Origin of the sequence: Pedobacter antarcticus (assembly GCF_900112985.1) — a bacterium.
Classification (GTDB): Bacteria; Bacteroidota; Bacteroidia; order Sphingobacteriales; family Sphingobacteriaceae; genus Pedobacter; species Pedobacter antarcticus.
Genome location: NZ_FONS01000002.1, coordinates 1 through 115,343 on the forward strand (window position 1 = coordinate 1; position 115,343 = coordinate 115,343).

Annotated in this window: 103 protein-coding genes and 1 tRNA gene (1 of these 104 running past the window's edge); 35 read left to right on the forward strand and 69 right to left on the reverse strand. The window is 41.8% G+C overall.

Annotated features, from left to right (window positions below; genetic code table 11):
- Positions 1–929: 929 nt before the first annotated feature.
- The 4 genes from BM192_RS05030 to BM192_RS05045 all read right to left on the reverse strand — a co-directional run bounded on the left by BM192_RS05030 (position 930) and on the right by BM192_RS05045 (position 10,684).
- Positions 930–3,236, reverse strand: coding sequence for a Tex family protein (locus BM192_RS05030; RefSeq protein WP_037438989.1), 2,307 nt, complete (start codon positions 3,234–3,236; stop codon positions 930–932).
- Between the two features lie 178 nt (positions 3,237–3,414).
- Positions 3,415–4,401 (reverse strand): pyruvate dehydrogenase complex E1 component subunit beta, encoded by a 987-nt coding sequence (locus tag BM192_RS05035; RefSeq protein ID WP_037438991.1) that lies wholly within the window; start codon positions 4,399–4,401, stop codon positions 3,415–3,417.
- A gap of 114 nt (positions 4,402–4,515) precedes the next feature.
- A complete protein-coding gene (locus BM192_RS05040) occupies positions 4,516–7,425 on the reverse strand; it encodes a PD-(D/E)XK nuclease family protein (RefSeq protein WP_037438993.1) in 2,910 nt (969 codons plus the stop codon).
- Between the two features lie 31 nt (positions 7,426–7,456).
- A complete protein-coding gene (locus tag BM192_RS05045; RefSeq protein WP_037438995.1) occupies positions 7,457–10,684 on the reverse strand; it encodes a UvrD-helicase domain-containing protein in 3,228 nt (1,075 codons plus the stop codon).
- 48 nt (positions 10,685–10,732) lie between these two features.
- Between BM192_RS05045 and BM192_RS05050 the strand changes: the two genes are divergently transcribed.
- Positions 10,733–11,248 carry a thioredoxin family protein gene (locus tag BM192_RS05050; RefSeq protein ID WP_037438997.1) on the forward strand — a complete coding sequence of 172 codons (516 nt, stop codon included), beginning with the start codon at positions 10,733–10,735 and terminating at the stop codon, positions 11,246–11,248.
- Between the two features lie 63 nt (positions 11,249–11,311).
- On the opposite strand, the gene BM192_RS05055 is transcribed toward BM192_RS05050, so the two are convergent.
- Positions 11,312–13,018: a glycoside hydrolase family 3 protein gene (locus tag BM192_RS05055; protein ID WP_037438999.1), complete on the reverse strand. Its 1,707-nt coding sequence runs from the start codon at positions 13,016–13,018 to the stop codon at positions 11,312–11,314.
- A gap of 118 nt (positions 13,019–13,136) precedes the next feature.
- Here BM192_RS05055 and BM192_RS20895 point away from each other — a divergent pair, with 118 nt between their 5' ends.
- Both BM192_RS20895 and BM192_RS05060 read left to right on the forward strand, forming a co-directional pair.
- Positions 13,137–13,310 carry a hypothetical protein gene (locus BM192_RS20895; protein WP_169741365.1) on the forward strand — a complete coding sequence of 58 codons (174 nt, stop codon included), beginning with the start codon at positions 13,137–13,139 and terminating at the stop codon, positions 13,308–13,310.
- A 188-nt stretch (positions 13,311–13,498) separates the two neighbouring features.
- Complete coding sequence (locus BM192_RS05060; RefSeq protein ID WP_037439001.1) at positions 13,499–14,419, forward strand: sugar phosphate isomerase/epimerase family protein; 921 nt, start codon at positions 13,499–13,501, stop codon at positions 14,417–14,419.
- Positions 14,420–14,536: 117 nt separating this feature from the next.
- Here BM192_RS05060 and BM192_RS05065 read toward each other — a convergent pair whose 3' ends face one another.
- The 3 genes from BM192_RS05065 to BM192_RS05075 form a co-directional block, all read right to left on the reverse strand.
- Entirely contained in the window at positions 14,537–16,831 is a 2,295-nt protein-coding gene (locus BM192_RS05065) for a GH92 family glycosyl hydrolase (RefSeq protein ID WP_037439007.1), read from the reverse strand.
- 31 nt (positions 16,832–16,862) lie between these two features.
- On the reverse strand, positions 16,863–19,274 hold the full coding sequence (locus BM192_RS05070) for a glycoside hydrolase family 3 N-terminal domain-containing protein (RefSeq protein ID WP_070808196.1): 2,412 nt from the start codon (positions 19,272–19,274) through the stop codon (positions 16,863–16,865).
- A gap of 61 nt (positions 19,275–19,335) precedes the next feature.
- Positions 19,336–20,526: a hypothetical protein gene (locus BM192_RS05075; RefSeq protein ID WP_074963912.1), complete on the reverse strand. Its 1,191-nt coding sequence runs from the start codon at positions 20,524–20,526 to the stop codon at positions 19,336–19,338.
- Between the two features lie 240 nt (positions 20,527–20,766).
- On the opposite strand from BM192_RS05075, the gene BM192_RS05080 reads away from it, so the two are divergent.
- Positions 20,767–21,318 (forward strand): hypothetical protein, encoded by a 552-nt coding sequence (locus BM192_RS05080; protein ID WP_037439005.1) that lies wholly within the window; start codon positions 20,767–20,769, stop codon positions 21,316–21,318.
- Here the strand turns inward: BM192_RS05080 and BM192_RS05085 are convergent.
- The 5 genes from BM192_RS05085 to BM192_RS05105 form a co-directional block, all read right to left on the reverse strand.
- Positions 21,298–21,765, reverse strand: a complete 468-nt coding sequence (locus tag BM192_RS05085; RefSeq protein ID WP_088775982.1) for an N-acetyltransferase — start codon at positions 21,763–21,765, stop codon at positions 21,298–21,300. The two genes, BM192_RS05080 and BM192_RS05085, sit on opposite strands and share 21 nt — an antisense overlap.
- Positions 21,766–21,785: 20 nt before the next feature.
- The gene (locus BM192_RS05090; RefSeq protein WP_037441394.1) at positions 21,786–22,535 is read right to left on the reverse strand and encodes a DeoR/GlpR family DNA-binding transcription regulator; all 750 of its coding nucleotides are present in this window, start codon (positions 22,533–22,535) and stop codon (positions 21,786–21,788) included.
- A gap of 31 nt (positions 22,536–22,566) precedes the next feature.
- Positions 22,567–23,736 carry an MFS transporter gene (locus tag BM192_RS05095; protein WP_037441392.1) on the reverse strand — a complete coding sequence of 390 codons (1,170 nt, stop codon included), beginning with the start codon at positions 23,734–23,736 and terminating at the stop codon, positions 22,567–22,569.
- Positions 23,737–23,926: 190 nt separating this feature from the next.
- On the reverse strand, positions 23,927–25,378 hold the full coding sequence (locus tag BM192_RS05100; protein ID WP_212611579.1) for a glycosyltransferase family 2 protein: 1,452 nt from the start codon (positions 25,376–25,378) through the stop codon (positions 23,927–23,929).
- A 220-nt stretch (positions 25,379–25,598) separates the two neighbouring features.
- A complete protein-coding gene (locus BM192_RS05105) occupies positions 25,599–26,018 on the reverse strand; it encodes a hypothetical protein (protein ID WP_037441390.1) in 420 nt (139 codons plus the stop codon).
- Between the two features lie 165 nt (positions 26,019–26,183).
- Between BM192_RS05105 and BM192_RS05110 the strand changes: the two genes are divergently transcribed.
- Both BM192_RS05110 and BM192_RS05115 read left to right on the forward strand, forming a co-directional pair.
- A complete protein-coding gene (locus BM192_RS05110; protein WP_037441388.1) occupies positions 26,184–28,172 on the forward strand; it encodes a sensor histidine kinase in 1,989 nt (662 codons plus the stop codon).
- Positions 28,153–28,791, forward strand: a complete 639-nt coding sequence (locus BM192_RS05115) for a response regulator (protein WP_037441386.1) — start codon at positions 28,153–28,155, stop codon at positions 28,789–28,791. The genes BM192_RS05110 and BM192_RS05115 overlap by 20 nt, the downstream gene beginning before the upstream one ends.
- A gap of 19 nt (positions 28,792–28,810) precedes the next feature.
- Here BM192_RS05115 and BM192_RS05120 read toward each other — a convergent pair whose 3' ends face one another.
- The 4 genes from BM192_RS05120 to BM192_RS05135 all read right to left on the reverse strand — a co-directional run bounded on the left by BM192_RS05120 (position 28,811) and on the right by BM192_RS05135 (position 32,389).
- Entirely contained in the window at positions 28,811–30,112 is a 1,302-nt protein-coding gene (locus BM192_RS05120) for a hypothetical protein (RefSeq protein WP_081857511.1), read from the reverse strand.
- 153 nt (positions 30,113–30,265) lie between these two features.
- Positions 30,266–30,353: transfer RNA gene (locus BM192_RS05125), tRNA-Ser, on the reverse strand.
- Positions 30,354–30,398: 45 nt separating this feature from the next.
- Entirely contained in the window at positions 30,399–31,829 is a 1,431-nt protein-coding gene (gene pyk / locus BM192_RS05130; RefSeq protein ID WP_037441384.1) for a pyruvate kinase, read from the reverse strand.
- 140 nt (positions 31,830–31,969) lie between these two features.
- Positions 31,970–32,389, reverse strand: a complete 420-nt coding sequence (locus BM192_RS05135; protein ID WP_037441381.1) for an IPExxxVDY family protein — start codon at positions 32,387–32,389, stop codon at positions 31,970–31,972.
- A 164-nt stretch (positions 32,390–32,553) separates the two neighbouring features.
- Between BM192_RS05135 and BM192_RS05140 the strand changes: the two genes are divergently transcribed.
- The 3 genes from BM192_RS05140 to rnc are packed head-to-tail and all read left to right on the forward strand — an operon-like array spanning position 32,554 to position 34,827.
- Entirely contained in the window at positions 32,554–32,790 is a 237-nt protein-coding gene (locus BM192_RS05140; RefSeq protein ID WP_008508386.1) for an acyl carrier protein, read from the forward strand.
- A 29-nt stretch (positions 32,791–32,819) separates the two neighbouring features.
- The gene (gene fabF / locus BM192_RS05145) at positions 32,820–34,073 is read left to right on the forward strand and encodes a beta-ketoacyl-ACP synthase II (RefSeq protein ID WP_037441375.1); all 1,254 of its coding nucleotides are present in this window, start codon (positions 32,820–32,822) and stop codon (positions 34,071–34,073) included.
- A 25-nt stretch (positions 34,074–34,098) separates the two neighbouring features.
- On the forward strand, positions 34,099–34,827 hold the full coding sequence (rnc, locus tag BM192_RS05150; protein ID WP_051759916.1) for a ribonuclease III: 729 nt from the start codon (positions 34,099–34,101) through the stop codon (positions 34,825–34,827).
- Between the two features lies 1 nt (position 34,828).
- On the opposite strand, the gene BM192_RS05155 is transcribed toward rnc, so the two are convergent.
- A complete protein-coding gene (locus tag BM192_RS05155) occupies positions 34,829–35,542 on the reverse strand; it encodes a hypothetical protein (RefSeq protein WP_037441369.1) in 714 nt (237 codons plus the stop codon).
- A gap of 153 nt (positions 35,543–35,695) precedes the next feature.
- On the opposite strand from BM192_RS05155, the gene BM192_RS05160 reads away from it, so the two are divergent.
- The 3 genes from BM192_RS05160 (at position 35,696) to nadD (ending at position 37,774) form a co-directional block, all read left to right on the forward strand.
- Positions 35,696–36,559 (forward strand): YicC/YloC family endoribonuclease, encoded by an 864-nt coding sequence (locus BM192_RS05160; protein ID WP_037441367.1) that lies wholly within the window; start codon positions 35,696–35,698, stop codon positions 36,557–36,559.
- A gap of 61 nt (positions 36,560–36,620) precedes the next feature.
- The gene (gene gmk, locus BM192_RS05165) at positions 36,621–37,193 is read left to right on the forward strand and encodes a guanylate kinase (RefSeq protein WP_037441364.1); all 573 of its coding nucleotides are present in this window, start codon (positions 36,621–36,623) and stop codon (positions 37,191–37,193) included.
- A 5-nt stretch (positions 37,194–37,198) separates the two neighbouring features.
- Entirely contained in the window at positions 37,199–37,774 is a 576-nt protein-coding gene (gene nadD / locus BM192_RS05170; RefSeq protein WP_037441361.1) for a nicotinate (nicotinamide) nucleotide adenylyltransferase, read from the forward strand.
- Position 37,775: 1 nt separating this feature from the next.
- Here the strand turns inward: nadD and BM192_RS05175 are convergent, their stop codons facing one another.
- Positions 37,776–38,483: an SAM-dependent methyltransferase gene (locus BM192_RS05175; RefSeq protein WP_037441359.1), complete on the reverse strand. Its 708-nt coding sequence runs from the start codon at positions 38,481–38,483 to the stop codon at positions 37,776–37,778.
- Positions 38,484–38,882: 399 nt separating this feature from the next.
- Between BM192_RS05175 and BM192_RS20730 the strand changes: the two genes are divergently transcribed.
- Both BM192_RS20730 and BM192_RS05185 read left to right on the forward strand, forming a co-directional pair.
- Entirely contained in the window at positions 38,883–40,286 is a 1,404-nt protein-coding gene (locus BM192_RS20730; protein ID WP_037441357.1) for a DUF6600 domain-containing protein, read from the forward strand.
- A gap of 120 nt (positions 40,287–40,406) precedes the next feature.
- Positions 40,407–41,990 carry a peptide chain release factor 3 gene (locus BM192_RS05185; RefSeq protein WP_037441354.1) on the forward strand — a complete coding sequence of 528 codons (1,584 nt, stop codon included), beginning with the start codon at positions 40,407–40,409 and terminating at the stop codon, positions 41,988–41,990.
- Between the two features lie 95 nt (positions 41,991–42,085).
- On the opposite strand, the gene BM192_RS05190 is transcribed toward BM192_RS05185, so the two are convergent.
- From BM192_RS05190 to BM192_RS05240, 11 genes are all read right to left on the reverse strand, one after another.
- A complete protein-coding gene (locus tag BM192_RS05190) occupies positions 42,086–43,339 on the reverse strand; it encodes a pyridoxal phosphate-dependent aminotransferase (protein WP_037441352.1) in 1,254 nt (417 codons plus the stop codon).
- 24 nt (positions 43,340–43,363) lie between these two features.
- Entirely contained in the window at positions 43,364–44,695 is a 1,332-nt protein-coding gene (gene argH / locus BM192_RS05195; protein WP_037441350.1) for an argininosuccinate lyase, read from the reverse strand.
- A gap of 109 nt (positions 44,696–44,804) precedes the next feature.
- Positions 44,805–45,875 carry a M20 family metallo-hydrolase gene (locus tag BM192_RS05200; protein ID WP_037441348.1) on the reverse strand — a complete coding sequence of 357 codons (1,071 nt, stop codon included), beginning with the start codon at positions 45,873–45,875 and terminating at the stop codon, positions 44,805–44,807.
- Positions 45,875–46,693, reverse strand: a complete 819-nt coding sequence (gene proC, locus BM192_RS05205) for a pyrroline-5-carboxylate reductase (RefSeq protein WP_037441346.1) — start codon at positions 46,691–46,693, stop codon at positions 45,875–45,877. The genes BM192_RS05200 and proC overlap by 1 nt, the downstream gene beginning before the upstream one ends.
- Before the next feature lie 6 nt (positions 46,694–46,699).
- Entirely contained in the window at positions 46,700–47,488 is a 789-nt protein-coding gene (gene argB / locus BM192_RS05210) for an acetylglutamate kinase (RefSeq protein ID WP_037441345.1), read from the reverse strand.
- Positions 47,489–47,514: 26 nt separating this feature from the next.
- A complete protein-coding gene (locus BM192_RS05215) occupies positions 47,515–48,480 on the reverse strand; it encodes a Rossmann-fold NAD(P)-binding domain-containing protein (protein WP_037441342.1) in 966 nt (321 codons plus the stop codon).
- Complete coding sequence (locus BM192_RS05220; protein WP_037441339.1) at positions 48,477–49,610, reverse strand: aspartate aminotransferase family protein; 1,134 nt, start codon at positions 49,608–49,610, stop codon at positions 48,477–48,479. The genes BM192_RS05215 and BM192_RS05220 overlap by 4 nt, the downstream gene beginning before the upstream one ends.
- A 76-nt stretch (positions 49,611–49,686) precedes the next feature.
- Positions 49,687–50,658, reverse strand: coding sequence for an N-acetyl-gamma-glutamyl-phosphate reductase (argC, locus tag BM192_RS05225; protein WP_037441337.1), 972 nt, complete (start codon positions 50,656–50,658; stop codon positions 49,687–49,689).
- Entirely contained in the window at positions 50,648–51,841 is a 1,194-nt protein-coding gene (argG, locus tag BM192_RS05230; RefSeq protein ID WP_037441334.1) for an argininosuccinate synthase, read from the reverse strand. The genes argC and argG overlap by 11 nt, the downstream gene beginning before the upstream one ends.
- Positions 51,842–51,974: 133 nt before the next feature.
- Positions 51,975–52,682 carry an N-acetyltransferase gene (locus BM192_RS05235; protein ID WP_037441331.1) on the reverse strand — a complete coding sequence of 236 codons (708 nt, stop codon included), beginning with the start codon at positions 52,680–52,682 and terminating at the stop codon, positions 51,975–51,977.
- Between the two features lie 413 nt (positions 52,683–53,095).
- Positions 53,096–54,298: an NAD(P)/FAD-dependent oxidoreductase gene (locus tag BM192_RS05240; RefSeq protein ID WP_037441329.1), complete on the reverse strand. Its 1,203-nt coding sequence runs from the start codon at positions 54,296–54,298 to the stop codon at positions 53,096–53,098.
- 202 nt (positions 54,299–54,500) lie between these two features.
- Between BM192_RS05240 and BM192_RS05245 the strand changes: the two genes are divergently transcribed.
- The 3 genes from BM192_RS05245 to BM192_RS05255 all read left to right on the forward strand — a co-directional run bounded on the left by BM192_RS05245 (position 54,501) and on the right by BM192_RS05255 (position 56,707).
- Complete coding sequence (locus tag BM192_RS05245) at positions 54,501–55,574, forward strand: NADH:flavin oxidoreductase/NADH oxidase (protein ID WP_037441415.1); 1,074 nt, start codon at positions 54,501–54,503, stop codon at positions 55,572–55,574.
- A 101-nt stretch (positions 55,575–55,675) separates the two neighbouring features.
- The gene (locus tag BM192_RS05250) at positions 55,676–55,981 is read left to right on the forward strand and encodes a YbaB/EbfC family nucleoid-associated protein (protein ID WP_037441326.1); all 306 of its coding nucleotides are present in this window, start codon (positions 55,676–55,678) and stop codon (positions 55,979–55,981) included.
- 48 nt (positions 55,982–56,029) lie between these two features.
- Positions 56,030–56,707, forward strand: coding sequence for a metal-dependent hydrolase (locus BM192_RS05255; protein ID WP_074963913.1), 678 nt, complete (start codon positions 56,030–56,032; stop codon positions 56,705–56,707).
- A gap of 69 nt (positions 56,708–56,776) precedes the next feature.
- Here the strand turns inward: BM192_RS05255 and polA are convergent, their stop codons facing one another.
- From polA to trmB, 6 genes are all read right to left on the reverse strand, one after another.
- Positions 56,777–59,587, reverse strand: a complete 2,811-nt coding sequence (polA, locus tag BM192_RS05260) for a DNA polymerase I (protein ID WP_037441324.1) — start codon at positions 59,585–59,587, stop codon at positions 56,777–56,779.
- A gap of 87 nt (positions 59,588–59,674) precedes the next feature.
- Complete coding sequence (locus tag BM192_RS05265; protein WP_051759915.1) at positions 59,675–60,310, reverse strand: CPBP family glutamic-type intramembrane protease; 636 nt, start codon at positions 60,308–60,310, stop codon at positions 59,675–59,677.
- Between the two features lie 43 nt (positions 60,311–60,353).
- Positions 60,354–60,926: a DNA-3-methyladenine glycosylase I gene (locus tag BM192_RS05270; protein ID WP_037441322.1), complete on the reverse strand. Its 573-nt coding sequence runs from the start codon at positions 60,924–60,926 to the stop codon at positions 60,354–60,356.
- 4 nt (positions 60,927–60,930) lie between these two features.
- Positions 60,931–61,272 carry a carboxymuconolactone decarboxylase family protein gene (locus BM192_RS05275; protein WP_037441320.1) on the reverse strand — a complete coding sequence of 114 codons (342 nt, stop codon included), beginning with the start codon at positions 61,270–61,272 and terminating at the stop codon, positions 60,931–60,933.
- A gap of 9 nt (positions 61,273–61,281) precedes the next feature.
- Positions 61,282–61,608, reverse strand: a complete 327-nt coding sequence (locus BM192_RS05280; protein ID WP_037441319.1) for an MGMT family protein — start codon at positions 61,606–61,608, stop codon at positions 61,282–61,284.
- Positions 61,608–62,258, reverse strand: a complete 651-nt coding sequence (gene trmB, locus BM192_RS05285) for a tRNA (guanosine(46)-N7)-methyltransferase TrmB (protein ID WP_037441316.1) — start codon at positions 62,256–62,258, stop codon at positions 61,608–61,610. Before trmB ends, BM192_RS05280 begins: the two co-directional genes overlap by 1 nt.
- Before the next feature lie 120 nt (positions 62,259–62,378).
- On the opposite strand from trmB, the gene fcl reads away from it, so the two are divergent.
- Both fcl and BM192_RS05295 read left to right on the forward strand, forming a co-directional pair.
- Positions 62,379–63,308: a GDP-L-fucose synthase gene (gene fcl, locus BM192_RS05290; RefSeq protein ID WP_037441314.1), complete on the forward strand. Its 930-nt coding sequence runs from the start codon at positions 62,379–62,381 to the stop codon at positions 63,306–63,308.
- A gap of 79 nt (positions 63,309–63,387) precedes the next feature.
- Positions 63,388–64,320, forward strand: a complete 933-nt coding sequence (locus tag BM192_RS05295; RefSeq protein WP_037441311.1) for a hydrogen peroxide-inducible genes activator — start codon at positions 63,388–63,390, stop codon at positions 64,318–64,320.
- Between the two features lie 72 nt (positions 64,321–64,392).
- On the opposite strand, the gene BM192_RS05300 is transcribed toward BM192_RS05295, so the two are convergent.
- The 3 genes from BM192_RS05300 to BM192_RS05310 form a co-directional block, all read right to left on the reverse strand.
- Entirely contained in the window at positions 64,393–65,004 is a 612-nt protein-coding gene (locus tag BM192_RS05300) for a superoxide dismutase (protein ID WP_037441309.1), read from the reverse strand.
- 82 nt (positions 65,005–65,086) lie between these two features.
- A complete protein-coding gene (locus tag BM192_RS05305; protein ID WP_051759913.1) occupies positions 65,087–65,560 on the reverse strand; it encodes a nucleoside deaminase in 474 nt (157 codons plus the stop codon).
- Between the two features lies 1 nt (position 65,561).
- The gene (locus BM192_RS05310; RefSeq protein ID WP_037441307.1) at positions 65,562–65,897 is read right to left on the reverse strand and encodes a tRNA-binding protein; all 336 of its coding nucleotides are present in this window, start codon (positions 65,895–65,897) and stop codon (positions 65,562–65,564) included.
- Positions 65,898–66,007: 110 nt separating this feature from the next.
- On the opposite strand from BM192_RS05310, the gene BM192_RS05315 reads away from it, so the two are divergent.
- From BM192_RS05315 to BM192_RS05325, 3 genes are all read left to right on the forward strand, one after another.
- Positions 66,008–67,195, forward strand: a complete 1,188-nt coding sequence (locus BM192_RS05315; protein ID WP_074590807.1) for a class I SAM-dependent rRNA methyltransferase — start codon at positions 66,008–66,010, stop codon at positions 67,193–67,195.
- A gap of 122 nt (positions 67,196–67,317) precedes the next feature.
- A complete protein-coding gene (locus tag BM192_RS05320) occupies positions 67,318–69,156 on the forward strand; it encodes a hypothetical protein (RefSeq protein WP_139218409.1) in 1,839 nt (612 codons plus the stop codon).
- Between the two features lie 232 nt (positions 69,157–69,388).
- Positions 69,389–70,135, forward strand: a complete 747-nt coding sequence (locus BM192_RS05325; RefSeq protein WP_051759912.1) for a tyrosine-protein phosphatase — start codon at positions 69,389–69,391, stop codon at positions 70,133–70,135.
- A gap of 100 nt (positions 70,136–70,235) precedes the next feature.
- On the opposite strand, the gene BM192_RS05330 is transcribed toward BM192_RS05325, so the two are convergent.
- The 5 genes from BM192_RS05330 to BM192_RS05350 form a co-directional block, all read right to left on the reverse strand.
- Positions 70,236–71,291 (reverse strand): nucleoid-associated protein, encoded by a 1,056-nt coding sequence (locus tag BM192_RS05330; protein ID WP_037441302.1) that lies wholly within the window; start codon positions 71,289–71,291, stop codon positions 70,236–70,238.
- A gap of 89 nt (positions 71,292–71,380) precedes the next feature.
- Entirely contained in the window at positions 71,381–72,163 is a 783-nt protein-coding gene (locus tag BM192_RS05335; protein WP_037441299.1) for a TerC family protein, read from the reverse strand.
- A gap of 81 nt (positions 72,164–72,244) precedes the next feature.
- Positions 72,245–73,522 (reverse strand): hypothetical protein, encoded by a 1,278-nt coding sequence (locus tag BM192_RS05340; protein WP_037441297.1) that lies wholly within the window; start codon positions 73,520–73,522, stop codon positions 72,245–72,247.
- Between the two features lie 32 nt (positions 73,523–73,554).
- The gene (locus tag BM192_RS05345) at positions 73,555–74,088 is read right to left on the reverse strand and encodes a hypothetical protein (RefSeq protein ID WP_037441295.1); all 534 of its coding nucleotides are present in this window, start codon (positions 74,086–74,088) and stop codon (positions 73,555–73,557) included.
- The gene (locus BM192_RS05350; RefSeq protein WP_037441291.1) at positions 74,078–74,635 is read right to left on the reverse strand and encodes an RNA polymerase sigma factor; all 558 of its coding nucleotides are present in this window, start codon (positions 74,633–74,635) and stop codon (positions 74,078–74,080) included. The genes BM192_RS05345 and BM192_RS05350 overlap by 11 nt, the downstream gene beginning before the upstream one ends.
- 146 nt (positions 74,636–74,781) lie before the next feature.
- Here BM192_RS05350 and aspS point away from each other — a divergent pair, with 146 nt between their 5' ends.
- Positions 74,782–76,527: an aspartate--tRNA ligase gene (gene aspS, locus BM192_RS05355; protein ID WP_037441290.1), complete on the forward strand. Its 1,746-nt coding sequence runs from the start codon at positions 74,782–74,784 to the stop codon at positions 76,525–76,527.
- Between the two features lie 81 nt (positions 76,528–76,608).
- Here aspS and BM192_RS05360 read toward each other — a convergent pair whose 3' ends face one another.
- The 5 genes from BM192_RS05360 to BM192_RS05380 form a co-directional block, all read right to left on the reverse strand.
- Positions 76,609–77,049 (reverse strand): hypothetical protein, encoded by a 441-nt coding sequence (locus tag BM192_RS05360; protein WP_074590795.1) that lies wholly within the window; start codon positions 77,047–77,049, stop codon positions 76,609–76,611.
- Positions 77,033–77,413 (reverse strand): hypothetical protein, encoded by a 381-nt coding sequence (locus BM192_RS05365; protein ID WP_037441288.1) that lies wholly within the window; start codon positions 77,411–77,413, stop codon positions 77,033–77,035. The genes BM192_RS05360 and BM192_RS05365 overlap by 17 nt, the downstream gene beginning before the upstream one ends.
- 61 nt (positions 77,414–77,474) lie before the next feature.
- Positions 77,475–77,741: a YtxH domain-containing protein gene (locus BM192_RS05370; RefSeq protein ID WP_037441286.1), complete on the reverse strand. Its 267-nt coding sequence runs from the start codon at positions 77,739–77,741 to the stop codon at positions 77,475–77,477.
- A gap of 297 nt (positions 77,742–78,038) precedes the next feature.
- Entirely contained in the window at positions 78,039–79,448 is a 1,410-nt protein-coding gene (locus BM192_RS05375) for a sigma-54-dependent transcriptional regulator (protein ID WP_037441285.1), read from the reverse strand.
- A 166-nt stretch (positions 79,449–79,614) separates the two neighbouring features.
- The gene (locus BM192_RS05380; RefSeq protein ID WP_037441282.1) at positions 79,615–80,397 is read right to left on the reverse strand and encodes an enoyl-CoA hydratase/isomerase family protein; all 783 of its coding nucleotides are present in this window, start codon (positions 80,395–80,397) and stop codon (positions 79,615–79,617) included.
- Between the two features lie 146 nt (positions 80,398–80,543).
- Between BM192_RS05380 and BM192_RS05385 the strand changes: the two genes are divergently transcribed.
- Positions 80,544–82,205 carry a glutamine--tRNA ligase/YqeY domain fusion protein gene (locus BM192_RS05385; RefSeq protein ID WP_074590793.1) on the forward strand — a complete coding sequence of 554 codons (1,662 nt, stop codon included), beginning with the start codon at positions 80,544–80,546 and terminating at the stop codon, positions 82,203–82,205.
- A 1,233-nt stretch (positions 82,206–83,438) separates the two neighbouring features.
- Here the strand turns inward: BM192_RS05385 and BM192_RS05395 are convergent.
- Entirely contained in the window at positions 83,439–84,272 is an 834-nt protein-coding gene (locus BM192_RS05395; RefSeq protein WP_037441278.1) for an N-acetylmuramoyl-L-alanine amidase, read from the reverse strand.
- 119 nt (positions 84,273–84,391) lie between these two features.
- On the opposite strand from BM192_RS05395, the gene BM192_RS05400 reads away from it, so the two are divergent.
- The gene (locus BM192_RS05400; protein ID WP_074590791.1) at positions 84,392–86,077 is read left to right on the forward strand and encodes a dipeptidyl-peptidase 3 family protein; all 1,686 of its coding nucleotides are present in this window, start codon (positions 84,392–84,394) and stop codon (positions 86,075–86,077) included.
- 113 nt (positions 86,078–86,190) lie between these two features.
- On the opposite strand, the gene BM192_RS05405 is transcribed toward BM192_RS05400, so the two are convergent.
- The 8 genes from BM192_RS05405 to gltX all read right to left on the reverse strand — a co-directional run bounded on the left by BM192_RS05405 (position 86,191) and on the right by gltX (position 95,694).
- On the reverse strand, positions 86,191–86,559 hold the full coding sequence (locus BM192_RS05405) for a response regulator (protein WP_037441275.1): 369 nt from the start codon (positions 86,557–86,559) through the stop codon (positions 86,191–86,193).
- A 12-nt stretch (positions 86,560–86,571) separates the two neighbouring features.
- Complete coding sequence (locus tag BM192_RS05410) at positions 86,572–87,153, reverse strand: chemotaxis protein CheB (protein WP_037441408.1); 582 nt, start codon at positions 87,151–87,153, stop codon at positions 86,572–86,574.
- Positions 87,135–87,962, reverse strand: a complete 828-nt coding sequence (locus BM192_RS05415; RefSeq protein ID WP_037441272.1) for a CheR family methyltransferase — start codon at positions 87,960–87,962, stop codon at positions 87,135–87,137. Before BM192_RS05415 ends, BM192_RS05410 begins: the two co-directional genes overlap by 19 nt.
- Positions 87,962–88,333, reverse strand: coding sequence for a response regulator (locus BM192_RS05420; RefSeq protein WP_037441406.1), 372 nt, complete (start codon positions 88,331–88,333; stop codon positions 87,962–87,964). Before BM192_RS05420 ends, BM192_RS05415 begins: the two co-directional genes overlap by 1 nt.
- A gap of 23 nt (positions 88,334–88,356) precedes the next feature.
- Positions 88,357–91,956, reverse strand: a complete 3,600-nt coding sequence (locus tag BM192_RS05425; RefSeq protein ID WP_037441404.1) for a response regulator — start codon at positions 91,954–91,956, stop codon at positions 88,357–88,359.
- A gap of 17 nt (positions 91,957–91,973) precedes the next feature.
- On the reverse strand, positions 91,974–93,098 hold the full coding sequence (locus tag BM192_RS05430) for a hybrid sensor histidine kinase/response regulator (RefSeq protein ID WP_074590789.1): 1,125 nt from the start codon (positions 93,096–93,098) through the stop codon (positions 91,974–91,976).
- A 125-nt stretch (positions 93,099–93,223) separates the two neighbouring features.
- Positions 93,224–94,069, reverse strand: a complete 846-nt coding sequence (gene ypfJ, locus BM192_RS05435; protein WP_037441269.1) for a KPN_02809 family neutral zinc metallopeptidase — start codon at positions 94,067–94,069, stop codon at positions 93,224–93,226.
- Positions 94,070–94,185: 116 nt separating this feature from the next.
- Entirely contained in the window at positions 94,186–95,694 is a 1,509-nt protein-coding gene (gene gltX, locus BM192_RS05440) for a glutamate--tRNA ligase (RefSeq protein WP_037441265.1), read from the reverse strand.
- A gap of 88 nt (positions 95,695–95,782) precedes the next feature.
- On the opposite strand from gltX, the gene BM192_RS05445 reads away from it, so the two are divergent.
- From BM192_RS05445 to BM192_RS05455, 3 genes are read left to right on the forward strand one after another with little or no spacing between them, the layout of a single operon-like run.
- A complete protein-coding gene (locus BM192_RS05445) occupies positions 95,783–96,997 on the forward strand; it encodes a sensor histidine kinase (protein WP_037441264.1) in 1,215 nt (404 codons plus the stop codon).
- On the forward strand, positions 96,978–97,481 hold the full coding sequence (locus BM192_RS05450; RefSeq protein ID WP_037441262.1) for a DinB family protein: 504 nt from the start codon (positions 96,978–96,980) through the stop codon (positions 97,479–97,481). Before BM192_RS05445 ends, BM192_RS05450 begins: the two co-directional genes overlap by 20 nt.
- Complete coding sequence (locus BM192_RS05455) at positions 97,478–97,903, forward strand: hotdog fold thioesterase (RefSeq protein WP_037441260.1); 426 nt, start codon at positions 97,478–97,480, stop codon at positions 97,901–97,903. The genes BM192_RS05450 and BM192_RS05455 overlap by 4 nt, the downstream gene beginning before the upstream one ends.
- Before the next feature lie 29 nt (positions 97,904–97,932).
- Here the strand turns inward: BM192_RS05455 and BM192_RS05460 are convergent, their stop codons facing one another.
- On the reverse strand, positions 97,933–98,277 hold the full coding sequence (locus BM192_RS05460; protein ID WP_037441257.1) for a DUF6249 domain-containing protein: 345 nt from the start codon (positions 98,275–98,277) through the stop codon (positions 97,933–97,935).
- Positions 98,278–98,541: 264 nt separating this feature from the next.
- On the opposite strand from BM192_RS05460, the gene BM192_RS05465 reads away from it, so the two are divergent.
- Together BM192_RS05465 and BM192_RS05470 are read left to right on the forward strand one after the other, a co-directional pair.
- On the forward strand, positions 98,542–99,126 hold the full coding sequence (locus BM192_RS05465) for an RNA polymerase sigma factor (protein WP_051759909.1): 585 nt from the start codon (positions 98,542–98,544) through the stop codon (positions 99,124–99,126).
- The gene (locus tag BM192_RS05470) at positions 99,123–99,629 is read left to right on the forward strand and encodes a hypothetical protein (RefSeq protein ID WP_037441255.1); all 507 of its coding nucleotides are present in this window, start codon (positions 99,123–99,125) and stop codon (positions 99,627–99,629) included. The genes BM192_RS05465 and BM192_RS05470 overlap by 4 nt, the downstream gene beginning before the upstream one ends.
- 56 nt (positions 99,630–99,685) lie before the next feature.
- On the opposite strand, the gene BM192_RS05475 is transcribed toward BM192_RS05470, so the two are convergent.
- Both BM192_RS05475 and BM192_RS05480 read right to left on the reverse strand, forming a co-directional pair.
- Positions 99,686–100,246: a DUF2911 domain-containing protein gene (locus tag BM192_RS05475; RefSeq protein ID WP_037441253.1), complete on the reverse strand. Its 561-nt coding sequence runs from the start codon at positions 100,244–100,246 to the stop codon at positions 99,686–99,688.
- Between the two features lie 59 nt (positions 100,247–100,305).
- A complete protein-coding gene (locus BM192_RS05480; protein WP_234797509.1) occupies positions 100,306–100,485 on the reverse strand; it encodes a hypothetical protein in 180 nt (59 codons plus the stop codon).
- A 201-nt stretch (positions 100,486–100,686) separates the two neighbouring features.
- On the opposite strand from BM192_RS05480, the gene BM192_RS05485 reads away from it, so the two are divergent.
- The 5 genes from BM192_RS05485 (at position 100,687) to BM192_RS05505 (ending at position 108,127) form a co-directional block, all read left to right on the forward strand.
- Complete coding sequence (locus BM192_RS05485) at positions 100,687–101,307, forward strand: TetR/AcrR family transcriptional regulator (RefSeq protein WP_037441249.1); 621 nt, start codon at positions 100,687–100,689, stop codon at positions 101,305–101,307.
- Complete coding sequence (locus BM192_RS05490) at positions 101,304–102,620, forward strand: TolC family protein (protein WP_037441246.1); 1,317 nt, start codon at positions 101,304–101,306, stop codon at positions 102,618–102,620. Before BM192_RS05485 ends, BM192_RS05490 begins: the two co-directional genes overlap by 4 nt.
- A 20-nt stretch (positions 102,621–102,640) precedes the next feature.
- Positions 102,641–103,705: an HlyD family secretion protein gene (locus BM192_RS05495; protein WP_037441244.1), complete on the forward strand. Its 1,065-nt coding sequence runs from the start codon at positions 102,641–102,643 to the stop codon at positions 103,703–103,705.
- Between the two features lie 5 nt (positions 103,706–103,710).
- Positions 103,711–105,258 carry a DHA2 family efflux MFS transporter permease subunit gene (locus BM192_RS05500; protein ID WP_037441241.1) on the forward strand — a complete coding sequence of 516 codons (1,548 nt, stop codon included), beginning with the start codon at positions 103,711–103,713 and terminating at the stop codon, positions 105,256–105,258.
- 283 nt (positions 105,259–105,541) lie between these two features.
- The gene (locus BM192_RS05505) at positions 105,542–108,127 is read left to right on the forward strand and encodes a phosphoenolpyruvate carboxylase (protein WP_037441239.1); all 2,586 of its coding nucleotides are present in this window, start codon (positions 105,542–105,544) and stop codon (positions 108,125–108,127) included.
- Positions 108,128–108,263: 136 nt separating this feature from the next.
- On the opposite strand, the gene BM192_RS05510 is transcribed toward BM192_RS05505, so the two are convergent.
- The 8 genes from BM192_RS05510 to BM192_RS05545 all read right to left on the reverse strand — a co-directional run.
- Entirely contained in the window at positions 108,264–108,848 is a 585-nt protein-coding gene (locus BM192_RS05510) for a carboxymuconolactone decarboxylase family protein (protein ID WP_037441237.1), read from the reverse strand.
- A 73-nt stretch (positions 108,849–108,921) separates the two neighbouring features.
- Positions 108,922–109,467 (reverse strand): peroxiredoxin, encoded by a 546-nt coding sequence (locus BM192_RS05515; RefSeq protein WP_037441235.1) that lies wholly within the window; start codon positions 109,465–109,467, stop codon positions 108,922–108,924.
- A 141-nt stretch (positions 109,468–109,608) separates the two neighbouring features.
- Complete coding sequence (locus tag BM192_RS05520) at positions 109,609–111,954, reverse strand: S9 family peptidase (protein ID WP_037441233.1); 2,346 nt, start codon at positions 111,952–111,954, stop codon at positions 109,609–109,611.
- Between the two features lie 80 nt (positions 111,955–112,034).
- Positions 112,035–112,862 (reverse strand): 4,5-DOPA-extradiol-dioxygenase, encoded by an 828-nt coding sequence (gene ygiD, locus BM192_RS05525; protein WP_037441231.1) that lies wholly within the window; start codon positions 112,860–112,862, stop codon positions 112,035–112,037.
- Between the two features lie 84 nt (positions 112,863–112,946).
- A complete protein-coding gene (locus BM192_RS05530) occupies positions 112,947–113,519 on the reverse strand; it encodes a YceI family protein (RefSeq protein ID WP_037441229.1) in 573 nt (190 codons plus the stop codon).
- Between the two features lie 78 nt (positions 113,520–113,597).
- Positions 113,598–114,104, reverse strand: a complete 507-nt coding sequence (locus tag BM192_RS05535) for a DUF3347 domain-containing protein (protein WP_037441228.1) — start codon at positions 114,102–114,104, stop codon at positions 113,598–113,600.
- A 7-nt stretch (positions 114,105–114,111) separates the two neighbouring features.
- The gene (locus tag BM192_RS05540) at positions 114,112–114,924 is read right to left on the reverse strand and encodes a hypothetical protein (RefSeq protein ID WP_037441225.1); all 813 of its coding nucleotides are present in this window, start codon (positions 114,922–114,924) and stop codon (positions 114,112–114,114) included.
- A gap of 9 nt (positions 114,925–114,933) precedes the next feature.
- Positions 114,934–115,343: the 3' portion of a heavy-metal-associated domain-containing protein gene (locus BM192_RS05545; RefSeq protein ID WP_037441223.1), read on the reverse strand. The gene runs 130 nt beyond the window's last position; only the last 410 of its 540 coding nucleotides appear in the window; its start codon lies beyond the right edge, outside the window; it ends in the stop codon at positions 114,934–114,936.

Below are 115,343 nucleotides of genomic sequence, written 5' to 3' on the forward strand. Positions count from 1 at the left end.
CAATGTGGCGACATCCGTCGTACATTTTCCCGTTTTTGTTGGGACTGCAAAGGTAGAAATCTTTTTTAATTTAGCAAGCTTTTTATTTTTTATTTTCTCTGAAGTTTCCTCCCTTTAAATAACAACAGGCGATCTTTCGATCTCCCAAAGCCGGCCTTCTAAAACCTTCCTTTACATCCTTTCAATTCCTTCTCTTTTTCTCTTACCTTCTCACATTTCCCTTCCTCCGAAGCGGGTTGCAAAAGTAGGAAAATTATTACTACCGCCAAACAATATCACTGACTTATTTGTATAATCCCGCTAAAACACTGTTGTTCAGCTATAAAATTATCGTGTATAATTTACAACATGTGGCCACCCCAAAAAAACGGCTGAAATCTGCCCGATTTAAGCTTAAGCCGTATTTATAATTGCGGTATCGGAAACCGAGTTGAAACCCATCATCAACCAAGAATTTAAATTCGAGACTGCGAGTATATATATATGTATGAATATATAATCTAATGCTCAAAAGATTTAAATTAAATAAAACACATCTGTTATCAGGAGAGAAATAAACTACAACGACTCCCAAAAGAACCTCAGTGCAAAGCCACGGGCTAAGAGATGTATTCATATAGTTTGAATTTAGTCTTGTCCAACAGCCAAAAGCTCCAAATAATGCTTACCCGAATAAAGATAACCTCACTCGGGTCAACCATGGGTCAAACATGGGGTTTAATTGGGCCAAGCCATGGTTTAGTCGAACACCACTAACAGAAGTATCAACCATGACAAGAACAAAACATGAATAACCCAGGATTGCAAGGCCCAAAAACAACTTCAGACAGCAATCCTGGCTATTAAAACAACCGGACTATTAAAATAAAAAGCCAGCCCGATAAATGGGGCTGGCTTTGAAAAGATATCATAATTACGATAAGACCTGACTATTTGAATTTATTTTTTAATGCCGCCAATTTAAGCTGCAAATCTCCTTCCGGTTCTGTTTTTTGACGGATATCGGCTGTTTGTTTTGGTCTGGAAGATGCAGATGCTTTTGATCTCTCACCTGTAGATGCCGGTGTACGCTGAGCGCCGGAGTCTGCAGATCGTTTAGGCAAAGGCCTGTCTTCCGTACGCATAGATAAAGAGATTCTCTTACGTTGCACATCAACCTCTTTAACCGTTACCTCAACCTGCTGGCTCACTTTGACCACATCGTTTGGATTCGCCACAAATTTATTCGCCAGTTGACTGGTATGTACCAGACCATCCTGATGCACACCTATATCTACGAATGCGCCGAAGTTGGTAATATTAGTAACGATACCGTTCAACTTCATGCCGATACGCAGATCATTAATTTCGTTAACCCCTTCTGTAAAACTAAAAGCCTCAAACTGCTCCCTGGGATCACGACCGGGTTTTGCCAGCTCAGCCATAATATCCGTTAAAGTAGGTAGGCCAACCTCCTCATCTATGTATTGTTTGAGGTTTATATTTTTTTGCAGATTCACATCTTTCAGCAAATCCTCTACGTTTTTACCGAGGTCTTTGGCCATTTTCGCCACTAATTTGTATCGTTCAGGGTGCACACCACTTGCATCCAGCGGATGTACTGCGCCGCGGATACGCAAGAAACCCGCTGCCTGCTCAAAAGCTTTCCCACCAAGTCTGGGCACTTTTTTCAGGCTTTCCCTGTTTTTAAATGCTCCATGTTCATTTCTATAGTTAACAATATTCTGCGCGAGTTGAGGACCTAATCCCGAAACATAGGCCAGGACTTGTTTAGATGCCGTATTTAATTCAACACCAACTGCGTTTACACAACTCATTACGGTATCATCGAGCGACTGTTGTAATTTGGACTGATCGACATCATGCTGATACTGCCCTACCCCAATTGATTTAGGGTCAATTTTAACCAGCTCCGCTAAAGGATCCATTAATCTCCTGCCGATAGATACAGCGCCCCTGACAGTAATATCCTGTTCCGGGAATTCTTCACGTGCCGCTTCCGACGCCGAATAGATTGACGCACCGCTTTCATTGACCATCACAATTAAAACCCCCGGAATCTGTAAACCTCTTACAAAGACTTCAGTTTCCCGTCCGGCGGTTCCATTGCCAATAGCAATGGCCTCAACCTGATGTTTAGCACATAGTTTAAGTAAAGTCTCTGCCGCAGACTTTTGGTTACCCTGTCCGGTATGCGGATAAATAGCTGTATTCTCCAGTAATTTTCCCTGCTGGTCCAGGCAAACCACTTTACAGCCGGTCCGGAAACCAGGATCAATGGCCAACACATTCTTCTGTCCCATAGGGGCCGCTAGTAAAAGCTGTCTCGCATTTTCTGCGAAAACACGAATAGCTTCTTCGTCTGCACGTTGCTTGGTGAGTACGCGCAGCTCTGTTTCCATAGCAGGACCGAGCAGTCGTTTATATCCATCCTGCATAGCGAGCTCCACTTGTTTCGCCGTTGCATTTCTTCCTTTAATAAACTGACGTTGCAAAATCTCCACAGCGCCGGCCTCATCTGGTTCGGCTTGCAATCGCAAAATCCCTTCATTTTCGCCGCGGCGCATAGCCAGCACACGATGCGAGGGCGCCGACTTTACATTTTCAGACCAGTCGAAATAATCTTTATATTTTATCCCCTCTTCTTCTTTCCCTTTAATTACCGAAGATTTATAAACAGATTTTTGCTGATAATAAATACGCATAGCTGTTCTTGCTTCTGTATGCTCACTAATCATTTCGGCTATAATATCTCTGGCACCTGCTAACACATCAGCAACACTGTTTAAAGCAAACTCTTCACTCAGATATTTTGCAGCAGCATTTTCTGGTTCCAGATTACCCTGTTCAAATAGTAATAAGGCCAGGGGCTCCAGTCCTTTACGGCGGGCCTCAGAAGCACGGGTTTTCCTTTTAGGTTTATAAGGAAGGTAAATATCCTCCAGCACATTTATATTTTCTGCAGCAAGAATAGCTTTCTCCAGCTCCGGAGTCAGCTTATCCAGGCTTACCAATGATTTAAGTATAGCCTCCCTGCGTTTATCGAGTTCACGTAAAGCCTGAAAACGATCGCGGATTGCCGCAACCTGCACTTCATCCAGACTTCCGGTCATTTCTTTTCTATACCTGGAGATAAAAGGTACTGTTGCACCTTCATCCAGCAGTTCAATTGTGGCGAGAACTTGTTTTTCAGTAACTGAAAGTTCCGCAGCAATAGTTTTAGAATGATTACTCATAGTTTTTATCAGTATGTAATTTACTTCTTCGTGGCCAATATAAGTGTGCAAACCCGAAACATGTTTTGAGTAGCAGGCTTATAATGGGTATATTAAAAGGTAAATGGGTATAAAAAGAGCAAAAAAAATCCCGCAGCTTCTCGGCCAGCGGGATTTTTATAGCATTTGCTAATATTTCTTATTTATTTACGTACATAACTTCTTTCACAGCTTTGATCACACGCTCTGCGTTTGGTAAGCTGGCAGCGATTAATGTAGGCGCATATGGAAGCGGTACATCGGCACAAGTAATACGTAATACTGGTGCATCTAAATGATCGAATGCATTCTTTTGTACGTTAAAGGCAATTTCAGAAGAAATTGAAGCCAATGGCCATGCTTCTTCCACAATAACCAGACGATTTGTTTTCTTAACCGACTCGATGATAGTTGCATAATCGATAGGACGTACAGTACGTAAATCGATCACTTCAACGCTAACACCTTCTTTAGTCAATTCTTCCACAGCTGGATTAACGACTCTTGTCAGCATTTTTCCAAAAGTTACGATAGTTACATCAGTACCTTCCTTCACTACATTAGCCTTCCCGATCGGCAGGTAATATTCTTCTTCAGGAACTTCACCTTTGTCACCATACATTACCTCAGATTCCATGAAAATAACTGGATCCGGATCAATTATAGCTTGTTTTAACAATCCTTTTGCTTCATAAGGCGTAGAAGGAACCACTACTTTTAAACCAGGGCAATTTGCAAACCAGTTTTCAAAGTTTTGTGAGTGTTGTGCACCTAACTGACCTGCATTTCCTGTCGGGCCACGGAAAACGATCGGAATAGAAAACTGACCGCCGCTCATGGATAACATTTTTGCAGCACCATTGATAATCTGATCGATTGCAACTAAAGAGAAGTTGAACGTCATAAATTCTATAATAGGAACCAATCCGTTCATTGCTGCGCCGATACCGATACCGGTAAAACCAAGCTCTGCAATAGGGGTATCAATAACGCGTTTGTCACCAAACTCGTCCAGCATTCCCTGACTTACTTTATATGCACCATTATATTGCGCAACTTCTTCGCCCATTAAGAAAACGTTTTCGTTCTTACGCATTTCTTCGCTTAAAGCTTCACGCAAAGCTTCTCTAAATTGAATCTCTCTCATTGTATATTCAAATGTTAACTTCCGGCAAATATAACTATTGTAGCGTAATAATAAAGTAGTGATTTAATTACATTACAATCCCTTTATATTATTTGAACTTGCAGAACCGATTTTCTATTTGCCGCAAAGAGATAAATAAGGACAGTACTGGCAATTTTCCGGCTGTGTAGTATGTATAAAAGGTGTTTCCGGATTAAAAATCTCTTCCAGTTTATTTTGTAATTTCTCCTGAAAATCTTGTTTCTGAAGCTCTAGTTCTACTGTTTGTAAGTGCAGCCTTTTGCGATTAACCATCTGATAGAACAGTGTTCCATCCTTCTGCATCTTCCTGACCAGATACAAATTCGGCTCTAGCCCTGTGATATTTTTGTTCTTCTCATAGACATAAGTGTAGAAAAGGGTCTGTACAAGAGCTTTATTCTGTTTTGGACTCTCCTGATCAAAAAGATCATCCAAGGAACTGAAATTTAACTCATCGCGTCCCGTTTTATAATCTACAATCCGGGTTATGCCATCTTTCTGGTCAATCCGGTCGACGATACCCAGCAAATTTATGCTTTTCTGCTTTCCAGCAACTTGTAACGGAAAGTTTAGGAGAACCTTATCTTCCAGGGCAAGTAAACTAAACGGAGCATAACGCTCATCATATTCCAGAATAACCCGGGCATATTCCATAACAATCGCCAAAATAACCTGCTGCATCCCTCCCGGCTCGAAAACTGGTGGCGGTGAATCTTTGAAAACAACCGCAGCATATGCTTCTTTTGCAAGCTTCGCCAAGGATTCTTTTTGCACGATGATCCGATCTGCAGTTATATAAGGACCGGACTTTTTCAATTCCGAATAAAAATTCTCCAGTAAATAATGCAGCATAGAGCCAACCTGATTTGCTTCCATCTGTTCTGCAATAGCCTCAGGCTCTTTAATTGCAGCGATATATTTATAAAAGAACTGTACGGGACAATTTAGATAAGTTGTCAGTGCGGTTGCAGAAAGTATTGGCCTGGAATCACGCTCTTCCAGATAGCGGTTTAATACTGCCTGTATTGCGGGAGTCTTTATAATATCCAGGTGTTTCCGGTCCGCGGTTGATACCGGTTGGGATTGTTCGAAATAGGAGAACTTATAACCGCTTTCGAATTCGAGCTGCCTTAAGAATCTTGTCGGCTCTCCTGTTGTACTGTCATCTGCCTGTCCGTTATATACCAGGCTGACCGTTTTGGCACGGTGGAGCAGCCTGTAGAACATATAAGCAGAAATAGCATCCTGGTTTTCAATAACAGGTAAGCCGTAAGCCCTGCGAATGCTGTCGGGGATAAAACTCGGTGAGACACTAACCTGTGGAAGAATCCCCTCGCTTGCCCCCAGAATATAGAGATGCTCGAAATCAAGACTTCTGCTTTCCAGCAAACCCATTACCTGTAACCCTTCAAGCGGTTCACCAGACAAAGGCACAGCAATACCCTGAACTGCTTTCTGCATCAGCGAGAGTACAAAATTCAAGGGCAATGTAGCGGCGTATTCCTTCAGTGAATCGAAAAGTTTATTTAGTTCAGTGATTACTGCGATAAGCAGGTCTGCCTCCGTTTGTCGCAGCAGGCCCGCGTCCAGCTGTACAGAAAGAACATTTCTGAAAATGTCCTGTAACCCTTTAATCGCCATTGCTCCGGATTGCGCAGGCTGAAAAAACATCCCGGCCAGTACTCCAGCCTCTTTCCAGACCTCAGGTCCGATCTCTGTTTGCTGCATCAAGAGCATCTTACTCAGAACATCATTCCGGTGAGTAGCATCCATGCCTACTAAAGGATGAGAAAGGAAAGCTTCCGCATCCCGGTAATTTACGGTCAGTTTTTTTCCGGGTAAATAAGCTGACTGCACAGAAAGCCACAGATCTGCCAGTCCGAACACAGAAGAAGCCAGTAAAGGATAACCCATTGTGACATTCAGCGGCAATTCCTTTTTTACACCTTCATAAATATAATGCGAAGGAACACTTTGTAATACCGGCAATAATAAACTTTCATCGGCCAGCACGATCGCTACTTTACCGGTCGTATCCAGCGCGTCTAGCACTGGATAATCGACTTCTAATTCTTGCTGAAGCAATTTTGCCTGCGCTGTATGTCCTTGCGTGCGGAATACTTTAATTTCTTTAACCATACTCCGCATGTGCGGTCTGGATACGCCAAGTGCATTCGGCAGCCCCAAATGATGAATGTTTTTTCGGAGGAAAAGTCCGGCCTCCTGCATCTCATCATCCATATAATAACTGTCTGTATCAAAATAAAACAACGCCAGCCCGGCTTCATTCCAGCGTTTAAATACAACTGCTTCGGCTTTACTTAACGCATTAAATCCGGCAAAGACTAGTTTTCCTTTTATAAAAGGTTTAATAAATTCAGAATTTCCAGCAGAACCTTCTGCCAGGTTACGGTACATCCGGGCCATTGTGCTCATTCCTTTGAGCTCCAGTTCTTCATGGAATGCACGATAGAGCAATGGCATCCGCCGCCACATTTTTATAAACTGCTCCTGATGTTTTTTCTGTTTGCCGGTAGAATAAGAGGTCCAGAATTGTTCCAGAAACAATTGTTGCTCCGGACTCAAGTGCTGAAAATCTTTTTCAATCACAGCGATATCTTCCAGTTCTTCAAACAAACGGTCTGCAGGCACCAGATCATTATCGATCTGTGCAAAGTCACTTAGAATCATTCTGGCGACGGGATAAAAAATATCCGGCGGTATTTCTTTCCCTCCCTCGCCTTTCAATAAAAGGTTATATTGCTGATAAAGAGTAAAAAACTGTGTAAAGCTGTCCGCAACCTTCAGATCGGAAGACATGGCAAAAAATTCCTGTATTGTATAAAATGACGGACTCCAGAATGGTTTGCCGATCACCGCGGCAAGATGATGCTGTAAATAAGCCACCGGCCGTTTATTGTTAAATATAATAGCGGCATGGTGCAGGTCTTTCCCCAGCCGGGCATTCAGATCTTCTGCAACTTCTTTTAAAAATGCTTTCATGAATTCAGCGCCTGTTTAAAAATCATTCAATTTATACCAATATTAATTCGCCAATTCTGGCATAAAATAAATACGTGCTGACATCCGGATACCCCATCTGCTGCAAAAGCTCACGGTAACCATGTACCTGAGTAATATGTTTCTTACTTTTCTGAGCGGTAAACTTGTAATCGATTACAATGACCCTGTCTCCAGCAAAAAGGACCTTATCCGGGCGATAGCTCTTACCATAGGCATCAATAATACTTTTCTCATTCCTGATGGCTGTACTTTGCTCCAGCAGTGCTGCCAGTTGCGTATTGCCCAGCACCTGCAAAGCCTGTAAACGGAAAGCTTCCAGCTCCTGCGCTTTGAACAGCCCTTCTTCCAGCATCTGTTCTAATACCAGCTCAATCTCATCGGCATTTTCTGCCCTGGCCAGCACTTCATGTAATATACTTCCTTCGCGGCCGGCGGTGTCATCCAGCAGCATGTCAAGTTTCTTTCTTTTGAGATCTGCGTCAAACACTGCACTCAACCGGTCTGAAACAGGGTAAGCGGGGAAATGGACGCCTACGGGACCTTCTTTCGCTACTATCTTTTTAACCGGTACAGGTTCATCTACCAGAAATTGTCCCTCCTCTGAAAGATCATCCTGCAGCATGAAAGCAATAAGATCTCCTATATTAGTGAGTCCGGCAGATTTTTTCCCCAGACAACTGATATAGAGATATTCTTTAGTCCTGGTTGTCGCTACATAAAGCATATTGAGCGCATCCATCTGGTTGTATAGCAATTCTTCATAATAAGCTATGGCGACTGCACTTTGCCCCAGACTTGCAGTATATTTTAAAGGAATCTGTCTGAGTGCCTCATAAGGGGTCCCGGCAGCAGGCACCCAAAATATTGAATTCGTTTTTCCACCTGTATCCCAATTACAAAAAGGAATCAGAATGACTTTAAAGGCGAGGCCTTTTGACTTATGTATTGTGATAACCTGGACTGCATCGGAACTTTCCGAAGAAGGAAGTGTCTTGCGCCCGCCTTCTTCTTCCCAATAGGTCAGAAAAGCACTTAAGCCTCTCTCCCCTTGCCGGGCTATGTTTCCCGCCAGATCTCTTAAAGCAAATAAATAAGGAAGATGACTGGAGTTTTCCGGTTTATCCAGGCCATAAGCCCGTAGCAGTTTCTCCATCAGTTCACCCAGCGGTTGTTGCATCCAGGCTCTCCAGTTCAGACACAAATCTGGCGGGAGCACTGAAGACAGATCTTCCAGATTTTTATCTTTCAGCCTGAACAGATCTGACGGCACATTTTCTACTCCCCTGATCTGCGCATAGAGACTGATACAGTTTGCTTTATATAAGGCTGTATTCGTCGGCGGCCCTGTCATAACCAGAAATGTATTAATGAGTAATTTGACTGCTGTATTATTAGCGAGTAAAAGCGCTTCGCCGGAAATCACATTAATCTGCGCCGCCATTAAAGCGTCTACTACCGATACAGCTTCTGAATTGGAACGGACGAGTACGCAGGCGTCGCCAGGTAAATATCTTTTTTCATCCTGTATAAGTCTTTTCAGGGTAGTAACCATCCCATCCAGTGCCGCTGCCCTGAAGGTAGTTTTATTTAATGCTGCACCATCGGCGTCTGTCCTCATTACACGGATATCGATAGTGCCACCCGGAAGTGTTCTCGGATTCATTTGCTGCTCCGCTTCTGCATACACACCCGGCATAATATGATGATACCCTTTTTCGTTCCACCACTCCTGTAAAACCAGATTCTGATCTTGTTCGGCGACGGTCTGGTTAATCTGCTGCTGCATTAAAATAGGTAATGCTTTATACAGCATATTATTGAAGTTGATAATATTTGCCGTGCTCCGGTAATTCTCTTCGAGATTGGCATCAACTACATAACCTGCACCAATATCTTTTTTTGCCTGCTGATGCAGGATATTCCAGTCACCATTTCTCCAGCGATAGATGGACTGCTTCACATCTCCAACGATCAGGTGATCTATCAGAGTCCCATCGGCTTCTGCCATTGCATTTTTTAGAAGCGGCCTGAAATTCGCCCATTGATTGGCCGAAGTATCCTGGAACTCATCAAACAGGAAATGTTTATACCGGCTCCCGGTTTTCTCCCAGATAAAAGCAGGGTTATCGTCGTCCTCTCCGGTAATCCCTTTAAGCAGGTTTTGCGCATCACTGATTAGCAGATTTCCACTTTCCTCCCTGTAGGTTTTAAGTAAAATCGCCATCTCCTGCATTAATCGCAGATAATAAAGGTTTTTCTGAAAGGCCTGCGCCAAAATATAATCGGGCAGTTCCTGTTGATAGAAAGTATAAAGATCCCTGATCCGCGGATTCAGCTGATCATAGAGGCTATCATAACTACTGTCTTTAAACCACTCCTCCGGTTCGTCGATCAGTTTAGCAAGACTGCCAATCTTTTCTGTGTCGCCAACGGCTATCTTGGACAAATTTAATAATGGTGAGCGAGATTTCCCTTTGAGCTGATCGGGAGAAACACCTGAGTTTTCGAAATGTAAAGCCGCTTCTGCGCTTTTACTTTGTACCTGATCTTCGAAATCTCTTAACCGTTTTCGGGTCTGTTTACTGTACTGGCTAAACAAGTCGTTCAGATCGGTTTGCTGCACCAGATCCTGAATCGCCTGGTCAAAAGGAAGATAACGCTCCTTAAATAATTCGCCAGCCAATTCTGTGAGTTCTGCGCGATAGTTCCAGCTGATATTATTACTGATCCTGTCCATGGCAAGTTCGATAATCCAGGTTAGCAGCGCCGGATTAGTATCGAGCTGTTCGTCCAGCTTGTCGGCCAGTTCATTTTTCACTTTCTCAAAATTCATTTCCAGGGCATATCCGGAATCCAGCCCCAGTTCAAAAGCAAAACCGCGGATTACTTTCTGCACAAATCCATCTATAGTGCTAATGGAAAAACGACTGTAATCGTGTAAGATTCTTTTATATATTTTCTCGGATTTCTCCTGTAATTGCTGTGTTGTCATCCCAGCATGAGCCTTTAAGACCAGCTCGCGATAATCCTGTACCCCGCTATCTCCGATGGCAAAACCCCTGAGAACCTCCATGATCCGGCCTTTCATTTCTTCTGTAGCCTTATTAGTAAAGGTAACAGCCAGGATCTCGCGGTATTTGGTTTCTGCCGATAGCAGCAGGGTCAGATAATGTGCCGTCAGACTGAAAGTTTTTCCGGAACCAGCTGAAGCCTGTAAAATCTTTAAAGGTAATGGCATGAGGTGAAGTTAGGCATATTTGCATACTTTTACCTCAAATTACAGGATATGAAAACTTATTCAATTATTCTTTGCGCCTTTCTGGCGATCTCCGGTTCTGTCTACGGACAGGACAAAGCAGTACAACAAAAGAAGGAAGCTGTACATATTTATGATCCGAAAGCAAATGCTGATGCCGATTTAAATGCTGCGATTAAAAAGGCCAAAGCAGAAAAAAAGAATGTGTTCGTACAGGTCGGTGGAAACTGGTGTGTATGGTGTATCGCATTCCATAACATGGTGAATGCGAATCCGGAACTCAAAGGTTACCTGGACAGTCACTTTGAAAAAGTACTGGTTAATTATAGCCCCGAAAATAAAAATGAAGCTGTTATGGCACGTTTGAAATATCCGGGAAGATTTGGTTTTCCGGTCTTTGTGATTCTTAACGGAGAAGGCGAAGTTCTGCATATCGAGAATTCTGCTTATCTGGAGGAAGGAAAAGGCCATAGTGTAAAGAAAGTTACAGACTTTCTTAAAAACTGGACTTACGCTGCTGTAGACCCTGCGACCTATAAAAAATAGGAGAACCTCAACAAAATATACTAGAAAAAAGCGCCTTTGTCGATGATAAAGGCGCTTTTTTTATTACATGCCTGCCCCGTAGGGAAAGGAAGGACTAACGGTAACCGGAAGTTTACCGGTCGCAATTACTTTATTCGATAAAACTGCCGCAGCCGCCTGTTGCATAAAATCTTCTTTCTGGTAGGCCACAATCAGTGATTTACTTTTCTCTATCCCTGGAAGCCCGCTCAGATTATAGGGATTGGCGAATAAGGCGAAAATACTCTGGCGTGCCGCCTGGTTTTTAATCAGTGTTTTCAAATCTGCACTCAAAACCATCCCATTGCCCGGACGTGTACGTGTATCGTGAATTCCAATAATTACTTGTTCAAAACGATCCAGTTCCCGGCTTATTTTTGCCACTGCTGCTGCACCGGCATTTTTATCCAGGGTGAAATAAACAGCATTTTTATAGAATGTGCCTAACTCGCGCTGAAACGTAGTGATCCCACTAGTACCGATACTTAAAATAACAGTTCTCTTTTGTGGGGACAGTGCTTTAATCGGACTGCTGCTATTTAGGACAGTTATGGAAGACTCTGCCAGTTTCTTTATTAACATTTTGCTTTCAGGACGGTTAACATCGGCATATACTCCTGTAGTGCTTACCGTATCCTGCCTGTTTAGTCCTGCCCAATATTTGGCATAGAGGATCTTTTTCACACTGGAATCAATCTGCTCTATAGGAATTCGTTCTTCGCGGACTGCTTTTCTCACCAACCGTACTGCCCGTTCGCTGTTTTCAGAAAGCTCTATAATATCATTCCCAGCGATAACAGCCAACACGTCTGCTTCCCCATCTTTATAATTTTTGACAACGCCTTTCATTTCCATGGCATCTGTCACAACTAACCCTTTAAATGACATACCTTGTTTCAGTAAACCGGTCACAATTGGCCGGGATAAAGTAGAGGGTAAATTCGGCGTGGGGTCTAATGCAGGGATATTCATATGTGCCACCATAATTCCCGCGGCCCCCTCCTGAATCAATCTTTCAAATGGAAACAATTCCAGACTATCCAGACGGGCTTTGGAAAACTTAAGCTGTGGGAGATCATAATGCGAATCTACATCTGTATCGCCGTGGCCAGGAAAGTGTTTAAGTGTAACGAGCAGTCCACCATCCTGCATTCCCTTCATATAAGCGCCTGCCTTTTCTGCAACATTATATTTATTCTCACCAAATGACCGGTAATTAATGATCGGATTTTTTGGGTTATTATTAATATCGGCATCGGGGGCAAAATTCATCTGCATCCCTACTCGTTTAAAATCTGCTGCTACCTGCCTACCCATCTGATAAAGGAGCTGATTATCCTGCACCGCACCTAATGTCATTTGATAAGGATAGGATATGGTGCTGTCCAGTCGCATGCCTAGTCCCCACTCTCCGTCGGATGCGACCAATAAGGGCACTCTTGATAATTTTTGGTAACGGTTGCTAAGTTCTGCCTGCCTGCCCGGTCCACCCTGAAAAAAGACAATACCGCCAATTCTTTCTTTACGAATTAATTTGCCAACTGAATCGGCATAGGCAGCACCTTTATTGGTATGTGCCCGGACAAAAAACAATTGTGCAATTTTCTGACGCCTGCTCATTTTATTAAAGACAGAATCTACCCAGGCATTAGGTTCATCCAGACTTTGGATATATGACTTTTGCTGAGCTTCAGCTGTAAGGATAGATGCGATTATACCAATAGAAAGCAACGCAAAACGTTTAAATATCATGTGCAGGGCTGGTTATTTTTTGTTATTGCTCAAAGTTAATTAAATCAGATTGATAAATTTAAAAACCTAAAGGATAGTCAGTGGTTGTATTAATACCTAATTATTAAATAATACAGCTATGAAAAATCAACAGGAAATTAAAAACAAAGGCAGCCATCAGGGAAATCCGATCGCTGACCGCGCGAACAATGACCTTAAGAGTGACAAAAAACAGCAAGGTATCACTAATGCCGGCGGACAACGTTCCGACCAAACCTCTAATAAGGATAACGAACGAAAACGCGGACAATAAGAGTTATCGTACAAATATTGCTGGGTAGGTCTATAACTAACCAGCTAAAAGACCGGCCCTATGGGTCGGTCTTTTTTATTGAGCTTTACCTCAGACAGCTCTGTGTGTGTTATAAAATAATTTTATCGTTCTTTTTATTAAATATTTCTTACTTTGAGTTCTGTTTAAACCAAATATTTAACCAAATTATGGAAACAAAAAACCGCAGGGGGTTCATCAGGGATCTCTCTTTGCTGTCCGCAGCCGCAGGACTTTCTACTGTTCTTCCACTGGATCTTTTTGCTGGTGAGAAAAAAGAATTCTTTAAGATCTCTCTGGCTCAATGGTCGCTGCATAAAACTTTATTTGCAGGAAAACTTAAAAACATAGATTTTCCAACTAAAGCAAAGAAAGAATTCGGAATCGATATTGTGGAATACGTAAGTCCGTTTTTTGATAAAAAAGAAAGTGATAAGACATACCTTAAAGATTTACTGGACAGAACGAAAAGCGAGGGTGTACAAAATCACCTGATCATGATCGACGGGCAGGGAAACCTAGGAGATTCTGATGAGAACGCCAGAACTAAAGCTGTAGAAAATCATTATAAATGGGTGGAAGCTGCTAAATTCCTCGGATGTAAATCTATCCGTGTAAATGCTGCAGGTAAAGGAACCGAAGAAGAGGTTAAAACTGCAGTGGTTGATGGCCTGGGTAGACTGGCTGCTTTTGGTAAAGACCATAAAATTAATATTATTGTGGAAAATCACGGTGGCTATTCTTCTAACGGAAAATGGCTTTCGTCTGTCATGAAACAAGTGAACAACACCTATTGCGGTACTCTTCCGGATCTGGGTAATTTCAGAATCAGCGCAGACCAGGAGTATGATAAATATCTTGGCGTACAGGAACTAATTCCTTATGCAAAAGGCGTGAGCGCTAAAACGAATAACTTCAATGAGCAGGGTGAAGACACTGGCATTGATTATCATAAAATGTTTAAAATTATTAAAGACGCTAAATGGTCGGGTATTGTGGGTATCGAATATGAAGGCAATGCTATCTCAGAGGATGAGGGCATCAGGAAAACTAAAGCGTTACTGGATAAAATGCTTCAGCAATACGGTTAATCAATTTATAGCTATCAATTATATAACAAATAACAAGGGCGGGTCTTATACAGATCCGCCCTTGTTATTTGATGCTTAATTTAAGGCTATAACTAGTTACACTGTTAGTATGCTCTTTTAGTAAGTTGAATACGGAAGGTCCTTCGCATTTACACCCCATGTGGCTGAAGGTTTTGTACCCATTTCCATAATCAGCTCTCCTCCTGCAGCAATATCTTTATGCAGAATATAAGATTTGGTATAGGGTTTACCGTTCCAGGTAATCTTCTGGATATAAGTGTGATCCGGCGCATTGTTTTTTACTGTCAGCTTAAATAATTTGTCTTTTCCAACCTTAAGGGTGGCATTATCTACGGCCGGGCTTCCAAACACATACATCCCCGCTGCCGGGTTAACCGGATAAAAACCAAGCGCGGAGAAGATATACCATGCAGACATTTGCCCTACATCTTCATTTCCACAAATCCCATCGTGCTTATCGGTATACAGATTGCTCATAATATACCTGACTTTCTCTGCTGTTTTCCAGGGCTGTCCGGCAAAAGCATAGAGATAAGGGACGTGGTGGCTGGGTTCATTTCCATGTGCATACTGACCTATTAATCCGCTGATGTCTGGTGAAGCGTCCTTTCCAAGATCTCCTTCTGCGACAAACAGTGAATCCAGTTTATCTGCAAAAGGTTTTTTTCCTCCTAGTAAACTGATCAAGCCTTCTACGTCATGTGGCACCAGCCAAAGGTACTGCCACGCATTACCTTCAGTAAAATCATTCTTCATATGTACCGATTCGAAGGGATTGAAGGGAGTCCGCCATTGGGTTTCGCTAAGTCTGCCTCTTACAAATCGTGTTTCAGGATTAAAATAGTTTTTATAGTTTTTACTGCGTTTAAAAAAATACTCGTAGTCAGCCGGGTCTTTACGAAGTTTGGCGACCCTGGCCAGGCTACCGTCTGCAATAGCGTATTCCATACCCATTGCCACACTTTCTACGATACTGTCGGCTGGGATATAGCCCAGTTTCTTGACAAAGGACAATCCGCGTTCATCAAGCATTGCAGAATTTTTCATGGCTTCGTAGGCCAGCTGGTAATCAAACCCTTTAAAGCCTTTAAGCATGGCGTCTGATACGACAGAAATAGCAGGATTACCAACCATCGTATTGGTCTCGTTGCCCATCAGATGCCATATCGGTAATTTGCCCTGCTGCTGGTAAATGGCGAGCATCGTATTAACCATATCATTTACTTTTTCCGGCTGAATTAAGGTAAACAGCGGATGTGCTGCTCTATAGGTATCCCAAAGCGAGAAAGTAGTTAAATTATTGAAACCGGGCTTATCATATACTTTTTTATCTGTTCCTCTGTACTGTCCGTTTGCATCGTTAAATAAGGACGGAGCAATCATAGTATGGTATAATGAAGTATAAAAAACACGCATAACGGATTCGTCTTTCGATTGAACCGCAATCTTACTCAATTCTTTATTCCAGGAATTATCTGCGCGCTGAACTGCATGCTGAAAGTTCCATCCCGGAATCTCTGCTTTAATATTTGCAGCAGCATTTTGTTCACTTACTGGTGAAATTCCGACTTTAACCAGAATCTGCTCCTGATCTTTTGTATTAAAATGGGCAACACCTTTTACTTTTTCTCCTTTAAGTGTAGTACCGCTCTTTAATCCGTTTTCATCATGCACGGTAAATTGCTTCATCGGTTTGGAAAAGACAGCCGTGAAATAAATACGCTGGTCATTCGCCCAACCTTTAGAATACCGGTAACCTGTCAGCGTTGAGTCGTTAACCTGGGTAATATAAGTCTCTGTAGATTTGTCCCAGCCTATTCCCTCTTTCAAATCGAAAATAATCTTTCCGTCAGCCGCTGCCGGGAAAGTATATTGATGAAATCCAACCCGCTCAGATGCTGTCAGCTCCGCCTTAATCTGGTAACGCTTTAATTTAACGGAATAATAACCTGGTCTGGTTATTTCATCCTGATGTGAAAAAAGCGAATAGTAACCTGATTCTGGTTTATTGAGTACCCCTTTAATAATCTTTACATCTCCAACTGCCGGCATGACCGAGATGTCTCCCAGGTCACCAATTCCGGTGCCGCTTAAATGTGTATGTGAAAACCCGACGATGGTGGAGTCTGAATAGTGATAGCCTGAACACCAGTCCCAGCCTTCTGAAATATTAACGGGTCCTAATTGAACAGCGCCAAACGGTACATTTGCCCCCAAGAAAACATGTCCGTGGAAACCTGTCCCAATATAGGGGTCTACAAATTTCGTTAAGCTGGTCTGAGTTGAATTCTTGCCGGAAACTGTCTGTCCGGTTGCAGTAAAGGCACTTCCCAATATCACCAAACCAACGCAAATTGCATGGATTCGGTAATACAACGGATTTAGATTCATAGAAAAAATCATAATTATATGTGGCTAAAAATTATTTAATGGTTATATCTTTTTGTAAACGTATATCTGTGGAAGATGCACCGACCATCAGGTTAAACTCACCTGGCTCCAGTACCCATTGCAGATCCCGGTTGTATAATTTTAAGTCTTCGGCTTCCAATTCAAAACTGAGGTGCTGTATTTCACCTTCTTTCAACCTTACTTTTTTAAACTTCTTTAACTGAATCGCAGGGCTTACGACTGAACTGATTTTGTCTTTTACATAGAGTTGTACAACTTCTTCTCCTGCCATCTTTCCTGTGTTTTTTAAAGAGAAATGAATTGTGACACGCATTTGCTCACCTGTTCCTGATACTTCTGCTTTTAGGTCATCATACCGGAAGTTTGTATAACTAAGTCCATAACCGAAATTATATAATGGCCGTTCGTCTATTTCTACATAACTATGGGCGGCAGGTTTTTTAAAGTTGTAATATACAGGTAACTGTCCAACTGACTTCGGAACCGAAATGGGTAATCTGCCTGAGGGATTGTAATCTCCGAATAATATATCTGCTATAGCATTCCCTCCTTCCTGACCGGGATACCATGCATCTAATATGGCATCCACATTTTCGGCAGCCCAGTTGAGATTTAACGGTCTTCCTTTAATTAAAACCAAAATGACTGGCTTGCCAGTTTTGACTACCTGTTTAAGGAGTTCCATCTGGTTACCAAGCAGGTCCAGAGTGGAACGGTCAAATCCTTCACCGCTTTCCATATCACTGATTTCATTTGCCGTTGCCTGCACCTGTGCAGCACCCGTCTGCAAATAGGATGTCTTAAAATCTCTGGCGCTTGATCCGCCAAGCACAACTACAGCTACATCTGAGGCTTTGGCTAAAGCGACCGCAGCAGCAATTTCCCGTGTACTGGTATCCCTGATCGCACAACCTTTGCTATAGCTTACTGTTGTTCCGGAACCCGCTCTTGCTTTGATACCCTGTAAAACCGTAATAACTGAATTGCGTTCCTGGGGCGCGGTGTAGTCACCTAGCTGGTTATATATATTATCTGCATTAGGGCCGATTACCGCTATCTTTTTATAATTATTATGCAACGGAAGCAGGTTCTTCTGATTTTTAAGCAGGACAATAGATTCTCTTGCCACCTTTCTTGCCAGTGCAATATGTTCTGGATTTCTTACTGTCTGTTTTGCTCTTTTAGCATCTACATATGGATTCTCAAATAAACCCATCTCAAATTTAAGCCGCAGAACTCTCGACACTGCCTGATTAAGTTGCTGAACTGATACTTTTCCATCGTTAACTGCTTTTACCAGAGATTTGCCGTAACCGTAACCACTCAGATCGGCATCTAACCCCGCATTCATAGCTAGTGCCGCAGCCTCCTCAGCGCTGCCCGCCACCTGATGGTTACTAACCAGACCAGATATACTTCCCAAATCTGAAACGACAAAGCCTTTAAAGCCCCATTGCTCTTTAAGAATTTCTGTAAGTAATTCATGATTAGCTGAGCATGGAATTCCATCTATAGAATTATATGCTGTCATTACGGATAGAGCCCCTGCCTTCACCGCAGCTTTAAAAGGGGGCAGATATGATTGGAGTAACTCTCTTTTTCCAACCGCCACGCTTCCTCCGTTATGTCCTCCTTCTGGAACTCCATAGGCTGTAAAATGTTTTAATGTCGAAATCACATTCACCCCGCTATTGATATTTTTGCCCTGAAAGCCAGTTACCATAGCTTCACCCATCCGGCTGTTCAGTACTGGATCTTCACCATAAGTTTCTTCTACTCTTGACCAACGGGGTTCACGGGCAAGATCAAGGACAGGCCCATAACCGATATGTCCGCCTTGCAAACGGGTCTCCAAAGCTATCGCTGATGCCATTTCTTGGATTAGTTGCGGATTCCAGGTACTTCCCTGCCCGATTGACGTGGGAAAGACCGTTGTTCCTATTGCCATATGCCCATGCGGGCATTCTTCTGCCAGCAAAAGAGGAATACCTAACCGGCTGTGTGTGATTGCATATTTTTGAATTGCATTGGTTGCTTCTGCCGCCAATTCCGGGTTTAAGCCAGTAAGTAATGTTTTTTGAGTCCAGGGGTCTGCACGAAGTGTCGCCCAAAGCATGCCTGTAAATTCTTTGGAAACAGCTGCTTTAAACTTCTCGCTCACTTTTACCTGTTTGCCTTCTTTAACATACATATCCCAGCCCAGCAGCGTGGATAATTGTCCGGCTTTTTCCTCCACCGTCATCCGGCTGATCAAATCCTTTACGCGTGCGTCTGTATCAAATGCTGCATTCTTATATATAGGATTTTTTTGTGCTTTGGCAGGTTCAGAGAAAGTCACTATCGCTAACAGCACCATTTGCAATGCGTAGATTATCGACGAATAATTAATAATATTAAAACGTTTTAGTGAAGTAAAGGACATATTCCCGGTCTAATTGCGTTGAAATTGATTTATACTATTGGTTAGGGCCTAAGATATAAATTTATTGTTTTCCTGCAATAACATCCTGATATATGGCGATCCGGTGGGTCCGTAGCCGGTAAGGTAATTTCTCCTTACTATTGCTCAATTGAAACCCAATGTCCTGAGAAGTTTTAACCGGCATATGGCAGTCTATGCAGTTTGCTGCGAGCACAGCTCTGTCTTTTTCTGGCAGTGTCTCATGTTTGGTATCTTGATGACAGCTAATACATTTCTGAGAATACAAACTGAGATTCATAGTTTTCTTTCCATGGATATCATGGCAGGAAAGGCAATCGGCTTTACCAATCTGATAACATTTACTGGCTTCCAGCAAGGGTTTCTGCTTACCATGAACATCTGGGTCTTCACCTTGGTAGGTACGGTACTGAGGTAATGCCTGCAAGGTATCGCCTGGTTTAAACGCAAAATTGGATTTAAGTGTCTGATGCCCCATTCCGGAATGGCAAACACCACACATGTCTATCTTTCTGCTATGGCTCAGCGTTTCATACTTAACCATTGCATAGGCTTTCTTCTCTTCCGGATTTTCCTTATGGAAATTGACGTGCTCGGCGGCAGGTCCGTGACAGCGTTCGCAGTCTATGCCCGCAATTAATGATCCTTGTATATATTGTTCTTCCTGTGCTTTGAATGTGCCAGCTTTTATAGGGTCTTTTTTGATATAAGAGCTATGACATTCCAGGCATTTCGTAATGATGGGACGCCCAAAGTATATCTGTTCCTCTGGGAAACCCGGGCTATTAACCCATAATTTTTCTGCAGGAAGATAATTAAGCGGCATCTGCATTAACTGATTTCCATACCAGAATGCGAATGTATAGGCATGTGCTCCTGATCCAAAATAAACAGCAGATTTTTCTTCTTTTTTATTCTCCCCATTAATTAGTGCAATCTGATAAAGTCCATCTGCCCTGTTCTCTACTTTAACTTTCGTCTTCTCATTGAAAATAAATTCCCCCGATGGTATTTCCAGACTGTCTGCACTACCGGGATTTAATAACCCGGAACTCCTTAAATGCGCATTATGCACATCGCTATGCTGCAGGTCGCCATGACAGCTTACACAGGTTTCGCTGCCTGCATAGGCTGCACCCCTGATGTCTTTGCTTTCAATCTGCGTACACTGAACGATCAGCATGACCAGCGTACCCAACGTAAAGAATATTAAAAGAATGCGTCTTTTGCCCATTATGGTATCACCAGTCTATATTTGTCATTCCAATGTATGAAAATACATACGATTTACAAAGACGAAAGATCGTGACAGTATTTTTAATGAAAGAATTCAATATGATGTGTCACTGATAATAAGCTATGTACAGCAGGTCTGGGAAATTTCTCAGGATTTTAACTTATTGGACAGCATATTGGGCAGTATATTTGCCATTGAGAGCCTGAATACGTTTAAAAGAATCTTTCAAATTATAACATGAATACATTAGCTACAAAATCATATCTCAAACTTCCTATTTTCAGCCTTCTTATGCTTTGCGTGTTACTGCTAAATTCCTGTGCAGAAACACCTGATAAATTTTTTGGAGTAGCCGTGCTAAATACCAATATAGTCACTGATTTCGCAACACCCAGACTGGCTAAACATATTAGTGACACTACTACTGAATATCCTGATATTCCAAGCTCTAAGAAGAATGGAGACGAAGCTGTCAGTTATCTGGGCAACAAAATACTCTACATGGAAAAAGTGGTTAAAGATATTAAGGGCCTGACTGAAAACAGCTCGACCAAAGAAATCATAAAGGAGTCGCTTGATCTTTATGCTTATGTTCTCCCGGTTTACAAAAATGAATATATGGCCTATGCAAAACTTTGTGATGCTAAAGGATCGAAGGAAGAAAAGGAAGCAATGTCCAGAAAAATCGAAGATAAATATGCTGAAACTTTTGAGACTAAATACATTTCGTTGATGGAAAAGGGAAAAGCATATGCTGACAAGCATAACCTAAATGTGAAATGGGACTAACGTTTCTTTTTCTCCACGGTAAAGCATAACAAGCTCCATTTCGCCGGTATTTTCTTCTAATTTCTGCATAACAGGCAGGAAACCATTCTTGGTATAAAATGCAATTGCTTTTTTGTTTTTTACATACACGCCAAGATCTAATTCCCGGTATCTGCTTTTCGCGAAATCAAGCAGCACGGTTCCTATTCCCTGCCGATGAAAACCTGGAGAGACGAAAACTGCAGCCACATAATTGTCAATCATAGAAATGAAGCCTAGTATATCAAGCGTTTGCTGGTCTTCATATACATAGGTTTGACTAGAGGGCAAATAAATTGTCCGCATTTCTTCTACATGTTCATCCCAATAGGAGGCTGGTATAAAATGATGTGCGACCTTAGAGGCTTCCAGCCATATGGACACAATTCTGTCTTCATGCTCTGGTCTTGATTTAACAATTCGTCTCATAGGTTAAATAAAATACTACGTTAAATGAGCCGGATACCCAGACTCCTGTACGAATCAAGTAGATCACTGTCGCTAGGCAGGTCAGTAATCAACACATTGACCTGCGCAAGGTCGCAAACTCTAAAAGGTTCAGTCGTACTCAATTTTTCTACATTGCCTAACACAATTATTTTTTTGGCATTACTAATCATTGCACGTTTAATACTGGCTTCTTCATTGAATACTGAAGTAACTCCCAATTCGTGATGCAAGGCACAAGCACCCATGAAATAACAGTCTGCAATATACTCCCTGGCTTCATCAATTGTACGCAGACCCGAATTGGTTTGGGTGTCCCTATTATATTTCCCACCTAACACAATGACCTCTATATTGTTAAAATTAGATAAGATGGGTATCAGTGCCATATTATTGGTAATTACCCTCAAATTAGAATCCAACGGTAAACTGGCGGCAATTGCACATACCGTGGTACCACCGTCCATAAATATTGTCTGTCCGTTTTTAATGAATTGTCTCGCCTTTAATGCAATTGCTTCTTTTCCTTCCGACAGATGCGAAGACCGGTCCTGAAAACTGAGCGGATTTTTCGCAAGAGTGATTGCCCCTCCACGTACTTTCGACAGCAAGCCATTTTGGTATAAAGCATCAATATCCCTGCGGATAGTATCTTCTGATACATGCAGCTCTCCGGCCAGCTGATCATAACTTACTTTATTTTCTTTCTTTAATAAGTTGATGATATGATCAAAGCGTTCTTCTTTCAGCATTTTATTTAATGACTACCCGTTAAAATTGACATCAGACTGTTTTCTTAAAGGTATACGCCAAAGCTACTATTAAAAATAATGATCCGGTGAAACCGAGTGCAGCAGGCAAAGAGAACCAGTGCGCGATAAAGCCTAATAATGCTGGTCCCGCGAGTTGTCCTGCATAACCTATGGTGGTAATAGCAGGAATAGAGACTGAAGCTGGAATATTCTTTAATCTGCCGGCTTCACTGAAGAATACGGGAACAATATTAGCTGCGCCCAGGCCCAACAGTATAAATCCAAATAAAGATGCTGCCGCCCATGGAGTAAATACTACAATTAAAAGTCCCATAGCAGCAATTAAACTACCGCCAACTACGACAACCCTACCGCTTAACCGGGAAACAATTCCGTCACCAAATAAACGCATGGTAGCCATTGCTACTGAAAAAGCAGCATATCCCATTCCAGCAAGCTCTTCTTCCACACCCCGGTTCTCGTGCAAAAAGACAGCACTCCAGTCCAGCATAGCTCCTTCTGATAAAAAGACGAAAAAGCACATCATACCTAAAAACAAAACACTCTTTTTTAACCAGGGATGTGCATTGTTTTGCGCAGGAACAATATCAGAAGACTGCTCCTGCCCGATCCGCATTTGCGTAGTATGATCCAGAAATGAGGTATAAAAACGGGAGACGATGAGTACGAGCAAAACAGAAATGCTTAAAGCAGTAGCTATGGGTGTAAGCCCCATTTTAATTAAAAAACCCAAACCTAATGCGCCAAATAATCCGCCTGTACTAAAAAGACCATGAAATGAAGACATAATTGGCTTCCCATAGATATGTTCGACTTGTACTGCATGTGAGTTCATCGCGACGTCTACGGTACCGATCGCAGAACCAAAGATAAACAGACAAATAGCCATAGTCCATACGGTATTCATGAATAACAATAATGGCAGCATAACTGCTATCACAAGTGTGGCAATAAGAATTACTATTCTGTTTCCGTATTTATGGCCAAGATAACCGCTAATAGGCATCATTGTAATCGCGCCTCCGCCTAATAGCAGCAGCAGCAGCCCCAGACTGGCATCATTTAACTGGAGCCTCTCTTTCGCAAATGGAACCATAGGCGCCCAGCTGGAGATTCCTAATCCGCAAACCAGGAATATACTTCTGGTCGCATTTTTTGCTTTGGTTATCATTTCCAACATTATTCATTATTTATTTGATAGTGCAAAGTAATACAAAATTGCATAACTTTGCATAAAAGTTTTAATATAAGATCAATTACACTGCTAATTTTCAGGAATCTGGTTGATTGAAAACCTATACGTCTTATTTAAAATAAAAAAGCGCCTTAAGTATAAACTTAAGACGCTTTATGGTTTAGGGTAACTGGTACTAGTTTTTGTCGGCCAGACCACGTGTAAGCCATCCGCTTTTTCCTGCTGTTGCAATAGCGTATGGTGTAATCCAGAACAGTGCAAATGCATAGAAAATACTGTAGGGATATGCCCAGAACGATTCGGAGATACCATGCTTTTTGGCATAAAAGAACATTTGTATACTCGAAAAGATAAGGATACTTAACAGAGTTGCACTAATAAACAACACTGGCTGTGTGATTACTAAAAATGCCATCAATAAAGTAAAAGGGAAGGCCATCAGCACGTTCAACCATTGAACCATTAATAATATTCTGGTTCCCGCAGTTGATTCTTTACGAAACTTTGTAAAAGCAAATTTGCTCATCATAATATTCTCGCGAACATTGCTTCGTTCCCATCTGATAAACATTTTATACAAGCTTTTATATTTTTCAGGAATATTAGTTAATACTAATGCATTTCTCTGGAATAAAACATGGTAACCTTGTTTCAGAATCATATTGGTCATTGCACGATCTTCACCAATGTCGGTCGGTTTTCCCATAAATGTCTGATTCATCCACTCTTCTAAACAAGCTAAAACTGCATCTTTTTTATAAGCTGCCAAGGCGCCTGGTGTACAAAAAACACTTCCAATTGCACTTTGCGCGGAGCGTACAAACTCAAAACTGAAAACAAAACTTACATTCAGCATTCTTGGAATCATAGCTGATTTATCATTCAGCACACGAACGTTTCCTGCCACTGCGCCACATCTTTCATTGGTCACAAACGGACTAACCAGATTACGCATAGTATCTTTTTTAACAATCGAATCGCTGTCTACAGTAACAAAAACATCGCCTGCTGCCATTTTAAAGCCACGGTGTAAAGCGTGTCTTTTTCCCATATTCTTAGGTTGTTGGTAAATCGAAAGGCGGTCTCCTAAATGAGCTTTCGCTTTTTTCATCCAGTACCATGTATCGTCCTGGCTACCATCATCTATAGAGATAATTTGAATCTTCTGCTCTGGATAATCACTCGCAGCCAGACTAAGTAGTGTTTCCCAAACTAATTTTCCTTCATTATAAGCCGGCACAATAACAGTAACCGAAGGAAGCTTGTCATCCGTAACAGATTTAACTGGTTTATAACGCAGATAAAGGAAGACCATATAAAGTATAAAGGAAACTTGTACGGAAAGCAACACGATACCGGTAATTATCAGTGCAGTTCCCCACATCGTTTCCATTCTTGCTAAATGGATCTGCTCAAATTGTGGCTGTAACTTATAAACTAAGAAAGCACCCCCCAGTAACATTAAAAATGCACTAATCAGAATTGTATAATTCAAGGGTGTTAAAGTTGCTTTTTTGATTTGACTAATGATACTCTTGTCCCGAACCAATTTTTCCTGTACATTTAATGTAGCTACTGACTCCGATGCATCTATTAATCTCGTTCTGTCGTCTGTTATATTCATCATTTGGAATGGCATATAAATTTTTTTATATTTTGCCATAGTCCAACTATTATGCCGTGCCGTTTTAAGGCCAAAAACAAGCTATTTGGCGAAAAATAGCATAAAAAAGTGTGGAACTTAGCAACAATGTGTTGCGTTAGGGTTCCTACTCAGGCTTGTTTAGCTCATAAAAAAACCTGTGCCTTTAGGTTAAGACACAGGTTCTGATTACCAAATTTAAATTTTATTGGAAAATATATATGGCAGCTCCGGTAATGACGGACGTACCCGCATAATTTTGGGTGGTTACAACTTTACCATCTACCAGGATTTCGGCTTTCACTTCTCCGGAACCTAAAGCATTTATACTGATTGCTAGGTTGTCGGTAAAGTTCACCGTTCTTTTAAATTTCACAGAGTACGGAAGGGTAACTTTATCTACCAGCGTATTTCCTCCTGTTGAATTGTGATAAATTACATCTCCGGAAGTTATTCCACGTACAGAAGTTAGACGATATTCTACCTCCACCTCTTTTGGATAAGAATTGCCACCTTGCGGGTTGTTGTCTTTGTCTTTAGAGCATGAGCTCGACAACACAAGGAGTAACAGACATGGTGCCGCTATAAATTTTAACCACTGGATCTTTTGTTTTAACTTTTTCATAGGTTGGTTTGATTTAAATGAGTTAATACTTAATATAACTAACGGCAAAATTATCGGGAATTACCAGTTGCTGCAATACGTGTATTTGAGATAAAATATATACTGGTTTTCCAGTATTTTTGGGGATTTTTCTCCATTATTCTGATTAATTATTATTTTACCTGGATGATTAGACTGCTAGGGCTTTTAATCTTATTCCCTTTGTTCGCAATCGGGCAAATTCCCATCGAAGAAAACCGGTATTTAGATAGCTTGAGGAAAGTGGCGCAAAACAAGAATATGGGGGATAGCAGCCGGGCACTTGCTAACTATTTCATCTCAGGATTTTTCTCCAAAACTGATGTAAAACAAGCGAGGATCTACTTAAAAGAAGCTAATAAACTGGCAAAGGCACATCCCTTTCTTTTAGCAGGCGTGCCTTTTTACGAAGCCGCATTTCTTCCGGACGACGACGAACGCGGCCTTATCTTATATAAAAAAGCAGATAGTCTGCTCGCTAAGTTTACTACCGATGAAGCCTACTTGTTCAGATCTAAAATCTGGTTGAACTATGCATCGGTACTCCAGCTTAACGACAAACAGACCGAAGCAGTAAATACAATAATTTCCAAATCAATACCCCTGACAAAAAAAGGCAAAGGCGATATTCTCTTATATTTTATGTATGCTGATCTCGCCACACTGTTATCCAATATCGGGCAGAATAAGCAATCCAAAGCTTATTTTTCCATGGCAATCGACGGCCTGAAAAAAGTGAAGAGTAACTCCAGCCGGGTAGCGGCAGTATACGTTGACGCATCTTCAACTTTATGCCTGCTTAAAGAGTACAAACAGGCTGCCGCAATGCTTGATGAAGCGCGCAAGCGTCTCGTCCAATTCCCTAAATCACCTATTAATTCGCATTTTTATGCTGCAGAGAGCATGTATCTGAATAAGACTTCTGCTTATAAAAAAGCACTGATAAGCGCCGATAAAGGATTATCTCTAGCTTCAGAACTGCATACCGAATATATGAATCATGGATTGTTATTGGAAAAGCTGGAATCTTTCAGCAAACTGAAGAATTACAGAGCCGCTGAAAAAGTATTCTATGAATTGCAGCAGGATGAAATGTTTCAGTCGCTTTCTAATGTCCGACGGAATGCCTATAAAACTATAGCCCAGGTCTATGCTGCAGACAAACAATTCCCAAATGCTTATTTCTGGATGGAGCAATACAGCAGGCTGAACGACAGCATCTCAGAAAGTAATATCAAAAAAGAAATTTATGAGATGGAAATCCGATTCCGTAATCAGGAAAACCTTCATAATATCTCAATGCTAAAATCCCAAAAAGCCAAAGCAGAATTTAGTGCGGCAAATAACAGATTAATGAGCTGGCTCCTGGCCGTTGCAGTACTATTTTTTCTTCTCCTTTTATTTCTAGTCCTACTTAATTATCAAAAAAGCCGTCGCCTGGCAAGACAGGAAAAAATAAGTTATAAGCAGCAGCTCAAAGAGCTGGCCCAGCAGAAACAGCTGCAAGTAGGTTCTGCCCTCATTGAAGGTGAAGAACGCGAACGCAAACGAATGGCCAGAGATTTACATGATGGGTTAGGTGGCCTGCTTGCCGGAGTCAGACTTCACCTGTCGGCCTTGTTTCAGAAAAACGGACCTCAGACTTCAGAAACGGAAATGGCAATAATGGGACAGCTTGACTCTTCATTAAGCGAATTGCGACGCGTCGCAAAAAATATGATGCCGGAAACGCTGATCAAATTCGGTCTGGAGCAAGCGATTCTTGACCTGTGCATGTCATATTCTACCCCAATACTAAAGATTGAATTTCAGCCTTTTGGAATAAAGACGGATCTACCGGAAAAAAACCAAATTATGATCTACCGCATTATCCAGGAAATTCTGGCCAACGCGGTACGCCACGCATCGGCCTCGACAATTATGCTCCAGTGCAGTCAGAATGAGAACATCTTCCTGATCACCGCCGAAGATGATGGAAAAGGCTTTGACACTGATCAGAAAATAGCAACTGCGGGAATGGGCCTGGAAAATATCAAAGCCCGCGTGGAGTATTTGAATGGAAAACTCGATCTGAGCTCCAAACCTAATGAAGGAACAATAATAAATATAGAACTGGATGTTTGCAAAACAAGTTAACCTGGTGATCGTAGATGATCATCCTCTGATTATTCAAGGCCTGAAAGCACTGCTAAGCTCTCATGAACAACTAAATGTCCTGGCAAGTTTCACCAAAGGACAGGATGTAATCGCTTTTTTGCTAGGCCAGGAGGTCGATGTCGTCATTCTGGATATCAGCCTGCCGGACTGTAATGGAATGGATATCTGCAGAGAAATAAAAACAATGGCACCAGCTACAAGGGTAATTGCCTTGACGAACCATAACGAGCGTAGCTTGATCATGCAGATGCTGCAGAATGGGGCAAATGGTTACTTGCTGAAAAATGCTTCGTCAGAAGAGCTGATTTCAAGTATTACACAGGTTATGAATGGTCAGCTGAGTTTTAGTACTGGTATTGAAGAAATCATTACTCAACCGGCTGTTTACGAACAAGGGCCTGTGCCAAAGCTGACACGAAGAGAGCTAGAGGTCCTGAAGCTTATTGCTGCCGGGGAGACGTCAACTGTTATCGCCGATAGGCTTTGTGTAAGTCCGTTAACTATTGAAATGCACCGGAGAAACCTGCTTCAAAAGTTTAAAGCCAAAAATGTCGCCGTATTAATCCGGATGTCCTTTCAATTGGGTTTAATCAAATAATATAAAAATCACCTTTATATTATCTGTCAATCCGCTTCAACTTATAGTTTCCACTTGCCCCGTCCTTCTCTATTGTATAGCCATCAGTCAATTCAAGTATCCAGCCATCACCAAATATTTTTTTATCTTCTGTTCTGGCAGGATTTGAAATTGAAATTTTATCCCAATTTGAGCTCATCAATGCGCCATTTTCAACTGTCAAAATACCCCATAAATCTGTAACCCTGATATTCGGGTAAACCGTTCCTTTATCTTCTATCGGAATAATATTCCTCGGATCGAACGAAACATTCATTTTCTCGAATTTTATCTCAAAATGAGGTTGATCAATAAATTTCAATCGATATTCGGCGATGAGCTGTCTAGTTTTTTCTTCTCTTTCTTTTTCCTGCTCAATTATTACTTCTCCATTATAATTAATGGATATGTTTTCGACCGTTGTTTTTAAGTCTGTCGGGATGTTGACATTAAATGCCCTAATAAGATAGGCAGTTAAATCAGTTTCTGCCGTGATTTTTTTAGCCCTTGCTTTGTTTTTATTATACAGTAGATAAAAATAAACAGGAGTAGTATAATAGGCAAATGAACGAACGAATGTGGGGTTTCTAAAAAAGCCATCTATCCCATTCAAAAAAAATGTTGTTGTCTGTGCTTTGTTTCTACCACTAACTATAACTCCAGTAAATTCTGCAATTCCTTCATTTAATTCCAATATATTTTCAGTAAAATCTGATTTACTATAGAGTGCATGCCGGTATTTCCTAAAGGTCAGGGCATTTGTCAGATGCTGCTGTAATTCTTTTTCTGAAGAGGATTCGATTGCTTTCTTCAGTGCTTCCAATTCTAAACGCAGATAAACTCTTCCGTCTTTTTGATCAAGGTGATTATTCTCAACGTTACTGAGTGTAAAGCCCAGGGATGGTTGGATACGGTGAAATGACTCATGGGCTAGTAAATTAATCCTGTCTTGCTTGTTTTGAGGAAGGGGGAGCATAATCATAGCCCACCTCTTCCCATTCCAGTTTATAGCTGTATTAGCAATATTGATATTACCAGGCAAAACTCCGGAATAAATATTCCCGTTAAGCTTTAATATACCTGTAGTATCAGATTCGTTTGCAAAAAGTTCCCTGGTCTGGGGGTCAATTAAAATCATAGGTCCGTATAAACCTTTATCCCAAAGTCCGGTGCTCTTCTCTGAAGCTCTTTTAATTTCATCAAAAAAAACGGAAATACTGTCGTGGAGGGTACTCTGCTTTTGCCCCAGTACATTTTGTGCGAATAAAAAAAATACAGTTATTAAAATGGCGTTTCTTATCATTGAATTTTAATCTTAAGAATCTAGATTCCTAATATAATAAATTGCCTAATTAGAGATGGTATTTCATCAACCCAACGTAATCCGATTACTAGAAATCAGCGAAAAGGTCAAAAAAAAACCTTGCAAATCAATGATTGCAAGGTTTTTTTGTTGCGGAGAGAGAGGGATTCGAACCCTCGATACCCTTTTGAGGTATACACACTTTCCAGGCGTGCTCCTTCAACCACTCGGACACCTCTCCTTGGAGGAGTGCAAAAGTAGCATTTTTTTTGACTCTTAAAACAAATTAATCAAGAACTGTTACTTTAACCATATTCGTCTTGCCTTGTTTTTCCATTGGAACAGCAGCAGTATTAATCAATACGTCGCCTTTCTTAACAAGCTTCATCTTGACAAGCAGTTCATTAACATCCAGGATAGTCTCATCTGTACTCTCAAATTTGTCATAATAAAAAGCACGTACGCCCCAAACTAAACTTAAAGTATTTAGTAATTGAAGATTATTTGTGAAAATATAAGTAAGTGCTTCCGGACGGTGACTTGAAATTTCGAAAGCAGTATAACCGCTCACGGTCATCGAGACAATACCGACAGCGCTGGTTTGTTTAGCAAGGAAACAAGCAGAGTCGCAAACAGCATCACTAAGGAATGTAGCTGATTTCGGTTTAAGGAATTTCTCTACGTTGAACGGATAGTTGTTTTGCTCGATATTCTGGATGATCTTCTGCATAGTTTCGATAACAATCAGTGGAAACTCACCAACTGATGTTTCGCCACTTAGCATCACAGCGTCAGCTCCGTCAAGTACCGAGTTAGCCACGTCATTCACTTCTGCACGTGTTGGTCTTGGGGTAGTGATCATGCTTTCCAGCATCTGTGTTGCAATAATTACCGGTTTTGAAGCAGCAATACATTTCTGAACGATCATTTTTTGCAATAAAGGAACTTCTTCCATCGGCATTTCAACACCAAGGTCTCCACGTGCAACCATGATTCCGTCAGAAACTGCTATAATTTCATCAATATTAGCAATAGCCTCTGGTTTCTCGATTTTAGCGATAACCCTTGCTCCTTTACCTCTTGCTTTGATAATATCTTTCAGCTCAGTTATATCTGCAGCATTTCTCACAAATGATAAACCGATCCAGTCAACATCATTTTCTAGAACGAATTCAAGGTTTTTTCTGTCTTCAGGAGTAAGTGAAGGAATAGATACTTTGGTGTTTGGCAGGTTGACTCCTTTTCTTGATGTCAGAATACCACCATGTACCACTTCACAAATAACTTCGTCTTCAAGGTTGGTTTCAATAACCTTCATTTGCAGTTTACCATCATCTAAAAGGATGATTTCGCCTGCTTTAACGTCTTTAGGGAAGCTTGTATAAGTGATGTAGATACGCTCTTCATTACCGATGCATTCTTTCGTAGTAATAACGGTACGGCTACCGTTAACCAGGTGAATACCACCATCTTTTACGATTCCAATACGGATTTTAGGCCCTTGCAAATCGGCAAGAATACCAACGTTATAGTTATATTTTTTATTAATTGAGCGGATCGTATCCAGGACTTCCTGGTGATCTGCCTGAGAACCATGTGAAAAATTTAATCTGCAAACATCTAGTCCTGCATTAAACATGCTGTATAAAACATCTGGTTTTGCCGAAGCAGGGCCTAGCGTGGCTACAATTTTTGTTCTGGAATGAAAGGGTTTCATCTTGAGTTACTTTATTGGTTACTGACAAACTAAATAAGGTTTTTCGCTTTAAAAACCAATGTTTGTCTGGTTAATTTTGTTATTTAACGAATGCTGTCAGAATCAAATATAGTGTATTTAATACACCTTACATATAAAATTTATATGACCAAATTCTCATGAGACTTTAGTTTTAGCGGATCAATCTGCGCAGCAACCTGAATATCAGGCAGTTTATTTAGTCCAGAGAGAATAGAATTCAGATCTTCTTTGTCCATATAGCCTTGAATGACCATGAAATAATCAACCTTATTCATCTCAGGAATTAAAAATCCTTCCCTGTTTCTATTTGCCACGACAAAAAAAGTATTATCACCCTCTTCAATATAAAAATAATATTTCGAGTAGGCCCTGGCAGGTTCATCTACGTTAAAAAAAACCTCATGATCTTCTATTTTTTCAAAATCAAGATGAAGTCTGGTATTGATCTGATGGCATAGCACATAGTCCTTCAGGGACGCTGTAATCGCGATTAAGATGAAATCCAGGTCCAGCGATAATTTTAAATAGGTTTTGTTCAAAGCAGATGGATAAGATTATTTGAGGATACGAAATTATAAAACTAATTTTGCTTTACTGTTTGAAATAAAAACATTAAAATTGATAGAGAAATAAAAACATTTGAAATGTGTTAGAATTTATTTTTCTTTGCACTGAATTATTTAACCCATTAAATTATAACATTATGTCTGATATTGCTTCAAGAGTTAAGGCTATTATCGTTGAAAAATTAGGAGTGGATGAGAGCGAGGTTACACCAGAAGCTTCTTTCACTAATGACCTAGGTGCAGATTCTTTGGATACTGTAGAACTTATCATGGAATTCGAAAAAGAATTCAATGTAGCTATTCCTGATGACCAAGCAGAGACTATCGGTACTGTTGGTCAAGCAATTGCTTACCTTGAGAAAAACGTAAAGTAGAACATACGGTCTCCGTATAATCCGTATAAATGGAATTAAAAAGAGTAGTCGTTACAGGTATTGGTGCGCTCACTCCAATTGGCAATACACTCCCGGAATTCTGGGAGAATTTGTTAAAAGGTGTGAGCGGCGCTGCGCCTATTACAAGTTTTGATACAGAAAAATTCAAGACAAAATTCGCATGTGAGCTTAAAAACTTCCGGGTAGAAGACTTTCTGGAAAAAAAAGAAGCCCGCAAATTAGATCCATTTGTTCAGTATGCTATCGTTTCTACTGATGAAGCCGTCAAAGACGGCGGATTTGATTTCTCAAAACTGGATACAAACCGTATTGGTGTAATCTGGGGCTCCGGAATTGGTGGTATTAAGACCTTTCTGGATGAAATGAGAAATTATTATGCCGGTGACGGCACTCCCCGCATTAATCCTTTCTTTATCCCGAAAATGATCATTGACATTGTCACAGGTCATATTTCTATTAAGTATGGATTGCGCGGTCCGAATTTCGCAACTGTATCTGCCTGTGCATCATCAACTAATGCAATGATTGACGCTTACAATTATATTCGCCTGGATATGGCAGATATTATTATAAGCGGAGGATCCGAAGCAATAATTAATGAGGCCGGAATCGGTGGATTCAATGCGATGCATGCCCTTTCAACCAGAAATGATGACCCATCTACGGCTTCCCGCCCTTTTGATAAGGACAGGGATGGTTTCGTAGCAGGCGAAGGTGCCGGAACAATTATTCTGGAAGAGCTGGAACATGCGAAAGCACGCGGTGCCAAAATCTACGCTGAATTAGTAGGCGGAGGAATGAGCGCCGATGCAAATCATATCACCGCCCCACATCCCCAGGGACTTGGCGCTAAGATGGTTATGACCAATGCGTTGAAAGATGCAGGTATGAAAACCTCTGATATTGATTACATCAATGTCCACGGAACCTCTACTCCATTAGGTGACATCAGTGAAACTAAAGCAATTGTTGACCTTTTTGGTGAAGATGCTTACAAATTGAATATCAGTTCGACCAAATCAATGACCGGTCACCTTTTAGGTGCAGCCGGAGCTGTTGAAGCGATTGCTGCCATTCTAGCTGTAAAATACGACATCATTCCGCCAACAATTAATCACTTCACAGACGATCCTGATTTTGATCCGAAACTGAATTTCACATTCAATACGCCGCAAAAACGCGAAGTTCGTGCGGCGCTGAGTAATACTTTCGGTTTTGGCGGACACAATGCCTCGGTTATTTTTAAAAAATACGAGGAGTAATCATGCCACAATCCAATAGAATTTAATGCCCCTATTCGACCTCTATAAGCTTTATTTATCTCCTGATAAGGATTTTGTAAAGAAGCTGAAAAACATGCTGGGCTTTGTGCCGGGAAATACCACTTTGTATAAAATGGCATTCAGGCACAGGTCTGTAGCTAAAGTTCTAAAGAACGGTAGCCGAAGCAGTAATGAGCGTTTAGAATTCCTTGGTGATGCAATATTAGGCTCGGTGATTGCAGAGCTCCTCTTTAAGCATTATCCGTATAAGGAAGAGGGTTTTCTTACTGAGATGCGCTCTAAAATCGTCAACAGGGCGAACCTTAATCAGCTTGCCAGAAAGATGGGCTTTGATCAACTGATTGTTTTTGACCAGCGCATGGTTAACATGCAGACCAAACATCACTCAATGCTTGGTGATGCTTTTGAGGCACTGATTGGAGCAGTTTACCTGGACAAAGGCTATAATTTCACTAAAGAATTACTGCTTAAAAGAATCGTTAAGCCTTATATTGACATCCATACACTGGAGCAAACTGAGACAAATTTCAAAAGTAAACTGATCGAATGGTGCCAGCGGCATGCAAAGGATATAACTTTTGAAATTGCAGAAAACAGTGAAGGTGAAAGCCCCAAACTATTTACAATACAGGCAATGATTGATGGCGAGAGTTTTGGAATCGGACGAGATTATAATAAGAAAAATGCCGAAAAACAGGCTGCTGAAAAAGCCTGTGCAGCGCTTGATATCTAAACTACTTCTTCTTCAAAGTGTCGGTATATTGCTGATAAGAATCTCTGATATACTTAACCGCGTCATAAGAAGTCCAATGCTTGGATTTTTCATAATCGGGACGGTAGTTCAGCATAAATTTCTCCAGCTCTGCCCCTTCTAAATCAGTATTATTACGGATCAAAGACTCATTAAAAAAACCATCAACCTGGGTCTGCTGCATTTCGGTTGCATAATATTTCCCAAACCTTCTCGCATTTTTAGGCGTTTTACCGAATAGCTCATAAAGTGCTGTCAACGGTTTAAAGAAATAAGACAACACTGGTGGCTTACCCTGATAGAATGAACCTTTATTACGAAATTCCTGTTTAATTTCATCCAACTCCATCTTTTTAGACTTGCCCCTGATGTTCACCTCACTCAAGGTCGTAGACTCCCTGTTAAGAGTAATAACCATATCTTTACTGGATACAACAACTACTTTTCTGTCCCTGAAATCTCTTTTAACTACGACTAGTGTATCACCGTTGAGCGCTTTAATTCTAAAAAGTCCCATATCATTACTTCCAACAGTATAACCAGTCCGCTGATTGGTAATTTCGGCTAGTGCAATCCGCGTAGACGCACCGCTAACCATGACAACTCCGTTTAACGAGAACTCATCTTGTGCTTTCAGTCCGGCTGCCGAGAACAGCAGGATGATCATCAAAAAGTATTTATAAACTCTCGCTCCCATTAGATAATATTTGACGTAAATTTAATGATTGTATAGCAATCTATATGCTAAATTATGTTAAAATGCCCCAGGTCTATGCGGTAAACTGTCAATATTACCCGGACAGAACAAGCATTTTAACAATAAATTATATCTTTGCACATGATAAAATCAATGACAGGCTTCGGTCTGGCCTCTACAGATCAGGATAATACCAAATTTGCCGTAGAGATTAAGTCCCTCAACAGTAAGTTCCTGGAACTCAACTTAAAATTACCAAGGGCATTTGCGGACAAAGAACTTCTGCTTCGTAATATCTGCAGTAAAGACATAGAACGTGGAAAAGTAAATGTTTCGATTAGTATTGAGCGCAGCGAAGAAAACCTGAAAGGTGCAACTATTAATGCTGCCCTGCTAAGTAAATATTATAAGCAGCTAGAGGCTATTAATGTCGATTTAGGAGCAAATTCAAATAATCTGCTACAGGCGGTGTTGAGTTTCCCAGATGTTATCAGCTACACAGAAGAAGTCGTTAATGAAGGAGAATGGGATGTTTTGCAAACCACATTTCAGGCTGCTTTAAAAAGTTTCAATCAGTTCCGGGAGACAGAAGGTGCTGTGTTGAAAGAAGATCTGGAACTTCGCATCCAGAACATTTTAAGTTTTTTCAGACAAGTTGAAGAGCTGGCTCCACTTAGAATTCCTCAGATCCGTGCACGTTTGAACCAATTTCTTGAAGAGCATGCTGGAAAAATTAATGTGGATCAGAACAGATTAGAACAGGAACTGATCTATTATATCGATAAACTTGATATTACTGAAGAAAAAATCAGATTACAGAGTCACTGCAATTATTTTATTGAAACGCTGAAAAGTAAAGATGCAAATGGCAAGAAACTTGGTTTTATATCACAAGAAATTGGCAGAGAGATCAATACTATGGGTGCCAAAGCAAATGACGCGCAGATACAGCAGCTGGTTGTGGGTATGAAAGAGGAATTGGAAAAGATCAAAGAACAGCTGTTAAACGTTATTTAAGAAACAATAAAATGCATTCTCTGATCAGTTAACCTGAATTAGAGAATATATCACATATCAAATGATACAAGGCAAACTCATTATATTTTCGGCTCCGTCAGGTGCAGGAAAAACGACTATAGTTAAACATTTACTAAAGAAATTCCCTAACCTGTGTTTCTCCATTTCTGCCACAACACGTGAATCACGCGGTGATGAGCAGCACGAAAAAGATTATTACTTTATTTCTAAAGAGGCCTTTCTACACAAGGTTGCACACCAGGAATTTGTAGAGTTCGAAGAGGTCTATAATGGCACATTCTACGGTACTCTGCGCTCTGAGATAGAAAGAATCTGGAATGATGGTAAACATGTGATTTTTGATATTGACGTAGAAGGTGGACTCCGCTTAAAGCGTAAATATGAAAAAGACGCATTGGCAATTTTTGTTCAGCCGCCATCACTTGAAGTCCTGAAATCGAGACTAAGCGGACGAGGGACAGACAGCGCTGAAAAACTGCAGGAGCGGTTTGTTAAGGCGGAGAAAGAACTGGAATATGCAGATAAATTTGATGTCATTCTTAAAAACTTTGACCTGGAAACTGCCTGCCTCGAAGCAGAAAAATTAATTTCGGCTTTTATTGGCACAAAGTAATAAATATGTCTAAAACGGGTCTGTTCTTCGGTTCTTTCAATCCCATTCATATGGGTCACCTGGTAATTGCCGGACACATGGCCCATTTTACTGACCTTGACGAAGTTTGGCTGGTCGTCTCCCCTCATAATCCGTTAAAGAACAAAAAGGGATTGGGGAACATGTACGATCGTTTGGAAATGGCCAGGCTCGCCACCGAGTTTTCAGAAGGTCTTCAGGTAAGTAATATTGAATTTAGTCTCCCTCAGCCGTCCTATACAGTCGATACACTGGCTTACTTACAAGAGAAGCACCCAACCAGGGAATTTGTACTTATTATGGGAGCAGACAACCTATCTTCATTAAGCAAATGGAAGAATTATGAAGTTTTGCTGAAAAATTATAAGATTTACGTTTACCCCAGACCGGGCGCAGTAATTGAAGAATGGAAAGACCATCCGTCAATTACACTGACTGATACCCCGCAGATGGACATCTCCTCTACCTTTATAAGACAAGCTTTAAAGGACAACAAGAATATTGAATTCCTGGTTCCAGACAGTGTAATTGCATTTATGGATAGTAAAAACATGTATCGCTAATCTAGCGGTAGATTAGGAATATCGTCGGTTTTTTATGCAGATCTATTTTTTCCTGACGCCATTGTCCGATGCTCTGTGTTCTAATAAATTCATCTTCACCGGTAATATTACTGGCAACGCACAGCAACGTTTGAGCAGCGGTATTTTTGATAATATCTTCGTATAGGTGATTATTTCGGAATGGGGTTTCAATGAAAAGCTGAGTTTGTTTTTCCTTCTCCGCAGTTTTCTCCAGCTCTTTTATTTTCTTAACCCGTTCTACCTTATCAATTGGGAGATAGCCGTGGAAAACAAAACTCTGCCCATTAAATCCAGAGGCCATCAATGCCATTAATAAAGAATTGGGCCCCACTAGAGGAACGACTTTAATACCTCTTTTATGGGCTTCGGAAACTATTTCAGCACCAGGATCGGCAATACCGGGGCAACCAGCCTCACTCATTAGCCCCACATCTTTGCCGGTCATTAGTTCCTTGAAATATGGAACCATTGAGTCATTCCTTTTATGCTTACCATAATCGTGAATTGTCAACTCACTCTGAGGAATTTTAATTCCCGCTTCTTTCAGAAATTTTCTGGCAGTCTTTTCATTTTCAACGATATATGTTGGAATTGCATTGATAGTATCAACTAGAAATGGAGTAAATGACTTGGCCGATGCGTTTTCAGCCAATGGTACAGGGATAAGATAAAGAGTGCCTTTTTTCATTAGTATTTATTTGTTATAATGTTTACCTGCCCAAATCTTCTACAAAAGAATAATCAATTAAAATTGGTATGTTTTATGTAATGTGTATAGAAAAATCATCATTATGATAACAGACAGGCAATCTGATACAAAGGAAAAGAATTAATCGCCATAAAGAGAAAAAACCGGCATGAAATATTGATTAACGGTTGTCTGGAACTGAAAATAAATCCATCTGATGCATACAAATACATTGCGACTTGTACGAAAAACAGAAGAAACCCGTCTTGCGCAAAACAAAATTTGCATTTTAAAAGAAAATAAAATATATAATTCGTAAATATGACTTAAACTTTTGAACTATTTACTACTCAAAGAGATAACACATATCAATTAGTTTAGGTTTTAACACACACACAAATGAAACAACTAATCAAATTGCCAGCTATAATACTGGGGCTAGTGCTCCTGTTCAGCGGGCCGCCTCAAAAGGCGATGGCGCAATACGATGATATTTCCATGGATTCGTTTTATGATGAACTTTCACCATACGGAACCTGGATGAATGATCCACAGTACGGTAGAGTCTGGAGACCAGATGTCGACCAACGTGATTTCAGGCCTTATTACAGTAATGGCCGTTGGGCGATGACTGAATACGGTAACACTTGGGTATCTGACTATGACTGGGGTTGGGCTCCGTTTCACTACGGTCGTTGGGTACTAAATAGTTATAGCCAATGGTTATGGATTCCGGATACAGTTTGGGGCCCAGCCTGGGTAAGCTGGAGAAGTGGTGGCGGATATTACGGCTGGGCACCTTTAGGCCCTGGTATAAATATTAGCATTGGAGGCGGAGGATACAATATGCCTAGCGCATGGTGGGTTTTTATTCCGCAGCGTAATATCTACAGCAATTATTATCCCCGTTACGGCGGTGTGAATATTAATATTTATAACCGTACAAAAATTATAAATTATACTTACGGAAGAGACAGACGTACATATTACACTGGTCCAAGAGCATCTGAAATCCGTAGGGTTACGAATAGAGATGTCAGAGTTTATCAGGTTTCCAGGTCGAATACGCCAGGCAGAACGAATATTTCAAATAACAGGTTAAACATTTACAATCCAGGAACCAGAGGAAGCAGTTCTGTAGCAGCCGATAATAGAAGAGGTAATGCAAATGATAGGTCCAATCCAAATTCCAGAGGAGATAACAATAATAGACCAGACAGACAAGGTACTGTTAACCGTCAGGGTTCTACAAATAGCAGGAATAGCGGAACCGTTGTAGAAAATAATGCTAGACCCTCCCGTTCTGATGTTAATCCGCGCAATGCCGGGCAAGAGCAAAATCGGCAGTCACAACGTACTGAACAACAACAGCAAGCTATACAGCAGAGAGACCAGAGATCGCAGCAGCAACGTGACGTTCAAAGCCAGCAAAGAGATCAACGGTCTCAGCAGCAACGTGAAGCCCAGGCACAGCAACAGGATCAGCAGAGACAACAAAGAGAGCAACGGTCTCAGCAGCAGCGTGAAGCTCAGGTGCAGCAACAACGTCAAGCTCAAGACCAACAAAGACAACAGCAACAGCAACAACGTCAGGCTCAGGACCAACAAAGGCAACAGCAACAGCAACAGCAACAACGCCAGGCTCAGGATCAACAAAGACAACAGGCAGCACAGCAACGTGAAGCTCAGGCACAACAACAACGCCAGTCTCAGGAGCAAAGTAGAGCCAGAAGTGCCGAAAGCAGTAATCAGAGATCCGAATCTGGCAGCAGATCTGGTAACCGCGGTGGAAGAGGCAACTAAGCATTTAAACATTAACGCACCTTTCAGTACACAGAAAACCGGCCTTCCAAAGGGGCCGGTTTTTATTTTATATATTATAATTATCTTTGCAGCTTCATCAAGCTATTTGCTTAATCCCATATGATCCACCCCGAAATAGAAAAACGTAAAACATTTGCCATTATCAGTCACCCCGATGCAGGGAAAACCACTTTAACCGAGAAGTTTCTTCTCTTTGGAGGAGCCATCAACACTGCCGGGGCGGTAAAACGGAATAAAGCCAATCAAAGCAGTACTTCAGATTTTATGGAGATTGAAAAACAACGTGGAATCTCAGTTGCCACGTCTGTTATGGGCTTTGAGTATAAAGGCAAACGCATTAACATTCTGGATACACCAGGTCACAAGGACTTCGCTGAAGACACCTACCGCACCCTGTCTGCTGTAGATAGTGTTATTCTCGTTGTAGACTGCGTGAAAGGTGTCGAAGAGCAGACTGAAAAATTGATGGGCGTCTGCCGTATGCGGAATACCCCGGTAATTATCTTTGTAAATAAGATGGACCGGGAAGGTAAAGATGCATTTGATCTGCTTGATGAGATAGAAAAGAAACTTAATATCAGCCTTTGCCCGCTCTCATGGCCTATTGGACAAGGCCATACATTTAAAGGCGTTTATTCCATTTATAATAAACACCTGAACTTATTTGAGCCGGACAAGACCAAGATTGCAGATCCGGTAATTGAGGTGAATGACCTGGATGATGAAAACCTCCATAATTTCCTGAAACCGAAAGAACTGGATGGCCTTAAAGGCGATCTGGAGCTGGTAGACGGTGTATATGGTACACTTGATCCTCAACTATATACAGACGGGCTGCTTGCACCAGTGTTCTTTGGAAGTGCAATCAATAACTTCGGAATTAAAGAATTACTGGATACATTTATCAATATTGCGCCAAGTCCAAGGAGCCGTGAAGCAGAGCAGCGTGAAGTATTGGTTGAAGAGAAAAACTTCTCTGGATTTGTATTTAAAATTCACGCCAATCTAGACCCTAAACACCGTGACCGAATCGCTTTCCTGAGAGTTTGTTCCGGTAAGTTTGAAAGAAATAAATTCTATTACCACACCCGTCAAGGTAAAAAGCTTAAGTTTTCGAACCCGATGGACTTCATGGCCAACGAGAAGAGTATCGTTGAAGAAGCATGGCCCGGAGACGTAGTTGGCCTATATGACAGTGGAAACTTCAAAATTGGAGATACGTTGACTGAAGGCGAACAATTACAGTTTAAAGGTATTCCAAGCTTCTCTCCTGAAATCTTTAAAGAAGTCGAGAACAAAGATCCTTTACGCACAAAACAACTCGAGAAAGGCATCCAGCAGTTGACAGAAGAAGGCGTTGCACAATTATTTATTGCGCAGCCGGGTAACAGAAAAATAATAGGTGCCGTTGGTGACCTGCAGTTTGAAGTAATCGCTTTCCGTCTGGAACACGAATATGGTGCAAAAGCACACTTCCGTATGCTGAGTTATACGCGCTCTAATTGGGTGACCTCGAAGGACAAAACCAAACTGGAAGAATTTGTTAAACGTAAACAACAACATATTGGACAGGATAAGGACGGTAACCCCGTATACCTGGCAGATAATGATTTTATGATCAATATGACCAAAAGAGATTATCCTGATATTGAATTCCATAAAACGTCAGAATTCAAGTCCTAAGAACAATATAAAGTAACTTATAAAGCAAAAAAGCGGGATTCTTTTAAAAGAATCCCGCTTTTTTATTGCCGGTCCTGCCGAACAGGAAGCATGAACTAACTCAATTGAGCCAGCGCTTTTTTAATTCTTGGGATCATTTCCTGGATACCTTTCAAAGAGCAGCCACCTACTGAAGCACGGAACCATGATTTTGTTTCATCTGTACCAAAAGCAGAGAACGGAACCAAAGCAGCCTGAGCTTCCTTGATCAGATAGAAGTTTACATCGGCACTATCTTTAAGCACCTGACCCGAAGGTGTAGTTTTTCCAATATAATCAATCTTAAGCGTCAGGTAGATCGCACCCATAGGAACAATAGCATCTACCGCAAAACCTTCGGCCTTCATTTCCTGAAAACCATCATATATTGTATCAAGACTTAAACGGATCTGCGATTTAAATGCAGCAAGGAAAGTATCTACCTGCGCTTTATCACTAAAGTATTTGGCAACCGCCACCTGTTCAGCTTTCGGCGCCCAGGCACCTATATGCGTAAGAAATGCTTTCATCTTCGCGATTACCGCAGCAGGACCAAATCCCCAGCCGACACGTACACCCGTTGCTGCCAGACACTTAGAGGTACCATCAATATAAATTGTATAATCCCTCATTTCAGGACGCAGACTAACCGGATTAATATGTTCCTTATCAAAGGTTAGCAGAGAATAGATCTGGTCATACATCACATATAATGGCTTTTCACCTGCCGATCTTGATTTGTTCTCTTCAATAACAATATCACAAATCTCTTCGAGCTGATCTTTAGTGAACATCGTACCCGTCGGGTTCAGCGGTGAGCAGAGTGCCAATAAAGTTGCATCTTTCAAATGTGGTTTTAATACCGCAGCAGTAGGCATGAAATTCGTTTCTTCTGTGGTTTCCACAGCGATACCTTCCGCCGAAGATAAGTGACAGTAATGGTTATTATTCCAGGAAGGAGCAGGATAAATCACTTTATCTCCCGGATCAACCAGGGCAAGGTAAGTCGCATAGATCAAAGGACGGGAACCGCCAGAAACCAGGATTTCGTTTGATTTAAAATCAAGATTATATCTGTCTTTCAATAACTCAACAATAGTCTCACGCAAAGCAAGAATACCATCTGCAGGCGGATAATTCGTCTGATGCTGGTTATAAGCTTCAATAATAGCATCCTTCAATGCTTCCGGTATTGGAAAAATAGAAGGGTCGAAGTCACCAATCGTCAGATTGGCAATATCAGTACCCTTGCTTTTCATATCATTGACTTCGTTGCCAATTTTAATAATCTCAGAGCCAATTAATGAGTTGGCTAATACTGATACGTTCATATTATTTATAATTAATGGTTAGCGTTAGGCAAGCAATTTCTGAATTGCTGACCTTGTTTTTTCAAAATTAAACTGATCCAGTATCTGCTCCATCATTTTTTCAATGGCATCATTACAAAGGTTTCCGATACTGCCTTCGTGGGTATGATTAACCTCTTCAGAGGGCTTAAAAGTGCCGTTTTCAATAGACTCACCAACAATCTTATAAGCTTCACGGAAAGGAACACCACTTAAAGCAAGTTCATTCACGACCTCCACACTAAACAGATAAGCATATTTCGGGTCTTTCAGAATATCACCTTTGAGTTCAATATGTTGCAGCATGTAGGTAGTCATTTCCAGACATTCGTTCAATGAAACCATTGCAGGAAACAAATTCTCCTTCAATAACTGCAGATCCCGGTGATAACCAGAAGGCAGATTAGTCGTCATCATGGCAATTTCGTTTGGAAGAGCCTGAATTTTATTACAACGTGAACGGATCAGTTCAAAAACATCGGGATTCTTTTTGTGCGGCATAATGCTTGAGCCGGTGGTTAGTTCATCCGGAAAGCGGATAAAACCAAAATTCTGGTTAATGAATAAACAAACATCCATAGCCATTTTAGCCAGACTTGCTGCTACCGAAGACATTGCCTGAGCCAGTATTCGCTCTGTTTTCCCTCTGCCCATCTGTGCATATACCACATTGTAGTTCAGATTCTCGAAACCCAGCAATTCAGTCGTCAACGTTCTGTTTAAAGGAAAAGACGACCCATATCCAGCAGCAGAACCCAAAGGATTCTTATTGCAGATCTTCCAGGCAGCCAGCATCACCTCCATATCGTCCACAAGACTCTCTGCATAAGCGCCAAACCAAAGGCCGAAAGAAGATGGCATTGCAATCTGCAGATGCGTATACCCTGGTAGTAATTTATCTTTATGCGTATTGCTTAAAGCGATCAGCTGCTGAAAAAGTACAGCCGTATTGTGTACAGTAGTCTCAATTCTGTCTCTGAAAAATAATTTAAGATCAACCAGAACCTGATCATTACGGGAACGGCCGCTATGAATTTTTTTACCAGCTTCACCGATACGCTGAGTGAGCATCCATTCCACCTGGGAATGTACATCTTCCACTGTATCCTCAATACGGAAATCTCCGGCCTCAATCTCCGCATAAATGTTTTTCAGTTCCTTTTGTATCAGAACCAGTTCATCCGCTGTCAGCAAACCGATACTTTCCAGCATCTGTACGTGGGCAAGGGAGCCCAGAACATCAAAAGCTGCCATTTCCAAATCCAGTTCACGGTCTTTACCCACCGTGAAACTCTCAATGTCTTTATTTACTTCAATATTCTTTTGCCAGATTTTCATACTTTAATTTAATATGCGCCCGGGCGCGGTTTTGAACGGGCAAAAATACAATAAATGTCCCGATGCGATTAATAATAAGGTCCGGAAAAAATAATCCGGCGGTTAAAGGCTATTTACCCCCGATAACAGGCTTCAGCAGCGCGATATAAAGGGAAATTCCTTCCTCGACTTCTGCACTGTATACATATTCGTCGGCCATATGTGACCGTGCCGAATCACCAGGACCTATTTTCACTGAAGGGATGCTCAATAGAGCCTGATCAGAAGTTGTAGGGGAACCATAAGTAGTCCGTCCTAGCGCAATACCAGATACAACAAAAGGATGTCCTTTATCTATAGACGAAGGTTTTAGTCGGATAGAACGCGGTGTGACTTCACAATCCACATTAGTTCTGATTATCTTCAGGACTTCTTCGTTCGTATAAGCATCCGTTACCCGGACATCCACAGTGAATGTGCAAGTTGCAGGAACTACATTATGCTGAGAACCCGCATTAATGATCGTAACTGACATTTTCAAAGGTCCGAATACCTCTGACACCTTTGAAAAACGGTAATGCCTGAACCAGTCAATAGCTTTTAAAGCTTTATAAATCGCGTTATCACCTTCCTCTCTGGCTGCGTGCCCGGCCTTGCCTGTAACAGTACAGTCAAGTACCAGTAAACCCCTCTCGGCAATGGCAAGGTTCATTTGGGTTGGCTCACCGACTATGCCAAACTCTAGTGGGCCAAGATCAGGAATTACACATTCCAGACCATTGTTACCCGAAATCTCTTCTTCTGAAGTTGCAGCGAGGCAGAGGTTATAACTCAAACCGTCCTGCTCGTAAAAATATAAGAAAGTAGCTATCAGTGAAACCAGACATCCGCCAGCGTCATTACTACCCAGACCGTACAATTTACCATCTTCCAGATCCGGGGCATATGGATCCCTGGTATAGCCGGAGTTAGGTTTAACAGTATCGTGGTGGGAATTTAAAAGGACCGTTGGCTTAGCCGGATCATAAAATTTATTATAGGCCCAGACATTGTTCAGTTTACGATGAACGGGCACCCCGCGCTCCTGAAGGAACTGTGCGATCACTTCCGCTGTCTGGTCTTCTTCTTTACTGAAGGAAGGAATGCTGATTAATTTTGTCAGCAAGGCTAAACTATCCTCTTGCAGTTTTTCTATTGTCATTATTCTTTGGTATATAATGCCCCGGCTTTTAAAGCCGAAAGCTTGATGCCTTTGATCAGGGAGGAACTAAATCCATTATGTTCCATCTCGTTTAAACCCGCGATGGTACACCCTTTAGGCGAAGTAACTTTATCAATTTCCTGCTCCGGATGTGATTTCATCTGCAATAATAAATCTGCAGCACCCTTTGCAGTTTGCACGGCCATTTTCAGGGCTTCGTCAGCATGAAAACCTATTTCTACACCACCCTGCGAAGCCGCTCGGATAGCTCTAAGAAAGAAGGCGGTACCACAGGCACATAATGCTGTAGCAGCAGTCATCAGGTCTTCATTAATTTTAACAACAGCACCAACCGTTTCGAACATCCGGCAAACCTCCTCCACATGTTCTGCTGCAGCATTATCTGTAGCCACACAAGTCATAGACTGACCAATTGCAATAGCCGTGTTGGGCATTGCCCGGATCACTTCCAGTTCCGGATAAGATTTAGAACGGATATCTGCACAGCTCACTCCCGATGCCACCGAGATAAAGACCTGCTTTGCAGGAACAGTAGCCGGTTTAATCTGTTCCATTAATTGATTCAATTGCTGGGGAAGTACCGCCAGTACCACAATATCCGAAGCGGCCACAGCAGCAGCGTTATCGGCATCCACGCCATAACCCAGTGCAGCAAATTCCGCAAGGTTTGCAATGTTTCTTCTAGTTAAGATCAATTGTTCCGGTTTTGCATACCCGGCTTTCACCAGACCTTTAGCCAGTGACAGACCTATATTTCCGCTGCCAAGTATGGCTATTTTACCCGTAAACTGTTTCATAAGACGCTATGCTGTTAATTCTGTACCGAAACCATTTGTATCAATCAAAGGAAGGTCATCTGCCTGTCCGATATAAACGGCGCGGACTCCCTTCCTGATCGCCTCAAAAGCGTTAAACAATTTAGGAATCATGCCACCGGAAACCACACCATCAGCCTTTAAAGCTTCAAAAGAAGTACTGCTGATCTGCCTTACCACTGAATCATCGTCATCTACATCACGCAGCACACCTTTCTTTTCGAAACAATAAACCAGCCTGGTATCATAAATACCTGACATGGCTACAGCCACCGCTGATGCGATTGTATCTGCATTTGTATTCAGCAGCTGTGTCTGTCCGTCATGCGTAATAGCACAAAGAACAGGAACCAGTCCACTTTCCAGTAAACTCTGCAAAGTTTTAGTATTTACCGAGTTCTCGTTCAGGTCCCCGACAAAACCATAATCAACGGTAGAGACGGGCCTTTTCACCGCAGAAATCACATTACCATCTGCGCCGCTCAGACCAATTGCATTACAACTTTTTGCCTGGAGCTGCGCAACCATATTTTTATTGATCAGCCCGGCATAGACCATTGTCACAACCCTTAAAGTTTCAATATCGGTTATTCTTCTGCCGTCAACCATTTTAGGTTCAATCCCCAGGCTTTTGCCCAGTTCAGAAGCAATTTTACCACCACCATGCACCAGGATCTTGTCTCCTGGCAGCGCATGGAAATCCAGCAGGAACTGATGAAGTTTCTCGGAATGATCAATAATATTACCGCCTATTTTAATAATGGTTAACTGTTTCATGAGCTGTAAACTATTTGGGAATCGTTCTAAGATAAGTTTTCCAGCAGACCTTTCAAAACCGCCTGAGCAGCCCATAAACGGTTACCCGCTTCCTGAATCACCAGGCTGTTCGGACCATCCAGAACCTCACTGCTCAACTCCAGGTCTCTGCGGACCGGTAAACAGTGCATTACCCTGGCATTGTTCGTCCCCTTAAGCTTATCACCGGTAAGCATCCAACCTTCCGGGAAAGGAAGAATTTTACCGTAATCAGCAAAACTTGACCAATTCTTTACATAGATGTAATCGGCACCTTCCAGTGCTGCATCCAGATCATGACTGATTGTCGCTCCCGGAGTGAAATCTTCCGATAACTCGTAACCAGCAGGCTGTACAACTGTAAAATCAACGAGCCCGTCCTGCTGAGCCCGGCACATCCATTCCGAAAAAGAATTCGGAACTGCTTGCGGCAACGCTTTCACATGAGGCGCCCAGGCTAAAACGACCTTAGGCCTGCCTTCGCCCTTCCAGGTTTCCTGAATAGTAACCAGGTCGGCCAGACTTTGCAGCGGGTGCCGCGTGGCACTTTCCAGACTCACAACCGGAACTCCGCAATAGCTTATAAATTTGTTAAAGAAATCTTCGTTATAATCCTCGTCTCGGTCTTGAAGTTTAGGAAAAGAACGCAGGCCCAGGATATCACAATATTGTCCCATCACAGCCGCCGCTTCGCGGATATGCTCAACAGTACTGCCATTCATAACCACACCATCTGCTGTTTCCAGCGCCCAGCCCTCTTTATCCATATTCATAACCATCACACTCATCCCTAAGTTAATGGCCGCTTTCTGCGTACTCAGACGGGTACGCAGACTTGGGTTCAGAAAAACCAGGCCTATCGTTTTATGTTTCCCCAGGTGTTCCTGACTATAAGGGTTCTGTTTTAAGGTTAACGCATCATTTACTAACTGGCTGATGTCTTTAACATCATTTACTGAAGTGAATTGGTTCATCCTTTTATAGCGATTTTAAATTTGTCTAAAAACTGATCTGCCTGTGCTTTGCTCAGGTTTAATGCCGGCAATAATCTGATTACATTAGGTTTTGCCTCTCCGGTAAAAATATGGTGCTGAAAAAGCAGGTTCTTTTTAACCTGTGAAAGTTCCGCCGGCAGATCGATACCGATCATCAGTCCACGACCTCTTACTTCCTTTACACCTTCAATTTTGCGCAGCTCCTGAATCAGATACTCTCCGATTTCCGCAGCATTCTCCATTAGATTATCCTGCTCCATAATTTCAAGAACAGACAGTGCTGCAGCACAAGCCAGATGATTACCACCGAATGTCGTACCCAGCATACCGTGCCAAGGCTTAAATTTCGGAGCAATAGAAATTCCTGCAACCGGGAAACCATTTCCCATCCCTTTGGCCATCGTATAAATATCTGCCTGAACACCAGCGTAATCATGCGAATAGAACAAGCCCGTTCTGCCATAACCACACTGAACGCTGTCTGCAATGTAAACGGCATTATACTGATCACAAAGTGAGCGAATTAACTGAAGGAAAGATTTACTGGCTTCCTGAATACCACCAACACCCTGGATTCCTTCAATAATTACAGCAGCAACATCTTGTCCATTTTGGTTAAAATACTCCTTTAGAGCCTCTTCATCATTGAAAGGAAGAAAATCGATATTGGTAGTCTCATTAACCGGTGCAATTATTTTGGGGTTATCAGTCGCCGAAACGGCAAGTGATGTACGGCCGTGGAAAGCACCTTTAAAAGCGACAATCTTTTTTCTGCCGTTATAGAAGGATGCTAACTTTAAAGCATTTTCATTGGCTTCGGCACCAGAATTACATAAAAACAGCTGATAATCCGTTTTACCGGAAACCTGTCCCAATTTTTCGGAGAGCTGAACCTGCAGCGGAATTTTAACAGAATTACTGTAAAACCCAACCTTAGCCAGCTGCTCGGTTAGACGTTTAACATAATGCGGATGCGTGTGTCCGATAGAGATCACCGCGTGTCCGCCATACAGATCAAGATATTCCTGACCTTTTTCATCCCAGACAGTACTGCCTGAGGCTTTAACAATTTCTATATCATTTAATGGATATACGTCGAATAAGTTCATCTTGTTTTGGTTTTGGTCCGGACAAAGCCCGGAATAAATAAATAATCGGATAATTGCTCAGAATTAGCGGCTATGCTTAAAAAGCAGAGCCTTTAAGCCGTAGCCCTTGCTTTTCCTCCAAACCAAACAATAGATTCATATTCTGCACAGCCTGCCCGCTTGCACCCTTTAACAGATTATCAATAATACTGATGATCAATAACTTGTCACCATGTTTTTCCACGTGCACCAGGCATTTATTGGTGTTAACCACCTGTTTCAGGTCAATATTTTTTACACTTACATGCGTAAACGGATGCGCCGCATAATAGTCGGTATAAAGTTTTTCCACTTCTTCGGCGGACAAATCACTATCCATATAAACAGCTGCCAGAATACCTCTCGTGAAGTCACCACGCTGCGGAATAAAATCCATAGCGGCCTTAAAAGCCGGGTCCAGCTGTTGCAGACTCTCACCGATCTCATTCAGATGCTGATGTTCGAATGCTTTATAAACAGAAAGATTATTATTACGCCAGCTGAAATGTGATGTGGCAGAAAGACTTTGTCCAGCACCCGTAGAACCCGTTGTCGCGTTGATGTGGATATCATTTTTTAGCTGTCCGCTGGCTGCAAGAGGTAATAATGCTAACTGTATGCAGGTCGCAAAACAGCCTGGGTTAGCAATAAAAGAAGCTTGCTGAATACGTTCCCTGTTTAGTTCAGGCAAACCATATACCCAGCTATTCCCTGCCGAAGCATGTAATCTGAAATCCTGGCTCAGGTCAATGATTTTAATTCCTGCAGCAATTGGATTTGCATCCAGGAATTTTTTGGCGTCCCCGTGTCCAACACACAGGAATAAAACATCAATCGCATCGGATAGTTCAGCACTGAAGCGAAGGTCTGTATCCCCTAAAAGGTCTGTATGGACATCAGAAATGAGATTTCCCGCATTACTGTTACTATGTACAAAGGCAATTTCCACGCCATCGTGGTTCAGGAGCAGACGCAGCATTTCACCACCTGTATAACCTGCTCCTCCTACAATTCCTGCTTTAATCTTCATTGCCGTTCACTTTATGCCAGATCATTACCTGGTTACCAAATATTTTAGAGAATCCTTTCACGTCTTCACCGCTCCAGGCATTATTCATTTCACCATAGCTGCCGAATTTGTTACTCATCAGATCATGTGCAGATTCGATACCTATTACCTGGAAACGATAAGGCAATAATTCAACAAATACTTTTCCGCTAACCATTTTCTGCGTATCGGCTAGAAAAGCTTCAATATTACGCATGATCGGATCATGGAACTGGCCTTCATGAAGGTAGTTACCATAGAAAGAAGACAATTGCTCCTTCCAGCTCAGCTGCCATTTGGTTAATGTATGTTTTTCCAGTGTGTGGTGTGCTTTGATAATTACCATTGGTGCGGCAGCTTCAAAACCTACACGCCCTTTAATCCCGATAATCGTATCTCCAACGTGAATATCACGGCCAATACCGTAAGGTTGCGCAATAGCTTGTAATTGCTGAATAGCAGTTACAGGATCTAATTTTTCACCATCAAGACCAACAAGCTCACCTTTTTCAAAAGTCAGTTCAATTTTACGGCTTTCAGTTTCAGTAACCTGGGTAGGCCATGCCTCTTCAGGAAGTGTTTGATGGGAAGTCAGCGTTTCCTGTCCGCCTACTGAGGTACCCCAAAGACCTTTATTGATTGAGTATCTCGCTTTTTCGGCACTGTAAACCACGCCATGTGATTGTAAATATTCAATTTCAGCTTCACGGGATAATTTCAAGTCCCTGATCGGCGTAATAATTTCTACACCCGGAATAATAATATTAAAGATCATGTCAAATCTTACCTGATCATTACCAGCACCGGTACTGCCATGCGCTACATAGTCAGCGCCAATTTTCTTTACATAATTGGCGATGGCCGTTGCCTGACTTACACGTTCAGCACTTACAGATAATGGATAAGTAGCATTTTTAAGCACATTACCGAAAATCAAATATTTGATACACCCTTCGTAATAATGTGTAGTTTCATCTACGACTGCATGAGAAGCCACGCCAAGTGCATATGCCCGTTTCTCAATCTCCTGCAATTCTTCGTTAGAAAAACCACCCGTATTTACAATCACGGAATGCACTTCCAAACCTCTGTCCTGCGCTAAATGAATACAGCAAAATGACGTATCTAAACCTCCGCTAAAAGCTAAAACTACTTTCTTTTTCATCGTTCTTTTATTTTTTGATTAGGTGCTGAAACCCGAAAGGCTCCATTGTTCTTTTATTTATTAAACTACTTTGTTTCTTTTAAACGCTTAAGCTAAAGCCTTCGTTTAAAAATATCCCTTAAAGCTCTTCTTCTTATCTTGCAAAAATCGACGACAAAAAAGACACAGACTTATTTTCGTTACTGCCATCCTGAGATTTCGGCTGTAATACCAGTCTTTGCTTAATGCGCATAAAACGCTCATAAAGCTTCGGCTTACGCTGCAGCTCTTCCGCAAATTTCTTGGCGACATCATGTTTTTGCTTGGCAGGATCGTAGAGCATAGCCGTGCACATGCAATTTTTGCGCTCCTTACTTTTCAGGATCTCAAAATTTACACAGCTCTGGCAGCCCTTCCAGAAATCCTCATCCTGAGTCAGTTCCGAATAAGTAACGGGTTCATAGCCCAGATCAGAATTGATCTTCATGACAGCAAGACCAGTGGTCAGGCCAAATATCTTAGCTTTAGGATAGTTCAGGCGGGAGAGTTCAAAGATTTTCTCTTTGATCATATGGGCCAGCCCGACTTTTCTGTATTTTGGACTCACAACCAGGCCGGAGTTCGCAACGAACTGACCATGACTCCAGGTCTCAATATAACAGAATCCAGCCCATGAGCCATCTTTATTAAAGGCTATTACGGACTTGCCCTCAGCCATTTTGCCAGCGACATAATCAGGGGATCTTTTAGCGATACCTGTACCGCGTGCTTTAGCTGATTCGGCCATCTCCAGGCAGATTTCTTCAGCGAAAACACGATGTTCAGGAAGTGCAACCTGCACTACAAAATCGTTTATATTCATTAAAGGTTAACGAAAAAATAAGTGTGTAAATTAATTGTTTTTTAAGAGGCAATCCTCTAAGACGGAGTAAAGAAATACTCACATGCGGGGTGTATAATTCTGCCGGCTGGTTGTTACATAGATGACAGGCTGCAAACGTTCAATATACAAACTTCGCGCAGCAATATTCTTTGCTGTTACGATGCTAAGTTTATGTGAAGTATGCATTGTCATTTTCTGTATAAAATCCCGCTTTAGATTATTAATTTGTAAAGGTTTAAATAAATATTGAGTTGTGCAATACGTGTTTTAATTTTTTGACATTCAAACTATCCTTATCCGCCTGCTGCTCAACGGATACAAAAGTATGTTTTATTTGAAAAATGCAACTAAAAACAGGTTAATTTTATGTTATTTTTTTTCATTTCTTTCAATTAGCGTCCGAAGCGGAACTCATGCGAAAGTAAATTCTGTTTTCCCTCCAGTAATCCAGAGATAATTTCCATACCCAATACAGAAAAAGTAATCCCGTTTCCACCAAATCCCAGTACAAAATAAGTATCCTGAAATCTTGGGTGTTCCCCGATATATGGCAGTCCGTCTTTAGTTTCTCCAAAAGTACCACACCAGCTGAAATCTGTGATAAAATCAATTGCAGGAAGAAATGCCTTCAATGTTTTATTGAGCTTCCCCTCTTTCCGGCCTAAAAGTGCATCCCGCCGTAATGCGTTCCTGAAATTTTCATCTTCACCACCAACTAGCAGTCTACCGTCTGCAGTCGTACGCAGATATAAATAAGGGGAATCCGTATTCCAGAATAATGTATCGCAAATACTATTTTTTAGTTGCGGATTCCGTTCACTTACCATCGCATAAGTACTTTTAAGCTTCACGATCTTTTCCGGCAGCAGGCCCTGGGCCTCATAACCCGTACAGTAAATAACTTTACCGGCACTAATCATAGACCCTGTATCCATCTGTGCAATAATACCCTGTTTCAAACGCGTCACCTTCCTGACTGCTGTCCTGTCAAAAACACGCAACCCCCTTTTTACATTATAATGCAGCAGATCATGCGTCATACAGAAGGCATCCAGACTTCCACCATCACCGGATAAAATTGCACCCGCCGCTTCCAGTCCATACAATTCCCTTAAATTATCCTTTTCCAGCCAGCTCACATTCAGTCCGGCAGCTTTACGGACTTCAAATTCATGAAGCAACCATTTCAGGTCTTTTTTCTGTGCCGCAAAGTAGACAGATTTTTTCATCTCAAAACCACAGGAGGAGCCAATTTCCTGAGCGAGGTCACGAAGTTTGTAGATTGCGTCCCGGCAACCGAGATAACTATTATTGGCACCCGGTACGCCGATCATTTCCTGCAAACGATAAAGCGGTATATCTATTTCATACTGAAGCATGGAGGTAGTAGAAGAAGTACTTCCGTACCCAATCTCTCTTTTATCGACTACAACAGTCTTATATCCCTTCTTTACCATTTCATGTGCTATCAGGGCACCGGTAATCCCTCCACCTATGATCAGAATATCACATTCCAGGTCAGTTCTCAAAGAAGGATAAGTATGCAGAAGGCCATTTTTGACCAGCCAGAAAGGTTCATTAGAGCGCAGATCCATATATTACAGCTAAAATAAACACAACAAACTTTGCGCTGTGATGTTTGCATATCGCGTGGTCTTTCAGGCCGGCTGATACATTTATTTGTCAAATATTATTTTATATCAGCTAAAACAGAACAAAATTAACATAGTAACCGTTTTTTTGTTACTCCCTGATACAAACCCGGTATCCGGCAGGGAACTTATCAAATCAGCGTATATGTCATTACTTTTTTCGCCCATACAGATTAAAGATCTGAACCTCAAAAACAGACTGGTTGTCTCTCCGATGTGCCAGTACAGTGCTAAAGACGGATTTGCCAATGACTGGCATCTCGTACACCTGGGAAGCCGGGCGGTAGGCGGCGCAGCCCTGATCATACAAGAAGCAACAGCGGTTTCTCCGGACGGACGGATTTCTCCAGGAGACCTTGGGATCTGGTCCGACGAACATATTCCTGTATTACAGCGAATTACCTCATTTATTAAAAACCAAGATGCCATTGCGGGTATCCAGTTGGCTCATGCTGGCCGCAAGGCAAGTTTCGACGTACCCTGGAGAGGTGGCCGCCAGATTAAGATCGAAGACGGCGGATGGGAAACAGTAGCAGCCAGTGCTATTCCTTACCATGCAGATGACAAAGCTCCCGTAGCAATGGACGCGGCAGCGATCAGCAAATTCAGGGACGACTTTAAAGCTGCTGTAAAAAGAAGCATTACAGCGGGTTATGAGCTTATTGAGATCCATGCTGCGCATGGCTACCTGTTCCATCAGTTTCTATCTCCTCTTACCAATTTAAGAACAGATGAGTACGGTGGCAGCTTTGAAAACAGAATCAGGTTGCTAATGGAAGTCATTGCAGACACTAGAGAGATCTGGCCAGTAGAAAAAGCGCTGTTTGTAAGAATCTCGGCAACTGATTGGGCAGCAGGCGGGTGGTCACCAGAGGAATCTGTCCGGTTGAGTGGCTTACTAAAGGAGAATGGCGTGGACCTGATAGATTGCTCATCGGGCGGAAATGTCTCTCATCAGCAGATTCCACTTAAACCTGGCTATCAGGTGGAATTTGCAGAATCGATTAAAAAAGAAACCGGCATTTTAACCGCAGCAGTAGGATTAATTGATAATGCGTCACAAGCCGAGGAGATTTTGCAAAATGATCAGGCAGACTTGATTTGTATGGCCAGAGAATTCTTAAGAGAGCCTTATTTCGCACTCCATTCAGCTGCAGAATTAGAAGATAAGATTACATGGCCAAATCAATATGTGCGGGCAAAACCGGCAAAACATTAACTACTTCTTGCGATCAGACATACGCCAGCCCTGTTTTCTATAAGAAATTTAAATGTGTTAAACCTATTTGTCTTAAATTCGTTGTTTAAAAAAACTTAGATATGTTCGATAAATTAATGGCAGCCCAGCATAAAGCTGAAGAAATTAAAAAACGCCTGGACACTGTTTCGGTATTTGCTGAAGTAGAAAACGGTGCAATTAAAGTTACGGCGACTGCAAATAAAGCAATTACGGATATCGCAATTGATCCTGATTTTTATGCTCAGGCAGACCGGGAGGAAATTCAGGAATTGCTGCAGACAGCCATCAATAAAGTCTTAGAACAGGCAGAAAATGTAAGTGCTGCAGAAATGCAGTCTGCTACCAAAGATATGCTGGGTGGTCTGGGCGGCATGTTTGGCGCTTAAAGACACATCAGCGTACTATTAAAATTGATTTTTGTAAAAACATAACAAATGAAATTTACCTATTACGGCCAGTCCTGCTTCCTGCTGGAGGCAGATGGCAAAAAGTTTTTATTCGATCCATTTATCAGTCCTAACCCATTGGCCTCTTCCGTTGACATTAAGACCATCGAAGCAGATTATATTTTAGTCAGTCATGGACATGGCGATCATGTTGCAGACCTGGCAACCATCGCTAAACAAACCGGCGCATTGGTCATTGCCATGCCGGAAGTTGCTGACTGGGCCGGTAAACAAGGTGTTGAAAATATACATCAGATGAACTATGGCCCCGCAAACTTCGATTTCGGTAAATTAAGGATGGTTTGGGCTACACACTCCAGCTCTATGCCAGATGGCAGTTATGGTGGTAACCCGGCAGGATTTGTATTGGAAACCGGGGGTAAAGTTATTTATTACGCTGGTGATACCTCGCTGAATCTGGATATGAAAATCCTGGCTGATCTTTATAAACTAGATTATGCAATTCTGCCTATTGGCGGTAATTTTACGATGGATGCTGACGATGCACTGATCGCAACACGCTATATCGCCTGCGATAAAGTTATAGGCGTTCATTATAATACATTCCCGGTTATCAAAATAGATACGGAAGATGCGCAGGCGAAATTCAGCAGAGAGAATAAATCATTACTGTTACCGGCTATTGGTGAAACAATAGAGTTATAGTATTCTGCATGTAAGTATACGAAAAAGCCCCTTCCAAGTCCGGAAGGGGCTTTTATTTTGACTCAAATTTTAATGCGCCTCCAGCCAGGTACGGCCTTCGCCAATTTCTATTTCAATTGGAACAGTAGTTTCGATTGCAGACTTCATCCTGTGGCTGATAATTGATTTCATTGCTTCAACTTCTGTTTTAAGGACGTCGAATACAAGCTCATCGTGTACCTGCATTGTCATTTTAGACTGCAGATTCTGCACTTTAATATCCTGGTGGATATTAATCATTGCAATTTTAATCATATCTGCAGCAGAACCCTGAATCGGAGCATTAATCGCATTTCGCTCCGCAAATCCCCTTACTGTTTGATTTGCAGAATTTATATCCCTCAGATATCTCCGTCTGCCCATCATAGTTTCCACGAACCCGTTCTCTCTGGCAAAATTCATGGTGTCATTCATATAACGCTTAATACCAGGATACTGTGCGAAATATTGCTCTATCATTTCCGCAGCCTCTTTTCTAGGGATGCCCAGGTTTTGGGAAAGACCAAAAGCAGACTGTCCATATATAATGCCGAAATTAACTGCTTTTGCATTTCTTCGCTGGGTTGGCGTCACTTCCTCAATGCTCAACCCATACACTTTCGCGGCAGTGGCTGTATGGATATCAATCCCATTTTTAAAAGCATCCAGCATATTTTCTTCCTTCGCGATATCAGCAATAATACGCAGTTCGATCTGCGAATAATCTGCAGACAGTAACACATGATTCTCGTCCCTTGGGATAAATGCTTTACGCACCTCTCTACCCCTTTCGGTACGGATCGGGATGTTCTGTAAATTCGGGTTATTAGAACTTAAACGTCCTGTTGCTGCAACGGCCTGGTTATAGCTGGTATGCACTCGACCGGTTTTTGGATTAACCAATAAAGGTAATGCATCTACGTATGTAGACTTCAGTTTCTGTAACTGTCTGAAATCTAATATATCTTTTACAATATCACTTTTCGAAGCCAGTCCCATCAACACATCTTCACCAGTCTGATATTGTCCTGTTTTTGTTTTTTTAGCCTTAGGGTCGAGCTTGAGCTTGTCGAAAAGCACCTCGCCCAATTGCTTAGGTGAAGCGAGATTAAATACCACCCCAGCCTTCTCAAAGACCAGTTGCTCAAATTTGCGAATCTCTATTTCCAGTTCGGCAGAATAAGTAATCAGCGTATCCATATCGATACGGACACCTTCCTTTTCCATATCGGCTAATACGAAGATCAGTGGGTTTTCAATTTTTTCCGCAAGTTCGGCCGCATTCAATTGTTTCAGTAACGGGCTAAAAACTTCGGCCAGTTGTAAAGTCACATCAGCATCTTCCGCTGCATAATCGACTACTTTTTCCACCGGAACATCCCGCATAGTACCTTGATTTTTACCTTTCGGACCAATTAGTGTAGTAATAGAAATCGGTGTGTATCCCAGGTAATTCTCAGCCAGTACATCCATATTATGGCGTGTATCCGGATCAATCAGGTAATGCGCCAGCATCGTATCAAACAACTGCCCTTTCACCTCTATATCATACCATTTCAGGATCAGCATATCATATTTGATATTCTGACCTATCTTACGAATCTGTGCATTCTCCAGGACTGGTTTAAATTCCGCTGCAAGCTGTAAAGCTGCATCCCTGTCTGCAGGAACGGGGATATACCATCCCTGACCCGCCTTTATACTGAAAGATAAGCCTACCAGTTCGGCGAGGTTCGCATCTGTCCCGGTAGTTTCTGTATCAAAAGATATGCTTTCCTGCTGCAGTAATAAAGCAATCAGTTCCGCTCTTTTTTCCGGAGAGCCGACAAGTTGGTAATCAGGTGCGGTATCAGCAATAGTTTTCCCTGCTGCAGGCTGTTCAAATAAATTGGGGAGCTGCTCAAAAGGTTTTGGTCTTTCCGGCATTGCTGCAGGTTGCCCGAACAGATCAGTTTGTCCTGTGACCGCTGCTTTTGCATCACTCACCGAGAAGCCCTCTCCGAAAACACGTTTACCTAATGTTCTGAACTCCAGTTCTGCAAATAGCGGCTCCAGTAATTCACGGCTCGGCTCATCCAGTTTGAGAGATGTTTCATCGAATTCTACAGGAACGTTCAGTATGATCGTAGCCAGCTTTTTGGAAATCATTCCCTGGTCTGCGAAATTTTCTACATTTTCACGCTGCTTGCCTTTCAGCTCATGAGAATGTGCTATAATATTTTCTACAGAGCCATAGGTTTTTATCAGCGACTTCGCCGTTTTCTCCCCAATACCAGGGATGCCGGGAATATTATCCACTGCATCACCCCACAAGCCCAGAATATCAATCACCTGTTCCACATTCTCAATATCCCATTTGGCCAAGACTTCAGGAACACCCATGATTTCCATGTCATTTCCCATTCTGGCCGGTTTGTAAATAAAGATATTTTCTGAAACCAGTTGCGCAAAATCCTTGTCAGGCGTCATACAATATACTGTAAAACCTGCCTTTTCACCCGCTTTAGCAAGTGTACCGATAATATCATCCGCTTCAAATCCATCTTTGGTTATAACAGGAATATTAAACCCTTCAATTAATTTGAATATATAAGGTAAAGCAGCCGCCAGATCTTCCGGCATCGCTTCCCTGTGTGCTTTATAAGCGACAAAATCAGTATGTCTTTCTGTAGGTGCATTTGTATCGAACACCACGGCAATATGACTGGGCTGTTCTTTTTTCAGCACTTCCATCAGGGTATTGGCAAAACCCATAACCGCAGAGGTATTAATCCCTGTAGAAGTAAACCTGGGATTTTTACTTAAGGCAAAATGAGCCCGGTATATCAGTGCCATACCATCAAGCAGGAAGAGTTTTTTCATATTATTATATTGTTTGCTAATACAGACGTATCTATCCTGTCAAAGTTAACACCTGATTTTTAGTAAACCTAATCGACGGTAGCTGAATTATCTGGCGAAAAGCAATACTGCAGGTACAAGATTAAAACAGCAGTGCAGGATAATTCCGTAGATTAAACCATAACGCATTCTCACATAGCCAAAGATCAACCCTCCGGTAAGTTGTGGAAGGGTATAAAGCAATCCAAAAGGCAGCAATTGTATACCACTCGAGAAATTTCCCAAATGAAAATAAGCAAAGGCTAAAGCTGTAAAATGGAAATAAAAAGGAAAGTATTTTTTTCTAAAAGTATGTTTGCGGGTCAGGCTTCCGGCCAGGTTAAAACGGTATAACAGATATAAAACTCCAAAGATCGGAGGAGAGATTAGATATGCCCATTTTGTGCCGGTAATTGCAGTAAGCAAAGCACCGCAAATAAAGGCCAGGAAAAGCAAACTCGCAGAAAAATAGCGCAGCTGCATCCGGAAAACCAGTTCTTCCATAACCGGACCATAAAGTAATGCACCAAAAAGCAGCATCCACTTTGACTCTATACTGCTTATTAAGGATGGTCCGGGCTTAGGAATCAGTCCGAGTCCGATCAGGGTAAAATCTGCCACGCTTGCCAGAATAGCTGCCGAAAGCGTAATTAACCAGAGTCCTGCCATCGTGCGGACAGGAAACTCCGGCTTTTCCGGCACCATTAACACGGGGTATCGGAGATAAGTATAAATATCCTTAAAAAGGTCAGGCATCTGCTGTTCTGCAGTGACAGCTGGTCAGGTGATCGTTGACCATGCCCATTGCCTGCATATGTGCATAACAAATAGTAGTACCAAAGAATTTAAACCCTCTTTTTTTCATATCCTTGCTAATTGCATCAGAAATCTCAGTTCTGGCCGGAACTTCAGACAGGTTACTAAAATGATTGATCAGCGGTTTCCGATCTGGCATAAATCCCCAGATATAACTAGAGAAGGACCCAAATTCCTGCTGTACAGCAATGAATAAACGCGCATTTACAGCAGCCGATTTTATTTTTAGCCTGTTTCTGATAATCCCTGTATTCTGCATTAACCGTTCTTCATCCTCTGCTGTAAACGTGGCGACTTTCTGCACATCAAAATCCGCAAATGCGTCTCGGTAGGCTTCTCTTCTACGCAAGATAGTTATCCAGCTTAAACCAGCCTGGGCACCTTCCAATATTAGGAATTCAAATAATTTCTGGTCATCATAAACCGGCCTGCCCCACTCTTGGTCATGGTATCGGATATAATCGGGATCGGAACCGCACCACCCGCACCTGACTAAATTATCCATCTGATCAGGTGTTTAATTCATCCCAGTATTCCACTGCCCTACGGTAATGCGGAATTACGATTGAACCGCCAACAAGATTGGCAATCATAAATACTTCATTCAGCTCAGCATCGTTTACACCCGCATCGAAACATTTCTCCAAGTGATATTTAATACAGTCATCACAACGCAGCACCATCGAAGCCACCAGTCCCATCATTTCTTTACTTTTCACGTCAAGAGCACCCTCTGCGTAGGTAGTGGTATCCAGTGCAAAAAACCTTTTAATATTGGTATTTGCAGTCTCCATGATCCGGTCGTTCATTTTAGAACGATAGTCATTAAATTCTTCTACTAATTGTCCCATTTTCTTTAATTAAATTTCTATTGCAGGATCCCAGAATACCGTTTTAAAATTCTGAACCTGATCGTTTTCAACCGTTATTCCCTCTTGTTCCAATAATTCCTGCATCAGGTCCGACCCGCGAAAATGGAATTTTCCCGTTAACAAACCTTTGTGATTAACCACCCGATGGGCTGGCACAGGGGGCTGCAGATCATGAGCCAAATTCATCGCATAACCTACCAAACGGGACGATCTCCCTGCACCGAGTGCTTTGGCTATTGCTCCGTAAGAAGTGACCCTTCCTTGAGGAATAAGCCGGACCACTTCATAAACCTGTTCATAGAATGATGGTTCCATTATTCCAGTGAAAATTGGATATAATTAATGTTTTTGTCCTGTTTCAGGTAAATGCGCTCGTAATGCGTTTTGATCTGCAAAACTTCATCATAAAGTTCCGATGTATACAGCTGGTCTGTTTTTTTATAACATGGTAATCCCAGTTCTTCTACCACCTGAACCGTATAGGCATATAAACCATCGTTATCGGTTTTCAGGTTAATCTTTCCACCTGGTTTAAGGATATTTTTATATTTATTCAGGAAGCCCGGAAAAGTAAGTCTTTTTTTCTCCCTGCTATCCTGCGGTTGCGGATCAGGAAAAGTAATCCAGATTTCATCAATTTCATGCTGACCAAAGTAATCAACAATATCTTCAATCTGTATTCTCAGAAAAGCCAGGTTTGGTATCTGTTCATCTACTCCAGTTCTGGCGCCTCTCCAGATGCGGTTACCCTTCAGGTCAATCCCTATAAAGTTCTTTTCCGGAAAGAATTTAGCCATATTCACGGAGTATTCACCTTTACCACAGGCCAGTTCAAGCACAATCGGCTGATCATTCTTAAAATGATTTTCACCCCATTTTCCCTGAAGTACTTTTCCCTCTTCCATCTGATAGACATTCGGGAAGGTGTCTATTTCAGCAAATTTCCTTAACTTATCTTTACCCACTATTTTATTTTTTTAGCAAAAATACAATTTAATCCGTCAAAAGATCCTGCCTGGTAATTTGTATTTTTACGGTCTGAATTAATTAAAATTAATAGAATTCAGATAAGCTCAAGCAACACCATGGAGAAGAATGCAAAAATATATATCGCCGGACATCGTGGAATGGTGGGGTCGGCCATTTGGAGAAAACTGGAAGACTCAGGCTATACCGGATTAATGGGTAAAACATCTGCTGAGCTAGATCTACGTGACCAGCAGTCCGTGGCTGAATTTTTTGAGCATGAAAAACCTGATTACGTTTTTTTGGCAGCAGCAAAAGTCGGCGGAATTGTGGCAAACAATACTTACAGGGCAGATTTTTTATATGAAAACCTTGCCATTCAGAATAATGTGATCCATCAGGCTTATATACAGGGCGTCAAAAAACTCATGTTTCTTGGCTCGAGTTGTATTTACCCGAAACTTGCCCCGCAGCCGCTAAAAGAAGAATATCTATTGACAGGATTGCTGGAACCAACCAACGAACCTTATGCGATTGCTAAAATAGCAGGGATCAAACTATGTGAGGCTTACCGCGCACAATACGATTGTAATTTCATTTCCGTTATGCCAACCAACCTGTACGGTTACAATGACAATTATCATCCTCAAAACTCTCATGTATTGCCTGCACTGATCCGCAGGTTTCATGAAGCAAAGGTTTCCGGCGCGCCCGAAGTTATTATCTGGGGTTCAGGCAGCCCGTTAAGAGAATTTTTATTTGCCGATGACCTGGCTGAAGCGTGTTTATTCCTGATGGAAAATTATCATGAACCCGAGCTGATCAATATCGGAACCGGCAGCGACCTCTCCATTCGCGACCTGGCTTTGCTGATCCGCGATATTGTGGGATATACCGGAGAACTGAAGTTTGACAGCACCAAACCAGACGGCACACCAAGAAAACTCATGGACGTGAGCAAGCTGCATTCGCTGGGCTGGAGACATACGATTGAACTGTCGGAAGGTATTGCTCTCGCTTACAGCGACTTTTTGAAGAAGCAAAATTAATTCAACGGATAAGAGCAGATTGAATAAAAGATTATAGCTTTGGTCAATAATAAAAGCGAATCGCATAAATTATAACTATATGACTTTAGTACAACTGGAATATATTGTCGCAGTGGATACTTACCGCAGTTTTGTAGGTGCTGCCGAAAAATGTTTCGTTACACAACCTACACTGAGCATGCAGGTACAAAAGCTTGAAGAAATGCTTAATGTCAAAATATTTGACAGAAGTAAACAACCTGTGATCCCGACAGAAATAGGCTCACAGATTATTCAGCAGGCCCGTATAGTATTGCAGGAAAGTCAGAAAATAAAGGAAATTATTAACAGTCAGCAACAGGATATTGTCGGGGAGCTTAAAGTTGGTATTATCCCGACTGTCGCTCCGTATCTGCTTCCACAGGTAATTGCAAGCATGATGGAAAAATATCCTGACCTTAAACTACTGATCTGGGAATATACGACAGAAGATATTATTCATCATCTGAAAACCGGAGTACTTGACTGTGGGATTATGGCAACGCCGGTGAACGAACCAGGCATAGCCGAGGTACCTATGTATTATGAAACCTTTGTAACCTATATCAGTAAGAACAGCAAGCTATTTAAAAAGAAAACGATTAGCTCCGCCGACCTGGAAGAAGAAAATATCTGGTTGCTTAATGAAGGCCATTGCATGCGCTCGCAGGTACTTAATATCTGCCGTTCGACTAAAGATAGCCGTTTACAAGGCTTAACCTACAATACGGGCAGCGTGGAAACTTTAATCCGCATGGTTGATATGAACAATGGGGCTACGCTTCTTCCTGAATTGGCTTTAGTGGACCTGAACAGTAAGCAACTCAGTAAAGTAAGGGCCTTTAAAGATCCGGAACCAGTTAGAGAAATAAGCCTGGTTACCCATAGTAATTTCATTAAGAAAAGAATGCTAAATGCATTCCGTGAAGAAATTCTGGCTGTCATTCCAAAGGCCATGAAACAGAAAAAGAAAAAAGACGTTGTAGGGATTTAAATTCTACGCTCAATCTGATCTAACGAAAAAAGCCACGCAATTGCGTGGCTTTTTCTTTATGAAGAAAAGGAATTATCCTTTTGCTTTGGTATAACGATCTGAAACAGCATCCCAATTTACTACATTCCAGAATGCAGCGATATAATCAGGACGTTTGTTTTGATATTTCAGGTAATAAGCATGTTCCCATACATCCATACCTAAAATTGGTGTACCTTTTACTTCAGCAATATCCATCAAAGGATTATCCTGATTTGGCGTAGAAGAAACAACCAGTTTGCCATCTGCACCAACGCTTAACCAAGCCCAGCCCGAACCAAAACGAGTAGCACCAGCTTCTGCAAATTTTGTTTTGAAGTCTGCAAATGATCCGAAAGCTGCATTGATAGCATCTGCTAAAGCACCTTTTGGCTCTCCGCCTTTTCCGTGTCCTAAAACTTCCCAGAACAGGGAGTGATTATAGTGACCACCACCATTATTTCTAACTGCAGCCGGAAACTTAGAGATATTTTTAATGATTTCATCCAGACTCTGGCTTGCTTCGGCCTTACCTTCCAGTGCTTTGTTCAAATTAGTAACATAAGCCTGGTGGTGTTTGTCATGGTGAATTTCCATGGTTTGTTTGTCAATATGCGGTTCCAGAGCATCAGTTGCGTAAGGTAACGCAGGTAATTCAAAAGCCATATGATTAATATTTAAGTTTTAAATTTATTACTTCGACAAATATAACATTCGAGTCCATGTTTTGTTCAATTCTTTTGTCAAACTAACTCCTTTTTGTCGCAAAGAAGCGCTTCATCAGGGCTGCACATTGCTCGGCGAGTACACCTTTGCGAATTACAGTTTTAGGATGAAGTAAATTACTGTTATGACTGCTATAACCACGTTTCGGTTCCGATGCACCATAAACTATGGCTCCGATCTGCATCCAGTAAGCAGCACCAGCACACATTACACAAGGCTCAACCGTAACATACAAAGTACAATCCTTAAGATACTTTCCACCAATTGTCTGTCCGGCCGCAGTGAACGCCTGCATTTCTGCATGCGCAGTCACATCGTTCAGCTGTTCCGTCAGATTGTGTCCTCTGCCAACAATACGTCCTTTGGACACTACTATTGCGCCGATAGGTATTTCGTCCTGCGTATAGGCCTGCTCCGCTTCCTGCAAGGCCAGCCGCATATAATGCTCATCTTCCTGCTGCGGGTCCTGGCTTCCGGTGAAATCGTAAAAACTCATATCAGACTAATTTATTTCCGTTCGGTACTTTACCCCTTAATGAGGTTAATACAATGTCCCCATGTTCATCTGCAAAACCCGTTACCAGGAATTCGGACATAAATTTACCTATCTGTTTTTTGGGAAAATTAATAACCCCAACTATCTGCTGGCCAACCAGCTCTTCTTTCGTATAATGTTTGGTAACCTGCGCGCTGCTTGTTTTAATTCCGAAGGGTCCAAAATCAACCCGGAGTTTATACGCAGGATTACGGGCTTCAGGAAAATCCATTACTTCTAATACCGTTCCTACACGTAATTCGACTTTTTCGAAGTCATTCCACTTAATTTCTTCCATTGATATGCTTTTATCTTCTGCCTCAGACAGACACTTAAAAAGTCCTAAACTACAAAAAGCTGCTTATAAATCTGCTTTAATGACGTATTGCTTTTTACTACCTTTGCACTATGATCGAGCTGGTATTAAAAAAAGGCAAAGAAAAAGCCGCATGGCAAAAACACCCATGGATATTTTCAGGCGCAGTTGATAAAATAAAAGGCAAACCCGAAAATGGTGAGGTAGTCAAAGTCCTGGCAGCCGACCAGTCGTTTCTGGCTTACGGTTATTATAACGGACAATCCCGCGTAGCGGCACGTTTACTGGAGTGGGACGAAAATACAGTAATTGATAGATCTTGGTATGCGGCAAGAATTAAAGCCGCCATCGCATCCCGGGCTCATGTCCTTCAACCAGGCAAGACAGATACATGCCGACTGATATTCAGTGAGGCAGATTACCTGCCCGGCCTGATCGTTGATCAATATGCAAACTTTTTATCCCTGCAAATTCTCAGCGCCGGTATGGAAAATATCAAATCAGACCTGATCGATATTCTGCGGGAAGAATTAAATCCGGCAGGCATCTTTGATAAAAGTGATGCAAGCGCAAGGACACACGAAAGTCTCGAACCGGCGCAAGGTCTTTTATGGGGAGAAAACCCTCCGGAGTTCCTTGCAGTAAAAGAGAATGGAATAACCTATCATATCAATATTGCAGACGGACAAAAATCCGGGTTTTATTGCGATCAGCGGGATAACAGAGAGATTCTGGCTGCTTACACTAAAGACAAAGAGGTATTAGATTGCTTCTGTTACAGTGGAGGATTTACCTTAAATAGCCTAAAGATGGGAGCCACTCATGTGACCAGTGTAGATAGCTCTGCATTAGCTATTGAAACGCTTGCGCACAACCTGGAACTCAATGGATTTGCAAAAGAAAAACAAAGCAGCATTCAGTCAGATGTGAATAAACAATTACGTGTATTCCGTGATGAAGGCAGAAAGTTTGATGTACTGGTCCTGGACCCGCCAAAATATGCGCCATCCCGTTCTGCACTGGACCGTGCAGCCAGGGCGTATAAAGATCTGAACCGACTGGGAATGTCCCTGCTGAAAAGCGGCGGCATACTGGCTACCTTCTCCTGCTCAGGTGCAGTGGACCTGGAAACATTCAAACAAATCATCGCGTGGGCAGCCCTTGATGCCGGCCGCGAAGTACAGATCATTAAACAATTTCATCAGCCTGAGGACCACCCGGTAAGAATTTCATTCTCCGAGGGCGAATATCTTAAGGGACTGCTGCTGAGGGTGCTTTAATCTTTGTGACTTGATGCGTATCTCTGACTATGCAGGTCTTCCTTTACCGATTGGGACTTAATGGAAGACCTGCATAATTGTTCATAAATATTTATCATTTCATTAACATTAAAAATTTCGGCGTGTTGCGGTTTGTTTGTATTATTGCCCGCATCGTAACGCTCATGGGTAAGCTAGCCATCTCCTGCTTAAAAGGCACTCTCTTTTTACTGTTTTTCATTTGTTATCTGGCCATTTTACCACTCCCTGTAGATGCACAGGACGTTTATGCTCCTTTACGTTCCATAAACTCTCCTGCTAAGCGTTTAGAGCGGGCAATAGAAATAAACCGTCAGACGTCTTTAAGTAAAGACACGACCAGGGTGCTTCGTGACCTGAACCAACTTCACAAGATTGCGACAGACCTGGAGGACAAGCCACTTGAATGTCTTTATTACGGGCTGATGGCCAATCAATATTCGATTATTGCCGACCGTCCTAATATCCGCAGCGATGAATATCATCAAAAGGCCGTTGACCTCGCTAAAACCTATGATTTACCAGTAATGGTAGTGGTCAATCTGCTCAATTATGGATACTATCATTACAACTACAGGCAAATGGTTCCGGCTTATAAATATTTTCTGGAAGCAGACCTCCTACTGAAGGACCTGGACCCGGCTACACTACCTGAACCCAGCAGGCAGCTTAAAATTTTAGGCTATTTCTACTATTATATTAAAGAATATGGACAGGCAATCCATTATCTCAAGTCCGGTTTAAAATACCCAACTGAAAGTAAACGCGAGACTATAGACATTAACAATACAATTGGACTTTGCTATGCGCTGCAGTCAAAAGATCAGGAGGCCATTCAATACTACAATAAAGCAACAGCCCTTGCAGAAGCTGCAAAAGATACAGTTTGGGTAGGCATAGTGGCCGGAAACACGGCCCGCCTTTATTTGCAGAACAACGAAAAAATAGACCTCGCACTCGAAAAATTTAAGCTGAACCGGGCTTATTCCATCCGTTTCGATGAACCTCTGGATGCTATGCTGGCTATCATTGACATCGCGGGTATTCAAATCCGCAGGAAGGAGTGGAAGTTAGCCGAACAATATCTGAATGAGGCAGAGACATTTCTGGCCGATAAACCATTTTTTTTAGTCAGCAGACTCAAAATCGCTGACATGCGGGCAACCATTGCAGAATCCAGACGTCAATACCGGGAATATTCCCAGTATCTGAGACAATATGTATCGCTTAAAGACAGTCTGGAGCAACGCGATAATTCTACCGAAATAGAACACGTCCGGCTTTTCTGGGAAAAACATCATTTTGACAAGCAGCGTGAAGCTTTGATCAAACAAGCCAAAGAAGAGCAGAGTAAAAAAAGGAACCTGATTATCTTTTCTTCCCTTCTGGTTATTATCTTAATTCTTTTTTACAGCAGGCAGCGCCTAAAAAATAAACATGCAGCAGCTACACTTGAAAAACAGAAAATAGAACATCAGCTAAAACAACAACAGGTAGAACTGGAACTCGAAACGGCCAGACTGGCTCTGATCAACTTTACAGATAATCTGAGAGAAAAGAATAAAATAATTGAGCATATGCGCAGTCAGATTGAGCTAATGGACGCCGATGTTGTCTCTACAGAGCAATATCCGGTACCACAAGCCAGCCTTCAGTCATTGCTGGAGACGCATTTAATGACAGAAGAAAGCTGGAAACGTTTTAAAGGAATGTTTCTAAAAGTTTATCCCAGCTTTTTCAGAGAGGTACTGACACTGCATCCATCGACCAGCGAGTCTGAGCTCAGAATCCTTTCCCTTTTAAGACTGGAGTTGAATAACAGGGAAATCGCAGAATTACTCGGCATTACCATAGACGGTGTTAAAAAAGCGAAACAAAGGCTCCGTAAAAAAGTGGGCGCATTACCAGGGGATAACATTCCCCAAACTTCCCCTTATTCCTAGACTCGTCGGTTTATTACAATTTGTCCACCCCTTGTCCACCCCCACAAATGCGCCTTTTTTAAAAGGTTTAAGCCATTTTTGAATTCTGATAGCGTACAATTTACACTGTGGAAATTCTAAGTCTTTTTACCCCAATACAGCGGAAAACCTATTAAAGACCGAGCGAATTTCAGACAGGAATATACGTCAGAAATAATGCTGTTTTTGTTCCCTCTTTATTTTCCTTAAAGCTATGCTCAATATTTTCCGAAAAAAAAACAAAGTAACTGACATCTCCTGGCTTGGAGTAGATATGCATTCCCACATACTACCCGGAATTGACGACGGGGCACAGAATGTAACCCATTCGGTACGTTATGTAAAAGCCTTACAGGAACTGGGGTTCAATCAGCTGATCTGTACACCTCATATATTTAAAGGTCTTTATCCCAATACTCCGGCTACCATTCTGCAGGCAGAGACCTTGCTTCGGGATGAATTAATAAATGCAAATATCTCCGTCAATTTGAGTACAGCTGCGGAGTATATGATAGATCACAATTTCAATCATGAAGAAGCATTATGTCCTATTCGTGGAGAATATCTGCTTATAGAAATGCGATTTCTGGTCGAGAGCCCCAATATAAGCCAGGCACAATTCGATATCGAGGTAGAAGGTTACAGACCTATCCTCGCACATCCGGAAAGGTATACTTATTACTATAAAGACCTATCGCGGCTGAAACGTTTAAAGGAAAAAGGATGTCTGTTACAGCTCAATTTATTATCTATTTTAGGTTATTACGGGCGGGATGTGAAGAAATTAGCCGATATATTGTTGAAAGAAAAAATGTATGATTTTGCGGGAACTGACCTCCATTCAGACAAACATCTGCAGATACTCACTGAATCTGTCATCTCAGGACGCATGTATGATCTGATTGGCACATATGACTTCAAAAACCAGGAAGTCTTTAATGCTCCCCTGCAGCTGGCTTAGCATAAGCCCTGCGAATCCGTTTTGCCCGTAATTCCCTGCTGTTGTATGTGTGTCAGCGGGGAAATTATAGGTTCGTATGAGAAAATCTCCAAACAAATTGCTATTCCTCTTCTTTGAAATAGACCTTATAATAGTTCATCGATTTATCTTCATCGAAGCCTTTCTCAATCAGCTCCTTATTTCCATGAATATAGATATGGAAGTTTTTATCGAGTTTAAGGACACTCTTAAAAGCCCTCGCTTGCTTTTTTACAGCGGCTCCTGAAATATCAAAGCTATCTGCAATAGCGGTATCAAATTCATCCTCATAATTTTTCTTAAAATTCTTGAAGGAAGCTATTCCCTCTTCATTACCGATCACCTCTTGCGAAAATTCTTCCAGATCAAAACTTTCCTTTTCTTTGAAATACTTCATCGAGCGATTCAACAAATCAATCTTATCTGCTTTAGTAATATCGTACTCCTGGTCTAGTTTTTCTGTTACAAAGTTCTTATAAACGCCCATTACATTACTGGTCTGGTTATAATTGTCGTTCCGTACTTTCAATTTCAGAAAATCGTCCTTCCAGTAAACTGCCTCCGCACTCTTATTGGTCTGATCAATCACGGCTACCTTATATCCTTCTTCTTTCTCCGTATTGAAGATCAGGCACCCTTTGTCTAATTTATTAATATTCACAGCCTCCTGTTCATAGCTCAGCGCGAAACCGGCTTGTTCCGGAGACACCTTCAGATAAGCTTCCTTAGTTTCCGATTTGAAGATTCCTATCGCATCATGTACTTCTCCTTCGATCTGTACATTTTCAAAATAACAAACATAAAGTTCACCTGCTTTAATCTTCGGATGGCTGGAAATACCATACAGAAACTTAGCCAGTTGCTGGCTATTTTCATGAAATTTTGTTCCGTCGTCAAAAATCTGGGATACAAAGTGGAAAGCCTCATTCAGGTTCAAATCTTCATTTGGATGGAAGAAGCGGTAAATTTCGTTTACCTTCTCAAAAGGCCCAAGGAAATAACGCATCAGCAAATTCTTCAGTTGTTCATCCTGAATATCCATGGATTGCTCAGATAAGACATAGAACTCATCCTGTGCCTGGTTACCGATCCGGTGTATAGAGGTTTCCGAGAGAATGGCTTCAGGAAAATAAATCATAGCTATAGATTTTAAATAATAAAGGGATCCAAAGGTATTTATACAATTGGATCCCTCAAATGAATAAGAGAATTAAATAATTATTAAGATCACGACTGTTCGTCTACATTATTACGCAGCTGAACTGGTTTACGCTTTCCTTTCTTCATTTTAAGGTTCAGAATTTCGACTAGAATGGAGAATGCCATAGCAAAATAAATATATCCTTTAGGAATATGCTGATCAAGACCTTCGGCAATAAGCGATACACCTATAAGCAACAAGAAGGAAAGCGCAAGCATTTTCACCGTAGGATGATTATTCACAAAATTGCTGATCGCGTTGGCAGATATCATCATGATGATTACGGCAATCACAACTGCAATAATCATAATTTCAACGTGCTCAGCCATACCGATCGCTGTAATTACAGAGTCCAGAGAGAACACAATATCCAATACCAAGATCTGAGCGATTACACCGGCAAATGAATGAACTTTAACCTTGCCTTCTTCTTCTTCCTCACCTTCAAGTTTCAGGTGGATTTCGTGCGTACTCTTGTAAATCAGAAATAATCCTCCCAAAATCAGAATCAGATCACGTCCGGAGATCGCCAGTTTTTCCAGCCACTCTTTATTGTCCAAACTGACCCATTCGCCGATATTAAATAACGGAGAGGTCAGACTCATTACCCAGCTCAGAGAAAGCAACAGTAAAACACGGGTAATCATGGCCAGTCCCAGACCAAGTTGCCTGGCTTTCTTTTGCTGTTCTACAGGTAATTTTCCAGAGAGAATGGAGATAAAGACAATATTGTCTATGCCCAATACAATCTCCAGAACGGTTAAGGTAAGCAAGGAGATCCAGGCCTCAGCATGCATAAATATTTCCATAGGTTTTTTTGGTTACTAATATATAAAAAAAGCCCGCTGAATTTATCAACAGGCTCCTTTATAAAATTGTTTCTGCATTTCTTAATTGAAATTCAGGTTACCGTAAGTAGAACTGATTCTAATATTTGAAGTCCTGCCGTTTCCTATTCTCCCGTTATAACTTCTGGAAGATCCGCGTCGGCTCTCTTCATCACCGTCTGTATTGGTATGAACACGCTCACCCGATTTAAACGACCCATAAGATTGTCGCACCGTAAAATCTCCATTATAGTTTCCTGCAAAACCTATTTTAATACCCAGATATGTAGAAGTGACAGTCAAATTGCGGCTGCTCGCCAGAACTTGTTGTATATTCAGGTTGTTATAGTCCATATTGAAATTACCATCTCCTCTGAGTGTACCTACGTTTACACCACTGTACTGAGATTTGAGATCTAAATTTCCAACATTTGTAATATTCAATGTATTGTACTGCTGATCTACCCTGGCATTTCCTCGGATATCGCCGACACGTACATTCGCATATTGTGCATTGAGCACCAGATTACCCACGCTACCCAGTTCAAGACCCGACCCATATTGCTGCCTGATCACAGCATCTCCTGACACACGGGTAATCTTTACACCGGCATACTGGATATTCAGATCCAGGGTGCCGACTGTACCAATGGAAAGTCCCGACCCATACTGCTGCTTCACTGTTAATTTATTCGCTTCCACAATATTAGTTTTTCCGTACTGTACTGAAATATAATTATTATCGGAACTTAGATTACCCGCACTAAAATCCCCGTATTGTAGCTTAAGAGACAATGCACCTGCAAAATCTTCTATCTGTACGTTTCCGTACTGGTTACTAATACTCAGCGCATTCGATGCTGGCAGATAAATGACATAATCCACACGGATTTCACGGGCTTTGTTATTATTCCTGCCCCATCTTTTCTGTTCCTGCCCTATTACAGTCCGGAAGGAGATCTGGTCGGTGGATTTATCGGCATTAATATTCACCTGGTCGATTAACCGGCTCCCCCGGTGATCCTGGCTATTTGATGCCTTTATAGACGCATCAAGACGTACTTCTTTTCTATTCCAGGTTTTAACCACGACAGAACCATACTGGTTTGTTACACTTATTTTGTCCTGCCTGTCAGCACTGAAAGTACGACTGTATTTCTTAATGGTTCCAGACTGGTCATCATCCGGATCTGGTTGTGTGTTTGTCTGCTGCTGAACTGCAGCAAGGCTGAGGCTTTGGTCTGCAGTATTAACTGCATACACTTCCTCTCTGACAAGTTCCTGTGCGTAGGTGTTTTGTGCGAGCACAAGCATTGCACCCCAAAGCATTAATTTATTCATCCTCTTTTATATTTATAAGGTGTGTTGATGTGTCAGATTTGATTCTCCTTATTATATTCGGTAACTGAAGAGATTATAGAAAGCTGCTGACTCAGCAAATGCATCTGTATTTCAAGATTCCGGACCATCGCTTTAACAATTAACTGTTGATTGGGACTACCGGGCAGCTCTTTCCTTAGCTTCTCATAATTCTGATTTAACACCTGCAAATCACTATTGAACTTCTCATACAACTCCGGATTATCTGACGCATAGTTCGCGAGACTATCCCTTTTCTCAGCAATCATACTGGCAAAGCGCATCTGTTTTTGGGCTGCAACCGGGTTAATTTCTGCCAGATTTAGCTTACTTCTTCCTGCCGGACCCCTGTTCAGGAAAACCAGACCCATCAGGATCAGCAGGGAGGCGGCAATACTCATCGCTAAATACAGACGTCGCTTTTTTGGCTTCTTCTCCCCTTGTTTGTCGAGTTCCTGTTCAATTTTATCCCATACTCCCCCTGAAGGCCGTTCTGTATCAAACTCTTTTCTGTTTTCTTTGATAAAATCATCCAAATCAATATTCATCTCTTACTCCTTTCTGTGCTAATAATTGCTTCAATTTTGTTTTACCTCTCAATAACTGCGAACGTGATGTAACCTCTGATATTTTCAGGATATGTGAAATCTCCTCATGATCATATCCTTCGAACAAGTACAAGGTTAATACGACCCGGTAGCCATCTGGCAATAGTTTAATTGCCGATTTGATCTCTTCTATCCGCCACTGGATTTCCTTTTCATCATTAACGGGTATATCCTCTGATTCGACACCGTCAAGGCTTACAAACTCCGCTCTGCGTTTCCGCAGACAATTGATTGATTTGTTAACCACAATCTGTTTTAGCCATAAACCAAAAGTGGTTTCTGAACGAAAATCTTTAAGTCGTGTAAACGCATCCAGGAAAGCTTCCTGAAGTACATCTTCTGCCTCACCTTCATGGTTTACAATGCGTAACGCAACATTGTACATAGCACGCTCATACAGCTTGTATAATTCAAACTGTGACTTCCGGCAGCCCTTACGGCAGGCATCTACCAGTGCTAAGTGTTTATCTATATATACTGTTTCCAATCAATTGAGTATTCGGTTATAAGACAGATGCTTTATGGGAAAGTTGCATGCTCGGGAAAAAAAAATTAAATCTCCTGTCTAAATATAGGCTCTGTTTATAATATGTGGCTCAAAATGAATATTTTTGCGGCTTAATCCGATTAATCATGTTAAGAACTACAACTTGCGGAGCGCTGAGCATTAACAATTTAGGCGAAACCGTAATCCTGTGCGGATGGGTGCAGAAATCAAGAGACCTGGGTGGAATGACTTTTATTGACATCCGTGACCGTTATGGCATTACGCAATTGGTTTTTAATATGGATGATAATACAGAACTCTGTCAGACTGCCCGCAGCCTTGGCCGTGAATTTGTGATTAAAGCCAGCGGAACTGTTGTAGAACGTTCCAATAAAAACCTGAAAATGCCCACCGGAGAGATTGAAATTAAAATCACCGGTCTGGAAATATTAAATAGCTCCAAGATCCCGCCATTTATGATCGATGATGAGACAGATGGTGGAGATGATCTAAGAATGAAATACCGCTACCTCGATCTGAGAAGAAACCCTGTGCGTAACAATATGGTCTTGCGCCATCGCATGGCACAATCTGTCAGAAGGTACCTGGACGGATTAGACTTTATAGAAGTGGAAACTCCGGTACTGATTAAGTCTACACCTGAAGGTGCCCGCGATTTCGTAGTTCCCAGCCGTATGAATGCTGGTGAGTTCTATGCCTTACCACAATCACCACAGACATTTAAGCAATTACTGATGGTTTCAGGTTTCGACCGTTACTTCCAGATCGTTAAATGTTTTAGAGATGAGGATTTAAGAGCGGACAGACAGCCTGAGTTTACGCAGATTGACTGTGAGATGTCATTTGTCGAGCAGGAGGATATCCTGAATACATTTGAAGGTCTGATCCGCACTTTATTTAAAGAAGTGAAACACTTTGATCTGCCGGAAGTCCCGCGGATGCAATATGCTGATGCTATGCGCTGGTATGGCTCTGATAAACCAGACACACGTTTCGAAATGCGCTTTACTGAGCTTAATGAGCAGGTAAAAGGTCATAATTTCCCTGTATTTGATCAGGCTGAATTAATATTAGGAATCAGTGCGAAAGGCTGCGCTCATTATACACGCAAGCAGATGGATGAGCTTACAGACTTCGTAAAACGTCCTCAGATCGGCGCTACCGGTCTTATTTATGCACGTCATCAGGAAGATGGCAGCATTAAATCTTCTGTAGATAAGTTTTACAGCGAAGATGTGCTTAAAACCTGGGCAGAAGCCCTGGGCAGCCAGCCGGGCGACCTGCTGTTATTAATGGCTGGTACAACGGATAAAGTGCGTAAACAAATGAGTGAGCTCCGCCTGGAAATGGGTACGCGCCTTGGTTTGCGTAAGAAAGATGTTTTCAGTGCATTATGGGTATTGGATTTTCCACTATTGGAATGGGACGAAGAAACAGAGCGTTATCATGCCATGCACCACCCTTTCACTTCGCCTAAGCCAGAAGATATCGCGTTGCTGGATACTGATCCGGGAGCAGTTCGTGCGAATGCATATGATATGGTGGTTAACGGTACTGAGATTGGTGGCGGGTCAATCCGTATACACGACCGTAGCCTGCAGGCATTAATGTTCAAGCATTTAGGCTTCAGTACTGAAGAGGCTCAGAAACAATTTGGCTTCCTGATGGACGCTTTCGAATTCGGTGCCCCTCCGCATGGCGGTATTGCTTTCGGTTTTGACCGTTTATGCTCCATCTTTGCAGAACTGGATTCAATCCGTGACGTTATTGCATTCCCGAAAAACAATTCAGGAAGAGACGTTATGATTGACAGCCCATCTACTATTGACGATAAGCAACTGAAAGAATTAAAAATTGCCTCAACGCTATAAATCCTTTCCAGAATATGTTAAATAAGAAAGGCTGTCCAAATGGACAGCCTTTCTTATTTAACATATTAGGTTGGTGCTTCATTAAAACGTTTCGCTGTCAGGCGGAATTCCATAATCAATGAACTCCCCTCCCTTCGCTTTTTTCTTTTTACTACCAAACAATCCCTTAATTGAATTAAAGATGGCGGAGAGATGTTCTGCATCAAGTGTTTTTCCAACTTTACTTGTCGCTAATCCCACCAGAGTTTTGGTCAGGAAGCCTGAGCCACGGAAAACGGTACTGTTCATCAGCATAGGTAATACCATACTCATCAGCTTACTGCTGATATTCAGCTTATCGTCCACTTTCAGAAAAGCTGAAGGTGTCGCATATTTCCTGATCAGATTTCCCGGAGTAAACTGAGAAACATATGTTTTCACATCATCTTTCAACTTTACTTCCTGGATCTTATACTCAACTTTAAGTCCGATCATCTGTACATTGAGGTCATGCAGATTGTTAATACTACCCTTTTTGATCATCTTCCTCGTCCTCCTCTAATTTTTTAAAATATTTTTTGATCGTAAAGTTAACAATAGCCTTTTCTATGAAATTCTCTTTGGTAAAAAACACAATGAGCGCAAGAAACAGATAAAGTAAAGACACAGTGCCAAAACCAGCTGTATAACTATGGAAAATATTGGACAGAAACAGGGCAAGTGTTATTGTACCCAGAATAAATGCAAGTGTAAAACAAATAGCAACGATCGCATTTGTAACGAGATCGGCAAATATTTTTGATCCCCTTTTGATGAATACCAGTCGCGTATATTCCAACCTGGCGTCCAGGTAGGTCCTTGCATCGGTGATGATTTCATCAAAATTCTTTTCTTTCTTCTCCTCCATTATTCTATTGTTAGCTTTTATTGGTTTATTAAGGCTTGTGATCCGCGCAAAGCATTAGATGCTAAGCATGCTCTATATCATCTGCATATTCTTCTTCTACCTGGTGTACTTTGCTTTTAACAGCATCGACAACTTTATCTTTAATTCCTGCCAAATGACTAATTTCATCTGCAGCTTTGTCTTTTATAGTTTCTGCCAGGTCTTTTATAGACTGGTTTAAACGGTCACGGGTCTCACTGCCTTTTTCCGGAGCAAATAATAATCCTAATGCAGCGCCTGCAGCTAAACCGGTCAGCAGACCTATCAGTACTTTTGAGTTATCGTTCATGACTTAAAAAATTTATTGTTGAATAATTAGTTTACAATTACACAGGTTCCCGGCTATTTCCGCTTTTATAACTCAAACATTCTGAGAATTGTTTTAAATCTTTCCAATCTCTGTAAATTCAATAAAAAGGGCAAAGATTCACAACTTTCAAAAAGGTTAAAATAGACCAGGAAAAGCCTGTTAAAGGCTTGCAACCTGTTTGGTGATTATACCAATAACCAGGCCAAACAGCGGGATTTCTGTTTTTGGCTGCAGCAGATCTGCAGCCTGATAAAGTATTTGTTAAAAGAACAGGTTTTAGCTATCCAGATTGATAGCTTTCATTTTATTGTAGAGTGTCTTTCTGTCAATATTCAAAATCTTTGCAGCTTTGGTTTTATTGAAATTAACCTCCCTGAGAACCTTCAGAATAGCCTCATATTCGGCTTCAGAAGCCGCATTTTTCAAGTCCCTGGATTTCTCCGGATTTCGGTGCTGTATATGTTGTTCTATCTGAGTTACACGTGCATCTGTTGAGATCTCAAGCGGTAAAGCCTTCAGCTGGATCTCATCTGTTTCTGTAAGCAGTGTCGCTCTTCTGACCACATTTTTCAATTCCCTTACATTTCCCGGCCAGTTATAACTCAGAAAACATTTCTCTACATCTGCAGAGAAGCCCAGTACATTTCTGCCCAATTCTTCATTCGCAAAATCAAGGAAATTTTTAGCGAAAATCATAATGTCTCTACCTCGCTGACTTAATGGCGGAAGGTCAATGGAGAACTCATTAAATCTATGATACAGATCTTCCCTGAACCTACCTTTCTGAATCGCAGAAGCCAGGTTTTCATTGGTCGCAACTACAATCCGTACATCAAGATCAATTTCTTTTGTACTGCCTATTCTCTTTATTTTACGTTCCTGTACAGTACGCAATAACGCGGCCTGGATTTCATAAGACAGATTGCCAACTTCATCAAGAAAGAGTGTACCTCCATTTGCCATTTCGAAATGGCCGATCTTCGTATTTAATGCGCCCGTAAATGACCCTTTTTCATGTCCAAAAAACTCACTTCCCGCCAATTCTTTGGTTAAAGAACCACAGTCCATAGCTACAAAAGGATTATCCTTCCGCGGACTGTTCAGATGGATCGCTTTTGCAACAGACTCTTTTCCTGTTCCGCTTTCACCAGTAAGAATAACACTATAGGAAGTGGGCGCAACCAACTGAATCTGTTTCATTAGATCTTTAGATGCCTGACTTTGCCCGGCTACAAAATTTTCGACATTCAGATAGGCCGGTTTACCACCTTTGCCTTTACCTTGCTCTGAACCCCCATCTGCCGTTGCACCGTCATTGAGCGCCTGCTGAGTGTCAATAGCTTTATTAATTGTATTTAAAATTTCATCGGGGTAAAGAGGCTTGGTAATATAATCGTATGCGCCTAATTTTATTAATTCTACTGCCAGCTTAATATCAGAATAACCGGTGATAATAATAACTCCGGTATGTGCATGCTTTTCTTTGATTTTTACAAGGACCTCCCTGCCATCTGTATCGTCCAGCCGGTAGTCACAAAGAACCAGGTCAAATTCCTCTTTCGCAAGCAGTTCAAACGCAGAATTTCCAGAGGTAGCAGTGCTGACACTAAACCCGTTACGTGTTAAGAATTTAGATAATAACAATCCTATATTAATCTCATCATCAACGATCAGTATTTTTTTCATATTCAGGCTACAAGGTCTAAAATTTGGATTGTTAAATATAGAGAAATATTTTATATGGGAAATATTTTCTACACTCTAAATCACAAAAACGCGTCTGGACAAGCAAAGCGCAGGTAAAGTTCTAAAAATTTTGTTCGTCAAATATTAAACCATTTATCTTATTTACTTAGTTTCCTTTAAATTCTGGTTGTCTTTTTTCGGTGAATGCACCGGATCCTTCCTTAAAATCAGCGGTATCGAAGCACCGTCCGAATTCTGTGATCTCCATCTCGAATCCGTTAATTCCGTCTTCTCCCGCCGCATTTACTGCCCGTATAGCGGCGGCAACTGCAAGTGGGGCACGCTTCTGGATAAGTTGAATTACAGAAACCGCCCTGGTTAATAATTCTTTCTGCGGAACCACCTGATTAACAAGCCCCACCTTCTCTGCCTCCGCTGCGGTAATCATTCCTGCTGTAAGGATCATTTCAAGTGCTTTTCCTTTACCAACCAAAGCTGTTAACCGTTGTGTACCACCATAACCGGGAATAAGTCCTAAAGAGACTTCGGGTAGTCCTAATTTTGCATTCTCAGAAGCCAGCCTGATATGGCAGGCCATAGCAAGCTCTAGTCCTCCACCGAGCGCGAAACCATTAATAGCAGCAATCCATGGCTTGGAAGAGTGTTCGATCGCATTGAAAACAGATTCCTGTCCATTTCTAGCCAGCTCTTCTCCCTCCGCTGCATTATAACCTGCAAATTCAGAAATGTCTGCTCCGGCAACGAATGCTTTCTCTCCCGCCCCTGTAAGCAATACTGCACTAACATCGGCTTGTTGTCCGGCATAAATAACCAGCTCAGCGAGTTCTGCCAGCGTAGTTTTATTTAGTGCATTGAGTTTTTCCTGACGGTTAATAGTCAGATATAAAATTCCGTCCCTGATCTCTGATAAGATGTTTTTAAGATTCATAAATACGTGGGTTATTAGACTAATTCCGGCAGACCGGATATAATAAGATATTTAGAGAAACGATAGACACATCGATCAATTGTCTATCGTAAATGTAAGTAAATTAGCACTTTTATATTAACTTTGAGCATAAATTTACAGTTTTTATGAGTGAGGAAAGATCATTGAACTTTATTGAAGAGATCATTGAAAACGATTTGAACAGTGGAAAGTACGAGACTTTAATTACGCGGTTTCCACCTGAACCTAACGGCTATTTACACATCGGCCACGCGAAAGCAATCTGCCTGAATTTCGGATTATCCCAGAAATACGGCGGCTATACTAACCTGCGTTTCGACGATACTAACCCGGTAACAGAGAAAACGGAATATGTTGACAGCCAGCAACAGGACATCAAATGGTTAGGTTTTCAGTGGAAAAACGAACTGTATACTTCAGACTATTTTCAGACACTGCACGACTTCGCAGTGAAATTGATAGAAAAAGGCCTGGCCTATGTTGACCATGGTACCGCAGAGGAGATCGCAGCTTTAAAAGGCACACCAACTGAGCCCGGAAAAGACAGTCCTTACCGCAGTAGGTCTACTGAAGAAAACCTGGAATTATTTGCGGAAATGAAAGCTGGAAAGTTTGAAGATGGCGCCTGTACTTTACGGGCCAAGATTGACATGTCCAGCCCAAATATGCTGATGCGTGATCCAATCATCTACAGAATAAAACATGCAGAACACCACCGTACCGGCAATACCTGGTGCATTTATCCGATGTATGACTTTGCTCACGGGCAAAGTGACAGTATAGAATCAATTACGCACTCTCTCTGCACACTGGAGTATGTGTCGCACAGAGAGCTATACAATTGGTTTATAGAGATGCTGGAAATTTTCCCGTCTCAGCAGTACGAATTTGCGCGTCTAAACCTGACTTATACGGTTATGAGTAAGCGTAAGCTTCTTCAATTGGTTAATGAAGGTGTAGTAAGCGGATGGAATGATCCAAGGATGCCAACAATAAGCGGATTGAGAAGAAGGGGCTACACGCCGGAAAGTATCCGTGAGTTCTGTGAGCGTATCGGTATTGCTAAAAGAGAAAACCTGATCGAACTAAGCTTACTGGAATTCTGCGTAAGGGAACACCTGAATAAAACCGCAAATCGTGTAATGGCTGTTTTAGATCCCATTAAATTGGTTATTACGAACTATCCTGAAGGTCAGTCTGAAATTCTGATTGGCGAAAATAATCCGGAAGCGGAAGATAAAGGTGGCAGCAGAGAAATTCCTTTCAGTAACGAATTGTGGATCGAAAGAGAAGATTTCATGGAAGAACCTGCAAAAAAATGGTTCAGACTCGCTCCCGGCGCAATGGTAAGGTTAAAAAATGCGTATATCGTTCAGTGTGATGATTTCATAAAGGATGAAAACGGAAACGTAACTGAAATCCGTTGCAGCTACTTCCCAAATTCAAAAAGTGGTGAAGATACTAGCGAACTGCATGTTAAGGGCACAATACACTGGGTAAGTACCGCACATGCGAAAACTGCTGAGGTAAGGATTTACGACCGTTTATTCAGCGTAGAATCTCCTGACAGTGAAGAGGGTGATTTTAAAGACTACCTGAATTCTGACAGTGTCCGCGTTATTAAACAAGCTTATATTGAGCCATACCTAGCGCAGGCAGACATGGATTCCAGGTACCAGTTTATCCGTAAGGGCTATTACTGCCTGGATCTGGAATCGACTCCGGAGCACCTGGTATTCAATCAGACTGTCGGTCTGAAGGATGCGTGGGCGAAGGCGAAAAAATAGTTACTCCTGGCGCAGAGTTGCTTTAGGGTCGCATAAAAAAACAGGCAAGGTTTACAGAACTACAGCAAAGCTGAAAGGTTCTTTTAAACCTTGTCTGTTTTTTTTATGCGCTTCGATGAGGGGTTGGCTGGCTGCGCAATGGAATGTTTTTTTTTGGGGGAGGCCGGTATGGGGGGTTAGGGGTTTATGTTTACATGGCGCAGGGTTGCCTTAGGGTTGCCTTAGGGTCGCATAAAAAACAGGCAAGGTTTAAAGAACTACAGCAAAGCTGAAAGGTTCTTTTAAACCTTGTCTGTTTTTTTTATGCGCTTCGATGTGGGTTGGCTGGCTGCGCAATGGAATGTTTTTGGGGGGGAGGCCGGTATGGGGGGAGGCCGGTATGGGGGGTTAGGGGTTTATGTTACATGGCGCAGGGTTGCTTAGGGTCGCATAAAAAAACAGGCAAGGTTTACAGAACTACAGCAAAGCTGAAAGGTTCTTTTAAACCTTGTCTGTTTTTTTTATGCGCTTCGATGTGGGTTGGCTGGCTGCGCAATGGTAAGTTTTTTTTGGGGGGGGAGGCCGGTATGGGGGTTAGGGGTTTATGTTTACATGGCGCAGAGTTGCCTTAGGGTCGCATAAAAAACAGGCAAGGTTTACAGAACTACAGCAAAGCTGAAAGGTTCTTTTAAACCTTGTCTGTTTTTTTTATGCGCTTCGATGGGGGTTGGCTGGGTGCGCAATGGTAAGTTTTTTTTGGGGGGGGAGCTGGTATGGGGGTTAGGGGTTTATATTTACATAGTGTAGGGTCAGGGTGTGTGGTTAGGGGTTTATGGATGGGTTGATATTTCTGGGGGCATATTTATGGGATGAGGAGGGATTTTTTAACTTATGGTTAAGGTATGGTGTTGGGTTGGTTTTCGTTTTAGTTTCTTCATACTTCCTTCATTGTTCGTTCACTGTTTGTTCGGAGTTCCTTCGGTCGGGATTGAAGGAAGTATGAAGAGGAATGGAATCAGGTACGAAATAATATTAAGGTTAAGTAGAGCAGAATAGTTAGAGGGTTTGCAGGGAGATTGAAGGTTAAATCAGGTTTCCAGAGGGAGGTTTATTTGATTTATGATTTCATCTAAATAGAGAGGCCGGATACTCAATGTGTGAGTATCCGGCCGTTTTGGTTTATGTCTGAAGTTTTCGCCCTTTTTGTGACGAAGGATAGTTCCCTTTTTATAATGAGGGGGGATCTGTGATTGCTTAGATATATTTCTTGTAGAGGTTGAACAGGATCATGAGATCACCCTGGCGGAGTACGCCGGTGATATCTGTCTGGACGAAGTGTCTTTTAAAGGCAATGATCGCTGCCGACATGTTACTTACGTCGTAACCGATGATTCTAAGGGCTGTCGCGGGGTCAAAGTTCGGTGGCGGGAGTTGTAGTACGGAATCGTACCAGAGGCCGAAACCGGCATCTGCAAGGGTTTTCCATGGGAATTTATTGGGGTCGATCTTTCTTTTCGGAGCAATGTCGGAGTGTCCGATAATATTAGCTGCCGGGATATTATATTTCTTTTTCAGGGTCTTGAGCAGGCTGATCAGGCTGCTGATCTGGGCATCTGAATACGGCTCATCACCGTTATTGTCCAGTTCTATGCCCAGGGAGCAGGAGTTCAGGTCAGTTTCATTTCCCCATTTACCTACTCCGGCATGGTTTGCCCTCAGATAATCATTTACCATCTGCACTACTTTCCCATCACGGCCTACTATATAGTGGGCACTTGTCTGGGTGGATTTCAGGATGAATGTACGGATTGTCTGATCGGTAGATTTCTGAGCGGTATGGTGCAGGATTATGAACCCGGGCTTGCGGATACCAAAATTGACAGAGCCTATAAAGGACTGCTGATCTGCCGGCAATAATTCGATTTGCTGGTTTGCCGGAGGAAAGGCTTCGAGGATCTGTCCGAAAGACTTAGCCTGCTCTTTGTATACTTTATTCGTAGCGGCATACTTATTACTTGAGCACGCAGACAGGACGAACATCGGTACACTAAGTAATACACTGTAATTCAGTATCTTATTTATTTTCATGGGAGATGTATTGAGGTACGGTGAAATTACTAATATTTATTTTAATGCCCCGGATACCTCTAAAATTATGCTTGCCCTTTATTTTTTTCCTAATTTAGTTGCGTTATAAAGAAATACCTATGAACAAATCGTTTAAAGCGGCCCTATTAATCACAGGCTGCTCCATAATTGGAGGAGTTACATCCTGCTCCAATGACACCAAAGGAAGTGGTGAAACACAGGCAGAGCACCAGGGCGTCGCAAAAGACACTTTACAGGACTACGTGAATCAGCGTCTTGCTATTTATGAAACTGTTAAGCTTACAACCAATCTGAATGCCCTTTCTGTTACTGACCGTCAGGTTCTTCCCCTGCTCATCCAGGCTGCGCAGATTATGGATGACCTGTTCTGGAAACAGACTTATCCGCAGCGCGACAGTTTACTTACTGCAGTAAAGGATGAAAAAGCAAAAGCTTTTATCCGTATAAACTATGGCCCATGGGATCGGTTAAATGGCGACAAACCATTCATTGCAGGCGCAGGCGTAAAACCGGAGGGTGCAGCCTTTTATCCGCTGGATATGAAAAAAGAAGAGCTGGAAAAATCAGATCTAAAAGATAAATTTAACGCCTACTCTGTAATCCAACGTGACACCGCAGGTAAGCTGGTTAGTGTACCTTATCATATTATGTATGCTGCAGAATTACAGCGTGCGTCAAGTCTGCTAAAACAAGCAGCTTTGCTTACCGACGATACCGGCTTTAAAAAATACCTGAATACACGTGCCGATGCATTAGTTACCGACCTGTATAATCCAAGTGATTACGCATGGCTGGATATGAAAACTAATACGCTGGACATTATTATAGGCCCGATTGAGAATTATGAAGACAAATTGTTCAATGCCCGTACATCCTACGAAGCCTATGTATTAGTTAAGGACAAAGAGTGGAGTAAGAAGCTGGCGAAGTATGTAAGTATGCTGCCTGAATTGCAAAAAGGCCTGCCTGTTGCCGCGAAGTATAAGAAGGAGAAACCAGGTACAGATTCAGAATTGAATGCATATGATGTGGTTTATTATGCCGGAGATTGTAATTCTGGTTCTAAAACCATCGCGGTAAACCTTCCTAATGATGAAGTTATCCAACAGAAAAAAGGTACGCGCAGATCACAGTTGAAAAATGCCATGAAGGCAAAGTTTGACAAGATCCTGGTTCCTATTGCGACTGAACTGATCGATAAAGAACAACAGCAGTATGTTAATTTTGATGCCTTCTTTGCGAATGTGATGTTTCATGAAGTTGCACACGGTTTAGGTATCAAAAAAACAGTGAATGGAAAAGGATTCGTTAAGGATGCTTTACAGGAACAATATAGCTGGCTGGAAGAAGGGAAAGCCGATATCCTTGGTTTATATATGGTAACCGGCTTGCTTAAGAAAGGCGAACTGACCGGGGATATTAAAACTTATTACACCACATTTATGGCTGGAATTCTTCGCTCTGTACGTTTTGGTGCAGCAAGTGCACACGGACAGGCAAACATGCAATGCTTTAATTTCTTCCGTGACAAGGGCGCTTTTGTGAGATCTGCGAACGGAACCTATAAAGTTGACTTTGGTAAGTTCCAGTCCGCGATGAATGAGCTTGGCGGCATGATCCTTATGCTTCAGGGCAATGGCGATAAAAATGCCGTAGCTAAAGTTAGAAAAGAGAAAGCGATAATCACCCCGGAATTACAGGGCGATCTGGATCGTCTGAGTCAGAAAGGCATTCCCGTAGATATTATATTCGAGCAGGGTGTTGACGTGCTTGGCGTCAAATAATAACAGCCCATTTTATAAAAAAAATCCCCCCAACCGGCAAAATGCTTTTTGGGGGATTTTTTGTTTATGATATTCTCCTTGAACTGGTTTCTGTAAATTCCGGATCTCTTGATTTATTTCGGCAGATGCTTGAGAATAATATTCTCCAGTTCTTCGATATCAAAAGGTTTAGAAAGATAGCCATCTGCACCGGCCTGATCGGCGAGCGCCATTACGTCGTTATTAGCAGAGAAATAGATTACAGGTATAGACTTTAACGTCGGGTGACTTTTAAGCTCTCTGGTAGCATCTATTCCCCCTACGTCAGGCAACCAGTTGTCCATGAAGATAATGTCGGGCGTGTAAGCTGTAACCTGGTCAATAATATCATTTGATGTGGACGATGTTTTAATTTCATAACCCGCATCTTCCAGAATAAAAGTACATAACTCCAGAATATCTGAGTTATCATCAAAAATGAATACCTTTTTTTGTTCAGCCATATCATGTGTGCGTTAAGATAGCAAATTTATAAAATCCGCCATATCTTCAATACTTAATGTATAATCTATTTTTAATTGGAGCGCGGCCTGCGCAGGCATATAAGAGACCTGTGCAGTTTCAGGATCCTGAATAACGGTTATTCCACCCCAGGCCTTAACACTTTTCAACCCATTTACTCCATCGGAATTAGATCCCGACAATAACATGCAGACCAGTTTTCCCTTATAGGCCTCTGCCCCGGTCTGGAAAGTCACATCAATTGCCGGACGGGAATAATTGACTTTTTCTGAATAATCAAGTGAAAAAGTTTTGTTTTGTTCGATTAGCGTATGATAGTCTGACGGTGCAATATAGACTGTCCCGGCCATCGCCTGTTCCTTCTCTTCTATTTCTTTAACTTTCAGACTGGTCTTTCCAGATAAAAGATCCGGTAACAGGGAATCGGTGCCATGTTTTCTGTGGACAACAATAATCACGGGAAAACTCAGGGTTGGTGAAAGTGCGGGTAAGACCCTTAAAAGCACCTCCAGACTACCTGCAGATCCGCCGATAATTAAAGCTTCACAATTTTTCATCAGCTCACTTTCCTCCATATTTTTTCTGCCGGAACTCTTTTATAATTTTTGGAGAGCGGAGAGAAATCCAGGGTCTCTTTACTTCCCAGCGCAAGGTATCCTAGTGGTTGCAGACTTTCGTCAAATAACTGCAGTACTTTATGCTGCAGATCCCGGTCAAAATAGATCAATACGTTCCTACACAGAATAAGCTGGAACTCATTAAAAGTATGGTCTGAAACCAAATTGTGTGTCGAAAATATAATTTTACGTTTGAGTTCGTCATCAAATTTGGCCAGCGAATAATTCGCTGTGTAATAACTGGAGAAATCAAGTTGTCCGCCCGAAGCGATATAGTTTTCGGAATATTGCTTCATCTGGCTCAATGCAAACATGCTCTGCGCAGCTTTTTCCAGCACGACAGGGTTCAGATCTGTTGCATAAATTAAAGATTTATGCAACAGATTCAATTCTTTCAAAATGATCGAAATAGAATAAGCTTCTTCGCCTGTAGAACAACCTGCAAGCCAAATCCTAATGAAGGGATAAGTGCCCAGCTTCGGTAATACAACATCCCTTAACGTTTTAAAGAAGACAGGGTCACGGAACATTTCGGTAACATTAACTGTAATCTGCTCAACGAATCTTTTAAAATAAACTGGATCATTGTTAATCTGATAACGGAATTCGGCAAAGCTCAATGCTTTATCCAGGGAGTAGAGTCTGATAATCCGTCTTTTTAAAGACGCTCTGGAATAACCTGTAAAATCATATCCGTAATGATCAAGCAGATCTGCAAGTAAAATTTCAACCTGCTCATCGTTTATTAAAGAGACTTCGGAATACATCAGATATATTTAATCAGCAATTCATTCAACAGGTCTACATTAATAGGTTTAGACACATAACCAACTGCGCCTGCATCCAGGCATCTTTCTCTATCTCCAACCATCGCCTGCGCTGTTACTGCAATTACAGGGATTTCTTTCAGATCTTCGCACTCTCCCATTTTAGCTATGGCCTGATAACCATCCATACCAGGCATCATCATATCCATCAGTACTACGCCAATATCCGGACTGCTTTCCAGCAATTGTAATCCTTCTTCACCGCTCATTGCTGCAACACATTGATATCCCTTTGCTTTAAGCACCGCTTTCAGCGCAAAGATATTCCTGTTATCGTCATCAATTATCAGCACCTTCTTTTGAGTTTCCATTCTCATTTATAAATTAATCAGTGTTAAGCTTTATCATATAACCAGACCCGAAGCAGTGAGATCAGCTGATCTATATCCACAGGTTTAGAAATATAATCTGATGCCCCGGCTGCAATACATTTTTCCCTGTCTCCCATCATAGCCTTTGCAGTAACCGCTAAAATCGGCAGATGTTTAAACGCATGGATTTTTCTGATTTCCCGGGTGCTCTGGTAGCCGTCCATTTCCGGCATCATCATATCCATCAGCACAATGTCAACTCCCGGATTATCATTTAATAACTGCAGTGCCTCTTTACCATCAGTAGCTGCAAGCACCTTCATTTTATGCTGTTCCAGCGCCTTGGTCAGGGAAAAAATATTCCTGACATCGTCATCTGCAATCAGAACCGTTTTATTGTTCAGGACTTCATACAGACCACCAAGGCTTTCATTTGATTTTTTTAACTTACCAGTAATCGCTTTTTCTTCAACCAGGTGCAGGAACAGTCCTGCCTCATCAAGGATCCGCTGGTAAGAGTGGGCAGTTTTAACAACAATCGAATCTGCATAATGTTTAATTTTACGCTCTTCACCTTTGGAAAGATTCTTACCAGTGAAAATAATAATTGGCAGATTCTCCAATCCGTCGCTTTTTTTGATAGTTTCTAGCGTCAGGTAGGCGTTCTTATCGGGTATCCCCATATCAAGGATCACGCAGTCAACTTCTTTCTTCTGTAATGCATCAACACTCTGAGACACGTTATTAACGACTTCAGTCTGAATGCTATGGTTACTCAGGAAATAGCTGAGTGCTTTAGCATGCTGCTGATTCTCCTCTACAATCAACACTTTTTTCGGATGTCTGCTCAAAGCATGTTCCAGTTTCAGGAAGATCTGCTGCATCTGTTCCAGCGCAAATGGCTTATTGATAAAATCCACTGCACCTTTCAGCAGACTTTCTTTTTTCACCTCTAAAGAAGACATGATATGCACAGGAATAGGCTTGGTTACCGGATTAGCTTTCAACTCTTCCATTACCTGCCAGCCATCCTTCACCGGCAGCTGAATGTCCAGCAGAATAGCCAAAGGTTTATAGAAATTAGCCATTTCTATTCCTTGATCGCCGCGTACAGCTACAATTCCTTTATAGTTTCGCTTTCTTGTGAAATTCAACAGGGTTTTCGCGAACGGGGTATCATCTTCTATAATAAGAATGACTTTATCGCCGGGAACAATGTCGTTCCGGTCATCTTCAATTTCCTGAGGAATATGAGTCACTGTGAACCTTTCTGACTGCTCCATGACTTCTATTGCGTCCTGCAATTGTTCTGGTTCTTTGAGGTACGTGAAATTCTGACTCTGCTGTGTACGTTCAGATATCTGCTGTCCTTTTATAGGAATAGTGAGGATAAACGTACTACCCTCCAATTCTTTACTGTTCAGCTCAATTTCCCCGCCAAGCAATTTCGCCAGCTCACGGCTAATCGAAAGACCTAAACCAGTACCGCCGAAACGTCTCCGGGTAGATCCGTCTGCCTGTTGAAAAGCTTCAAAGATCAGGCTTTGTTTATCTCTTGGGATACCTATTCCGGTATCTATAACTTTAAACTGCAGCTCTCCTGCAATACTGCCCTGTTTAACTTCCAGCGTAACGGTACCCGAAGAAGTGAATTTAATTGCATTCGATAACAAATTTTTAAGAATCTGCTCCAATCTCATTTTATCGGTAAAAAGCATCGGGAGATTCTGCTCCAGCTCTATATGCAGCACAAGATTCTTATTTTTTGCAACCGGATTAAATAAAGAACGCATATCCTCGGCAATTTCTTTGGTGCTGACATCTGCCAGTTCCAGCTTCATCTTGCCTGCTTCAATTTTTGAAAGATCAAGAATCTCGTCAATCAGACCAAGTAAGCCCTGACCGGAACTTTGAATTACTTCTGCATACTCAATATATTCTGGATCCAGCTCTTTGTTATCCGACATCAATTTGGACAGCAACAAAATAGAGTTTAACGGGGTACGCAGCTCGTGGGACATATTAGCCAGGAACTCCGACTTATAGCGTGTGCTTTGTTCCAACTGCTCGGATTTACGCTGTATTTCTTCATTATGTTCCTGAATAAGCTGATTTTTCTCTTCCAGCAGCGTTGTTCTTTCTTCCAGTTCCTGGTTGCTCTGTAGTAATTCTTCCTGTTGCACGCGCAGTTCCTCTTCTGAGGTCTGTATCTTTTGTGTTTGTGCCTCTAATTCTGCGTTCAAACCCTCCAGCTCTGAGTGCTGTGCCTGAAGTTCTTCTGCCTGAGCCTGTGTTTCCTCCAGGAATTCCTGCAGTTTCTTCCGGTTCTGCGCAACATGAATAGCTACACCGATGTTCCCAGATACAGACTCCAGAAATTCGAGATGCTGCGGTGTAAATGCATTAATAGACCCCACCTCAATAACCCCTACAGGAGTTTTGTCCCTAATTACCGGGAAGGCAACGATATTTTTCGGACTGGTACTGCCCGCAGCATAACTGATAGTCAGTTCGCCTTCAGGAATATCTTTAATCAGAATAGATTTTCGTGATTTTAATGCCTGTCCGGAAAGCCCTTCGCCGTCTCTCAATAAAGAGCGGCTTTGTTCTTTTAGTAGAGCGTAGCTTCCTGCTAGATGTAAATTCCGGTCATCTTCGAGCAAGTAGAATGCAGCAACCTGGGCAGATGTATGCTGTATAATATTTTCCAGAATATCTGTAGTTAGTTCTTGTATATTCTTTTCCCCTACCATTTTATCGTTCAGACCCGCGATACCTGCCTGTAACCACTCTTTATCTGCAAGTAAGGAAAAAGAATAATGCAGAGATTCGGCCATTTCATTTAATGAACCGGCTAATTTACCCAACCCATCTTCGGTTGCAGTATCCAGCCGGATCTGGTAATCTCCTTTTGAAATCTGGCTGGCAATCCCCTCAATAACCTCGATTCTGTTATCTATTTCAATGTTTTTATCTTCTAATTCTTTTTGCAAACGAACACGCGCCGCCAGGTCTTTCGTCACTCTCCTATAGAAAAACAGTGTGATCAGAATGGCCAGAATTGCAGCAATAACAATAAGCATGGGAGTATATCCCGAAGATTTATTTAAATCTGAAGTCAGCGCATTCAACTGGGTCTGTTCGTCGTCCTGAATTTGCTGGATAAGCTTTCGGGCACTATCCATGTAAGATTTCCCAGTTAGAAGGTCTCCCACACTCACGGAGCCACCTTTCTGCTTAATGGCTATTGTTTTTTCCAGCACATTCAGCCGGCCTAATATAATTTCTTCCAGTGATTTCAGATTCTCCTGTTGAACAGGACTATTCTGCATATCATTTTTCACCTTATTCAGATAGCCTATCGCTTCTTCTTTCGCCCCTTTATACGGATCCAGAAAAACGGCTTCACCAGTTAAAAGATAACCGCGTTGCCCGGTCTCTGCATCTTTAAGTGAAGATATAATTGCGTCCAGATTACGAATATTGGTATTACTCTGCGCTACTAGCTCAGAACTACGGATCAGATTGCCTATACTAATATAGGAAGCAAGTGAACTGATAAATAGTATAATGAGGGAAAGCCCCAGTCCGAAACGTAAATTATTTTGTAATGTTTTTTGCATAGTGCTCATATCCTGATCTAATCTGCTTCAACGGGTGAAATAAACGGAATATTAAAATAAAACTCTGATCCTTGACCTAGCTCACTCACTACGCCGACCTGCCCGCCATGCCTGCGGATAATCTCTGCGGAAATATATAAACCTATACCCAGTCCCTGGAAGTGAATGGCTGTTTCTTCTACACGGTAGAACTTTTCGAAAACACTACGCTGCTGATCTGCATCTATACCTATACCAAAATCCCTCACTGCAATACGTAAGGTATCTTCCTGAGCTTCGACATTCAAATGAACCTCGCTAGTACCAGGTGCATACTTAATCGCGTTAGTCAGGAAATTGACTATAACCTGCTCTATCCGCATCTCATCAGCAAAGATCTCCCGGTCGAGATGACCATTTTTAATGATTTTAAAGTCCGGACTAGATTGATGCATGACTTCAATAATACTGTCCAGCAGATCATTAAGATTGAAATATTTCTTATTAAACTTCAATTTGCCGCTTTCTATTTTGGAGATATCCAATAGGTCTGCAATAAGCTCATTTAGCTTGTCCAATTGCAGCTGGGCTTTCTTGAGGTGTTTCTTTACGGTAGGAATATCGCCTTTGTCTATACTTCTTTCCAGTAGCTGGACATAGCCCTTGACACTGGTCAAAGGAGTCTTCAGCTCATGACTGGCAATACTAATGAATTCGTCTTTTTTTCTTTCGGCCTGTTTTCTGAACTCGATTTCCTCAAGCAGGTTTTTCTGAACCTCTATCAATTTTCTGCTTTGTTCGTAGATTTGATAAAAAGTCTTAACCTTAAGCAGTAAAATATTGATATCGACCGGCTTAGTAATGTAATCGAGACCTCCGGAAGAATACCCTTTAGTAATGAAGTTCAGTTCTGTATTTGCCGCACTCAGGAAGATGATTGCTGTTTCTTTAGCTTTACTAAACCCCGAAATAGCCTCTGCTACCTCAAAACCATCCATACCAGGCATCTGGACATCGAGAATGATCAGTACGTAGGCTTTTTTGAGAACTTTTTTCAAGGCTTCTTCACCGGAAGATGCCGTATCTACTTCAAAATGATGTCTTTCCAGAACTTTTTTTAAAGAGATTAAATTCTCTGGTGTATCGTCTACTATCAGGATCATTATTAAAAATAAAGAGTAATAATTAATTTAATTAAACTGGTTTTTCCAGCAATAGATTTTGCTAATTTATAAAAGATTTAGAGGAAACGTCTGCAAATTAAATTTGCACGTATCAGCGCCTGCCGTCAGCGCAAACTGGCATCATTGAATGTATCGCCCTGATTTATATCGCCAGTGTCAAACCCTTTCTTAAACCAGTACATCCGCTGGGCAGACGTACCATGCGTAAATGCATCGGGAACCACCTCACCTCTGGATTGTTTTTGAAGCTGGTCATCTCCTATCGCATTCGCTGCGGTCAGGGCTTCTTCAATATCACCTTCTTCTAACCTGAAATCTTTGAGATTCTGCGCATGATTTGCCCATAATCCGGCAAAGAAGTCTGCCTGAAGCTCAAGTTTAACAGAAAGTTTATTGTATTCTTTTTCGGAAAGCCTGCCCCTGGCACGTTGCAGCTGATCAGAGATACCCAGCAGGTTTTGAACGTGATGCCCTACTTCATGGGCAATTACATATGCCTGCGCAAAGTCACCTGCAGCGCCGAAACGCTCTTTCAAGTCATTATAAAATCCAAGGTCTATATATACTTTATGATCTGCCGGGCAATAGAACGGGCCTACTGCGGCATCTGCAAAACCACATGCACTTTGTTCAGATCCTTCGAAAACCCGAAGAACCGGCAATTCATAGGTTTTACCCATTTCTTGAAATTGTGCGGTCCAGACTTGTTCAGTTGACTCCAGGACACCGGAAACAAATTCCAGCCCTGGCGCCGCTGCAGATCCTTTTTTAACTTCTGCCTGTTCGGTATTAGCGACAGGTAATTGAGAAACCAATTCGCTGAGATCTGTTCCGAAGAACAATCCGATTACAATGACAATGAGGCCCAGACCTCCTCCGATTGCCTTCCCGCCTCCGGAAAGTCCTCTGGCATCTTCAACATTATCACTTCCTTTACCGAACCATTTCATAGAAATTAATATAATATTTTAGCGTGTTTGCTGTAAACAAAAAAAGCCTCAATATCTATACCAATCACGATTTTCTGGTTAATATCCTGAAAATCGTGATTAATCTTTTCTGTTTATTATCCCAGTTGTTCCAATGCAGCCTCAATGCGTGCACTAGTCTCGGTTGTTCCTAGTAATACCGCAATATCAAAGACACCGGGTCCGAATTTACCACCAACCAGCATAATCCGCAAAGGCAGCATCAGCTCTCCTGGTTTTAGTCCACTGGCTGCCGCAAGATCTTTAAACTGTGTTTCCAGTTCTGTAGCAACTGGTTGTGCTGACATCTGACTGATCCAGCTCCTGAAAAAACCGGCTTTTTCTGCCGTCCATTTAGGCTGTACCGCAGCAAGATCATACTTCTCCGGTTTAACGAAGAAATACCCTGCCTGTGTACTAAAATCTGTCAATAAGGTACAACGATCCTTAATCAGGGTGATTACTGTTTCCAGTTGTGTATCATTTTCAGCGACAATTCCTTTTATAGCCAGTTGTTCTTTTACCAGCAACAGCAAGTCAGCAGCCTCTGTATGTTTAATCCATTCCTGATTATACCATTTTGCTTTTTCGAAATCAAACTTAGCTCCCGCTTTGCTAATCCGTTCCACAGAGAATTTAGCAATCAGTTCATCCAGGTTAAAAATCTCCTGATCCGTTCCATCATTCCAGCCAAGCATGGCCAGCAAGTTCACAAAAGCCCCTGGTAAGAAACCCAGTTCGCGGAATCCCTGTGTAATATCTCCCGTTTTTGGATCCTGCCAATTTTGTGCATAGACAGGAAAACCAAGACGGTCTCCATCGCGCTTGCTCAGCTTACCGTTCCCATCTGGTTTAAGGATAAGTGGTAAATGCGCCCATTGCGGCATTTCGTCTTCCCAACCCAAATATCTCCATAAAAGGATATGGATCGGTGCAGACGGGAGCCATTCTTCTCCCCTGAAAATATGTGAAATCTGCATAGCCCTATCATCTGCAACTACAGCCAGGTGATAAGTTGGCATCCCATCTGCCTTTAGCAATACTTTATCATCTACCAGGTTCGTATCAAAGGACACCAGCCCGCGAATCATGTCATTAAAAGTTACGGTTTCATCTTCCGGCATTTTAATTCGGATTACATGCGCAGTCTGTGCTGCCAGTAATCTTTCCACTTCTGCCTCAGGTAATGTCAGTGAGTTACGCATTCCCATTCTGGTTGCTCGTCCATAAAGGAAATTTGGCACTTCCTTACGTTTGGCGTCGAGCTCTTCCGGGGTATCAAATGCATAATATGCAAAGCCGTCTGCGACTAGTTGTTCGGCATAAGGTCTGTAAGTAGATTTACGCTCACTCTGACGGTAAGGTCCGAATGCGCCTTCCTTTTCAGGGCTCTCATCCGGGTGAATTCCACACCAGTTCAGGCAGGATTGTATATACTCTTCTGCTCCCGCTACAAACCGGGTCTGGTCTGTATCTTCTACTCTTAAAATAAAAGTTCCCTGGTGTTGCTTAGCAAACAGATAATTAAATAAAGCGGTGCGTACACCTCCTAAATGAAGGCCCCCTGTCGGACTGGGAGCAAATCTTACTCTTACTTTCTTTTCCATAACAATGATTACAAAGATATATTTTTTAAACGCTAACCGTTCTATTGGTGTCTTTTTGAATGCGAATTAGTATTTTGCCTCTATATTTATGAATCCATACGAAAAAAAACGGCGCTGGAAGTTCTTTCTGCTTTTCTTCGCCATTGTCATCGGGACGGCTTCTGTGATTTACACGGATTTCTTCGTCAAGAAAATGGAAAGAGAGGAAAAAGTCTCTTTTCAGCTTTACGTTAAGGTAACCGAACAATCACTGGTCATGTACGATGATGAGCGCTTCAATGATGTCATTGAGACCATCATGAAAAACACCAAACTTCCTGTTATCATGACCGACGGTTACGGGGTAATTAACTCTTATCAGGGACTGGATTCTACAAAAACGAATTATGACGTCGAGAAGCAGGATAAAAAGACCTATGACCCTGCCTATTTCGAGCGCGAACTTCATAAAATGAAGGAACAGCATCCTGGCACACCCATAATCGGTCTGGATGGTACGATCTGGCACATTTACCATAAGGATTCTTTTATCCTCACACAACTTCGCTACTTCCCGTTTATACAGCTTGGCGTAATTGCCTTGTTTCTGCTGACAGCCTATGTCGCGTTCAGTTCGGCCAGACGGTCGGAGCAAGATCAGGTTTGGGTGGGAATGGCGAAGGAAACTGCACATCAGCTCGGCACGCCAATCTCATCACTGATGGCCTGGGTGGAACTGATGAAATCCCGTTTCGATGCTGAAGATGATCCGCTGATTGCCGAAATGGAGAATGACATCAAAAGACTGGAAGTCATAACAGACCGTTTTTCAAAGATTGGCTCCAAGCCTGTACTTGAAGATCATGTGGTCTATACTGTAATTAGCAATTTTATTCAGTATTTCCAGCTGCGGACCTCAGACAAAGTGATCTTTAAGATTACCGGGGACGATCAGGTACGCGCATTACTCAATGTACCGTTATTTGACTGGGTAATAGAAAACTTACTGAAGAATGCAGCAAATGCAATTGAAAATGAAGGCTCAATAACAATCAATATCATTGAACACCTGGCCAAAGAAGAAGTATTTATTGATGTCACTGATAGTGGAAAAGGAATTCCGAGATCTAAATTTGATACTGTCTTCCAACCTGGTTACACGACCCGGAAAAGAGGCTGGGGACTAGGTCTTTCCCTCACCAGACGTATTGTTGAGAATTACCACAGTGGACAGATATATGTAAAAGAATCAGAACTTGGAAAAGGTACAACATTTCGTATTATCCTTAAAAGTAGCATAACCTATGAACCGACCTCAACCTGAAGAATGCCCGGAATGGGCACTAAACTATATTAAACATGTACAGGGAGACCTAATTGAGCTTTTAGTACAACAGGCAGAAATCTGGCCCGAACAACTGGAAAGCATGCAGGAACTTGCAGACTATGCTTATGCTCCAGGCAAATGGACCGTTAAAGAGATGGCGGGACACGTTATTGATACGGAAAGAATTCTGGTTTACAGACTTACGGCTTTTGCAAGGGCAGAAAAAGCTGCACTTCCTGGTTTCGAAGAAGATGATTATGTAAAAAATGCAAGATTCAAGGAAAGGACTTTGCAAAGTCTGGGTGAAGAGTTTGCCCTGTTACGAAAAGCAAACCTTTATCTTTTCCGGTCTCTTAATGAACAGGAACTGGACCGCATCGGGTCTGCATCCGGCAGGCAGATTTCAGTAAGGGCTATTCTGCATGTCTTAGCCGGACATGTTGCACACCATTCTCAAATTCTAAAAGAAAGATACTTATGATCTGGTTTAAAGATTTCACAGTTGAAGAGCTGAATGACAGGCCTAAAAATCATCTGGGTGGACTACTGGATATCCGGTTTACAGCATTGACGCCGGACACGCTGACAGCAACTATGCCCGTTGACGAACGAACGCACCAACCCGCAGGGATCCTGCATGGAGGTGCGTCTGTTGTTCTGGCCGAAACATTGGGAAGCATAGCGTCTTATATGTGTATAGATCCCGATAAGTACCAGGCAGTAGGACTTGAAATAAATGCCAACCACCTCCGTTCTGTGAAAAGTGGCAGCGTCACCGGCATCTGTTCAGTTATTCACCGGGGTGCTAAAACACATGTCTGGGACATTCGTATCTTCGATGACCGCGGCAAAATGACCTGCATCAGCAGGCTTACTGTCGCTATCTTAACCAAACAAGGCTAATCTTAATAACTGGCTCTGAATTAAGGTACTTAAAATTCACCTCGCTTTTCAAGCCACTGTTTTTCGATCCAGTAGGAAATGATCAGGCCAACACCGCCAAAGATGCCAATGCAACCGAAATAAACAGCAACAGACTGTTCTTCAGTTATTTTGGTTATAATAGTGGTAAACAAGGCAATTAGGATACCCAACCCGAGGCCAACCAATAGTAGCCCAAATTTAAGACTAATGAACGGTTTTGGTGCTGATTGCCCATCTTTTGGGTTAATGCCGCGTTCGATCATGGCCATTTTTTCTTTATTAACTAAATAGCGTATTCCAAAAATCATTGCGAAGCCTGTAATAAACAGGGTAATTGGGACTAGATATTCCATATCTTTTATGTTTAAATTGTGTATTGCTGTATTTGTGAACTATGACCACATCAAAATCAAACAGGTTACACCTTCTTCTAAAGAATCTTCTTTTTTAGAAGAAAGGTTTTTTTTAATATAGATAACTGTATTATCTTGATTAGTACCGTGTCATACTGGGATCTTTCTTTTTGAAGAGACGGCAAACTTCTGGCTCTTAACCGCACATTAATAATTTCGATATGCCTGTAACCTACCTGCTAATGCCTGCGTCTTAGTTTACAGATGCTACAGCCAGAAACAGATTCCGTGATAATTGCAGCCATACTTAACGGTCAGACAGGCCGTTATACAGAATTGGTAGGCAGACATCAGCGGTATGTATTTACGCTGGCTATGCGCTTTACAAAAAACAGAGAAGAAGCGGAAGAAGTAGCACAAGACTGTTTTGTAAAAGCATACCGCGCACTGGGGACCTTTAAACAGGACTCCAAATTTTCCACGTGGTTGTATTCCATTACCTATACAACCGCCATGACCTATCTGCGCAAGAAAAAACTGGATACCCAGTCTATTGATGAGGATGGTGGTTTTATACAACTGGAAAATCATATTTCGTCCTACACTGCTAACGGATCAATGGAAAAGCAATCCGGTTATCATTATCTGAACAAGGCGATTAGTCTGCTGTCACCTGACGATAATATGATAGTCACACTTTTTTATCAGGGGGAACAAAGTCTCGACGAGATCGGACAGACCATGAATATGACCGCGAATACAATAAAGGTTAAGCTGCATAGGGCCAGGATCAGGCTCAAAGAAAAACTACAGGGTATATTGAAAGACGAAGTAAATGAGATGATATGAACACAATAGAAGAGCAAATCTGGAATTATCTGGACGGCAACTGCACCGCCGCAGAAGAACATGCGATTCAAAACCTGGTTCGGACACAAGAAGACTGGAAAACTGCTTTCATAGAAATTCAGTCGCTTAATCTGGAGCTGAAACAAATGGAACTGGAAGAACCCTCCATGTCCTTTACCAGGAATGTGATGGAAAAAGTGAAACTTGAGCCGGCCCCGATTTCTCTGAAGACACGGGTAGACCACAGAATAATTATGATCATTGGGGGCTTCTTTATCCTGATGATTGTAGCTGTACTGATCTATGCGATTACATTGACTAAAACAGAGACGCAGATTAGTGGAATCCATCTGGCTTTTACAGCTCCGGATTTCTCATTCCTGAACAAAATACAAAGTCCTGGTTTACTACGGGCATTCCTTTTTGCCGACCTTTTATTAGGTCTGGTCTATTTGGACAGATTTATGCGTAGGAAACGCAAAAATAATATACATACATCATAATAAAGGCCCTGCGCTTATATTGCGCAGGGCCTTCTATATTCCGATGTTTTTTTAAATTAACGAATAGTTACCGGCAATGTTGCGGTAAGCTTATCCCAGGCCAGGTGCAATTTAGCGCCTTTAGCATCTGGTGAAAATGTAATAGCCAGAGCTTCCACAGGGGTTGCAAGTTGTTCTACCGGAACAGTTACTCTAACCACATCTTTTGCCTGATCATAAGTATATTCTCCCCAGCGATCCGTTTGTTTATTTAAAATAAACACCCATTTATCTTGTTCAGGAAGTACAAATAAACTATAAGAACCTGCAGGAACCGCTTTACCTCCGATGGTTACGGGCTGATAAAATCTGATCTCAGTTGATTCATTAGCTCCGGCTCTCCAAACTTTACCAAAAGGCACAGTCTCTCCAAATATTTTTCTGCCTTTAACCGATGGTCTTGAATAGATAACCCTGATCTGTGGTGTGCTATTATCACCAGCTTTAACTTTCGCAGCATTTACTGGAAAATAAGCAAGGTCAGCCGGGCTGCCATCCAATGGTGGGAATTTTACTTCCTGGGCATTTGCGGCAAAGCCGATTGCAGCCAGCGCTACAATTAAACGGAGTTTCTTCATGGGATTTCTTCTTTAATTTGTATCACAAAATACAAAAAAACCTTTTATAAATCTGTAAATTAGTACTTACGGTCTTTTACCAGCGTATTTAAGAATATCGCTGAGAGTATAAACCCGATGATACCTCCTAAAATAGACCATCCGAAGCTACCAGAGATTATTGCAGCTGTTAATATTCCAAAAAACAGGCCTAAAACGTAATAAACCCAGTCAAAATTATTTTTGTTGTCGTTGTTCATGATAATATATACTTATAGCTCAAAGGTATTGAATTATTTTAAATTTAAAAGCCTCAGCTTAATCATCCGGGCTCCCTATTAGCCCCCGGAACAGGTTATTGATCGCTGACTGTCAGATCACTGTAAAATACGTTACATAATACACGATATTCTTTTCAACCAATCAAACGATTGATTAGTTTTGACCCCATCAAATTAACGATGGAAAAACAAGACAAAAGAAGCAGCATTTTAGCTGCGGCGGAAAGGTTGTTTTCGGAACTGGGATATGAAGGGACTTCAATCAGGCTCATTGGTAAAGAAGCGGACGCAAATCTCTCCATGATCAGTTACTATTTTGGTTCGAAGGAAGGTGTGTTTCTAGAAATTATGAGTGAACGTATCAAAGGCTTCAATGCGGAACTAATCCGTATTGCAACAGAGCCGGTCACTGCTAAAGAAAAAATGCTATGGATCATCGAAGGTTACACCAGAAGGATTCTTTCTGGCATTGCTTTTCATAAGATCATGCACAGAGAGCTCACCCTGGAGCAAAGGCCTGAACTATCTACTAAAATTAAAGAAGCAATTAAAACTAACCTCCGGGTAATCGAAGAGATTATAGAGGAGGGTATAAATGCCGGAGAATTCCGGCAAACAGATACCCGGATGGTCATTTCCACCATTATGGGTACGATTAGTCATGTTGCCCTGACTCCATCCAAACTTATTCCATGCAGTGTTCTGGATATCAGTAAACCAGAAGAAAGAGAATTGATCAGCCAGAGAGTAATCAAACATCTGCAGGAATTAATAATCATGTATTTAACACCCCAACAATGATAAACAGAACGCTAAAACTGAGTTGCCTCGCGCTCTTAATGCCGGGTATACTTTATGCCCAAAATCTTAAAAAGATCACACTCCCAGAGGCTGTTCAGCTGGGGATTGAAAACAGCAAGAATCTTAAACTCTCGCAAAACAAAATAGAAGAAGCAAGAGCAAGACTAGAGGTCGTTAAAGACAATGCGCTGCCAACAGCAGATGCAAGTTTCCTGTACAATCATGCTGAAATTCCAACACACAAATTATCAATTGGAGGTGCGACTCCTTTTACACTGCCCAACCGTGCCGATGCATTTATCGGAACAGCAGCGGTGCAAGAGTTAGTTTATGGTGGTGGTAAATTAAAATACGCGAGAGAAAGCACACGTCTGCTGGCAGAGGTTGCAGGGCTGGATGCCGATAGAAATAAGGAAGAAGTGAGTTATGCAGTAATTGATACTTATTTCTCTTTATATAAGCTGATGCAAAGCAAAAAAGTTGTTGCGCAGAACCTGGCCTCTATTGCGAGTCAGCTAAAACAGGCTCAGCGTTTCTTTGAGCAGGGTATTGTCACCAAAAACGATGTGCTGAGGTTCCAGTTACAACAATCAAATATTACCCTGACCGACCTGGAAATTGAAAGTAACCGCAAGGTGGTTAATTATAACCTGGATATTCTTCTGGGTTTACCAGAAGATACAGAACTGGAAATCAGCAATCCGGAATTGACCAGCCAGCAACTTGCCTCCCTGAGCTCATATATGGATCGCGCATTGTCCAGCAGACAGGAACTTCAACAATTGGATCTGCGTAACCGTGCTGCCGAATCAGACCTTAAGTCTGTTAAGGCGAATACACTACCTACCGTTGGTGTGGGCGCAAATCTATACTATATTAATCCAAGCGGTAAATTTATCCCACCGGTTAATCAGTATATCATGCCCGTTACTTTGGGTGCTACATTATCCTGGAATATCGGAAGCCTCTGGACGAATAAAAACAAGGTAAGTGAATCCAGAATCCAGCAGAAAAACATCCAGATCCAAAAAGAGATAGAGTCTGATCAGGTAAAAACTGAAGTAAATAGAAATTATCAGGGCTACCAACTTGCGCTTAACAAAATCAGCATACTGGAAACCTCCATTGCCCAGGCCGTAGAAAATGACCGCTTGCTGGAATCCAAATACAAAAATAATGTCGCTTCTGCCATCGACAGAATTGATGCAGAGACATTGCTTTACCAAGCTAAAATAAATCTGGAAATCGCTAAAGCAGATGCCGGATTAGCTTACTACACTTTATTAAAATCAACAGGAAAAATTTCTCAATAATATCATAATCATCTAGAGTAATGACAACAGAATCGACAACGGAACCAACAATTGAGGCAAAAAAGAAAAGCAAAATTGTTCCTATAATATTAGCTGTGCTGATAGTTATTGGCGCCATATTCGGCATAAAAGAGTACATGTATTACAGTAAACACGTAGATACCGACGATGCACAGATCGATGGAGACATCAGTCCGGTAGTTGCGCGCGTGGGAGGTTATGTGAATGAGATTAAATTCGAAGAATATACCCGTGTAGAAGAGGGACAGGTACTGGTTACCCTTGATGACAGGGATTACAAAGTGAAACTGGAACAGGCTATGGCCGGACAACAGGGCGCAAATGCCAACGTAGGTGTTTCAGAATCTCAAATTGTTGCAACTTCGGCCAATACAAGTACAGCCAAAGCGAATATTGAATCTGCTAAAGTAAAATTATGGCAGGCGCAAAAAGATTATGAACGTTACGCCAATCTGGTAAAAGACGGTTCAATCACCCAGCAACAGTTTGATCAGGCAAAAGCAACACGCGACGTTGCACAGGCCAATTTTAATGCATCACAAGATCAGTATACTGCTGCATTAAAACAGGTTGGGACAACCAAATCACAGTTACAAGTGAGCAGTAATGGCGTTACACAGCGTCAGGCAGAGGTAGATTTCGCGAAATTACAGCTTTCATATACCGAAATCAAAGCACCAGCGACAGGATTTGTCTCTAAAAAAAGCATTCAGAAAGGTCAGCTTGTTCAGGCAGGTCAATCTTTATTCTCTATTATCAATGAGAACAGTCTATATGTAACTGCAAATTTCAAAGAAACGCAGTTAGAAGAGATTCGTACAGGCCTTAAAGTGGACATTGTAGTAGATGGGTATCCTGACCAGAAAATAGACGGTGAAGTTTATAACTTCTCCCCCGTTACAGGTGCTAAGGGCTCATTACTTCCTCCAGATAATGCAACTGGTAACTTCGTAAAAGTAGTACAGCGTGTCCCGGTAAAAATCAAAATTAAGGCAACTAAAGAAATGCTTGACAAATTACGTCCGGGCATGAGCGTTAAAGTTTCCGTTTCCACAAAAGACTAAATCAAATGGCCGAGCAAGGTTTAAAAAAATGGATAATTACGTTTACGGTAATCACCGCTTCATTACTGGAGCTGATTGATACGACAATTGTAAACGTAGCCTTACCACAAATTCAGGGTAACCTGGGAGCAACCTTAGAGGACGTAGCCTGGTTATCGACAGGTTATGCCGTAGCTAACGTTATCGTTCTGCCGATGTCAGGTTGGCTGGGGAGCAGATTTGGACGTAAAAATTACTTCCTAACATCAATTATAGTATTTACCATAGTCTCATTCCTCTGTGGTAATGCAACTTCACTGGAAGAGCTGATCTTGTTCAGAGTGCTGCAGGGCCTTGCCGGAGGTGGATTAATTTCTACCGCACAAGCTATCCTTCTGGAAACCTGGCCAAGGGAAGATGTCGGAATCGCTACAGCGCTCTTTGGATTGGGTGCTGTTGTCGGCCCTACTGTAGGGCCAACAATTGGTGGATATATTTTGGATATCAGCTCCTGGCCCTGGATTTTCTATGTGAATATTCCCGTCGGAATTCTCGCCGCCTACTGTACCTATACATTTATTCGAGCGACCCCTAAAGATGGTCAGGGGCAGCCTGTAGATTGGTGGGGCATTGGTTTACTTGCAGTTGCAGTCGGTAGTTTGCAAACTGTACTTGAAAAAGGCGAAAGTGAAGACTGGTTTGCCACACCCTATATTATTGCGCTGACAGTAGCGTCAGTATTTGGCTTATTGCTCTTCATATGGCGCGAACTCACTACGGATCACCCGATTGTAAACTTCAAGATCATGCGTCACCGAAGTTTTTCCATCGGGATGTTCACTTCATTTATCCTTGGTTTCGGTTTATATGGCTCCGTATTTGTATTTCCGGTATTCTGCCAGAACCTGTTAGGGTTCTCGCCATTGCAAACCGGTGAATTACTTTTCCCCGGCGGACTTTGTACAATAGCGATGATGCCTTTTATCGGAATATTCCTTAAAAAGGGAATCCCTGCACAGTTTATGGCTACCATAGGTATGTTCCTGTTCTTTGTGTTCTGCGACATGCTAAGCAAGTCGACCTTATCTTCGGGTACGAACGACTTCTTTCTGCCGCTGGTTATCCGTGGCGTTGGAATGGCACTGCTTTTTGTTCCTTTGACAACTCTGGCTATTCAGGATTTAAAAGGAGCTGAAATCGGACAGGGTTCGGGTTTAAATAATATGATGCGTCAGCTGGGTGGATCATTTGGTATCGCTGCACTGACTACTTTAATCCATACCCGTCAGGGTTTTCACCGAAACAACCTTTTGGTGAATATCAATGAGAGTAATCCTGCATTCACAGAACGTTTCCAGGCTTATATCTCTAATTTCATGGCGAAAGGATACAGTATGTTTGATGCCAAAATTATGGCGACCAAAGCTGTCGAAGGTGTGGTAACAAAACAAAGTCTGCTGCTAACTTATAGTGACGCTTACTGGGTTGCAGGACTAGTGTTATTATGTTCGATCCCGCTGCTATATCTGCAGAAATTTAAAAAGAATGTAGAAATACCGGTAGATGTTCATTAAAACAAACCCTATTCAGGGCACGTTCAGATAGTACCTGAATGGTAATTATATCTAAAAAAGAAAGGCTGCCCTTCTGGACAGCCTTTCTTTTTTTTCAAAAAAATCACAATTTCTGCTTTGTCGCTACACAACAAACTGGTTTTATATAATTAAATATGCTAAACCTTAACGGAAGCAATTTATAGTAAATACTTAGTTTGGCAAAATAATTTTATTTTAAAATTTATTCTATAGATCTTCCAGTCATTTTCCTTAGATTAAGCTCCCAAAAATAAAGCTTAATATGACGCAGAAACAGAAAGTGACTAGCCAGAAAGAGGCCATATTTAATAATGAAGTTGTATCAAGATTTGAATTGTACAACAGCCTGTTCCTTACTTTGCCCTTTTATAAGGTCAAGGATACAGGAACTCTTCTACCGCTTTTCATTAAGTATTGTGAAGATGGAGTCAAACAACATCAGACACCAGCCGAAATTATCACTGCTTTCTTTGAAAAATATACGCAAGCCAGCTCCGCAACAGATGTAAATGACCTGTTATTCCGTTTTATACAGTATATAGAACGTCAGGTGGTACTCTTTGATGCAGTAGAAGATGCGTCTTTCCAAAAACTGAATACAGCGGAAGACCAGGGTTCATTAAGTTCGCTGCTCCGTAAAAGTGCATTCAATACAGAACTGCATGACCGCACAGCGAAACTTATCGAAGATTTTTCACTTCGGCTGGTATTAACCGCACATCCTACTCAGTTTTATCCGGGCAGTGTACTCTCTATTATTACCGACCTCACCACAGCCATCAAAACGAATGATATTGATAGTATCAACCAGCTGTTGCAACAATTGGGTAAGACCCCATTTTTCAATAAAAAATCTCCGACACCAGTAGATGAAGCACTTAGCTTAACCTGGTATCTGGAAAATGTGTTCTATTTCGCTGCTGCAAATATCCAGTCCGAAATAGACAGTGCGCTGGAAGAAATTCAGATACCGAGCAAAAAGGTTATAGAAATGGGTTTCTGGCCCGGTGGTGATCGAGATGGCAACCCCAACGTGCAGGCTAAAGATACCCGCGAAGTGACACGCATGTTACGTCAGGTTCTTTTCCGCTGTTACTACAGGGATTTCAGGAAACTGAAACGCCGTATTACGTTTCGCGGTGTAGAAGAAAAAATACATCAGATACAGGATGTACTCTACAAAAATGCATTCGATCCCGCGATCGAACCAAAAGATATCTCTGCAGAACTTGCGGCGGGATTACAGGATATAAAAGACACACTGTTAGAATTTCATGACGGGCTATTCGCTGATCTGGTAGATGACCTGCTGCGTAAGGTTGCTTTATATGGCAGTTACTTCGCTTCTCTTGACATCAGACAAGATAGCCGGGTACTTCGTGATGTACACGCCTGGTGCCGTCAGCATAAACCGATCCTGTCATTGTTCCCGGAAAATTATGATGAACTCTCAGAGGAGGAGAAAATCGGTCACTTATCTTTTAAAAGTGCGAAAATACACCATGGTGAAGACACGGCACCGCTAATTAGCGATACGCTGGATACGATTACGGATATCCGCACCATTCAGCAGCAGAACGGACCACTGGCCTGTCACCGCTTTATTATCAGTAACTGCCAGCAGGCTTCAGATATCCTGCAGCTAATTGAATTATTCCTTTGGAACGGTTGGACAGTGGAAGATCTGGACATCGACTTTGTGCCCCTTTTTGAGACCGTGCATGACCTGAAGGATGCACCTGCTATTATGGAGACACTTTATAAGCATCCATTCTATCAGGAGCACCTTGCCAGAAGAGGTAATCAGCAACAGATTATGCTGGGCTTCTCAGATAGTACAAAAGACGGAGGTTACCTGATGGCCAACTGGTCAATCTTTAATGCCAAGGTTGCATTAACAACAGTTTCAGAACAGCATAACGTTAAACTGGCCTTCTTTGACGGCCGAGGAGGACCTCCATCGAGAGGCGGAGGTAAAACACACCGTTTCTATGCTTCTATGGGTAAAGAAATAGCAAACAATCACTTGCAGTTAACCATCCAGGGACAGACTATCAGTTCTCAGTATGGCTCTATTGACAGTGCAGGATTTAATATCAGCCAGCTTGTTAACGCCGGTATATCATCGGGGCTAAGAGAAAAACATAATATTCTGCTTGATCCCGAACATAAAGATGTACTTGACCAAATGGCTGATGACAGTTTTGAATCATTTGTAGCTTTACGTCAGCATCCTTTATTCCTTACTTACCTCGAACGTTACTCCCCATTAAGCCTGCTGTCCAAGATCACCATCAGCAGCAGGCCGGTAAAACGGAGTTCAGGAGAGAAGTTAAGGCTGGAAGATCTACGCGCAATCAGCTTCGTAACTGCTTGGGGGCAGCTTAAACAAAATGTCCCTGGTTTTTATGGGATCGGAACAGCTTTAAAAAATCAGGAAGACGCCGGCAACTGGGATCAAATAACGCGGACCTACCAGGAAAGCGGGTATTTCAAGACCATTATAGATAACTGTATGATGTCGATGAGCAAGTCTGACTTCTCCATTACCGCACATTTTGCCAAAGACCCGGAATTCGGAGCCTTCTGGACTATGCTTCACGAAGAATATGAGCGCTCTAAAGCCATGTTACTAAAACTGGCAGGCCATCAGACTTTGATGGAGAATTACCCTGTTGAGAAGCGCTCTATCGCGGTCAGGGAGAAAATTGTACTTCCACTGGTACTCATACAGCATTATGCACTTGAAAAACTGCAGGAAGAAGCAACAGCTTCTACAGCAGCTTATGAGAAACTGGCAATCAGAACCGTTTATGGTATTGTCAATGCAGGCAGAAACTCTGCATAGCAAAGACAAAAACAAAAGCCCCTTCTGCTACTCCAGTGCCCCAAAATGTTAGACACTTTTTGGGGCACTGGAGTAGCAGAAAGGGCTTTTTCGATACAGATTTGTATTTCAGACCGCGGCCAGCTAAGACTTAGCCTTAATAAATAACTTTTCCGGCTGAAGTTACGATCGAGGCGATGCGTACTGCATCAAATACACGCTCTTCAGATGCGCCTAAATGCAGGATAGAGTTTTCGTGAGCATTCACACACATTTCACATCCATTTACCGCTGACACCGCCAGACTCATCAGTTCAAAGAACTCTTTACCTGTTACCGGGCTACTCATTAACTGCATGCGTACGCGTGCAGGGATCTGTGTATATTTTTCTTTCCCTGTAAAGTGACGGAAACGATAGAACACGTTATTTAGTGCCAGTAAAGAAGCGCAGCCTGCTGCTTCAGCTATTTCCTCAGGAGTAGCATCTTTGGAAATTGAATATTGCTCAAAGAAATCAATAAGAACTTTGTTATTATTGTTCACTGCGATACTTAATGCGACTAAACCACATTCTTTTTCCGACATATGGGCAGAAGTTAAAGTACTGCTGAAATTGAGTTTCAGGTCCCTTACATACCTGGAGTTACCTTTTTCAAGCAAGGTTAAGCTCTCATTTCTATATTCAGCTGGCAGGCCGACAATAGCCAGCAGCTCTTGTACAGTTTCAGTTATTTCAGACATTATTTTTCAAATTATAGGGTACAGAAAAGCCCCTGCAAAAAGCATTTACAGGGGCTTTTTGAATCAAAATTAATTAAACAGTTAAAGTCGCTTCACCTTTTTCCCAGTTGCATGGGCAAAGTTCGTCAGTTTGCAAAGCATCCAGCACACGGATAACTTCTTTTACATTACGACCAACGCTTAAATCGTTAACACTAGCCCAACGGACAATACCCTGTGGGTCAATGATGAAAGTAGCACGGTAAGCAATTTTTTCAGTTGGCTCTAAAATATCAAGTGCTTCAGCTAAAGATTTTGAAGTATCAGCCAGCATTGGGAATTTCAAACCACGTAAATCATCATGGTTATTTCTCCACGCTAAGTGAACATTTTCTGAATCAGTAGAAGCACCGATCAGCGTAGTGTCACGGTCACGGAACTCACCGTAGTTCGCATTGAATTCAGCGATCTCAGTAGGGCAAACAAATGTAAAATCTTTTGGCCACCAGAACATACAAGTCCACTGGTTATTCTCATTTACTAATGCATCAGAAGTTAATGTTTCGAATTCTTTTCCTTTTTCTAAACTTACAACAGCCGGTTTTGAAAATGCCGGGAATTTTTCACCTATGTTAATCATAATATTCTTTTTTTTCGTTGCACAAAAATACGTCAATAAATGGGATTTATCAACCGTATTCAGGACTTTACAGATACTTAATATTGATAGACAGATAGACAAAAACTATATGTATACCAGCGGCCTATTAAGCCCATAAAACTACTTTTTAAGCGTCGTTTCAAATAATTTAAAGATTCGCTTGTACTCATCTGTCCAACTCGAAGGCTGTACAAATCCATGGTCTTCAACTGGGTAAACCGCTAGCTCCCAATTGTTCTTACCCAGCTCGATAAAACGCTGGCTCAAACGTACAATATCCTGAAAATGAACGTTCACGTCTACCATACCATGCGCCATCAGTAAATTGCCTTTTAACTTGTCAGCAAAATAAATTGGGGAACTCTGTTTATAGGCAATCGGGTCATTAGCCGGCTCATTCAGAATATTTGCGGTATAGCCATGGTTATAATGTGCCCAATCTGTAACCGAACGCAGTGCAGCACCGGAAGCGAAGACATCAGACTCATTAAATAGCGCCATCAGTGTAATAAAGCCGCCGTATGAACCACCATAAAGGCCTACATGCGCGGGATTGACATTGTATTTTTCTACCAGTAATTTAACGCCGTCTGCCTGATCGGTAAGATCCTTTCCACCCATATGGCGGTAAATGCCCGTACGATGATTTCTCCCGTATCCAGCACTCCCGGTATAGTCAATATCTATTACTGTATATCCCTGATCAGCCAGCAGATTATGGAACATATATTCTCTGGAATACTGGCTCCACCAATAGTGTACATTCTGCAGATAACCGGCACCATGCACAAAGACAACTGCCGGACGGTTAGGGTGTGGTTTAACAGCAGGATATATGCGTGCATATACATCATCGCCATAACGGTTTTTAAACGCCACCATTTCCGGCTCTTTCCATTGATAGGCTTTAAATTCTGCTGAAGTAGAAGCCGTCACCTGACGTGCCTGAGCACCTGGTTTATTTTCCTGAATGTACAGTTCCCATGGTTTATTCATATAGGAATAATTGATGGCAAGCCATTTTTCATCAGGTGAAAGCGTAACCTCATTACCGCCTTTCATACTGGTAATCCGGACCGGCTCTCCCCCCTGCACACCAATTTTATAGAAATGTGAAATCCCCGGATGCTCAATATTACCGGAAAAATAAAGTGTTTTTGCATCAGCAGATAACTGCAGGTTTTTCACTTCCCATTTACCATTTGTGAGTTGCTTTTTAGTTCCCGCAGCCACATCAGCAATGTAAATATGCGAATATCCACTAGCCTCACTCTGGAAAGCTATTTTTTGATTATCGATCCAGAAAATCCCTCTCGCACCAATTCCAGGACCCGCAATCCATGCTTCGTCCCGCTGTCTGTCTACCAGGCTCAGTTGTCCCGTAGCAGCATCTAGTTTCAGAATCCAGAAATCTTTGTTGTCCTGTGATCTCGCTGCTATAACAGCAGTATTCCCTTTCTGATTCCAGAAGGGCCCGAATATATTAATAGCTCGATCGGCATTTTTACGTTTGGCGGCTTCCAGCTTATCCGGATAATCTTTCAGATAATCAGGCAGATCCTTTATTCCGGGTATTTGTGCAGTCTGAATCTGGTAAACCGTGTCACGCTCCCTGTCATAGACGTAAGGAGTGTATACAGGAAGAGGTTCCCCAACCTTGGTTCTGCCGGGAATATCTGTCGTATAACCCGATTCAGTAACAAAAGCAGGGACAATGGTCTGGTGGCCTTTCTCTGGCATGCTTACCAACCTGTAAGTTATGAAACGTGCATCTGGGCTAACAACCAATCCATTTAAAGCTGCCTCTTTCAAATCAATTGCACGCAAAGGTTTTTCCGGAATCAATGCTGCTCTAAAGCCAAATGGTTCAGCTTTCTTTTGCTTTTTTAATACGTCAAATAGTTCCAGCTGATCTTTTTTTAACCATCCATCCTGACTATCCGCGGCTGTTTTTGCTTCTCCTTTTTTGTTCCTGACAAAATTTGTCAGTTGCTTTAATTCCCCGGTACGATGATTTAAAACAAATAAATTATCCCCTCTCTGGAAGGCTACAGAACCATTTGTAAGAAACGCTGCATTGGATTCTCTTTCTACTGTCTGCGTAAGGCGAACTTTACGCCCGTTTTTAACTTCAAGCAGGTAAAGATCCCCTCCTTGCTCGACTAATCCGAGTGATCGGTCTGAATTGTAGGTATATTCGAGCTGAATAGCTGCGTCAGCCACTTTGAGGTCGGCCTTGACTGGCTGCGTAGATCCGATCTGTACTTTATACAGTTCATCTTTCTCTTTATTTTCCGGATTCCAGTCAAAATAGACTGCTTTACTATCACCGGACCACCGATAATTGGAAGGAGCTGTTCCAAGCCATTTCTGGTCCCGCATAATATAGTCCACTGTCAGTGGCTGAGTTTGCTGCGCAGAAGCTGCAGTAGTACCCAGTAAGAAAAACAAGTAAAATTTCTTCATCAGTTTAGGTTATGCCTGCAATTTAGTAGAAAAATGGCCTGCAATAACGCTGAAGAGAAAGGTTTTATAAATGTTACAGTCTATCCGATTCGGACGGAAGTCATCGTTAACGAGCCACCTACAGCTTGGTCATTGAATAAACTTACCTGATCCTGCGGTAACTGCAAACCAAGCGCATAAAGTAAAGGCAGATAATGTTCCGGAGTGGGTATAGCGAGCATTGCGGCTTTACCGAGCTGCTGATAGGCCATGAGCGGGCGGTGGTCTCCATTCATAATCAACTGTTTAAACTGCTCATTTATATCCAGTGCCCAGTCATATCCGCCACCATCAATCATACTCCAATTCATCATGCGTAGATTGTGCACCATATTTCCACTGCCCATAATCAAAACTCCTTTTCTGCGCAGTGCAACCAATTCTGCAGCCATCTCATAATGTGCTCTTGGATCTTTTCTGTAATCAATACTGAGCTGCAGAATAGGAATATCAGCCAGAGGAAACATGTGCTGTAAAACTGTCCAGGCACCATGGTCCAGGCCCCAATCATGATCGAGCTCTACTTTTGTACTAGAAATTAACCCTGCCGTCTCAACAGCAAGCGCAGGATCGCCGGGGGCAGGATACTGTAAATCAAATAACGCTTGCGGAAATCCCCCGAAGTCATGAATAGTCTGAGGAAAGTCCATTGCAGTAACTGCAGTACCATTAGTAAACCAATGTGCGGAGACCACAATAACGGCTTTTGGTACCGGTATCGTTCTTCCCAATTCAGCCCAGGAATTACTAAAAGCATTGGTTTCTATGCCGTTCATCGGAGAACCATGTCCGATAAAAAGAACAGGCATTAAAAGGTCCTGTACCGGCAGGCTGGCATTCATTTGACGGATTGTTGAAAGATTAGCCATGATTAAAGGTATGTCATAAATGAAAAAGGGGGATGGAAAAACTTAAAAGCTTCTCCATCCCCCTTTTGAGGTTATTCAAAAAGCTTATTTAGCTTGTGCAAACTCAAGATTTAGATTAATTTTAATATCCTTTGCTACAGCCATTCCAGTCGGATCGTACTTAATGTTAAATGCAGTACGGTCTATAGTTGTACTAGCTTGAAATCCAGCGATCGTTCCACCTTGCTGATTTTTAGCTGTTCCGCCATAAACAACATTAAATTTAACGTCTTTGGTTACATCACGAATTGTCAGTTTACCATTAAGTTCGTAGTTATTATCTTTCAATTTTTTGAAAGACGTACTTACGAAAGTCATTTCAGGATATTTTTCGGCATTAAAGAAATCGTCAGATTTTAAGTGCTTATCACGCATTTCTACAGTAGTACTGATACTGTTCACATCTACAGTGAAATTGATCTTAGCATCTGTAAGGTCTGCTTTTGATGCTTCGATAGTTCCTGAAAACTTGTGAAACGCACCATTAACAAATGATATCCCCATATGTCTTACTTCGAAATTAACGAAGGAATGCATCGGGTCGGTGGTCCATTTAGTTTGTGCGAAAGTTGCTGCACTAAGGCTAAGCGCCACAAAAAATAAGAATAACTTTTTCATAATGATAGGGTTTATTTTAATACCCGCAAAGCTACTGCCAATAAAGTCCCGCCAGATTGATCTATGATAAGAAATACATTACTTCAATGTAGCGGTAACCGAACCACAGTCGTACATAGCACTTCCATAATATGGATTCTGTACAGCTTTGACCTCATTAAGCCAAGTATATTTACCCATCGGACAAAACTGAACGTAAACTGCGTCATTATTCAATTTCAGCCCCTTAACCAAGGCAAGCATCGGTTCACTTACGCCCATAAAACTTTTACGCTGCTCTTTCAGGTCTTTCGATCCGGCAATTTCTCCTGCACTTTTTACAGCTGGAGCTGATTCTTTCATCCATAGTTGATGTTGGGCGTCGGAAGAAAACCCGGTATGCGGGACCTCTTTAATTACCTCCTGTAGCTTAGACGCTGCCACTGATGCTGCAGGCGCGTCATCTTTCGCAAGTGCATTTTTTAGTACATAATACTGTTGGAGAACAACATTGAACTTCGTTTGAACTTCGGATTTCTGAGCCATTACAGGCTGCATAAAAGCGCTTAATAACAGCGCAAAACAAATTACCAGTGATTTTTTCATTTCTATTTTATTTTAAAGCATTAAAAAAGTTAAACTCAGCACGAACCAGGAACATGTTTTTAGTAAAGCGGTTGTCCATTTTACCGGCTACTTCAAAGCGGTAACCCAGATCTATTCTTGTCCGGCTATTCAGGATAACCTGCAACGCAGGGGCCAGGTCAAGATAAGAATGTCCGGTTTCCGGATTGGTTTTACCCAACATTTCGAAATACAGGTTAAAGTTCGGCTGATTATAGTTTTTGTAGACAAAAGGTAGCATCAGATAACCAGAAGACAGGCTATAGCCCAGCATCTGGCTGGCAACCGGAAGATTTGGATTTCCCCGCAGCTCGCCCAGATCAAACGCCTTTGTATAACTTACTGTCGCTGAAAGTGCCAGTTTGTGAAGTAGCTGTGTAAAGATCAAACCTCCCTGGACACCACTATTGTCCCCTTCGAGGTTAATATCTTCGGTATAAACCTTTCTTTTACTGGTACTCAATCTTCCAAAAGCTGCAGCCCTGAAGTGCTGCTGCGCATCATCAATAGAAAGAAAACGGTATTTACCATAAAGACTTCCTCCCTCGAGCCTGTACCGGTTATCCATGTCCGACAAAAATGCCTGACCGTGAACCATCAGCTTTTTATTAAAGCTTAGCATGAGTTCAGGCATAGTTCGGTTTGCCCTGCTGTTAAAAGAACCCTCCTGGGTAACCCTTATACCGATAGATTTGGCGGCCATATTACTCGCAGGTTCCGTAAAAACATAAAGCTCCTGTGCGCGCAGCCCGGTTTGAAAAAGCAGCAACATTCCTACTGCAACAAACAATAATTTCCTCATCTCTGCGACTTAAATACTCAGGTGATAAACCCTGGTTTCTTTACCCTGGATAACTTCTTTTCCCGTAGCATAACTGTCTACTTTAAGCTGAGCAGCTTTTTTACGGAATGCAGAGGAAGAAATAAAGTCTTTATCCAGTACCTTTACAACCACCGGACCATTCAGGGTTTTACTTTTTGCATTGACAATCCTGAATACTGTTCCATCGAGCTGAGCAAGCCCCTTTTCATCTATTGCTGTCTGATTGAAATGGATGGTAGCAGAAAGATCTCCGATAGAGAAGCCCGCATCCTGAACTTTATTTTTAATTTGATCCAGGTTTACGTCCTGATCCTTTTTAAAATTGATGACAAATACATTCCGGTTTAGGTCCGGAGTAATATCTTCAATAAAACTCAGGCTTTTCAAAGAAGTTTCAG

Excerpts from the sequence above, each read along its gene's own strand:
- BM192_RS05090 (WP_037441394.1), bottom strand. The coding sequence starts at position 22,535 with ATGCTGAAAGAAGAACGCTTTGATCATATCATCAACTTATTAAAGAAA.
- BM192_RS05110 (WP_037441388.1), top strand. The coding sequence starts at position 26,184 with ATGATTAGACTGCTAGGGCTTTTAATCTTATTCCCTTTGTTCGCAATC.
- pyk (WP_037441384.1), bottom strand. The coding sequence starts at position 31,829 with ATGAAACCCTTTCATTCCAGAACAAAAATTGTAGCCACGCTAGGCCCT.
- BM192_RS05175 (WP_037441359.1), bottom strand. The coding sequence starts at position 38,483 with ATGAAAAAAGGCACTCTTTATCTTATCCCTGTACCATTGGCTGAAAAC.
- BM192_RS05275 (WP_037441320.1), bottom strand. The coding sequence starts at position 61,272 with ATGGGACAATTAGTAGAAGAATTTAATGACTATCGTTCTAAAATGAAC.
- rnc (WP_051759916.1), top strand. The coding sequence starts at position 34,099 with ATGCCCCTATTCGACCTCTATAAGCTTTATTTATCTCCTGATAAGGAT.
- gltX (WP_037441265.1), bottom strand. The coding sequence starts at position 95,694 with ATGGAAAAGAAAGTAAGAGTAAGATTTGCTCCCAGTCCGACAGGGGGC.
- BM192_RS05375 (WP_037441285.1), bottom strand. The coding sequence starts at position 79,448 with ATGAAAAAAATACTGATCGTTGATGATGAGATTAATATAGGATTGTTA.
- BM192_RS05190 (WP_037441352.1), bottom strand. The coding sequence starts at position 43,339 with ATGAACGTATCAGTATTAGCCAACTCATTAATTGGCTCTGAGATTATT.
- BM192_RS05400 (WP_074590791.1), top strand. The coding sequence starts at position 84,392 with ATGAACAAATCGTTTAAAGCGGCCCTATTAATCACAGGCTGCTCCATA.
- BM192_RS05465 (WP_051759909.1), top strand. The coding sequence starts at position 98,542 with ATGCTACAGCCAGAAACAGATTCCGTGATAATTGCAGCCATACTTAAC.
- BM192_RS05530 (WP_037441229.1), bottom strand. The coding sequence starts at position 113,519 with ATGAAAAAGTTATTCTTATTTTTTGTGGCGCTTAGCCTTAGTGCAGCA.
- BM192_RS05250 (WP_037441326.1), top strand. The coding sequence starts at position 55,676 with ATGTTCGATAAATTAATGGCAGCCCAGCATAAAGCTGAAGAAATTAAA.
- BM192_RS20895 (WP_169741365.1), top strand. The coding sequence starts at position 13,137 with ATGAAAAATCAACAGGAAATTAAAAACAAAGGCAGCCATCAGGGAAAT.
- BM192_RS05370 (WP_037441286.1), bottom strand. The coding sequence starts at position 77,741 with ATGAACGATAACTCAAAAGTACTGATAGGTCTGCTGACCGGTTTAGCT.
- BM192_RS05270 (WP_037441322.1), bottom strand. The coding sequence starts at position 60,926 with ATGGATAATTTAGTCAGGTGCGGGTGGTGCGGTTCCGATCCCGATTAT.
- BM192_RS05305 (WP_051759913.1), bottom strand. The coding sequence starts at position 65,560 with ATGAGTTTTTACGATTTCACCGGAAGCCAGGACCCGCAGCAGGAAGAT.
- BM192_RS05045 (WP_037438995.1), bottom strand. The coding sequence starts at position 10,684 with ATGCCATTACCTTTAAAGATTTTACAGGCTTCAGCTGGTTCCGGAAAA.
- BM192_RS05100 (WP_212611579.1), bottom strand. The coding sequence starts at position 25,378 with ATGATGAATATAACAGACGACAGAACGAGATTAATAGATGCATCGGAG.
- BM192_RS05385 (WP_074590793.1), top strand. The coding sequence starts at position 80,544 with ATGAGTGAGGAAAGATCATTGAACTTTATTGAAGAGATCATTGAAAAC.
- proC (WP_037441346.1), bottom strand. The coding sequence starts at position 46,693 with ATGAAACAGTTTACGGGTAAAATAGCCATACTTGGCAGCGGAAATATA.
- BM192_RS05325 (WP_051759912.1), top strand. The coding sequence starts at position 69,389 with ATGCTCAATATTTTCCGAAAAAAAAACAAAGTAACTGACATCTCCTGG.
- BM192_RS05330 (WP_037441302.1), bottom strand. The coding sequence starts at position 71,291 with ATGATTTATTTTCCTGAAGCCATTCTCTCGGAAACCTCTATACACCGG.
- BM192_RS05520 (WP_037441233.1), bottom strand. The coding sequence starts at position 111,954 with ATGAAGAAATTTTACTTGTTTTTCTTACTGGGTACTACTGCAGCTTCT.
- BM192_RS05295 (WP_037441311.1), top strand. The coding sequence starts at position 63,388 with ATGACTTTAGTACAACTGGAATATATTGTCGCAGTGGATACTTACCGC.
- polA (WP_037441324.1), bottom strand. The coding sequence starts at position 59,587 with ATGAAAAAACTCTTCCTGCTTGATGGTATGGCACTGATATACCGGGCT.
- BM192_RS05345 (WP_037441295.1), bottom strand. The coding sequence starts at position 74,088 with ATGAATATTGATTTGGATGATTTTATCAAAGAAAACAGAAAAGAGTTT.
- BM192_RS05140 (WP_008508386.1), top strand. The coding sequence starts at position 32,554 with ATGTCTGATATTGCTTCAAGAGTTAAGGCTATTATCGTTGAAAAATTA.
- BM192_RS05480 (WP_234797509.1), bottom strand. The coding sequence starts at position 100,485 with ATGAACAACGACAACAAAAATAATTTTGACTGGGTTTATTACGTTTTA.
- argB (WP_037441345.1), bottom strand. The coding sequence starts at position 47,488 with ATGAAACAGTTAACCATTATTAAAATAGGCGGTAATATTATTGATCAT.
- BM192_RS20730 (WP_037441357.1), top strand. The coding sequence starts at position 38,883 with ATGAAACAACTAATCAAATTGCCAGCTATAATACTGGGGCTAGTGCTC.
- BM192_RS05500 (WP_037441241.1), top strand. The coding sequence starts at position 103,711 with ATGGCCGAGCAAGGTTTAAAAAAATGGATAATTACGTTTACGGTAATC.
- BM192_RS05535 (WP_037441228.1), bottom strand. The coding sequence starts at position 114,104 with ATGAAAAAATCACTGGTAATTTGTTTTGCGCTGTTATTAAGCGCTTTT.
- BM192_RS05080 (WP_037439005.1), top strand. The coding sequence starts at position 20,767 with ATGAATACATTAGCTACAAAATCATATCTCAAACTTCCTATTTTCAGC.
- BM192_RS05105 (WP_037441390.1), bottom strand. The coding sequence starts at position 26,018 with ATGAAAAAGTTAAAACAAAAGATCCAGTGGTTAAAATTTATAGCGGCA.
- BM192_RS05395 (WP_037441278.1), bottom strand. The coding sequence starts at position 84,272 with ATGAAAATAAATAAGATACTGAATTACAGTGTATTACTTAGTGTACCG.
- BM192_RS05490 (WP_037441246.1), top strand. The coding sequence starts at position 101,304 with ATGATAAACAGAACGCTAAAACTGAGTTGCCTCGCGCTCTTAATGCCG.
- BM192_RS05405 (WP_037441275.1), bottom strand. The coding sequence starts at position 86,559 with ATGGCTGAACAAAAAAAGGTATTCATTTTTGATGATAACTCAGATATT.
- BM192_RS05455 (WP_037441260.1), top strand. The coding sequence starts at position 97,478 with ATGATCTGGTTTAAAGATTTCACAGTTGAAGAGCTGAATGACAGGCCT.
- BM192_RS05035 (WP_037438991.1), bottom strand. The coding sequence starts at position 4,401 with ATGAGAGAGATTCAATTTAGAGAAGCTTTGCGTGAAGCTTTAAGCGAA.
- BM192_RS05310 (WP_037441307.1), bottom strand. The coding sequence starts at position 65,897 with ATGGAAGAAATTAAGTGGAATGACTTCGAAAAAGTCGAATTACGTGTA.
- BM192_RS05245 (WP_037441415.1), top strand. The coding sequence starts at position 54,501 with ATGTCATTACTTTTTTCGCCCATACAGATTAAAGATCTGAACCTCAAA.
- BM192_RS05475 (WP_037441253.1), bottom strand. The coding sequence starts at position 100,246 with ATGAAGAAACTCCGTTTAATTGTAGCGCTGGCTGCAATCGGCTTTGCC.
- BM192_RS05050 (WP_037438997.1), top strand. The coding sequence starts at position 10,733 with ATGAAAACTTATTCAATTATTCTTTGCGCCTTTCTGGCGATCTCCGGT.
- argG (WP_037441334.1), bottom strand. The coding sequence starts at position 51,841 with ATGAAAAAGAAAGTAGTTTTAGCTTTTAGCGGAGGTTTAGATACGTCA.
- BM192_RS05065 (WP_037439007.1), bottom strand. The coding sequence starts at position 16,831 with ATGAATCTAAATCCGTTGTATTACCGAATCCATGCAATTTGCGTTGGT.
- BM192_RS05510 (WP_037441237.1), bottom strand. The coding sequence starts at position 108,848 with ATGTCTGAAATAACTGAAACTGTACAAGAGCTGCTGGCTATTGTCGGC.
- BM192_RS05220 (WP_037441339.1), bottom strand. The coding sequence starts at position 49,610 with ATGAACTTATTCGACGTATATCCATTAAATGATATAGAAATTGTTAAA.
- BM192_RS05095 (WP_037441392.1), bottom strand. The coding sequence starts at position 23,736 with ATGTTGGAAATGATAACCAAAGCAAAAAATGCGACCAGAAGTATATTC.
- BM192_RS05055 (WP_037438999.1), bottom strand. The coding sequence starts at position 13,018 with ATGATATTTAAACGTTTTGCGTTGCTTTCTATTGGTATAATCGCATCT.
- BM192_RS05265 (WP_051759915.1), bottom strand. The coding sequence starts at position 60,310 with ATGGTGCCGGAAAAGCCGGAGTTTCCTGTCCGCACGATGGCAGGACTC.
- BM192_RS05360 (WP_074590795.1), bottom strand. The coding sequence starts at position 77,049 with ATGATCAAAAAGGGTAGTATTAACAATCTGCATGACCTCAATGTACAG.
- BM192_RS05415 (WP_037441272.1), bottom strand. The coding sequence starts at position 87,962 with ATGTATTCCGAAGTCTCTTTAATAAACGATGAGCAGGTTGAAATTTTA.
- BM192_RS05160 (WP_037441367.1), top strand. The coding sequence starts at position 35,696 with ATGACAGGCTTCGGTCTGGCCTCTACAGATCAGGATAATACCAAATTT.
- BM192_RS05460 (WP_037441257.1), bottom strand. The coding sequence starts at position 98,277 with ATGGAATATCTAGTCCCAATTACCCTGTTTATTACAGGCTTCGCAATG.
- BM192_RS05430 (WP_074590789.1), bottom strand. The coding sequence starts at position 93,098 with ATGATCCTGATAGTAGACGATACACCAGAGAATTTAATCTCTTTAAAA.
- BM192_RS05315 (WP_074590807.1), top strand. The coding sequence starts at position 66,008 with ATGATCGAGCTGGTATTAAAAAAAGGCAAAGAAAAAGCCGCATGGCAA.
- BM192_RS05040 (WP_037438993.1), bottom strand. The coding sequence starts at position 7,425 with ATGAAAGCATTTTTAAAAGAAGTTGCAGAAGATCTGAATGCCCGGCTG.
- BM192_RS05030 (WP_037438989.1), bottom strand. The coding sequence starts at position 3,236 with ATGAGTAATCATTCTAAAACTATTGCTGCGGAACTTTCAGTTACTGAA.
- BM192_RS05425 (WP_037441404.1), bottom strand. The coding sequence starts at position 91,956 with ATGCAAAAAACATTACAAAATAATTTACGTTTCGGACTGGGGCTTTCC.
- BM192_RS05235 (WP_037441331.1), bottom strand. The coding sequence starts at position 52,682 with ATGAATATAAACGATTTTGTAGTGCAGGTTGCACTTCCTGAACATCGT.
- BM192_RS05255 (WP_074963913.1), top strand. The coding sequence starts at position 56,030 with ATGAAATTTACCTATTACGGCCAGTCCTGCTTCCTGCTGGAGGCAGAT.
- BM192_RS05380 (WP_037441282.1), bottom strand. The coding sequence starts at position 80,397 with ATGAATCTTAAAAACATCTTATCAGAGATCAGGGACGGAATTTTATAT.
- BM192_RS05200 (WP_037441348.1), bottom strand. The coding sequence starts at position 45,875 with ATGACAATAGAAAAACTGCAAGAGGATAGTTTAGCCTTGCTGACAAAA.
- BM192_RS05365 (WP_037441288.1), bottom strand. The coding sequence starts at position 77,413 with ATGGAGGAGAAGAAAGAAAAGAATTTTGATGAAATCATCACCGATGCA.
- BM192_RS05470 (WP_037441255.1), top strand. The coding sequence starts at position 99,123 with ATGAACACAATAGAAGAGCAAATCTGGAATTATCTGGACGGCAACTGC.
- BM192_RS05495 (WP_037441244.1), top strand. The coding sequence starts at position 102,641 with ATGACAACAGAATCGACAACGGAACCAACAATTGAGGCAAAAAAGAAA.
- BM192_RS05485 (WP_037441249.1), top strand. The coding sequence starts at position 100,687 with ATGGAAAAACAAGACAAAAGAAGCAGCATTTTAGCTGCGGCGGAAAGG.
- gmk (WP_037441364.1), top strand. The coding sequence starts at position 36,621 with ATGATACAAGGCAAACTCATTATATTTTCGGCTCCGTCAGGTGCAGGA.
- ygiD (WP_037441231.1), bottom strand. The coding sequence starts at position 112,862 with ATGGCTAATCTTTCAACAATCCGTCAAATGAATGCCAGCCTGCCGGTA.
- BM192_RS05240 (WP_037441329.1), bottom strand. The coding sequence starts at position 54,298 with ATGGATCTGCGCTCTAATGAACCTTTCTGGCTGGTCAAAAATGGCCTT.
- BM192_RS05505 (WP_037441239.1), top strand. The coding sequence starts at position 105,542 with ATGACGCAGAAACAGAAAGTGACTAGCCAGAAAGAGGCCATATTTAAT.
- BM192_RS05540 (WP_037441225.1), bottom strand. The coding sequence starts at position 114,924 with ATGAGGAAATTATTGTTTGTTGCAGTAGGAATGTTGCTGCTTTTTCAA.
- BM192_RS05070 (WP_070808196.1), bottom strand. The coding sequence starts at position 19,274 with ATGTCCTTTACTTCACTAAAACGTTTTAATATTATTAATTATTCGTCG.
- BM192_RS05410 (WP_037441408.1), bottom strand. The coding sequence starts at position 87,153 with ATGGAGGAAAGTGAGCTGATGAAAAATTGTGAAGCTTTAATTATCGGC.
- BM192_RS05300 (WP_037441309.1), bottom strand. The coding sequence starts at position 65,004 with ATGGCTTTTGAATTACCTGCGTTACCTTACGCAACTGATGCTCTGGAA.
- BM192_RS05515 (WP_037441235.1), bottom strand. The coding sequence starts at position 109,467 with ATGATTAACATAGGTGAAAAATTCCCGGCATTTTCAAAACCGGCTGTT.
- BM192_RS05120 (WP_081857511.1), bottom strand. The coding sequence starts at position 30,112 with ATGATAAGAAACGCCATTTTAATAACTGTATTTTTTTTATTCGCACAA.
- BM192_RS05445 (WP_037441264.1), top strand. The coding sequence starts at position 95,783 with ATGAATCCATACGAAAAAAAACGGCGCTGGAAGTTCTTTCTGCTTTTC.
- argH (WP_037441350.1), bottom strand. The coding sequence starts at position 44,695 with ATGAAAATCTGGCAAAAGAATATTGAAGTAAATAAAGACATTGAGAGT.
- BM192_RS05420 (WP_037441406.1), bottom strand. The coding sequence starts at position 88,333 with ATGGAAACTCAAAAGAAGGTGCTGATAATTGATGACGATAACAGGAAT.
- argC (WP_037441337.1), bottom strand. The coding sequence starts at position 50,658 with ATGAAGATTAAAGCAGGAATTGTAGGAGGAGCAGGTTATACAGGTGGT.
- aspS (WP_037441290.1), top strand. The coding sequence starts at position 74,782 with ATGTTAAGAACTACAACTTGCGGAGCGCTGAGCATTAACAATTTAGGC.
- BM192_RS05280 (WP_037441319.1), bottom strand. The coding sequence starts at position 61,608 with ATGGAACCATCATTCTATGAACAGGTTTATGAAGTGGTCCGGCTTATT.
- nadD (WP_037441361.1), top strand. The coding sequence starts at position 37,199 with ATGTCTAAAACGGGTCTGTTCTTCGGTTCTTTCAATCCCATTCATATG.
- BM192_RS05185 (WP_037441354.1), top strand. The coding sequence starts at position 40,407 with ATGATCCACCCCGAAATAGAAAAACGTAAAACATTTGCCATTATCAGT.
- fcl (WP_037441314.1), top strand. The coding sequence starts at position 62,379 with ATGGAGAAGAATGCAAAAATATATATCGCCGGACATCGTGGAATGGTG.
- BM192_RS05450 (WP_037441262.1), top strand. The coding sequence starts at position 96,978 with ATGAACCGACCTCAACCTGAAGAATGCCCGGAATGGGCACTAAACTAT.
- BM192_RS05155 (WP_037441369.1), bottom strand. The coding sequence starts at position 35,542 with ATGGGAGCGAGAGTTTATAAATACTTTTTGATGATCATCCTGCTGTTC.
- fabF (WP_037441375.1), top strand. The coding sequence starts at position 32,820 with ATGGAATTAAAAAGAGTAGTCGTTACAGGTATTGGTGCGCTCACTCCA.
- BM192_RS05115 (WP_037441386.1), top strand. The coding sequence starts at position 28,153 with ATGTTTGCAAAACAAGTTAACCTGGTGATCGTAGATGATCATCCTCTG.
- ypfJ (WP_037441269.1), bottom strand. The coding sequence starts at position 94,069 with ATGAAATGGTTCGGTAAAGGAAGTGATAATGTTGAAGATGCCAGAGGA.
- BM192_RS05215 (WP_037441342.1), bottom strand. The coding sequence starts at position 48,480 with ATGAACCAATTCACTTCAGTAAATGATGTTAAAGACATCAGCCAGTTA.
- BM192_RS05085 (WP_088775982.1), bottom strand. The coding sequence starts at position 21,765 with ATGAGACGAATTGTTAAATCAAGACCAGAGCATGAAGACAGAATTGTG.
- BM192_RS05335 (WP_037441299.1), bottom strand. The coding sequence starts at position 72,163 with ATGGAAATATTTATGCATGCTGAGGCCTGGATCTCCTTGCTTACCTTA.
- BM192_RS05075 (WP_074963912.1), bottom strand. The coding sequence starts at position 20,526 with ATGGGCAAAAGACGCATTCTTTTAATATTCTTTACGTTGGGTACGCTG.
- BM192_RS05060 (WP_037439001.1), top strand. The coding sequence starts at position 13,499 with ATGGAAACAAAAAACCGCAGGGGGTTCATCAGGGATCTCTCTTTGCTG.
- BM192_RS05340 (WP_037441297.1), bottom strand. The coding sequence starts at position 73,522 with ATGAATAAATTAATGCTTTGGGGTGCAATGCTTGTGCTCGCACAAAAC.